Origin of the sequence: Nibrella viscosa (genome assembly GCF_039541875.1) — a bacterium.
GTDB lineage: Bacteria > Bacteroidota > Bacteroidia > Cytophagales > Spirosomataceae > Nibrella > Nibrella viscosa.
Genome location: NZ_BAABHB010000003.1, coordinates 582,766 through 698,108, shown reverse-complemented (window position 1 = coordinate 698,108; position 115,343 = coordinate 582,766). Strand labels below are relative to the sequence as shown.

General features: G+C 52.3%; 104 protein-coding genes and 1 pseudogene (1 of these 105 running past the window's edge). 57 read left to right on the top strand and 48 right to left on the bottom strand.

The window, feature by feature from the left end; genetic code table 11:
- From ABD931_RS11545 to ABD931_RS11535, 3 genes are all read left to right on the top strand, one after another.
- Window positions 1-623, top strand: partial view of a 3-ketoacyl-ACP reductase gene (locus tag ABD931_RS11545; protein WP_345267145.1) — the 3' portion only. 148 nt of this gene lie to the left of the window's left edge; only the last 623 of its 771 coding nucleotides appear in the window; its start codon lies off the left edge, out of view; it ends in the stop codon at window positions 621-623.
- Window positions 624-823: 200 nt separating this feature from the next.
- Window positions 824-2,209, top strand: coding sequence for a Gfo/Idh/MocA family protein (locus ABD931_RS11540; protein WP_345267143.1), 1,386 nt, complete (start codon window positions 824-826; stop codon window positions 2,207-2,209).
- A 12-nt stretch (window positions 2,210-2,221) separates the two neighbouring features.
- Window positions 2,222-3,481: an MFS transporter gene (locus ABD931_RS11535; RefSeq protein WP_345267141.1), complete on the top strand. Its 1,260-nt coding sequence runs from the start codon at window positions 2,222-2,224 to the stop codon at window positions 3,479-3,481.
- A 78-nt stretch (window positions 3,482-3,559) separates the two neighbouring features.
- Here ABD931_RS11535 and ABD931_RS11530 read toward each other — a convergent pair whose 3' ends face one another.
- On the bottom strand, window positions 3,560-4,285 hold the full coding sequence (locus ABD931_RS11530) for an NUDIX hydrolase (protein ID WP_345267139.1): 726 nt from the start codon (window positions 4,283-4,285) through the stop codon (window positions 3,560-3,562).
- Between the two features lie 155 nt (window positions 4,286-4,440).
- Here ABD931_RS11530 and ABD931_RS11525 point away from each other — a divergent pair, with 155 nt between their 5' ends.
- A complete protein-coding gene (locus tag ABD931_RS11525; RefSeq protein ID WP_345267137.1) occupies window positions 4,441-4,821 on the top strand; it encodes a hypothetical protein in 381 nt (126 codons plus the stop codon).
- Window positions 4,822-4,984: 163 nt separating this feature from the next.
- Here ABD931_RS11525 and ABD931_RS11520 read toward each other — a convergent pair whose 3' ends face one another.
- Together ABD931_RS11520 and ABD931_RS11515 are read right to left on the bottom strand one after the other, a co-directional pair.
- Entirely contained in the window at window positions 4,985-6,526 is a 1,542-nt protein-coding gene (locus ABD931_RS11520) for a DUF1501 domain-containing protein (protein ID WP_345267135.1), read from the bottom strand.
- A 4-nt stretch (window positions 6,527-6,530) separates the two neighbouring features.
- Entirely contained in the window at window positions 6,531-7,892 is a 1,362-nt protein-coding gene (locus ABD931_RS11515; protein WP_345267133.1) for a DUF1800 domain-containing protein, read from the bottom strand.
- Between the two features lie 475 nt (window positions 7,893-8,367).
- On the opposite strand from ABD931_RS11515, the gene ABD931_RS11510 reads away from it, so the two are divergent.
- Window positions 8,368-9,120, top strand: a complete 753-nt coding sequence (locus tag ABD931_RS11510; RefSeq protein WP_345267131.1) for an SDR family NAD(P)-dependent oxidoreductase — start codon at window positions 8,368-8,370, stop codon at window positions 9,118-9,120.
- A gap of 73 nt (window positions 9,121-9,193) precedes the next feature.
- Here ABD931_RS11510 and ABD931_RS11505 read toward each other — a convergent pair whose 3' ends face one another.
- Window positions 9,194-12,022, bottom strand: a complete 2,829-nt coding sequence (locus ABD931_RS11505; protein ID WP_345267129.1) for a glycoside hydrolase family 2 protein — start codon at window positions 12,020-12,022, stop codon at window positions 9,194-9,196.
- 175 nt (window positions 12,023-12,197) lie between these two features.
- Here ABD931_RS11505 and ABD931_RS11500 point away from each other — a divergent pair, with 175 nt between their 5' ends.
- The 3 genes from ABD931_RS11500 to ABD931_RS11490 all read left to right on the top strand — a co-directional run bounded on the left by ABD931_RS11500 (window position 12,198) and on the right by ABD931_RS11490 (window position 15,610).
- Entirely contained in the window at window positions 12,198-13,301 is a 1,104-nt protein-coding gene (locus tag ABD931_RS11500) for a Nif3-like dinuclear metal center hexameric protein (protein ID WP_345267127.1), read from the top strand.
- A 17-nt stretch (window positions 13,302-13,318) separates the two neighbouring features.
- Window positions 13,319-14,071, top strand: a complete 753-nt coding sequence (locus ABD931_RS11495; RefSeq protein WP_345267125.1) for a zinc ribbon domain-containing protein — start codon at window positions 13,319-13,321, stop codon at window positions 14,069-14,071.
- A 69-nt stretch (window positions 14,072-14,140) separates the two neighbouring features.
- The gene (locus ABD931_RS11490) at window positions 14,141-15,610 is read left to right on the top strand and encodes a tetratricopeptide repeat protein (RefSeq protein ID WP_345267123.1); all 1,470 of its coding nucleotides are present in this window, start codon (window positions 14,141-14,143) and stop codon (window positions 15,608-15,610) included.
- 60 nt (window positions 15,611-15,670) lie between these two features.
- Here ABD931_RS11490 and ABD931_RS11485 read toward each other — a convergent pair whose 3' ends face one another.
- The 4 genes from ABD931_RS11485 to ABD931_RS11470 all read right to left on the bottom strand — a co-directional run bounded on the left by ABD931_RS11485 (window position 15,671) and on the right by ABD931_RS11470 (window position 19,349).
- Window positions 15,671-16,480, bottom strand: coding sequence for a DUF3298 and DUF4163 domain-containing protein (locus ABD931_RS11485; protein ID WP_345267120.1), 810 nt, complete (start codon window positions 16,478-16,480; stop codon window positions 15,671-15,673).
- 151 nt (window positions 16,481-16,631) lie between these two features.
- Window positions 16,632-17,360, bottom strand: a complete 729-nt coding sequence (locus ABD931_RS11480) for a LytR/AlgR family response regulator transcription factor (protein WP_345267118.1) — start codon at window positions 17,358-17,360, stop codon at window positions 16,632-16,634.
- A 72-nt stretch (window positions 17,361-17,432) separates the two neighbouring features.
- Window positions 17,433-18,503, bottom strand: a complete 1,071-nt coding sequence (locus ABD931_RS11475; protein ID WP_345267116.1) for a sensor histidine kinase — start codon at window positions 18,501-18,503, stop codon at window positions 17,433-17,435.
- 210 nt (window positions 18,504-18,713) lie between these two features.
- Window positions 18,714-19,349 (bottom strand): histidine phosphatase family protein, encoded by a 636-nt coding sequence (locus tag ABD931_RS11470; RefSeq protein WP_345267114.1) that lies wholly within the window; start codon window positions 19,347-19,349, stop codon window positions 18,714-18,716.
- A gap of 68 nt (window positions 19,350-19,417) precedes the next feature.
- On the opposite strand from ABD931_RS11470, the gene ABD931_RS11465 reads away from it, so the two are divergent.
- Both ABD931_RS11465 and ABD931_RS11460 read left to right on the top strand, forming a co-directional pair.
- Window positions 19,418-19,834 (top strand): hotdog fold thioesterase, encoded by a 417-nt coding sequence (locus tag ABD931_RS11465; protein ID WP_345267112.1) that lies wholly within the window; start codon window positions 19,418-19,420, stop codon window positions 19,832-19,834.
- Window positions 19,835-19,970: 136 nt separating this feature from the next.
- The gene (locus tag ABD931_RS11460) at window positions 19,971-21,197 is read left to right on the top strand and encodes a chorismate-binding protein (protein WP_345267110.1); all 1,227 of its coding nucleotides are present in this window, start codon (window positions 19,971-19,973) and stop codon (window positions 21,195-21,197) included.
- Window positions 21,198-21,252: 55 nt separating this feature from the next.
- On the opposite strand, the gene ABD931_RS11455 is transcribed toward ABD931_RS11460, so the two are convergent.
- Together ABD931_RS11455 and ABD931_RS11450 are read right to left on the bottom strand one after the other, a co-directional pair.
- Window positions 21,253-21,456 (bottom strand): hypothetical protein, encoded by a 204-nt coding sequence (locus ABD931_RS11455; RefSeq protein ID WP_345267108.1) that lies wholly within the window; start codon window positions 21,454-21,456, stop codon window positions 21,253-21,255.
- A 22-nt stretch (window positions 21,457-21,478) separates the two neighbouring features.
- Complete coding sequence (locus ABD931_RS11450; RefSeq protein ID WP_345267106.1) at window positions 21,479-21,823, bottom strand: hypothetical protein; 345 nt, start codon at window positions 21,821-21,823, stop codon at window positions 21,479-21,481.
- A 170-nt stretch (window positions 21,824-21,993) separates the two neighbouring features.
- Between ABD931_RS11450 and ABD931_RS11445 the strand changes: the two genes are divergently transcribed.
- From ABD931_RS11445 to ABD931_RS11435, 3 genes are all read left to right on the top strand, one after another.
- Window positions 21,994-23,022 (top strand): glycoside hydrolase family 130 protein, encoded by a 1,029-nt coding sequence (locus ABD931_RS11445; protein ID WP_345267104.1) that lies wholly within the window; start codon window positions 21,994-21,996, stop codon window positions 23,020-23,022.
- A gap of 39 nt (window positions 23,023-23,061) precedes the next feature.
- A complete protein-coding gene (locus ABD931_RS11440) occupies window positions 23,062-25,998 on the top strand; it encodes a S9 family peptidase (protein ID WP_345267102.1) in 2,937 nt (978 codons plus the stop codon).
- A gap of 144 nt (window positions 25,999-26,142) precedes the next feature.
- A complete protein-coding gene (locus tag ABD931_RS11435; RefSeq protein WP_345267100.1) occupies window positions 26,143-27,426 on the top strand; it encodes a beta-propeller fold lactonase family protein in 1,284 nt (427 codons plus the stop codon).
- A gap of 77 nt (window positions 27,427-27,503) precedes the next feature.
- Here ABD931_RS11435 and ABD931_RS11430 read toward each other — a convergent pair whose 3' ends face one another.
- The gene (locus tag ABD931_RS11430; RefSeq protein ID WP_345267098.1) at window positions 27,504-28,724 is read right to left on the bottom strand and encodes an alpha/beta hydrolase family protein; all 1,221 of its coding nucleotides are present in this window, start codon (window positions 28,722-28,724) and stop codon (window positions 27,504-27,506) included.
- 340 nt (window positions 28,725-29,064) lie between these two features.
- Here ABD931_RS11430 and ABD931_RS11425 point away from each other — a divergent pair, with 340 nt between their 5' ends.
- From ABD931_RS11425 to glgX, 3 genes are all read left to right on the top strand, one after another.
- Window positions 29,065-29,784, top strand: a complete 720-nt coding sequence (locus tag ABD931_RS11425) for a YiaD family glycine zipper/OmpA-like lipoprotein (RefSeq protein ID WP_345267096.1) — start codon at window positions 29,065-29,067, stop codon at window positions 29,782-29,784.
- A 184-nt stretch (window positions 29,785-29,968) separates the two neighbouring features.
- Window positions 29,969-30,424, top strand: a complete 456-nt coding sequence (locus tag ABD931_RS11420) for a ferritin-like domain-containing protein (protein WP_345267094.1) — start codon at window positions 29,969-29,971, stop codon at window positions 30,422-30,424.
- A 180-nt stretch (window positions 30,425-30,604) separates the two neighbouring features.
- Entirely contained in the window at window positions 30,605-32,719 is a 2,115-nt protein-coding gene (gene glgX, locus ABD931_RS11415) for a glycogen debranching protein GlgX (RefSeq protein WP_345267092.1), read from the top strand.
- Window positions 32,720-32,815: 96 nt separating this feature from the next.
- On the opposite strand, the gene ABD931_RS11410 is transcribed toward glgX, so the two are convergent.
- The 8 genes from ABD931_RS11410 to ABD931_RS11375 all read right to left on the bottom strand — a co-directional run bounded on the left by ABD931_RS11410 (window position 32,816) and on the right by ABD931_RS11375 (window position 38,694).
- Window positions 32,816-33,214, bottom strand: coding sequence for a DUF2147 domain-containing protein (locus tag ABD931_RS11410; RefSeq protein WP_345267090.1), 399 nt, complete (start codon window positions 33,212-33,214; stop codon window positions 32,816-32,818).
- Between the two features lie 104 nt (window positions 33,215-33,318).
- Window positions 33,319-34,044: a DUF3891 family protein gene (locus ABD931_RS11405; RefSeq protein ID WP_345267088.1), complete on the bottom strand. Its 726-nt coding sequence runs from the start codon at window positions 34,042-34,044 to the stop codon at window positions 33,319-33,321.
- Between the two features lie 215 nt (window positions 34,045-34,259).
- Window positions 34,260-34,763 (bottom strand): pyridoxamine 5'-phosphate oxidase family protein, encoded by a 504-nt coding sequence (locus ABD931_RS11400; RefSeq protein WP_345267086.1) that lies wholly within the window; start codon window positions 34,761-34,763, stop codon window positions 34,260-34,262.
- A gap of 281 nt (window positions 34,764-35,044) precedes the next feature.
- Entirely contained in the window at window positions 35,045-35,461 is a 417-nt protein-coding gene (locus ABD931_RS11395) for a four-helix bundle copper-binding protein (protein ID WP_345267084.1), read from the bottom strand.
- 33 nt (window positions 35,462-35,494) lie between these two features.
- Window positions 35,495-35,710 (bottom strand): DUF2188 domain-containing protein, encoded by a 216-nt coding sequence (locus ABD931_RS11390; protein WP_345267082.1) that lies wholly within the window; start codon window positions 35,708-35,710, stop codon window positions 35,495-35,497.
- A 277-nt stretch (window positions 35,711-35,987) separates the two neighbouring features.
- On the bottom strand, window positions 35,988-36,506 hold the full coding sequence (locus tag ABD931_RS11385; RefSeq protein WP_345267080.1) for a sll1863 family stress response protein: 519 nt from the start codon (window positions 36,504-36,506) through the stop codon (window positions 35,988-35,990).
- Window positions 36,507-36,783: 277 nt separating this feature from the next.
- On the bottom strand, window positions 36,784-38,262 hold the full coding sequence (locus tag ABD931_RS11380; RefSeq protein ID WP_345267078.1) for a hybrid sensor histidine kinase/response regulator: 1,479 nt from the start codon (window positions 38,260-38,262) through the stop codon (window positions 36,784-36,786).
- A 9-nt stretch (window positions 38,263-38,271) separates the two neighbouring features.
- A complete protein-coding gene (locus ABD931_RS11375) occupies window positions 38,272-38,694 on the bottom strand; it encodes a response regulator (RefSeq protein WP_345267076.1) in 423 nt (140 codons plus the stop codon).
- A gap of 539 nt (window positions 38,695-39,233) precedes the next feature.
- Here ABD931_RS11375 and ABD931_RS11370 point away from each other — a divergent pair.
- Window positions 39,234-39,884, top strand: coding sequence for a porin family protein (locus ABD931_RS11370; protein WP_345267074.1), 651 nt, complete (start codon window positions 39,234-39,236; stop codon window positions 39,882-39,884).
- Window positions 39,885-39,972: 88 nt separating this feature from the next.
- Here ABD931_RS11370 and ABD931_RS11365 read toward each other — a convergent pair whose 3' ends face one another.
- Together ABD931_RS11365 and ABD931_RS11360 are read right to left on the bottom strand one after the other, a co-directional pair.
- The gene (locus ABD931_RS11365; RefSeq protein ID WP_345267072.1) at window positions 39,973-41,430 is read right to left on the bottom strand and encodes a sigma-54-dependent transcriptional regulator; all 1,458 of its coding nucleotides are present in this window, start codon (window positions 41,428-41,430) and stop codon (window positions 39,973-39,975) included.
- Between the two features lie 146 nt (window positions 41,431-41,576).
- Entirely contained in the window at window positions 41,577-41,951 is a 375-nt protein-coding gene (locus tag ABD931_RS11360; protein ID WP_345267070.1) for a response regulator, read from the bottom strand.
- Window positions 41,952-42,413: 462 nt separating this feature from the next.
- On the opposite strand from ABD931_RS11360, the gene ABD931_RS11355 reads away from it, so the two are divergent.
- Window positions 42,414-42,575, top strand: a complete 162-nt coding sequence (locus tag ABD931_RS11355; protein ID WP_345267068.1) for a lmo0937 family membrane protein — start codon at window positions 42,414-42,416, stop codon at window positions 42,573-42,575.
- Window positions 42,576-42,762: 187 nt separating this feature from the next.
- On the opposite strand, the gene ABD931_RS11350 is transcribed toward ABD931_RS11355, so the two are convergent.
- A complete protein-coding gene (locus tag ABD931_RS11350) occupies window positions 42,763-43,845 on the bottom strand; it encodes an endonuclease/exonuclease/phosphatase family protein (protein ID WP_345267066.1) in 1,083 nt (360 codons plus the stop codon).
- A gap of 349 nt (window positions 43,846-44,194) precedes the next feature.
- On the opposite strand from ABD931_RS11350, the gene ABD931_RS11345 reads away from it, so the two are divergent.
- From ABD931_RS11345 to ABD931_RS11330, 4 genes are all read left to right on the top strand, one after another.
- Window positions 44,195-44,440: a YtxH domain-containing protein gene (locus ABD931_RS11345; RefSeq protein ID WP_345267061.1), complete on the top strand. Its 246-nt coding sequence runs from the start codon at window positions 44,195-44,197 to the stop codon at window positions 44,438-44,440.
- Window positions 44,441-44,480: 40 nt separating this feature from the next.
- Window positions 44,481-44,822, top strand: coding sequence for a YtxH domain-containing protein (locus ABD931_RS11340; protein ID WP_345267059.1), 342 nt, complete (start codon window positions 44,481-44,483; stop codon window positions 44,820-44,822).
- Window positions 44,823-45,785: 963 nt separating this feature from the next.
- Complete coding sequence (locus tag ABD931_RS11335) at window positions 45,786-46,463, top strand: response regulator (protein ID WP_345267057.1); 678 nt, start codon at window positions 45,786-45,788, stop codon at window positions 46,461-46,463.
- On the top strand, window positions 46,460-47,857 hold the full coding sequence (locus ABD931_RS11330) for a sensor histidine kinase (RefSeq protein ID WP_345267055.1): 1,398 nt from the start codon (window positions 46,460-46,462) through the stop codon (window positions 47,855-47,857). Before ABD931_RS11335 ends, ABD931_RS11330 begins: the two co-directional genes overlap by 4 nt.
- A 284-nt stretch (window positions 47,858-48,141) precedes the next feature.
- On the opposite strand, the gene ABD931_RS11325 is transcribed toward ABD931_RS11330, so the two are convergent.
- The 3 genes from ABD931_RS11325 to ABD931_RS11315 all read right to left on the bottom strand — a co-directional run bounded on the left by ABD931_RS11325 (window position 48,142) and on the right by ABD931_RS11315 (window position 52,622).
- Window positions 48,142-49,737, bottom strand: a complete 1,596-nt coding sequence (locus ABD931_RS11325; RefSeq protein WP_345267053.1) for a peptide chain release factor 3 — start codon at window positions 49,735-49,737, stop codon at window positions 48,142-48,144.
- Window positions 49,738-49,815: 78 nt separating this feature from the next.
- A complete protein-coding gene (locus tag ABD931_RS11320) occupies window positions 49,816-51,225 on the bottom strand; it encodes a BamA/TamA family outer membrane protein (protein ID WP_345267051.1) in 1,410 nt (469 codons plus the stop codon).
- A gap of 56 nt (window positions 51,226-51,281) precedes the next feature.
- Window positions 51,282-52,622, bottom strand: coding sequence for a DEAD/DEAH box helicase (locus ABD931_RS11315; RefSeq protein WP_345267241.1), 1,341 nt, complete (start codon window positions 52,620-52,622; stop codon window positions 51,282-51,284).
- A gap of 347 nt (window positions 52,623-52,969) precedes the next feature.
- Here ABD931_RS11315 and ABD931_RS11310 point away from each other — a divergent pair, with 347 nt between their 5' ends.
- Entirely contained in the window at window positions 52,970-54,355 is a 1,386-nt protein-coding gene (locus tag ABD931_RS11310; RefSeq protein ID WP_345267049.1) for an MFS transporter, read from the top strand.
- A gap of 33 nt (window positions 54,356-54,388) precedes the next feature.
- A complete protein-coding gene (locus ABD931_RS11305; RefSeq protein ID WP_345267047.1) occupies window positions 54,389-55,357 on the top strand; it encodes a carbohydrate kinase family protein in 969 nt (322 codons plus the stop codon).
- A 35-nt stretch (window positions 55,358-55,392) separates the two neighbouring features.
- On the opposite strand, the gene lgt is transcribed toward ABD931_RS11305, so the two are convergent.
- A complete protein-coding gene (lgt, locus tag ABD931_RS11300; protein WP_345267045.1) occupies window positions 55,393-56,334 on the bottom strand; it encodes a prolipoprotein diacylglyceryl transferase in 942 nt (313 codons plus the stop codon).
- Between the two features lie 108 nt (window positions 56,335-56,442).
- Here lgt and yidD point away from each other — a divergent pair, with 108 nt between their 5' ends.
- The 8 genes from yidD (at window position 56,443) to ABD931_RS11260 (ending at window position 64,607) form a co-directional block, all read left to right on the top strand.
- Complete coding sequence (gene yidD, locus ABD931_RS11295) at window positions 56,443-56,652, top strand: membrane protein insertion efficiency factor YidD (protein WP_345267042.1); 210 nt, start codon at window positions 56,443-56,445, stop codon at window positions 56,650-56,652.
- A gap of 150 nt (window positions 56,653-56,802) precedes the next feature.
- Window positions 56,803-57,183, top strand: a complete 381-nt coding sequence (locus ABD931_RS11290; RefSeq protein WP_345267040.1) for a co-chaperone GroES — start codon at window positions 56,803-56,805, stop codon at window positions 57,181-57,183.
- A 71-nt stretch (window positions 57,184-57,254) separates the two neighbouring features.
- Window positions 57,255-57,644 (top strand): DUF4174 domain-containing protein, encoded by a 390-nt coding sequence (locus tag ABD931_RS11285; protein WP_345267038.1) that lies wholly within the window; start codon window positions 57,255-57,257, stop codon window positions 57,642-57,644.
- Window positions 57,645-57,757: 113 nt separating this feature from the next.
- Window positions 57,758-58,630, top strand: a complete 873-nt coding sequence (locus tag ABD931_RS11280; RefSeq protein WP_345267036.1) for an SDR family oxidoreductase — start codon at window positions 57,758-57,760, stop codon at window positions 58,628-58,630.
- A 189-nt stretch (window positions 58,631-58,819) separates the two neighbouring features.
- A complete protein-coding gene (locus ABD931_RS11275) occupies window positions 58,820-59,752 on the top strand; it encodes an alpha/beta fold hydrolase (protein WP_345267034.1) in 933 nt (310 codons plus the stop codon).
- Between the two features lie 1,466 nt (window positions 59,753-61,218).
- The gene (locus tag ABD931_RS11270) at window positions 61,219-62,559 is read left to right on the top strand and encodes a DEAD/DEAH box helicase (RefSeq protein WP_345267032.1); all 1,341 of its coding nucleotides are present in this window, start codon (window positions 61,219-61,221) and stop codon (window positions 62,557-62,559) included.
- A 398-nt stretch (window positions 62,560-62,957) separates the two neighbouring features.
- On the top strand, window positions 62,958-63,098 hold the full coding sequence (locus ABD931_RS11265; protein WP_345267030.1) for a hypothetical protein: 141 nt from the start codon (window positions 62,958-62,960) through the stop codon (window positions 63,096-63,098).
- Window positions 63,099-63,272: 174 nt separating this feature from the next.
- A complete protein-coding gene (locus tag ABD931_RS11260; protein ID WP_345267028.1) occupies window positions 63,273-64,607 on the top strand; it encodes a hypothetical protein in 1,335 nt (444 codons plus the stop codon).
- A gap of 334 nt (window positions 64,608-64,941) precedes the next feature.
- Here ABD931_RS11260 and ABD931_RS11255 read toward each other — a convergent pair whose 3' ends face one another.
- Window positions 64,942-66,099 (bottom strand): hypothetical protein, encoded by a 1,158-nt coding sequence (locus ABD931_RS11255; protein ID WP_345267026.1) that lies wholly within the window; start codon window positions 66,097-66,099, stop codon window positions 64,942-64,944.
- A gap of 112 nt (window positions 66,100-66,211) precedes the next feature.
- On the opposite strand from ABD931_RS11255, the gene ABD931_RS11250 reads away from it, so the two are divergent.
- The 6 genes from ABD931_RS11250 (at window position 66,212) to ABD931_RS11225 (ending at window position 72,033) form a co-directional block, all read left to right on the top strand.
- Window positions 66,212-66,823 carry a Cj0371 family chemotaxis-regulating polar lipoprotein gene (locus tag ABD931_RS11250; protein WP_345267024.1) on the top strand — a complete coding sequence of 204 codons (612 nt, stop codon included), beginning with the start codon at window positions 66,212-66,214 and terminating at the stop codon, window positions 66,821-66,823.
- A gap of 14 nt (window positions 66,824-66,837) precedes the next feature.
- A complete protein-coding gene (locus tag ABD931_RS11245; protein WP_345267022.1) occupies window positions 66,838-67,332 on the top strand; it encodes a hypothetical protein in 495 nt (164 codons plus the stop codon).
- 52 nt (window positions 67,333-67,384) lie between these two features.
- Complete coding sequence (locus ABD931_RS11240) at window positions 67,385-68,557, top strand: glutathionylspermidine synthase family protein (RefSeq protein WP_345267020.1); 1,173 nt, start codon at window positions 67,385-67,387, stop codon at window positions 68,555-68,557.
- Window positions 68,558-68,674: 117 nt separating this feature from the next.
- Window positions 68,675-69,880 (top strand): parallel beta-helix domain-containing protein, encoded by a 1,206-nt coding sequence (locus ABD931_RS11235; protein ID WP_345267018.1) that lies wholly within the window; start codon window positions 68,675-68,677, stop codon window positions 69,878-69,880.
- A gap of 4 nt (window positions 69,881-69,884) precedes the next feature.
- Window positions 69,885-70,919, top strand: coding sequence for an SO2930 family diheme c-type cytochrome (locus ABD931_RS11230; RefSeq protein ID WP_345267015.1), 1,035 nt, complete (start codon window positions 69,885-69,887; stop codon window positions 70,917-70,919).
- A gap of 55 nt (window positions 70,920-70,974) precedes the next feature.
- Window positions 70,975-72,033: a sensor histidine kinase gene (locus ABD931_RS11225; RefSeq protein ID WP_345267013.1), complete on the top strand. Its 1,059-nt coding sequence runs from the start codon at window positions 70,975-70,977 to the stop codon at window positions 72,031-72,033.
- Window positions 72,034-72,037: 4 nt separating this feature from the next.
- Here the strand turns inward: ABD931_RS11225 and ABD931_RS11220 are convergent, their stop codons facing one another.
- The 3 genes from ABD931_RS11220 to ABD931_RS11210 form a co-directional block, all read right to left on the bottom strand.
- Entirely contained in the window at window positions 72,038-72,910 is an 873-nt protein-coding gene (locus ABD931_RS11220) for a hypothetical protein (protein ID WP_345267011.1), read from the bottom strand.
- A gap of 144 nt (window positions 72,911-73,054) precedes the next feature.
- A complete protein-coding gene (locus tag ABD931_RS11215; RefSeq protein WP_345267009.1) occupies window positions 73,055-73,681 on the bottom strand; it encodes a phosphoribosyltransferase in 627 nt (208 codons plus the stop codon).
- Window positions 73,682-73,753: 72 nt separating this feature from the next.
- The gene (locus ABD931_RS11210) at window positions 73,754-74,551 is read right to left on the bottom strand and encodes an SDR family oxidoreductase (protein ID WP_345267007.1); all 798 of its coding nucleotides are present in this window, start codon (window positions 74,549-74,551) and stop codon (window positions 73,754-73,756) included.
- A 161-nt stretch (window positions 74,552-74,712) separates the two neighbouring features.
- Between ABD931_RS11210 and ABD931_RS11205 the strand changes: the two genes are divergently transcribed.
- From ABD931_RS11205 to ABD931_RS11180, 6 genes are all read left to right on the top strand, one after another.
- Entirely contained in the window at window positions 74,713-75,237 is a 525-nt protein-coding gene (locus ABD931_RS11205) for a RidA family protein (RefSeq protein ID WP_345267005.1), read from the top strand.
- Between the two features lie 123 nt (window positions 75,238-75,360).
- Window positions 75,361-75,639, top strand: a complete 279-nt coding sequence (locus ABD931_RS11200) for a hypothetical protein (protein ID WP_345267003.1) — start codon at window positions 75,361-75,363, stop codon at window positions 75,637-75,639.
- Window positions 75,640-75,684: 45 nt separating this feature from the next.
- A complete protein-coding gene (locus ABD931_RS11195; protein WP_345267001.1) occupies window positions 75,685-76,629 on the top strand; it encodes an alpha/beta hydrolase in 945 nt (314 codons plus the stop codon).
- A 594-nt stretch (window positions 76,630-77,223) separates the two neighbouring features.
- Complete coding sequence (locus tag ABD931_RS11190; RefSeq protein WP_345266999.1) at window positions 77,224-77,571, top strand: DoxX family protein; 348 nt, start codon at window positions 77,224-77,226, stop codon at window positions 77,569-77,571.
- A 188-nt stretch (window positions 77,572-77,759) separates the two neighbouring features.
- Window positions 77,760-78,464 carry a hypothetical protein gene (locus ABD931_RS11185; protein WP_345266997.1) on the top strand — a complete coding sequence of 235 codons (705 nt, stop codon included), beginning with the start codon at window positions 77,760-77,762 and terminating at the stop codon, window positions 78,462-78,464.
- A 113-nt stretch (window positions 78,465-78,577) separates the two neighbouring features.
- Window positions 78,578-79,288, top strand: a complete 711-nt coding sequence (locus tag ABD931_RS11180) for a hypothetical protein (protein ID WP_345266995.1) — start codon at window positions 78,578-78,580, stop codon at window positions 79,286-79,288.
- Window positions 79,289-79,386: 98 nt separating this feature from the next.
- Here ABD931_RS11180 and ABD931_RS11175 read toward each other — a convergent pair whose 3' ends face one another.
- The 9 genes from ABD931_RS11175 to ABD931_RS11135 form a co-directional block, all read right to left on the bottom strand.
- Window positions 79,387-81,129, bottom strand: coding sequence for a GMC oxidoreductase (locus tag ABD931_RS11175; protein WP_345266993.1), 1,743 nt, complete (start codon window positions 81,127-81,129; stop codon window positions 79,387-79,389).
- A gap of 384 nt (window positions 81,130-81,513) precedes the next feature.
- Complete coding sequence (locus ABD931_RS11170; RefSeq protein ID WP_345266991.1) at window positions 81,514-83,679, bottom strand: S9 family peptidase; 2,166 nt, start codon at window positions 83,677-83,679, stop codon at window positions 81,514-81,516.
- Window positions 83,680-83,751: 72 nt separating this feature from the next.
- Window positions 83,752-84,027 (bottom strand): hypothetical protein, encoded by a 276-nt coding sequence (locus ABD931_RS11165; RefSeq protein WP_345266989.1) that lies wholly within the window; start codon window positions 84,025-84,027, stop codon window positions 83,752-83,754.
- Window positions 84,028-84,073: 46 nt separating this feature from the next.
- Window positions 84,074-85,285, bottom strand: coding sequence for an endonuclease/exonuclease/phosphatase family protein (locus ABD931_RS11160; RefSeq protein ID WP_345266987.1), 1,212 nt, complete (start codon window positions 85,283-85,285; stop codon window positions 84,074-84,076).
- Between the two features lie 38 nt (window positions 85,286-85,323).
- A complete protein-coding gene (locus ABD931_RS11155) occupies window positions 85,324-86,268 on the bottom strand; it encodes a DUF8428 domain-containing protein (protein ID WP_345266985.1) in 945 nt (314 codons plus the stop codon).
- A gap of 74 nt (window positions 86,269-86,342) precedes the next feature.
- Window positions 86,343-87,728 (bottom strand): sensor histidine kinase, encoded by a 1,386-nt coding sequence (locus ABD931_RS11150; RefSeq protein WP_345266983.1) that lies wholly within the window; start codon window positions 87,726-87,728, stop codon window positions 86,343-86,345.
- Complete coding sequence (locus tag ABD931_RS11145) at window positions 87,728-88,408, bottom strand: response regulator transcription factor (RefSeq protein ID WP_345266981.1); 681 nt, start codon at window positions 88,406-88,408, stop codon at window positions 87,728-87,730. Before ABD931_RS11145 ends, ABD931_RS11150 begins: the two co-directional genes overlap by 1 nt.
- A 211-nt stretch (window positions 88,409-88,619) precedes the next feature.
- Entirely contained in the window at window positions 88,620-89,279 is a 660-nt protein-coding gene (locus ABD931_RS11140; protein ID WP_345266979.1) for a hypothetical protein, read from the bottom strand.
- Between the two features lie 13 nt (window positions 89,280-89,292).
- On the bottom strand, window positions 89,293-89,961 hold the full coding sequence (locus tag ABD931_RS11135; RefSeq protein WP_345266977.1) for a DUF4136 domain-containing protein: 669 nt from the start codon (window positions 89,959-89,961) through the stop codon (window positions 89,293-89,295).
- Between the two features lie 206 nt (window positions 89,962-90,167).
- On the opposite strand from ABD931_RS11135, the gene ABD931_RS11130 reads away from it, so the two are divergent.
- On the top strand, window positions 90,168-91,100 hold the full coding sequence (locus ABD931_RS11130) for a TatD family hydrolase (RefSeq protein WP_345266974.1): 933 nt from the start codon (window positions 90,168-90,170) through the stop codon (window positions 91,098-91,100).
- A gap of 90 nt (window positions 91,101-91,190) precedes the next feature.
- Here the strand turns inward: ABD931_RS11130 and ABD931_RS11125 are convergent, their stop codons facing one another.
- A complete protein-coding gene (locus ABD931_RS11125; RefSeq protein WP_345266972.1) occupies window positions 91,191-91,901 on the bottom strand; it encodes a hypothetical protein in 711 nt (236 codons plus the stop codon).
- A 250-nt stretch (window positions 91,902-92,151) separates the two neighbouring features.
- Between ABD931_RS11125 and ABD931_RS11120 the strand changes: the two genes are divergently transcribed.
- Together ABD931_RS11120 and groL are read left to right on the top strand one after the other, a co-directional pair.
- Window positions 92,152-92,448, top strand: a complete 297-nt coding sequence (locus ABD931_RS11120) for a co-chaperone GroES (RefSeq protein ID WP_345266970.1) — start codon at window positions 92,152-92,154, stop codon at window positions 92,446-92,448.
- A 101-nt stretch (window positions 92,449-92,549) separates the two neighbouring features.
- Complete coding sequence (gene groL, locus ABD931_RS11115; protein WP_345266967.1) at window positions 92,550-94,187, top strand: chaperonin GroEL; 1,638 nt, start codon at window positions 92,550-92,552, stop codon at window positions 94,185-94,187.
- Window positions 94,188-94,261: 74 nt separating this feature from the next.
- Here groL and ABD931_RS11110 read toward each other — a convergent pair whose 3' ends face one another.
- The 3 genes from ABD931_RS11110 to ABD931_RS11100 form a co-directional block, all read right to left on the bottom strand.
- The gene (locus ABD931_RS11110) at window positions 94,262-95,746 is read right to left on the bottom strand and encodes a RagB/SusD family nutrient uptake outer membrane protein (protein ID WP_345266965.1); all 1,485 of its coding nucleotides are present in this window, start codon (window positions 95,744-95,746) and stop codon (window positions 94,262-94,264) included.
- A gap of 15 nt (window positions 95,747-95,761) precedes the next feature.
- A complete protein-coding gene (locus ABD931_RS11105; RefSeq protein ID WP_345266963.1) occupies window positions 95,762-98,944 on the bottom strand; it encodes a SusC/RagA family TonB-linked outer membrane protein in 3,183 nt (1,060 codons plus the stop codon).
- Between the two features lie 749 nt (window positions 98,945-99,693).
- Window positions 99,694-100,377 carry an ABC transporter ATP-binding protein gene (locus tag ABD931_RS11100; protein ID WP_345266961.1) on the bottom strand — a complete coding sequence of 228 codons (684 nt, stop codon included), beginning with the start codon at window positions 100,375-100,377 and terminating at the stop codon, window positions 99,694-99,696.
- Window positions 100,378-100,561: 184 nt separating this feature from the next.
- Here ABD931_RS11100 and sucC point away from each other — a divergent pair, with 184 nt between their 5' ends.
- Window positions 100,562-101,785, top strand: coding sequence for an ADP-forming succinate--CoA ligase subunit beta (gene sucC, locus ABD931_RS11095; protein WP_345266959.1), 1,224 nt, complete (start codon window positions 100,562-100,564; stop codon window positions 101,783-101,785).
- 91 nt (window positions 101,786-101,876) lie between these two features.
- On the opposite strand, the gene ABD931_RS11090 is transcribed toward sucC, so the two are convergent.
- The gene (locus ABD931_RS11090; RefSeq protein WP_345266957.1) at window positions 101,877-102,725 is read right to left on the bottom strand and encodes a M48 family metallopeptidase; all 849 of its coding nucleotides are present in this window, start codon (window positions 102,723-102,725) and stop codon (window positions 101,877-101,879) included.
- 185 nt (window positions 102,726-102,910) lie between these two features.
- Between ABD931_RS11090 and ABD931_RS11085 the strand changes: the two genes are divergently transcribed.
- The 8 genes from ABD931_RS11085 to ABD931_RS11050 all read left to right on the top strand — a co-directional run bounded on the left by ABD931_RS11085 (window position 102,911) and on the right by ABD931_RS11050 (window position 109,694).
- On the top strand, window positions 102,911-103,522 hold the full coding sequence (locus tag ABD931_RS11085) for a fumarylacetoacetate hydrolase family protein (protein ID WP_345266955.1): 612 nt from the start codon (window positions 102,911-102,913) through the stop codon (window positions 103,520-103,522).
- A gap of 43 nt (window positions 103,523-103,565) precedes the next feature.
- On the top strand, window positions 103,566-105,524 hold the full coding sequence (locus ABD931_RS11080; protein ID WP_345266953.1) for a M23 family metallopeptidase: 1,959 nt from the start codon (window positions 103,566-103,568) through the stop codon (window positions 105,522-105,524).
- A 101-nt stretch (window positions 105,525-105,625) separates the two neighbouring features.
- The gene (gene bcp / locus ABD931_RS11075) at window positions 105,626-106,072 is read left to right on the top strand and encodes a thioredoxin-dependent thiol peroxidase (protein ID WP_345266951.1); all 447 of its coding nucleotides are present in this window, start codon (window positions 105,626-105,628) and stop codon (window positions 106,070-106,072) included.
- 74 nt (window positions 106,073-106,146) lie between these two features.
- Window positions 106,147-107,007 carry a transketolase gene (locus tag ABD931_RS11070; protein ID WP_345266949.1) on the top strand — a complete coding sequence of 287 codons (861 nt, stop codon included), beginning with the start codon at window positions 106,147-106,149 and terminating at the stop codon, window positions 107,005-107,007.
- 104 nt (window positions 107,008-107,111) lie between these two features.
- On the top strand, window positions 107,112-108,068 hold the full coding sequence (locus tag ABD931_RS11065; RefSeq protein ID WP_345266947.1) for a transketolase family protein: 957 nt from the start codon (window positions 107,112-107,114) through the stop codon (window positions 108,066-108,068).
- Between the two features lie 120 nt (window positions 108,069-108,188).
- Window positions 108,189-108,731 carry an RNA polymerase sigma factor gene (locus ABD931_RS11060; protein ID WP_345266945.1) on the top strand — a complete coding sequence of 181 codons (543 nt, stop codon included), beginning with the start codon at window positions 108,189-108,191 and terminating at the stop codon, window positions 108,729-108,731.
- 43 nt (window positions 108,732-108,774) lie between these two features.
- Window positions 108,775-109,236, top strand: a complete 462-nt coding sequence (locus ABD931_RS11055) for a hypothetical protein (protein WP_345266943.1) — start codon at window positions 108,775-108,777, stop codon at window positions 109,234-109,236.
- Window positions 109,237-109,259: 23 nt separating this feature from the next.
- The gene (locus ABD931_RS11050) at window positions 109,260-109,694 is read left to right on the top strand and encodes a Spy/CpxP family protein refolding chaperone (RefSeq protein ID WP_345266941.1); all 435 of its coding nucleotides are present in this window, start codon (window positions 109,260-109,262) and stop codon (window positions 109,692-109,694) included.
- 67 nt (window positions 109,695-109,761) lie between these two features.
- Here the strand turns inward: ABD931_RS11050 and ABD931_RS11045 are convergent, their stop codons facing one another.
- From ABD931_RS11045 to trpF, 3 genes are all read right to left on the bottom strand, one after another.
- Window positions 109,762-110,718, bottom strand: a complete 957-nt coding sequence (locus tag ABD931_RS11045; RefSeq protein ID WP_345266939.1) for a toast rack family protein — start codon at window positions 110,716-110,718, stop codon at window positions 109,762-109,764.
- A 3-nt stretch (window positions 110,719-110,721) separates the two neighbouring features.
- A complete protein-coding gene (locus ABD931_RS11040) occupies window positions 110,722-111,246 on the bottom strand; it encodes a PspC domain-containing protein (RefSeq protein WP_345266937.1) in 525 nt (174 codons plus the stop codon).
- A 173-nt stretch (window positions 111,247-111,419) separates the two neighbouring features.
- Entirely contained in the window at window positions 111,420-112,043 is a 624-nt protein-coding gene (trpF, locus tag ABD931_RS11035) for a phosphoribosylanthranilate isomerase (RefSeq protein WP_345266935.1), read from the bottom strand.
- A 168-nt stretch (window positions 112,044-112,211) separates the two neighbouring features.
- Here trpF and mnmA point away from each other — a divergent pair, with 168 nt between their 5' ends.
- The gene (mnmA, locus tag ABD931_RS11030; protein ID WP_345266933.1) at window positions 112,212-113,351 is read left to right on the top strand and encodes a tRNA 2-thiouridine(34) synthase MnmA; all 1,140 of its coding nucleotides are present in this window, start codon (window positions 112,212-112,214) and stop codon (window positions 113,349-113,351) included.
- Window positions 113,352-113,518: 167 nt separating this feature from the next.
- Here the strand turns inward: mnmA and ABD931_RS11025 are convergent.
- A pseudogene (locus ABD931_RS11025) lies at window positions 113,519-115,343 on the bottom strand (hypothetical protein); the annotation flags it as partial.

Here is a 115,343-nt window from a genome sequence, read left to right as displayed (position 1 = left end):
CAGGTGCCGAGGTTATCTACTGCCAGGGCGATATTGCCTCACGCGAAGCGCGGGAAACGATGCTGGCACAGATTAAAAATCATTTCGGGCAACTGAACGTGCTGGTCAACAATGCCGGCGTTGCCCCAAAGGAACGTCGGGATATTCTGGAAGCAACGGAAGAAAGCTTCGATTACGTCATATCGACCAACCTGCGGGGAGCCTACTTTCTGACGCAGGCAGCCGCCAACTGGATGATTAAGCAACAACAGACAAAAGATGACTTCTTCGGGTGCATCATCAACGTATCGTCCATCTCCTCGACTGTCGTATCCGTCAACCGGGGCGAATACTGCATAGCAAAAGCAGGACTGAGCATGGCCACGCAGCTCTTTGCCGCCCGGCTGGGTGAATTTAATATCCCGGTTTATGAAGTTCGGCCGGGCGTTATCAAAACCGATATGACGGCGGGCGTCACCGAAAAGTACGACCGGCTCATTGAAGGCGGTCTTTGTGTGCAGAAACGCTGGGGCTACCCCGACGATGTGGGTAAAGCCGTAGCAGCTCTGGCACGCGGTGACTTCCCCTACTCTACCGGACAGGTGATCATGGTCGACGGCGGCTTAACCATGCCCCGCTTATAAGCTTTTCCGACCAGGCAAGTAGGGTTAACACTTTTTTTGATTTAGAGATTGGAAGACGTTGGATGTTAGACGTTAGACATTGGACACTGGACACTGGACGTTAGACTAATAGCTGGTTACCAAAGTTTTTGTTCGTTAGAGTAGTCCAACATCTATTGTCTAGCGTCCAACGTCTTAAATAAAAACCCTTATACCCTCCCATGAAAGACAAACACGATTCAAGAAGAGAGTTCCTGAAGAAAGCGACGGGTGGCTACCTGGCCGCCATTACCGTGCCCGCTATGGCCACGGCAGGCAATGCGCCCCTGATCGGCAGCAGTAACGTGATGCCGACCATCATTCCGTCGCGGGTGTTCGGTGCTAATGACCGCATCCGGGTAGCAGTCCTTGGTGTTAACGGACGGGGGAAAGACCATATCGCTGGTTACATGCGTCACCAGGCGAATAACGTAGAGGTAGTTACCCTGTGCGATGCCGATAATGTAGTGCTACAGGAGCGGGCGAAGGAGTTCGAAACCAAATACAGCAAGAAGGTAAAGACCGAACAGGATCTGCGCCGGGTGTTCGACGACAAAGAAGTCGACGCCGTCAGCATCGCCATGCCTAACCACTGGCACGCGCTGGCGACCATCTGGGCTTGCCAGGCCGGTAAGGATGTGTACGTCGAGAAACCCGGTTCGCATACCTTCACCGAAGGCCGCCGGATGATCGAAGCCGCCGAGCGCTACGATCGCATTGTGCAGCATGGCGTTCAGCTCCGCAGTTCAGAGGCTATTAAGGAGGCCATTCAGCACCTGCGCAACGGCACTATCGGCAACGTGTATATGGCGCGGGGGCTGGTGTTTAAGTGGCGTCCTGACATCGGCAACCAGGGCAACTCGCCCGTTCCCGAAGGCCTAAACTGGGACCTGTGGCAGGGTCCGGCGCAAGCGCGGGCGTTCAGCAAAAACTATGTGCACTACAACTGGCACTGGTTCTGGGACTACGGCAACGGCGACATCGGCAACCAGGGTATCCACGAAACCGACCTCTGCATGTGGGGTCTTGACGTAGGGCTGCCCGAAGAAATCTCCTCCTCCGGCGGCAAGTTCCTCTGGAACGACTGCAAGGAGACCCCGGAAGTACTCACGACCACCTACAAGTATCCCAAAGAAGGCAAGGTGATCCAGTTCGAGGTGCGCCCGTGGATGACCAACAAGGAAGACGGCGTCGAGGTAGGCAACATCTTCTACGGCGATAAAGGCTATATGGTCATCAACGGCTATGCCGATTACAAGATCTACCTGGGCCGCGACCGGCAGCCGGGACCCGCCCGCAACGCCGGCGGTGATCACTACAAGAACTTCCTAGACGCCGTGCGGGCGCATGACAAGAAGCTGCTGAACGGGCCCGTCGAAACGGCACACCTGGCATCGGGCATTGCGCACCTGGGCAACATCTCATACCGCCTGGGCCGCACGCTGAAGTTTGATCCGCAGAAGGAACAATTCATCGGCGATAAGGAAGCCAACGCCATGCTCACCCGTAAGTACCGGGCACCGTATGTCGTACCGGATACTATAGCAGGCCCTTTAACCAAGCGATGATTTCACTTCTTTATGCTTAACCAACCTGTCACCCGCCCGGATACCACGGTTCAACCCAGCGTAATCCGACAGTTGTTAACGATACCGGTCATGGTTGCGGCCCTCGGCTACCTGGTCGATATGTACGACCTGTTTCTGTTCAGCGTCGTGCGCGTCCCCAGCCTCAAAGCCATTGGCGTAACCGGCGACGCGCTTTTGTCCGACGGTATCTTTCTGCTCAACATGCAGATGACCGGCATGCTGATCGGGGGTGTGCTTTGGGGGGTCATGGGTGACAAACGGGGCCGTTTATCTGTGCTGTTCGGCTCTATCCTGCTCTACTCACTGGCCAACATCGGCAACGGCCTGGTAAATACGGTGGGGCAGTACGCGCTGCTGCGGTTCATTGCCGGGGTGGGCCTGGCCGGGGAATTAGGCGCGGGCGTTACGCTGGTGACGGAGGTGCTGCCGAAAGAAATTCGCGGGTATGGTACCACTATTGTGGCGACGATGGGCGTACTGGGCGCCATTCTGGCTTACTTCATGGCCGACCTTTTCGACTGGCGCATTTCATACTTCATTGGGGGTGGCCTGGGGCTGATGCTGCTCGTACTGCGGATCAATGTGTTTGAATCTGCTGCTTTCGTAAGGGCTAAAGAGAAAAACGTGCAGCGGGGCAATCTGCTGATGCTCTTTAATAACAAGGCTCGCTTTCTGAAATACCTGCAATGCATTCTGATCGGCCTACCGATCTGGTTCGTGGTGGGAATCCTGATCACCTTCTCCCCTGAGTTCGGGCAGGCGCTGGGTCTGTCGGAGCCGGTGGTGGCCGGTAAAGCGGTCATGCTGGCCTTTACAGGGCAGGTGTTCGGTGATATTGCCAGTGGTTTCTTAAGTCAGTACCTAAAGAGTCGGAAGAAAGTGATCCTGCTGTTTGTGCTGCTGTCGGCGGTATTTATCGTGGTATACCTGCTGGTACCGGTCAAAGACATTACGGCGTTCTACATAATCTGTACGCTGCTCGGCTTTGCCAACGGGTATTGGGCCTTGTTCGTCACCATTGCCGCCGAACTGTTCGGCACCAATCTCCGCGCTACGGTAGCCACCACAGTGCCCAACTTCGTGCGGGGAGCCGTTATCCCCCTGGCTGGGCTCTTTACCCTGTTCAAGCCGTCGCTGGGAACCATTGCCAGCGCCCTGGTTGTAGGAGCCATAACCCTGGCCGTCGCCCTGTTTGCCCTTGCTTACCTGGAAGAGACCTTTAAGAAAGATTTGGATTATGTTGAAAAGTAGACCCGATTAGCTACCAGGCAATATACGGGCGGCCAGTATCCTCAACGGAATACCGGCCGCTCGTATATTGTCCCACTCCTACCGCGCAAACCGGTACAGATAGGGTGCCTTGTTTGCCGCGCCCGTATATTTCTTCTCCAGCCGTTCCAGCACATTCATGTCCAGAATCTTCTTCTGAAAATTATTACGGGCAAACGGCTTGTCATAGATGGCTTCGTACAGTTCCTGCACCTCCCGCATGGTAAACGTTTCGGGCAGCAGGTTAAAAGCAATCAGCTTGTTGTCGAGGTTCAACCGCAGGGTATCGAGCGCTTTGGCCACTATCTCCTTATGGTCCATGATCATCGGTGGCAATTGTTTAATGGGATACCAGCCGATAGACGCATCAATCTCTTGCTTCTGCGGTACTACCTTATTGATGTCGACCAGCGCGTAATACCCGATCGAAATAAATCGCCGGGTTACCCACTCAAACTCTTTCTGATTGAACCGTTTAGCCCCCAGGATTTCTTCGTTTAATTCAATCAACCGTTCCAGGAACGGTTTGTTGGTTCGCCCCGTGTCGCCAAATACCCAAAACTGCTCCAGGTAAATGTCTTTGATGCCGGTTCGGGATGCGAGTATGCGGTGGGCGGCCTCATCAATGCTCTCGTTCTGGTCGATAAAGCCGGCGGGCAGCGCCCAGAAATCCCCCCGGAAATTGAGTTTGGGGACTAAAACCTTAAGCTGCCGGTCCTGATAGCCAAAAATGACACAGTCAATCGATAATTGCTGAATATAATTTTGCTCACTGGGAGTTTGCATAAAGCGAAGATACTACCCAAAAATTTATTGTCTATTTTTTAGACAATAAAAAGCTATATTTTTACCTTTGCTTATCACTTGGGGCTCCGAAGTGGTTGGCTCCCCCACTATCTTAAAAGTCACCTGTTTCATTTCAAGTCAAATCCTTTTCAATCATGAAAAAAGTAAGTTTCTTTTTCTTCGTTCTGCTGCTGGGTGTTGCGGTTACCGGCATTTCACAAACAACTTCGCTGGCCGACTTCTTTGCCGGCAAATGGGAGATTACCGTAGTAGGAACGCCCAATGGCGACGCCAAATTTGTAACCAATCTGACCCGCAAAGACGGTAAACTCACCGGTGAACTGAAAGACCCGACCGGTAAGAATCCGGAGGCCATCCCCATCGAAAAAATCGAGGAAGAAGCCAACAAGATTACCATCTATTTCACCGCACAGAGTTACGACGTAAATATTGCATTGGAGAAGATAACCGATGACGACCTGAAAGGCTCCCTGCTGGGCATGTTCGACGCTACCGCCAAGCGCGTGAAAGAGTAAAACGCACATTACCTGAACAGCCGGGAGAATGGTGGGTAGTCACCATTCTCCCGGCTGTTCGGCTCTCTCTTATCTCCTTTCCTCCCCCAGGCAACTACCGGTGGTATTCCGTGTCTGGTCTGCCGGGCACCTGAACCCAATCAACAGGTAACCATTGCCGTATTTACGCTTTAATCAGGCGCAACACCTTCCGGGCGGCATCCGTTTGCAGGCTATAGAGGTAATAACCCGGAGCCAACCCGTAACCCGTTAACTGAACGGTATATACCCCTTTGTCGTGGTGTCCTTCCCGCAGCACCATTAGCTCCCGCCCCTGCATATCGTACAGGCACAAGCGGGCATACTGTGCCGTACTGAGGGAATACAGAATCTCGGTGACATCCTGGAAGGGATTAGGCGTATTCTGCTCCAGCACCACCCCATCGGCTGAAGCCAGCGGTGCTGAGGTGCGCCGGAAAATAGGCAGGGTCTCAAATTCCTGACCCAGAATACGCTGAGTCGTAGCCGCATCTACACCCAGATGGTCCCGCAACACACTGGCATACACCTGCCGGAAATCATTGGTAAACTTCAGATCTCCGTTGCTATCCAGATCATTCAGGTTAGGGGCCGAACCCACCAGCCCACCCCGTACGGTATTGCCCACCACAAACAGGGGGGCCGCCGTACCATGGTCAGTACCCGTGGTGCCGTTCTGGTTTACCCGCCGGCCAAATTCCGAGAAGGTCATAACCGTCACCCTGTTAGCCAGTCCCTGCCGGTCGAGGTCTTTCTGAAACGCTGCCAGGGCATCGGCCATCGTTTGCAGCAGGTTTGCATGCGCCCCGCTGGTCACGTTGCCCGTATTTACCTGCCCCGCGTGGGTATCAAAGCCGCCTAGGGTGGTCAGGTATACCGGGGTCTGCATACCACCGGCAATCAGCCCGGCCACAATGGCCAATTGCCGACCCAGACCGGTATTGGGGTAGGTAATAACGTTCTTGCCGGCATCGGCCTTTTTTTTGATGATCTCTGAGTACTGAACAGACTGTGCCGCTACCTGCTGTAAGAACCTAAGCTCATCGCCGGCCGGCGTATCCAGCGCCGTATTTGTTTCGACTGGTGTTCCTTTCACCAGTTGGTAGAAGGCTTCCGGATTATCAAATACCACCCCCGTTGATCCGAGTTGACTCAGCGTCAGCATAGACTCCGCCGACCCAATCTGAATAGCCATCGGCTGCTCAGGCAACACCATCGGGAATTGCGGGAACGCTTTGGCCAGATACCGGCCTATCCACCCTTCGGTCCAGTACTCATCGGCGGCTGAACCCGACAGCCAGATGTCCGTAGACCGGAAATGGGAGCGGTTGGGGTTCTGATAGCCTACGTTCTGCACCAGCGATACCTTTCCCTGATCGTAGAGCTCCCGCAGGGCTTTCAGGGCCGGGTGGAGTCCCAACTTATCCGTTATGGGTAGCACCTGAGTCTTGGGAATGGCTAATGTCGGCCGCCTGGCATAGTATGTGTCATGCTGGTAGGGTACTACCGTGTTGAGCCCATCATTGCCCCCCGAAAGCTGCACCAGCACCAGAATGCTTCCGTTGGTAGCTTCCCACGCCAGTTGCAGCGGGTTGTAGGCAAACGCCCGCAGGGGCATATTCTGCAGGCTGAACGCTACCCCACCCGAGAGCAGACCCAACCGGCGGATAAATTCGTTACGTTTCATGGGCTTAACAGAGTTGGTATTCGGGCTGGCGCATCAGCGTGCGCAGAAATTTTTGAATCCGCATATCCGCCATCGGCGTGTTGGTCGACCAGTTCTCCACGGTGGTACCGTCCAGCAGCGTCTCCAGCATAAAATCCAGCTTTTGGGCGCTGAGAGAAGTCTGCAGGAGGTATTGGGTCGTATCGCTGACGAACAGACGAGCTTTCTCGGCACTGGCAAAGCTGCGGGCGTAGGCCAGTGCATCGACCATAAAGGGCAGACGCTGGCCATTAGCCCGCCGGCCGTTGATGAGCGAATCGGAAAAACTCCCCCGCTGGGGTAAGGTGGTAGAGGTAATCCAGTCGCGCTGCCCTACCCAGCCCTGCACATTGGGCGGGTTGAATAACTGCTGCTGAAGAATGCGGCCGGTTTCGGCAATGTACCCCCAGTCGGGGTTAGTAATGTTCAGGGCTTTCAGCGTTCCAATCAGCAGTTCGGTGGGTGACTTGATTTTGGCACCCCGGTAATCGGGCCGGTAGAACTCCTCGGAGGTAAATAGAAACACCAGCAGGGGTTTCAGCGCATAGCCGCCCTGGCGCAAAACGGCGGCCATTTCTTTAACAAAAGCCTCGTTGGGTTTGTAATAGACAAACTCCTTGTAGAGCTTTCGGCAGAGGAATTCAGCGCAGGCCTCTTTGGTAAAAACAATATCAATAATATCGCTATAGGTAAAGTTGCCGGTCTTTCCCAGGAAGGTCTTTGGCGAATCGGCAAAAGAAGCTTTGTTAAAACTGGCGTTGAGGCCTTCGACCCGCCAGCCGGTAAGCGCCAGCGCGGCCTGTTTAACGTCAGTTTCGGTATATTGCCCGATACCGAGCGTAAACAACTCCAGCAACTCACGGGCGTAGTTCTCGTTGGGGGCATTGCGGTTGTTGAGCCGACCATCCAGATAGATGAGCATGGCCGGATCAATGGTCACTTCTTTGGCTAACTGCTGGAAGTTACCAAAAGCAAAGCGCCGGAACAGCGCCTGCTGCTGGTACATGTGCTGGGGAAAATTCACCTTATCCCGCTCGGACGTAAAGTGGTTATGCCAGAACAAAACCATCTTTTCACGCATGCTGGTCCGCTCCGAGAGCATACGCTGGAGCCACCAGAAGGTGAAGTCCCGGTAACGGTTCCCATCTACAGTCGGGTTATTGGGTACGGGTGCTTCGCTGACCCAACTGCCGGGTGGCTCCGGCAGGGGTTCTTCCGCCAGCAGACGCTGTTGGATAAAGTCGGCCGCAGACGTAAATGAGAGCGCCTGATCGAGATCAGTCCGGGTATAACCGAAGAGCGTGCGCGTGAGCAGGTGACGGGCCCGCTCCAGGTTCCAGAGTTGCATTATTCAAACACAGTAAATCTCTTGTTTCTATATTATCAAACGAGTTAACTCTTTTAAACCAGAACCCCAATGTGGGGCACATACAAGGCTACCTTTGAAATATTTTCAGCTAAATATACTGATTTTCAGTAACCTCCAAACATTTTTCGCACTGTCTTTATCAAACAGTTTTTCCGTGAAGTTCGAGCGAAAGCCCGATCAGCCATTGCCTTTTTAAAAGCAACGACCGGAACAAAATATAACAAAGGCAAGGTCTACCGGCCTGAAGTCTGAACGGTACTAGGTGAATGCCTATCAATGCAGATAGGGTATATTACCCCAGTTCGCAGAAACGATCATTGTAGACTGTTACTTCCAGCTTCATGCCCGTGGGTAACCTATCCAAAGCTACTCGAACCTGACCAGTTGTGGAAGTCGGTCGACCTTTTCGGCACAATGGATAATCTCTGTATGTTTACGGTGAAGAAGAACGCTGATGAGAAAAAAAGTAATTGTGCTGGGCGGAAGTTCGGGAATTGGCAAGGCCACCGCCGAACGGTTTGCCCGCGAAGGCTGGCAGGTACTGCTGACGGGTATCGACCCGGCGCAGTACGAAGAAACACGGCAAAACCTGCCGGGTGAAGGGCATCAGGCTCTCCGGCTGGATGCCCGCAGCAGCACAGACATTCAGCGGTTGACCGAAACCGTGGAACGGGACTTCGGCCGGATCGACGCTTTTATAAATAGCATCGGTATCGCGCAGAATCTGCCTGTCGTCGGCTCGGATTTTCAGGCCTGGGATACTGCCCTGCAAGTCATGCTTTATGGATCGGTTCACCTGTGCCGGGCGCTGGTGCCCCTGCTGAACAACGGTGGCCGTATCATTCATATCACCTCCATTCACCACCACCGGGTGGCCTTTGGCAGTTCAGCCTATGGCATGGCCAAAGCGGCCCTGACGCAACTTACCCGCTCCCTGGCCATCGAGCTGGCTCCCCGAAACATCCTGGCCAATGCCATTGCGCCCGGTTTTGTCGATACGCCCCTGTCGATCAAAGCCGATGGCCAAAATGAGCTGGCAAGTGAGTGGTTCACCGATAACTATATCCGGTACGATCACCTGCCGCTGAAACGGGCAGCCCAGCCCGAAGAGATCGCCGGGGTGGCTTGGTTCCTGGCCGGGCCGGATGCCGGCTACATCACCGGTTCGGTGCTGACGGTGGATGGCGGACTAACCATTACGTTTTAACGCACCTTCTAACGATACAGGTACTCAGACTACTGCAAAATCCGCAATCCGAGATCCCAAATCCACAATCCCATTACTTCAACACCAGCACTACGGTTGGGTCGATGGGGTAACGGCCGAAGTCGGAGCCGTAAAGGGCGAGGCCACCGGGCAGTCCGTCATCTACGGCCAGGCGGATGAGCAGTTCGCCAGTCTGGGCGGCTTTGCGCAGGGCTTCGGCAGCAATGGGCACGCTCAGGCGGTAGCCGTACGAGCCGGCTTCGTTGAGCTTGCGGTTCTGCGGCTGCGCATGCCAGGACAGAATACCCCGGTGGTCGCCGGGATCGTCGGGCAGGTCATAGCGACCGCTGTTTTCGCCGTTAACCCACACGGTTACGGCGCTGGGAAATCGAGTCTCATCAGTTTGCGGGTAGGCATTCGGGTTGCGGCTGGGGTCGGCGGTGCCTCTGCCGAGCATGTAGTCGCCCTCGATCTTACCGTCCCCCATATCCTTACCGAACAACTGCTTCGCTCCCGCTTCCATCACTAGTGAGGCCATGGCTACATTGGCCAGGTTGATATCGCGAGGTACAGCCACCCGGTATTCGAAATAGCCGCTGCCGGCCCCGTTTACCTTCTTGCCGTCCAGCACATTCCACTGCTTCCGGCTCCAGTTGGCGTCTTTGAACGATGCGACCGGAAACTGGATCAGCCGGGCTTTGCGGCCATCGGCCAGCGCCAGTTCACGGGGCGCGGGTGCATCAACCACGAAGGTCATGAAATTGCGGTGGTGAACCGTACCACTGCGGTCTTTAAGTTGCAGAGCCAGGATGGCCACGGATTTCTCGTTGGGAATCGGCACCCGCAGCGAATCCAGCGCCCGCTGCATCCACGGCTGGTAGGGTATGTCCTTATCCGACATCCACCAGGTTTTTTCCTGCCCCAGCGCATCCCAGCCGTACAGTTTGGCACTCACCACCAAAGAATTGCCCAGATCGTTTCGGCCGGTCATGAAGGAGGCAAACAGCGGAACGGCGGCCGTGGTGCCGGGTTTTACGGTACGGGTGATGTCCTGCCCCGTCGAGATGTACAGTGGCGCGTGAAAATCGCGCAGGCTCATGCCGGGCACCAGTTCGTCGAGACCGGTCATCTTTTCGGTGCGGTCGTAGCGGTAGTAGCCGTTCCATTCGTTAATCACGTCGTGGTGTTCGGTATACAGCCAGCCGGCTACCTGCGGGTACTTGCGGAAGGTGTTGATGGCGCGGTGGTAGTCGTAGGTATAGTCTACATCGCCGGTGCTGCCATCGTAGCCCCAGACATTGCCAAACTCGGAGTTGATGTTTGGCTGACGGGCCTGCTGATAGCCTTTCTCGAAATTTGCGGCAGAGCCGGGGTACAGGTTTTTGGTCAGTTTGGCCAGGTGCTCTTCCCAGCCGTAGCCGGGCAGGTATTCGTGCCAGGAGTTCAGGTCGGTTTCGGTATGGCCGCGACCGCAGCAGACGGAATTATCCTCCACAATCCGGGTGCTGTCCAGCGACTTCGCCAGGCGGTATACCGAGGCTACCCATTTCTGCGTTTCGGGCGTGTATTCGGCTACCTCCTTACCGTTTACCTTCTTTTTGGTGGTCAGGCCCCAGGTTTCGTTAAAGGTGATCCAGGAGAAAATAGCCGGGTGGTTATAGTCGCGCTTAATCATCTCCCGCAGCGTGTATTCCGATTCTTTCTGCATGGGTTCGTCGGGTTGCCCCCAGCTATTCGGCAGGTCCGACATCACCAGCACGCCCAGTTTGTCGGCCCAGTACAGCTTGCGGGGAATATCAGCTTTAATATGCGTCCGGATACCGTTCAGCCCGATCTGCCGGGCCAACAGGATTTCGTTGCGCATAAAGGCATCACTCGGGAACGTATAGTACCCTTCGGGATGATACGACTGGTCGAGGGCCAGTTGCAGATAAACGGGTTCGTTATTGAGCGCCACGTATGGAATATTCGTGCCCGGCATATCCATCACCGAAATCTTGCGCATCCCAAAATAGCTGTTCAGCACATCATCCGTTGTACCGCCCCCGCTCAGCCGGGCCTCCACCGTGTGCAGGTACGGATCATCCAGGGTCCAGCGCCGGGCGTTGGGGATGGCTACCTCAAACGCTACCTGCTGCCGGCCTTTGGGTATGTTCTGCGTGGCCGTAATCGGGCCATTATTGGTGTTAATACGCAGGTTCAGTCTGAGGTCTTTCTGCGCTGCTTCGGGCAGGTAGGCAGTTACCCGCACTTTGTTTTTGTCTATGTCAGGGGTAAAATGCAGCGCATCGAGGTAGGCATCGCCCCGGCTTTCGAGGTAAATGGTTTGCCAGATACCACGGGCATTGCCGTAGCCCTGCTTGCCGTAGAGGGTGAAATCGCGCCGTTTGTCATCCACCCGCACCACCAGCTTCTGCGGCTGTCCCGGCTTCAGAAAACGCGTCAGTTCAAACGAAAACGGGGTGTAGCCGCCCTGGTGCTTGCCCAGCTCCTGCCCGTCGAGCCAAACCGTTGTGAGCCAGTCGCTGGCCCCGATGGTCAGAAACACCCGCTGGCCTTTCCAGTTGGCCGGCACGGTAATGGTACGCTGGTACCAGGCAATATCGGCTTCGTCTTTCACGCCCGACAGCGGAGCGCCCCAGGGAAAGGGCACATTAATGGACAAAGGAAACTGCTGCGTACCGCTAAACCAGCGTTGCTGCAACCCCTGATCGTTCGGGTCAAAGCGAAACGACCAGAGGCCGTTCAGGTTGAGCCAGTTGGCCCGTTCAACATCCGGCCGCGGATGTTCGGGCAACGGCATAGAAGGGCTGGCTTGTAAGACCGGCGACTGGCTTTGGACCAGCCAGGGCATCAGGATCAGGAAAAGGGCAAGAAAAGACCGTGAAATTCTGGAACGCATGGGTCGTTTAGGTGTATCTGTTTAGTAAAGCGTTTGCACCGGATTTTTACTATTGTAAAGTAAACATTGGACGCTGGACATTAGACGGCAGACCACGCCCACCGTACGGTCACGTCTACTGTCCAACATCTAACATCCAACGTCCATTTCTGAACAACTCCGTATCTTTGGCCGTATGACAACAACCCTTCGTACCCTCGCCCGCTCCCTCGAACAATGGGCTCCGCCGGCCTACCAGGAAAGCTACGACAACGCCGGTCTGATCGTCGGTGATCCCGATGCCGGCGTTACCGGCGTACTGGTTGCCCTCGATGCCACCGAAGATGTTGTAGAGGAAGCCATCCGCAAAGGCTGCAACGTGGTAGTGGCCCACCACCCCATTGTGTTCAGGGGGCTCAAAAAGCTCAACGGCCGCAACTACGTGGAGCGGGCGGTGATCAAAGCCATCAAAAACGATGTGGCCCTGTATGCTGCCCATACCAACCTCGACAACGTGGTTGGCGGGGTAAATTACAAAATTGCCGAAAAACTAGGCCTGGAAAACGTCCGGATTCTCGCCCCAAAGAACCAGGTGCTGACGAAACTGGTCACGTTTGTGCCCATTGCCGATACGCAGAAGGTCCTGGATGCCCTGTACGCAGCCGGTGCCGGAGAAATCGGACAATACAGTCATTGCAGCTTTCGCGTTGAAGGTACAGGTACGTTCAAGCCGGAAGAAGGTGCCGACCCGGCCATTGGGGAAGTAGGTCATGACGAAACCGTGAACGAGCACCGCATCGAGGTCATTTTTTCGTCGCACCAGCAGAGCCAGATCATGCATGCCCTCCGTCAGGCGCATCCGTACGAAGAAGTAGCCCATTACCTGACGTTGCTGAACAACGAGAATCAGGAAGTTGGCTCCGGCGCGGTAGGCGAACTCCCCAAACCGCTGAACGAATACGAATTTCTGAACCACCTCAAGAGCAGCATGAACCTGCCGGTTATCCGCCATACCCCGTTGCGGGATCGGCCTGTCCGGCGCGTAGCCGTCTGCGGAGGAGCCGGTGGTTTCCTGCTGACCGATGCCGTTCGGGCCAGCGCCGATGTGTTTGTCACCGCCGACTACAAGTACCACGAGTTTTTTGATGCCGACGGCCGGATCATCATTGCCGACATTGGGCATTACGAGAGCGAAGTCTTTACAAAAGAGCTGATTCAGGAGTATTTATCGAAAAAATTCACTACCTTTGCGGTAAATTTATCCGAAACGGTGACAAACCCCGTCCGGTACTTTTTGTAGCACAAAACCTACTCCGAATGGAACTTACGATTGCTCAGAAGCTGGAAGCCCTTCTAAAACTGCAATCCATTGACTCTCAATTAGACGAAATCATAAAACTGCGCGGTGACCTGCCGGAAGAAGTACGCGATCTGGAAGATGAGATCGCCGGATTTGAAACCCGCATCGGCAAATTCAACGCCGAAATTCAGGCACTGGAAGAAGAGATTGAGCGGAACCGCAACGTTAAAAAAGACGCCGAGAAGCTCATCAACAAGTACAAAGACCAGCAGATGAACGTCCGCAACAACCGCGAATACGACGCCATCTCTAAGGAAATCGAACTGCAATCGCTCGAAATTGAACTGGCCGACAAGCGTATCAACGAAGCCACTTTCCGCATCCGCACGAAGGAGGAAGAGATCAAAGGCACGCAGAACACGCTGAAAGAACGCCAGGAAGACCTAAAAGCCAAAAAGGGCGAACTGGATCAGCTCACGTCGGAAAGTCAGGAAGATGAGAAGAAGCTGATGCAGAATCGGGAAGAGCAGGCGGAACAGATCGAAGAACGGTTGCTGAAATCGTATAATAAGATCCGCAACAACGCCATCAACGGTCTGGCCGTGGTAACGGTGAAGCGCGGTGCCTGTGGCGGCTGCTTCAACGTGGTGCCGCCCCAGCGTCAGGCCGATATCCGGGATAAGAAGAAAATTATCGTTTGTGAGCACTGCGGCCGTATCTTTGCCGATGCCGAAGGTGCTCCTGAACCAGCCACTACCGGTCGCCGGTAAACGTTGCTCAGCCATAATTCCTAAAGGGCTGCCCCCGGGCGGCCTTTTTTATTGCCTTACTTTGCGGCTATGAACCGTTGCCTGCTGTTGTTTTGTCTGCTGCTGTGCCGACCGCTTGCGGCCCAGGATTTTGCCTGGACACCGGGCCTGCAGCGGGCCTATGTCGATCTGCTGAAACTCAAAGTTGCCTCTGCCCGGCAAACCCTGACCGGTGAACCAGTAACCAATGGTATGCATATCTATACCGACGATTTTGCCGACATGGTCACGCTGCTGGTAGCTGACGAGGAGCAGGCCTTTAATCAACTGGCGAAACGCGAGGATCAGCGGCTCAGTCAGCTCCAGAAACTCGATAGCAAGTCGCCCTGGCAGCGGCTGATGCAGGCGGAGGTGAGGCTGCACTGGGCGTTTGTTAAGCTCAAGTTCGGAAAAGAAATCAGCGCCAGTTGGGATATTATCCGGGCCTACAAACTCCTGGCCGAAAATCAGAAACTCTACCCCAGCTTTATTCCTACCTATAAATCGCTGGGCGTATTGCACATCATGATCGGCTCGGTGCCGGAGAATTATACCTGGGTGACCAACCTGCTGGGGCTGAAAGGCAGCATTCGGCAGGGCCTGCTGGAAATTCAGCGGGCGCAGCAGGACCCCATTTTCCGTACCGAATCGCAGATGATTGAACTGCTGGTCCGCGCCTATATCACCCAATTTACCGACGCCGACCAACAGAAACTGAAAGGCCTGGTGCAGGAGCATCCCGACAACCTGCTGATCCATTTTTTTGCCGGCACCACCGCCATGAAAAACGGCCGCAGCGAACAGGCCCTCGCCTACCTGCTCGATCGCCCCAGCGGCCCGGCCTACCTGGCTATGCCGATAATTTATAATCTGTTGGGGGATATTTACCTGCAAAAAGGCCGTTACCAGCAGGCGCTTCAACAATACCAGCAGTTTCTGACTACCTACCGGGGGCAAAACTTCCTGAAAGATTCGTATTACAAGCAGTTCCTATGCTACTGGCTGACCAACAACGATACCCGTGCGATTCCACTGCTTCAGCAGGTACAACAGGTGGGCCACACCGTGGTGGAGTCCGACAAAGCCGCCCAGAAATTTGCCGAAAGCTTTTTCAGCAAGACCATCTCCAGCCAGCAGAAAATTCTGATGCAGGCCCGGCTGGCTACCGACGGCGGCTACCTTGATACCGCGCTGACGCTCATGCGCTCTTACCCGGAAGCCCACTTTATCCAACTCCCCGACCGCGCTGAATACAACTACCGACTGGGCCGCATTTATCAGCGCAGCCACGAACCCGATCAGGCTATCCCCTGCTTCGAACGCGCCATCGCCCTCAGCGAATCCGCACAGCTTTCGTTTGGCGCTACTTCAGCGCTACAACTGGGCTACATCTATCAACAGAAGCGCAACATTGCCAAAGCCCGCCAGTACTTCGAGAAAGCTCTCAGCTACAAAAAGCACGAATACAAGAACAGCGTCGACAACAAGGCCCGAGCAGGGTTGACGAGTTTGGAGGAGTAACCTGGAATTGTATTCCGGGTGTTTTGTCTGCGACGCCCGGAATACAATTCCAGGCTACAGCTACAGCACCCCCTCCTGCAGCACCTCCTTAATCTCCCGATACGGCACAACAATTTCGATAGGACCCTGTGCGTAGGCGGCAATCTCGTACGGGTTGTAGTAGAAGATCAGCCCCTTGCGGCCAACGCCCACGTGTTCGGGCAGCACAAACCGACCGGTCTCGGCAAAGTAGCCCTCTTCTTCCAACCGCTGCTCCTCGGAGATACCTTGTTTCAGCCGGAAAATCCGCTCCACAATGGGCGCTAGTGCCGTGGTATCGGTTACGAGATCAGACAGGCGAAGCTGCCTGCCCGTTGCCCGGTCGAAGGAATAATACGTAGAGAACGTGTTCGGATGCGCCCCACCGGTATTGGCATACGTTTCCATCCGGATCGTCAGGACCTGGGGGCCTACATAGACCGTATCGCCTTTGATCTCCAACTCCCAGCAGCCACCCACCATCCCGACATCTTTCAGGAGCCGGCGGTAATCGGCCGCAAACAAATGGGCCGCAGCTGCCAGATCGGTTGGCTGTCTGGTATCAGGAGCGGAATCCAGCCAGCCCATTACACTGGACCGAACCAGGGCCTGTACCGAATCATTGATGATTTGACTTGCTTTTGTCGGGTCCTTCAGCAGGACATAATCAGCCCTGAACGAAATACCCCGACGCGTGGTGGTGTCGCATCGGCCGGCTCCCGTATATTCATACTGCTGACGCTGAATGGTCGGTTTTTCGGGCGACGAAGGGGCATCAAGTTCAATGGAAGAAGTACTAACACGGCAGGCCGTGAACAAACAGAGTAGTGATAATGGAAATAGCCGTTTCATTGTAGGCGTAGCGCCGGAGATCCCGCTACGATGGCCGAAAATTAGAGATAACTTAGCAGCACACCAAATGAAAAGTAGATTAAAACCATAGATTTTACCTATTCTATGTTAATATGTTTGGTGAACAGGATGGTCTCCGAATAAAATCTGGCTATAAGCTCATCAGATCTTTGAACCGGATGGCCTGCCGCCGACTGATTTCAATCTTATCTCCCCCTTGCAGTGTCACCAGTAGCCCGCCACTAAACCAGGGTTCAATTTTATCTATCCAATTCAGGTTAATGATGTGCTTGCGATTGGCCCGGAAAAACGTATTCGGGTCGAGCCGGTCTTCCAGGCTGTTAAGTGACTTCAGTACAAGCGGCTTCTGATCGTCGAAATACAACCGGACATAATTCCCCATCGACTCGAATAGCCGGACCTTACCCAGCTTCACGAACCAGCATTTCTCACCGTCTTTGACAAACACCTGGTCGTTTTCGCCCAGCATTTTATTATTTTCCCCAAGGGGCGTATCCGGCAGCGGCTGGTGATTTTCCTCCACTCGGTTGATAGCCTCCGTCAGCCGGTTCAGGTCGACGGGCTTGAGCAGGTAATCCAGCGCGTTAAACTCAAACGCTTTGAGGGCATATTCGTCGTAGGCTGTGGTAAAAATAACCTCCGGTGCCTTACCATCGATAGACTGCAGCAGTTCAAACCCATTTTTGCCGGGCATCTGAATGTCCAGAAACAGCAGGTCGGGTTGCAGTTCTTCAATAAGCTTTACGCCTTCGTCGGCATTGGCGGCTTCGCCAATCACTTCTACTTTTGGAAAATTCTCCAGCAACCGGCGCAGTTCATTCCGGGCCAGCCGTTCATCATCAATCAATAGGGCGCGCATAAGGTGGTTTGAAGTTTGAAGTTTGAAGTTTGAGGTTAACAAGGCGGAGCAACTTCAAACCTCAAACGCTCTTTATTCCGTTGTTGCTTTTTCAGGGACTCGCTTAAAGATACTATCCGATTGCATCGGAATGGTCATTTCGGCGCAGACGACATTCTCCGATTCCTGGAAGATCCGGAACGTGGCCTCCGATCCATAGAGCAGGTCTAGCCGCTGCACCGTATTTTTCAGGCCAAAGCCCCCAGTCTCCTCTTTACTGCCCAGTATACCCGTGTTCCGTATCCGGATCTGGAGCATATCATGCTCCAGCCAGGTTACCAATTCGATGAAGCCACCCCCAACGGGTTTTGACACACCATGTTTTATGGCGTTCTCTACCAGGGTTTGCAACATCATAGGCGGTACCTGCCAGTAGATCGTCTTGGGATCAACGTTTACCTGGCACACCAGCCGGTCTTCGTAACGCACCTTTTCAAGGGCCAGGTAATCTTCTACGGTCTTAATCTCCTCGCGCAGCTCTACCGTTTTCCGGCGGTCGGCCAGCAGGGAGTTTCGCAAAATGTTGGATAGCTGGGTAATGCCCTGCTGCGCTTTGTTCGGGTTTTCGATCACTAGCGCCCGGATACTATTAAGCGCGTTAAAGACGAAGTGAGGATTCAACTGCGAGCGAAGTACTTTAGCCTCGGTTTCCCGAATAGAAGTTTTCAGCAGAATTTTTTCAATCTCGGCATCACGGGTCCGTTCAACATAATGGTAGGCGGTATAGCTCAGAATCCAGGCCAGCATAGTTTTGCCCCAACTCAGCATATACCCCATAAAAGCAACCGGTTCTTTGACAAACAGGTCGGGCAGGAGTTCACTATCGAAGGGTATATTCACCAGAGTCATGATAAACGCCAATACCAGCACGGAAGTTAACACCCTGGGCACCAGTTGATGAAACGGTAGCCGCACCCAGTTCCAGTGCTTAATCGCCAGCCGGTAGGTATGCGTCAGCACAATACCGAGAATAATGTTAGCAATGGCTAAATAAAACAGATCAATATCAAACCCGTATTCCAGCCAGTAGGCAACAAACTCTACCATAATCAGGAGCGTCCAGCCGGCAATCTGACAAAACCAATATATCTTTTTTTTCGCCATGTCTGCTTACAACGGGTCCAGCAACGGACCTTACACGAAAGTACGGTTTTTTCGGCAAGGGGCGTTGCCGAATACACCAGCGGGAAATAGTAATGAACAATGAATAATTTGAAATGAACAGCGGCAGCAGCTACCTTTTGCCCAGCCCGACTGCTCTTTACTGAAAAGGCAGTAGGGGCAGCAACTTACCGATGCAGCTTTAGGATTTTTTTAAGCCAGGGCGAGGGTGAGCAGGTGGGTACTATCGTTGGATAGCTCGATGGTGAACTCGTTGGTGTCGTAGGAGTAGCTTAACTTGTAGAGACAGAGGTTGCTGTGTTCATATTGATCCATATGCGACAGCGGCTGTTTCATCAGCCACGACAGCAGAATCCGAATGGCACGGCCGTGCATAGCTACTAAAATAGTTTTTTCTTCGGGACGAGACAAAATAAGGTCAATTACCGGCTTTTGGCGTTCCATGACCTGTTCCGGACTTTCACCGTTTTCGGTGGATACCGATGTCTGGCCGTCGGCCCAGCTATCGATCAGGTTGCGGTAATACTCATTGTCGTAGCTATTTGGCACTTTGCCTTCCATGATGCCCCAACTGATCTCATTCAGACCTTCGTGACTTTCGTAAGGCAGGCCGAGGTCCAGAAACGGCTGAACGGTCTGGATGGTTCGCTTCAGTTTGGACGTGTAGATTCTATCGAAACTAACGTGCTGATAGGCCTGAAAAAACGCCAGAGCCTGCGCCAGGCCCATATCGTTCAGATCGGAATCTACGCCACTTCCCTGCACTATTCCCTGACGATTATAATTCGTCTCCCCGTGCCGAATCAGATATATCGTTTTTCGTTTCAAGCGGTTAGCTTTGCCGTTTATCTTCAAACACCAAATCAGGCGCAAAACTAGGAAATTTTATCCTCAATATGAACAAACCATTTTCTTTAGATCAATTGAACGGCTTCGGCCGCCAGTCGATGTCCGATCATTTAGGCATTGAATTTACTGAAGCCGGCGACGACTACATCATTGCCCGGATGCCCGTCGATCACCGCACACACCAGCCCTTCGGCATTCTGCACGGCGGAGCCTCCGTTGCCCTGGCCGAAACACTGGGTAGTGTAGCCTCCTTTCTGTCACTGGAAGACCCTGAACATCAACGGGCAGTAGGTTTGGAAATTAACGCCAACCACATCCGCTCCGTGCGCGACGGCTGGGTTTACGGCAAAGTAACGCCCATTCACCGCGGCCGCACTACCCATGTCTGGGACATCCGCATCACCGACGAGCAGCAGAAACTCGTCTGCGTCAGCCGCATCACCATTGCCGTGCTGACGGTGTAATGTACGGGTCAGCCGAATCGTCGGACCGCTCCGCCTGGCCCGCACATTGGCCCCTATATTTTCCCTCCTTTTTTGCACAAAAAGCATAGACAAACTGTTACGTTGATGAACCTGACCGTAGTCTGAATTACGTAATATGGAGCTTTATCCGACATTGTCCGTACCTGTAGATACCCAACCCTCCGCCCCGCAACTCTGGCGGGCCGCCTACGAAACCGGCTGCCCCGCTGCCTTGTGGAGGCTACCCAATCGCCCCGAGAAACATCTGATTATCCATTTTGGCGACGAATTGCCGCAGGTACCCGCCGACCTGGAGGAACTGCCCGCCGGTTTTGCCGTTAGCCCATTTGACAATCCGGATAATGAGCGAACCCTCTTTCTGCGGGCCGATGCTCACTACATCTTTCAGCGCGATGAGTTCAATGAGAACTTATCAAAAACAGACAATAAACAAGCCGAAGCTTTCTACCAGGCAGTGGAGCGGTTACTAATCGCTCCTGCTCAGCAGCGAGTACCTGTTACCCAAGTTACAGCTTTATCGAAGCCGGAAGAGCAGCGTCGGTTTGAGGCTGCGGTGGCCGAAGCTACATCTCAAATCCAGCAGGGGGAGTTTCGGAAGGTGGTCATTAGCCGCACCAAAACGGTGGCGTTTTCTGCCGAGCCGGATGTAGTGCAATTGTTTGAAAAACTCTGCGAGGCTTACCCGACGGCGTTTGTATCGGTGGTATGGCTACCCGAACGGCGGCAGGTCTGGATCAGCGCCACGCCCGAACGACTGGTGAGCGTTGATGCCGATGGCATTTTCCGGACGGTAGCGCTGGCCGGTACCCAATCGGCTTACGACGTCGACGGCCGGCTGAAACGTACCTCCGAAGCGGCCTGGACACAGAAAGAAATTGAGGAGCAAGCCCTGGTTGGCCGCTACATTATTGGCTGCTTTAAGAAGATACGGCTGCGGGAATACATTGAAGAAGGGCCAAAGACAGCCATTGCGGGTAACCTGATGCATCTGAAGTCTGATTTTACAGTCGACACCAAAGCGGTCAACTTCCCGCAGTTGGGTACGGTCATGCTCCGGCTGCTGCACCCGACCTCAGCTGTGTGCGGCATGCCCCGCGAAGCTGCCGGCGAGTTTATCCGGCAGCACGAAACCCACGACCGCGAGCTATACAGTGGCTTCCTCGGTCCGGTCAATATACAGGCCGAAAGCCATCTGTTCGTGCATATCCGCTGCCTGAAACTGGAAGGTCAGACCGCCACCCTTTATGCTGGTGCCGGCCTGACCGAAGACTCCCTCCCCGACCGCGAATGGCACGAAACCGAAATGAAATGCCAAACGCTGTTGAGAGTGATAAATGCATAATGATGAATGATGAATGTAGATATGCGTCAGCCCATTCATCGTTAATCATTCATCATTAAATATCGTCTCTCCCTTCCGCCTTGTCCTCGTCCGGTCCGGTGGTGCCGCCGGTGTTTTCGAGCCGCTGCTCCAGGTTGTTGCGGTTGCCCTGGGCACTGGCGGCCGACGATTGGGTTTCGCTGTCGGGAGCCGTTTCTTCAGGTGTATTGGACCGCTCGTACGCTTCCTGATTTTCTTCGTTTGTTTCTTCTGGGTTCATAGCATTGTGGCATGGAGTAATATTACCAGCGGCCCCGTAAGGTGCTGTCGTCGTCTATATCGTCTTCGACATCATCGTCCAGGTCTTCGTCGTCAATATCCTCATCGTCCTCATCAAAATCATCGTCGTCCTCATCAGCGAACGCATCATCTTCGTCATCAACGGTGAGATCTTCCAGTTCTTCATCTTCGTCATCGTCTACCCCGCCATAGCCCCGACCGGCCCCGGAGCCGACATCGTCGTAGTCGGCCGCTAATTGGGGGGCCATAAGCGTAGAATCTTTTTCGATGCCGGTATAGCCGGTTAGTGTGCCTGCGGTAGCTGAATTCATGAGGTCGTCGCGACGCGTTGTGTGCTGGCTTGTCATAGTACCGAGTAAGTTGGGGTGTTCACAAAGTGATTAAATTTTCTTCCACATAACCCGCCACTTCTCCGAAGGTTTTCCGGGAGATAAAAAGATTTGAGCAAACGGCCTGTAACCGAATCTGCCTGTTTTGGTTTATTCCCTGTAACACGCAATTATGAGCAACTTGCCCGATGAGAAACTATTCGCTACGCCGGCTCTCCGACCAGCCTATTCTGAAAACTACCGACCTGAAACCCGCTATGGAAGGCTTTGAGGTGTTAGGTGCTTTTAACCCGGCCGCCTGCCGGGTCGGCGATCAGGTTTTGTTGCTGCTCCGCGTAGCCGAAGCCCCTCGGCCCGAAAAAGGCTGGCTGCACGTGCCTGTGGTGGTGCATACCGACGGCGTACCACGCTTGACCGTCAAAACGTTTCGCGAACCCAGAGAGCCCTACGATCCCCGTGTCGTTACCATTGATGGCAAAGTGTATCTCACCTCCCTGAGCCACCTTCGTCTGGCCCGCAGTCACGACGGCATTCACTTCATTCCCGACGATAAACCGTTTCTGTTTCCGACCCGCGCCGACGAGGCATTTGGCGTAGAAGACGCCCGCATTACCTTTCTGGAAGGCAAGTACTGGATTACCTACACGGCTGTTTCGGAACGCGGGCCAGGTGTTGGCCTGGCGCAGACCCATGACTTTACTGATGTAAACCGGATTGGCATGGTGCTGCCTCCGCCCAACAAAGATGCCTGCCTGTTTCCAGATCGCATCAATGACAAATACCTGATGCTGCACCGGCCAATGGTTCACGAAATTGGCAAACCCTCGATCTGGCTGAGCGAGTCACCGGATGGGATTCACTGGGGGCAGCACCGCTATGTGTTTGGGCCATCAGACAAGAATTGGGAGTACCAGAAAATTGGAGCTGGTCCCGAACCCATCCTCACCGACGAGGGTTGGCTGGTTTGCTACCACGGCACCAGCCAGACTACGGAGTATGCGCTGGCGCTGGCGCTGCTGGACGGCGACAGCCCCAGCCGGATCATCGGCCGCTCTGCCGTACCGCTTCTGACACCGGAATTAGCCTGGGAACGGGAAGGCTTCTTTCCAAACGTGGTATTCTCCAACGGCTGGATCCAGTGGCCCGATAATCGGATCTGGGTCTATTACGGAGCCGCCGATTACGGAGTAGGACTGGCCGAGTTAACATCCGGATAATTTGCGTAAATTCGTCGGTAAATCGCTTTGTCTTATCCTATGAGCCAACGTCCCGTTCTCCTTTGTGCGCTGTTTCTAACCAGTCTCTCCGTTTTAGCCCAAACCAAACGCCCGCTCACTCATGCCGATTACGACCGGTGGCAGAGTGTACGCTCCGAAAGAATCACCAACGACGGCCGCTGGATCGGCTACCAGATTGACCCACAGGAAGGCGATGGGCTGCTGGAGCTTCGCGAAGCCAGAAATCCTGGTAACCGATTTTTTTTTCCGCGTGGCTACCAGGCACAGTTCAGCCACGACAGCCGGTTTTTGGTGATGCGACTGAAGGTGCCCTACGCTGAGATCCGTACGGCCAAACGCAAGAAACTGAAAGCCGAGCTGATGCCCAAAGACAGCCTGCTGGTCTTTGACCTGAATACGCGTGCCCACACTAAACTGCCCAATGTCAAATCGTTTATGCTGGGCAAAGAAGGCGGCTCCTGGCTGGCCGTTTTGCAGGAAGGCAATCAGGGGAATACGGTAGCAAGCGCGGCTGCACCGCTCCCGGCAGGAGCCAAATCAGATTCTATTGTGCCCGCTCCTAACTCCCGGTCGGCGGCTGCCGCTAAGCCCAGAACGACCACCAGAAAACCGAAAGGTGACCTGCTGACGCTGCTCAACATGGCCGATGGTACCCGCCAAACCTTCCGGTATGTTTCTAATGTAGTGGTTTCTGAAAACGGCAGAACGTTTTTCTACAGCAAGGAAGCCGTGAATGACTCGCTGAAAACCGCCGGCATTTACCTCTTCGATACGCAGAAACAGGCCGAGACGCTGATCGATACCAGTTCGCTGCGGAAGGTCTATAAAGGGCTGGCCATCGATAAAGCCGGTACCCAGTTGGCCTGGATGGCTACAGCCGACAGCGCCGGGGCCGAAGCCAAAGTCTTTGCGCTGTATTACAAAAATCTGCTGCCACCGGCTCCGGCAAAGGGCAAACCCGCCAAAATGAAACCGGTAGCCACCGCAGCACCATTCCGCCTGCTGGTAGACACAACGACCACCAGCCTGCCCAAAGGCTGGACGGTGAATGAATTCACCACACCCCGCTTCGCCGAAGATGGGGGGTGGCTATACTTTGCTACAGCGCCCAAACCCGTACCCGCACGTAAAGACACACTGACGCCCGACGATGAGAAGGTAAAAATGGATATCTGGAGCTGGACCGACAACCGCCTGCAACCCATGCAACAGAAACGGCTGAAGCAGGAAAAAGAACAGGGCTTTACAACCGTATTCGACGTAGCCTCCGGCCGTGTTACGCAACTGGCCACCCGTGAGATACCGACGGTGCAGGTCGATTATAAGACAAAGCATAAACACTTGCTCGGCCTCAGCGACCTCCCCTATCAGGTTATCAGTTCCTGGGATCCCGGCCATACCGATCTGTACCTGATCGATACCGAAACCGGCAAACCCACAAAAATCGCCAATGATGCGATGGTGTCGGAGCCGCGCCTGTCGCCCGGTGGCCTGTACGTAACCTGGTACGACGAGCGCGATTCGCTCTGGCGGGCGTGGTCGGTGCGGGAAGGCAAGCGCGTTGACCTGACGCGTGGCCTGCCGGCCAAGTTCTTCGACGAAGAGCATGATACTCCGAATCTGCCCGGCAGCTACGGCTCGGCCGGCTGGACCACCGGCGACCGTTACTTCTGGCTGTATGACCGGTACGACATCTGGCAGATCGACCCCACCGGCCGCGAAAAGCCCGTCAACCTGACAGCCGGCTACGGCCGCAAACACAAGATCCAGCTCCGCCGGGCCAACCTCGACCGGACCGACGGCCCGGCCGACGACCGCGCCATCAACCCCAGCGCGGAACTCTGGCTGACCGGCTATTGGGAAAGCGACAAATCCACCGGTATTCTCAAGAAAAAAGGCAATGACCTATCAGCCGAGCCGGTGGTGCTGACCCACAGTAACCACCGCTATACCGGGCTGGCGAAGGCGAAGGATGCCCCGACACTGACGTTCTACCGGGGTAACTTCCAGGAGCCGGTCAACATCTACGCGACCGATACCACCCTGGCCACGCCCGTCCAGCTTACCCGCATTAATCCGCAGCAGGACAGCATCCGCTGGGGTAGCGTGGAGCTGGTCAACTGGATGGGGAATAACGGAGTTAAGCTGGAAGGGCTGCTGTACAAGCCGGAGGATTTCGACCCGAAGAAGAAATACCCCATGCTGGTGTACTATTACGAACGCAACAACCAGACCCTGAACGACTACCGTGCTCCGGCCCCCAGCCGCTCTACCATTAATATTCCGTACTGCATCTCCAACGGCTACCTGGTCTTTGTGCCGGATATTGTGTACACCACCGGCGCCCCCGGCCCCAACGCCTACGACTGCATTGTGCCGGGTGTGCTGAGCCTGATGGACCGGGGGTTTGTGGACCGGGAGCGTATCGGGCTACAGGGCCAGAGTTGGGGTGGCTACCAGACCGCCTACATCATTACCCGCACCAACATGTTCAAAGTCGCTATGGCTGGTGCGCCCGTCGCCAACATGACCAGCGCCTACGGGGGCATCCGCTGGGGAACCGGCATGAGCCGGATGTTCCAGTACGAACGAACGCAGAGCCGCATTGGCGGTACCCTCTGGGACAAGCCCCTGAACTACATCGAAAACTCTCCGCTGTTCTACGCCAACCGCATCACTACGCCCCTGCTGATGATGCACAACGATGCCGACGGAGCCGTGCCCTGGTACCAGGGCATTGAGATGTTCTCGGCGCTGCGCCGGCTCAACAAGCCCGTCTGGATGCTGGTCTACAACGGCGAAGACCACAACCTGACGCAGCGGCACAACGCCAAAGACCTGAGCATCCGAATGTACCAGTTCTTCGACCATTACCTGAAAGACGCACCGGCTCCGGTCTGGATGACCGAGGGCCGATCTGCCGTGGAAAAAGACCGGGGCGAAATGAAGTACTGATTAAAAATGGCAACCCCAAACAGGATTTTTCGGACAATTCACAATACCGTACATTCTGGCTCGTATTAGCAGTATTCCCGTAGGATATTTGCCCGCTTCGGTTATATTTGCGGGAATCCTAACAATTAACGACAACCGTAAAACATGAAAAAACAAAGTTTTGCCATTGCTTTATCTATGATGGCGGGGGCTGCTCTGGCTCAGCAGGGACCCGTTCAGTTCAGTGCCCGAGGCATTGTAGCCTTGTCGGATGCCGACATGTCAGCCTCGGCGTTTGTAGACGGTAATTTGTACAAAGAAAAGGGCGTTCGGGACGCGCTCACGACCATTCAGTTCCCGCTCGACCGCAATACCGACAAGATGGGCTCGGTTGTTGTTTCCAACTCAATGACGCTGCTCGACAAGCCGCTGGCCGTTTCCAACAATGGCCGCGTGGCCTTTGTGCTGGAAGGACGTGGTCAGGTTTCCGACAGCGTGGCTACCCTGAAAAACGGTATCAACGACCTGCCGGCGAGCAATGCCATGTACATCGTCGACATCAGCAATGCGGCCAAACCAACGGTAAAATTCCGCTTTCCGACCGGCGGCTCGCTGACCGCCCTGGCCATCACTCCGCAGAGCAACGCCCTAATCGTGGCCTCTGCCGATGCCGGAAAAGAGTTGAAGATTATTGAAATTGATAATACCGGCAAACCCACCCGCGTGTTAACGGCGGAAGCGCCCACCAAAAGCGGGCAGATTACCGACCTGACCTTTCACCCAAGTGGTCAGTTTGTCGCTTACAGCATTGCCGGCTCTCAGGAAGTTGGATTAATGAAATATGCCATCGACAATGCCAGCAAAAAGCCGTACCTGATCGCCCACGGTGCACCAATTAAAGTGGGTGCCATGCCGGGAACGGGTAAGTTCACCGCCGATGGTAAATTCTTCGTACTAACCGACTCTAAGAAAGCTGCCAGCGCGCAGGGATCCGGTGCCGGTGAAGCCTTCGTAATCCAGTTTAGCACGGAAGATAAGCCAGGTGAGCACAAAATTGTGTCGCAGGCTGCTACCGGCGAAAGCCCCGAAGCGCTGGCCATCAGCCCCGACGGCGCTACCATTATCATCGCCAACTCAAACCAGTCATACCTGCCGTTCAACAGTGGCAAAGCCGGCAAAAGCTCGCTGTCGGTGTACTCCCTGGGGCAGGACGGTAAGCTGACGCTGGCTAACGAATACCCCTTTGACGGTATCATGCCACAGGCCGTTGAGTTTGACAAGACCGGCGATGCCATTGCCGTAGCCGTATCGGAGTACCTCGATTACGGTACCCGCACCGGCGGTATCGAATTCTGGCGCGTCACCAAAGACGACAAACCCGCGCTGACCAAACAACCTGGCCGCATCAGCGTCACCCGCGGGGTTCACGCTCTGAAAGTGATTCAGTAACATAGCTGTGCCCGTACCTGAAAAGCCGCCCCATGGCGGGGCGGCTTTTTTTGGTTATTATCAACAAACAAAGCCGTTTAAGCCTCCTTTCCCACCGAGTTAAAGAAGCTGAACGTCCCCAGAATGTAATCAACGATAGCTGTACCGTGGTTGCGGCCGCGCAGCGTAATCAGCTCTATATTGGTGGCCCCCCGCTTCCGCATGGCGTCGTAAGCGTCTTTTGAGTTGAAGTAAAACACCATATTGTCGGCGTCACCGTGGTACAATTGAGTCGGCGTTTTCGGCTTCCAGTCGTACACATCGTTGTCGCCCACCGCCTGCAGAAAAGTCTTATCGGTGCCGTTGTTGATCGCCTTCCGGAATTCCTCCGTAAAGATTTGGTTCAGGCTGACGGAGATCCCGGCATTCTGCAGCTGGGCCTCGATCCGGGCGGCATACGGCGGCTTTACATAATAAAAGACAGGCCGCTCCGGGCTATACAGCCGGTTGTAGGTCAGCATCACCCACAGGTAATTGCGGTTGAAGCCCGAAATACCATGCGTGGGGTTGTTGACCAAGTGCTGCATAAACGCCGTTTTGTGGTAGGCACCGGCCCCGGCACTGGACGCTATCAGGTTGAACTCATCCGGATACTCCTCTTCCAGCTTTTTCTGCAGCGACATAGTCGCGTAGCCACCTTCGGAATAACCGGCAATGAACAGTCGCTTATCCCAGCCCGTTCTGTTGGCCTCCATAAACTCACGAGCGGCTCGCAGCATATCGAACGAAGCCGTAGCCAGACTCTCCCGGTGCTCGTACGGATGCGGCAGGTTCTTCGAGGCACCGTAGCCAATGTAGTCCGGGACGGCAATGATGTAGCCGATCGACGAAAATACCGACCCAAAGGTATACGCTTCGCTGCCCGGCTTGTAGTTAGATGGAGCTTCATAATTGCTGTGGATGGTGCCGTGCTGCATACTAATCATTGAATACAGACCGGCACTATCCGGAACCAGCAGCGCCCCCGATGCCTGTATGGTCTTGCCATCTGTATTGGTCGTATTGTATACAATCCGGTACGCCTTGATCCCATGCCGGATCAGAAACCGGAAAGCCAACTGCGAACCCGAAAAGCGGTTCCGCAGTTGATCGGCCGAATACTGCCCGATCAGGGTTGCATCGACCAGCGCCGGCTTCAACCGAGCCGGGGTTTCAACCGGCTCGTCTTGCACTTGCTCCGACTTGCATCCGGCAGATCCTACTACCACCATACCAGATAAACCGCAGGCCAGCGCCAGGGAGAACAATGATTTAAGCATGTATGTGCATAAAAACGAAAGAATAACCAAGTTGATGTAGCTACATTAGTCTTTACAGAAAACAACCTGCGCCAGTAAAACGTTTCGGATTCTCTACTAAACAACTCGACTTGTAGAATCATTTCCACAGGATTGAGGAATATACGTTCAACAGGCCCAATGCGGCCGTAACACGCCAGAGGGCCATAAAAAAACTGCTCCTTCTCTTTGCCTAAACTACACTGTTGATAATCAAACGCTTAATAAAACGTATTTTACCTGATTAATCCTTTTGCTCTAACCAGTATCTAATCTGGTATAGATTTGGAAACCTGGTTTATCACGAAACAAACACCGAAACATGAAGAGTAAGCAAAGACATCCTAGAACGAAGGCAATAGCGATTGTGTTGGCAGCCAGCCTTCTTTCGGGACAAGTGCTGACGAGTTGTAAGTCTGTTAAGAACAATACGAATAAAACGCAGCGGGGTGCTGTAATAGGGGCCGGTGCTGGAGCCGTAGCGGGTGGACTGATCGGCAAGCGAAAAGGAACAACGGCCGTTGGTGCTATTCTGGGCGCCACAATTGGTGGTGCCGCTGGTGCCTTGATTGGCCGGTACATGGACAAGCAGGCCGAGGAGTTACGGCGTGATTTACCAAACGCCCGGGTAGAGCGGGTTGGCGAAGGCATTAAGATTACGTTCGGTTCCGATATTCTGTTCGATGTAGACAAATATGACCTGAAGTCTGCCACTAAACGGGATTTAGACGAATTTGCTAAAACGCTCCAAAAATACGAAGACACTCAGATTGTGATTGAGGGTCATGCGGATGCCACGGGTCCTGATGATTATAACCTTCGCCTGTCTAAACAGCGGGCCGATGCCGTGGCCAAGTACTTACAGAGCCGCGGAGTACCAGGGGCACGCATTGATGAGAAAGGATACGGCGAATCGCAGCCGGTAGCCGACAACGGCACCGAAGCCGGTCGCCAGCAGAACCGTCGCGTTGAAGTGGCCATCTTTGCTAACGAGCAATTGAAGCGGGCCGCCAAACGGGGCGACTTGGGAAAAATCGAATAATGTAATTGGGAATATTTTCCCGACAGAAAGCAGTCGGTCGGCTGGGAAAAGAGCGAGGAAGTGAGGTTTGACAATAGCCAATGACCGGCTGCTTTCTGATTTACCTAAAACGTTGTGTATTACTTTTCTTTTCCACGCAACCTTAGTGATCCAACGTTTTACAACCATTTAACGCACCAACGGTATGAATACGTACGAAACACGGGGCGAGGTCCTCGACAAGCTGAATCAGCTTATGACCCGCAACCACGAAGCGGAAAAAGGCTACCAGCAGGCTGCCGAGAACGCCAAAGATGCCGAACTGAAAAGCCTGTTTCTGGCACAATCACGGCAGCGCGGTGAGTTCGCGCTGGAACTGGATCGGGAAATAAGAACCCTGGGAGGCCTGCCCGACCATGATACCAGCCTAGCCAGTGATCTGCACCGGGCCTGGATCAACATCAAAACTACGTTTACGCCCAACGACGATAAAGCGACCGTAGAAGAATGCAAACGCGGAGATCAGATAGCGCTTACTGATTACAGCGAAATTCTGAACGATACCACATTAATGGCTAGCACGCGGGAATTGCTGCTGCGGCATAAAGAACAAATTATGGCTGCCCACTCGGGTATGTCCAGAATAGCTTTGGTAGTGTAGTGAATGGTGGGATCGGAAAGCCCTCTCCCGTTTGGGTGGAGGGCTTTTTTGTGTTCCTACGACCCGATCGCGTTCACTTATAAATCGAGACCGGATCCTCATTTAACAGCAGACCCGCAAACCAGGTGGGTCTGCTGTTAGTTTACACGTAGATACACAGATTTTTTTGTTTTAAGCGTTATGATAAACCATGTCACTTCTCCCCGAGAAGCTTATAACTATTCGTCTAAGCCCGGTCGGCCTTATCCGCTGGGTGCCACCTACGATGGCGAGGGTGTAAACTTTGCCCTGTTCAGCGAAAACGCCACGGCGGTCTTTCTTTGCCTCTACGATCCCAAGCATCCGGAAAAGGAAGTAGCTCGCATTCAGCTTGATGAGCAGACCGAGCATATCTGGCATATTTACCTCGAAAACATTAAGCCTGGCCAACTGTACGGTTACCGGGTCGATGGACCTTATGAGCCCACGCAGGGGCATTACTTTAATCCCAACAAACTCCTGCTCGACCCCTATGCCCGCGCTATTCATGCCCTGGTAGTTCACGATGATAAGCAATTAGGCTACGACTACCAGCTTGACTCTGATGACCGGTTTCTCTTCCCCAGCCAGGAAGACAGTGGCCCGACAGCCCCCAAAAGCATTGTAATCGATCCGGAGTTTGACTGGGAAGACGACGAGCGACCAAACATTCCGATGCATGATTCGGTAATTTACGAGTTGCACGTGAAAGGCTTTACCTACCAGCACCCAACCATTCCCAAAAAACGGCGGGGCACCTACGCGGGACTGGGTAGTCCGGAGAGCATCGACTACCTGAAGAAGCTGGGCGTAACGGCGGTGGAACTGATGCCTATTCATCAGTTTACCGACGAAAGTTACTGGGGCTACAACAGTATCGGCTTCTTCGCTCCCCATAACGGCTACTCAGCTTCGGGCACTATGGGCCGGCAAGTAACCGAGTTCAAGGAAATGGTGAAAGCGCTGCACAAGGCCGGCATTGAGGTTATTCTGGATGTGGTGTACAACCACACCGCCGAGGGTAACCATATGGGCCCTACCCTGTCACTGAAGGGCATCGACAACCGATCGTACTACCGGCAGGTGGCCGATCAGATGCAGTTTTACATGGATTATACCGGCACCGGTAATACACTGGATCTGACCAACCCACGGGCGCTCCAACTGGTGATGGACAGCCTGCGCTATTGGGTGAGCGAAATGCACGTTGATGGCTTTCGCTTCGACCTGGCAGCGGCCCTGATCCGGGGTGAGGATATTTCGCAGAGCCTATCGTCGTTTCTGGATGTGGTGGCGCAGGACCCGGTTCTGTGCGAGGTCAAACTGATTGCCGAACCCTGGGATATTCAGTCGTACCACGTGGGTAATTTCCCTGTGCGCTGGGCCGAATGGAACGGCAAATACCGCGATACGGTGCGGGCTTACTGGAAAGGCGACGAAGGACAAGCGCAAAATCTGGCCTTACGGCTGCTGGGGAGCCCTGATATGTACGGCAATGATGGCCGCTCGCCGGCGCATAGCGTGAACCTGATTACGGCCCACGACGGCTTTACGCTGAATGACCTGGTCAGCTACAACGACAAACATAACGAAGCAAACGGCGAAGACAACCGCGACGGCCACAACGATAACCTGAGCTGGAACTGTGGTGCCGAAGGCCCGACCGACGATAAGGCCATTATTGAACTCCGCGAACGCCAGAAGCGTAATTTCCTGGCTACTCTGTTCCTGAGCCAGGGGGTGCCGATGCTGGTGATGGGCGACGAATGCGGCCGCACCCAGAACGGCAACAATAATGCTTACAATCAGGACAATGAAATCAGTTGGATGGATTGGAATTGGGACGAGAACCGGCAAGCCCTGTACGATTTTAGCTGTCAGTTAGCAGCGCTCCGGCATGAGATGCCCCTGTTTCACCGCCGTAAGTTCTACGAACACGGGCAGATCGAGTGGCTGCGTCCGGATGGGCAGCCGGTAACCGAAAAGACCCTGAACGATCCCGGCACCCGCTGCATGGGCCTGCTCATCGACGGCTCGAAAGTAACCGAACTGGACCCGGATGGCGTAGATATCAACAACGACTGTCTGCTGTGGATTCTGAACAGCTACTGGGACGATGTACCTTTCTTTCTTCCCGAACTGGGCAAAAAACAAAAAGCCTGGGAGGTGCTGGTGGATACCACCGCCGGAGCAATCCGTCCGAAAACCAAGCCGATACCGGGTGGCAGGGAGCTACCGGTACCGGGCCGGTCTATCCTGCTGCTGCGGGCACTTTAATAGACAACAACCTGCGTTCAGAAAAAGCGGCTCAGCAACGGGCCGCTTTTTCATTTTATATCCAATATGTATTGTCTGCTCTACACGGTGGCGGAGTTACTTCTCCCGCACCAGTTCATACTCTTTATGCAACAGCCGAACGCCTTTGTAAACGGTTACAAGTACGTTCTGCGGGTTCTGCATACTCAGGGCTACATCGTACCGGGAGCCAGTTTGCGGATGAATCAGCTCTCCTCCCGACCATTCGCGGCCGTTGAATGTCAGATTGGTCAGTACCAACTGATCTTTAGTACCGTTGAATTTTCCTTTCCAGTTGCCGCCTACCTCGGTAATCCGGCCAAAATAGCGATCGCCGGACCGGTAAAGTTCAATGGAAGATTGACGGGCCGGAAAAAACCAGCGACCTACAATAGCATCGGCCGGCTGACTAACGGAATACCCATTCACGGAGAGCAGCGCCAAAAGTGTAACCAGCAAAACATGTTTTTTCTTCATACCCAACTGTACCTTAGCGAGAAAACCTGCACAAATATCCTCTAAAAGCACAAAGCCTACTTTAAAGGTAGGTTAAAAAACCTATAGAAAATCCTTAAAACAGCTTATTTCCGGAACACCCATTCGCCTTGTGTTACCGGCGCTTCCTGCAGGGCATCAAACAATTCCTGATCGTTGCGGAAGCGAAGCTGCTGCACTTGGTGAATCTCCACATGCACGGCAAACTGAGAATCCTGAAACGGCCAGGGATTAATCAGCAGCGTATTATCTTTTCGCTGCTGAATAAAATACGGCACCTTATCCGGCCCGGCACTCACTTCCAGCCGTCGCTCTTCGGGGGGAACCTGCCCCTGACAAAGAATCAACGATAAGGCATCGCACCACTGCAAAAAGTTATAGGCATATTCGGCCTCCAGTTTACTAGCCTGGCACTGTTTTCGCCACATCTGCTGGTTTTTGCGCTGCTGATCCAGGTAGGCATCCAGCTCCGGGTCCTGCCCCCGTTTCGATTCGTATAAAAAACTGGTATGCATAGACAGCATCAGCGCGTTCCAGCGACTCTTTTCCAGCCCGATCCGGATCATATTGCGGCACTGCTCTACAGAATACTCCAGGATCTGAAAATCCATAGGGGCACCGGCCGTGGTGAGATGATTTTGGCCTTCCCAGGGGTCCTGACCATCATCGTGTTCGGTGAGCGCCACCAGCGTTTCGTGCCAATGTATGGGGCGTTTGTCAGTATGCCACTGCATAGCCAGCTGAAACGCCAGTAAGCCATGCGCCTGCTGGTGAATAACCTCCCAGCCCGTATCTGTTGATGTAACAATCATAGTTCAAAAAATAAATCTGCACACCCCGCTTTCTCACTCTCAAACCACCATTAGCCCTTATAGGTACCCGGCGATAGCGGACTTTTTCTTCGGCATACCAGGCGGGGTACCTGGTCAAAAAATAAATAAAAACACACGCTTAAGCGAACGCGACGCAATGACCACAGAAAAAGGAGCCTTGCGGGGCTCCTTCCAGATACTATCAATGAGAGTACTTAATTATAGACCTTTTTGTTTTCACCTTCCTTGTACGTATCGCCGGTTACCGCAGCCCGTGCCATTTCCATCAGGCGAACCATCCGGCTGGCAGTCGAATCCCAATACTCGGCCATTTTCGTGTCGACGCGCAGCAGAATCAGACTCTGATCATCTTTGCCGTCGGGGAACCAGGGCTTGGCCGCCGGCGACCACAGGTCATTGATTTTGGCCCGGTCGTAGATTTCTGTTGCCGTACCCGAGATAGACACAAAATCGGCATCACCTACATCGGTAAAACTCACGTTTACCTTATGCTCATGGTGTTCGATCTGATCCGTCTTAGGCGAGTCTTTTTTGGTGAAAAACCACAGGGAGCCGTTCTCGTCAATCTGCATACAGGCCATTGGCCGGCTGACCAGACTACCGTCTTCGTCGATAGTCGTCAGCATCCCGATCCGAATGTCCTCGATCATTTCTTTGACTTTCTCCATCTGCGGATTCTTCTGTTCTTTAGCGTCCATAACGTTCCATAGGTTTTGCCCGAGCGCCGGGATCCGGGCCGGGGTGAAAAAAATACCGGAAAATCCGGGAGATTCGGGTTGTTGGTGGTTACTATTCCGCTCAGATTTCACTCTACAGCTTCCGCAGGTATTTAAGACAGCATACTATACTTTCCGCAACCGCTCACTACCAACAACCCTGTTCCCGGATTTTCCGGCAATATTATTTGGTTTGAGGTTTGACGTTTACCCTTTGAAGTAAATCTGGCGAAGCAACCTCAAACTTTAAACGTACAACGAGCTTAATTATGTAATGTTTCCCGCAGGTCAATGCCGTAAAACAGCGAGGTTGGGGTGACGCTAGGGTTTGCCGATTCCAGTTCCTGATCCTGCGCCATGCCCAGAATACCAATGCAACTCTGGATAGTCTGGAGGCACATAGCATGCACCTGCCGGCAACGTTCTGAATCGAACTTACACGTTTCTTCAGCGCATTTTTCGCAAACTTCAATGCAGGTCTTAGCCAGCAAACGCGTATTTTCCGAGCCACGCACGTACAACATTGCCACCTGACGGCAGATGTCGGCGCAATCGAGGTTCAGGAATATACAACGATACCAATTTTCAATATCGGTTGAACGGGAACATTCTGTCGCAAATTCGTCGCATAATGTAGCGCAACTGGTCAGGGTTTCGTAAATCTCTTTCTTCCAAATCATGGCTTGTCTTCTTTACAATAGTTGATGATGGAATCAAAACCTGCGTGGCATATACGTTCCGTTCCGATCGGTATCTGCATACCCCCGGCGAGCCCACTTTCGGGCTTCGGCAATGCTGGTGGCAATTACTTCATGCTTATCCATATCACCCTGATTTAGCAGGTCATTGGCTATCTCAATAGCTTTGGCTCGGGTGCTGGGATTTAGCGATCGCATCGCAGCCGGAAAATGTGTTGCACTCCACGTCATATAGTTGTTGCTTACAGGTCTTGCTTTTTCCAGTGAGATAATTATGCCAGCCCCGGCTTTTTGTGGAAAAAAAAATCAACTATACAGCAAGTGTTTATTTATCAACATTTTAGATAACCATACCTGGCCTAAATGCCTGGCCGGCACCTAAACAGAAGAGCCGTTGGGTGTGGAAAATATGGAGTGGATGTGTAATAATTTACACAGTCTGCAACCAAAAAAGCCGGTTGCGAGACCGGCCGGCTTTAACGTATTTATTTTCTACTACTATAAGGCATTAACGGGCAATCTGTTCAGAAACATGGGTGACCCGTTCATCGGTAGCCTGAATAGCGTTATTGATACGGTTTCTGACCTTCTCCCAGTTATCTTTCCGGGCAACGCCAAGCACTTTAAGCTGAGTACTCAGTTTCGCCCGTTCGTACCGAAGCTCACTAATGGCCCGCTGGCAGCGCGTACGCACATCGGGACCGGCACCGTCGATTTCACCCTTTATATCGTCTATTTTGGTTTCAATTGCTTCAATCTCAGCTTTTATGTTCTTCCGCAATTCTTCCCGCTCGTTATCCCAGCCAATCGCTGATTCCTGAGGTTCATCGGCCGGTTGTTCCTGAACGTTAACCAACGATTCCTCTGCCGGCTGAAGCTCCTGCCGAACGGTATCCTGCCGAGCCGCAATCGGTTTCCGTTTCCCGGCGGGTGTTATTTCCTTCGTAGCCGGTTTTAGCGCTGCCTTAGCCTCCTGTTTGGGCCTGGCAACAGAAGCCTCCCGCTGAGCCGCTGAATCGCAACCCACTTGCGCAACGCTGCAAAAGCAGCTTATGCTTAGAACATATAGTAAATTTGTCAAAGGCGTTTTCATAACGATTGAGTCTTATTTTGCCAGAAAAATCCAAGCAATTTACGTACTAAATCTCTCCTGACGTATATTATTCAGTTATTTTTCGTCGGCCCTCTGCCACCTGTTTTATATTCCGGCGGCAGAGGGCTTTCTTATACGCTAAACCAGAACGGGTTACACCTGTTTAGGCGTAACCCGTTCTTTTTTTCTGCAGGCTATACTTTTGGGCAGGCTAGCGGGGGAAATTCAGGCGAAACGTAGTGCCCTGCCCAACCTGACTTTCTACCTCAATACTCCCGCGGTGGCTGTTTACAATATTCTGGGTAGTTGTTAAGCCCAGTCCCATACCGCCCTGTTTGCCGGTAAAGAATGGATCAAACAATCGCTGCCGGTTTTCCTCACTGATACCGCTACCATTATCCAGAATAGTGATACACACTTTATCATCGTCTGTGCAGCGGGTGCGCACCGTCAAAATTCCCTTACCCGGCTCCATCGCTTCTACGGCGTTAATAAAAATATTCAGCAATGCCGTCTTTACCTGCTCCCGGTCAATAAGCGCGGTACAGTCTTCGGTGCCAAAATCAGTGGATAACAGCATAGACTTTAGTTTCAGGCGGTCAGATACGAGCTGAAGCGTTTCCTGCACAACCTTATTCACATCCTGCGGCTTGCGGTCCAGATCTCTGGGCTTTGAAGAATTGAGCATTTCGGTAATCAACTGCCCAATGCGGTCCACGTTCCGGCGTATAATGTCGGTATACATTGTGTAGTAATCATCCTCGGGCGGCAGCTCCTCGCGTAACTGATCCAGGGCCAGGCTCAGATTTGTGAGCGGATTCCGCACCTCATGGGCAATACTGCGGGCAATTTTGCCGGTCATGCTCAGCTTCTCGGCAATAATCAGCTCCTGCTGTGCCTTTTTCTGATCGGTAATATCCCGCACAATACCCTGGTACCATTCGGGTTTACCGCTGCCGTCCTCTACCGCCCAGACCGAAACCAGACAGTCGCGCTTACGACCTGTTTTACTAATCAAAACGGTTTCAAAATCTTTCACCTGCTCGTATTCGCGCACGTAAAACCGCAGTTTCCGGAAATCATCGCCGGCAGCAAACAGTCGCAACGGATTCAGTGATTTCAGTTCATCGCGACTGTAGCCAAGCAGATGTTGCACTGACGGATTGGCATCCTGAAAACGCAACTGGCTGTCGGTCACAAAAATGGCATCAATAGACCGTTCAAACAGCGAACGATACTTATTTTCTTTCTCAGACAGTTCGCTTAACACTTCGGCCTGTTTCAGGGCATACCGGATACTGCGGCCCAGCAGTTGAGCGTCTATCCGGCCTTTCACCAGATAATCGGCAGCTCCTTTTTCAAGCGCCGACAGGTCGACAGAAAGGTCGTCCTGCCCAGTCAGCAAAATCATAGGAGCATGGCAGCCGGCCCGGGTAGCCTCCTGAATCAGGTCAATCCCGGTATTCTCACCCAATCGGTAGTCGACCAGGTACACATCGTAATTATTCTGGCAGACGGCGTCTACTGCAGCCGGGTAGTTATCCACCCAGTCGAGCCGGATATTGGCGTTTTCTTTGGTAGAGACTAAGGTTCTGGTCAGCACATAATCATCCTCGTCATCTTCCACCAGCAACACTTTTATGGTGTTTTGTTTATCGTTAACGTCGAGTGGTTTTACTTTAACATTCATCGCGCTGATCTATTCAGGTAATTTGACAGTATCAATCCAGTACGTCTTCAGTGCCCCCATCATTTCAATCAGGCGGTTAAAATTGAAGGGTTTGGTGATGTAGGAGTTAACTCCCAGATTATACGTACGCAGTACATCTTCGTCGGCCGAGGAGGTGGTCATCACCACAACGGGCAACCGGCGCAACCGGGCATCCGCTTTAATTTCCTCAAGGGCCTGAAAGCCATTCTTGCGGGGCATGTTCAAATCAAGTATGATTAGGTTAGGCCACGGAGCATTGGCCTCGGTATACATCCCCTGCTGTTTAAGATAGTCCATCAACTGTTCTCCATCTTCCACAAATTGTATATCGTGCGAATACCCGATAGAGCGTAACGCCTGCTCCAGAAACATACGATCATCTGCGTCGTCGTCGGCGATTAATATTGTCATTTTAGCTAGCTTACGGAATATGAAGGACATTTAGTTTTCCAGAACGGCCACCCGAATCTTAGGTCATTATATTACTCCTTCTGACGGGTTATTCTCCTGTTTCCTGTCCAAAATTACGATTAATATAGTAAAAGTGGTAGCCTGTAGGTTAGCCTTCCTCAGATTACAGCTGGATTGTCGGAGAGAGGTGTCAAGGCTTCCAGTCAAATATATCTATCTAACCATTACGAAGGACATCTCTTTCAAAAATTCTATCCTGTACGCCGAATAAAGTATGCCCCTGTTCATGCTGTTGGCCTGTTTACAGTAAGCCTCGCGGGTGAACAATTCTTTACTCAAACTGTAGAAAGGTTTACGCATAATAAACAGAATTATTTTTAGTAGCTAATATAAAAATACAGCAGGCAGCTCTTTATAATGCTTTTATTCTCAATCCATTAGACACATTTTGACCTAGAGCGCTGGTGTTCTGGCATGAGATTTTTACTAACTCGCCATGAGGAAGACTAACCTTTCTCCATCTATCCAACTTATTACCTATGAAAAAAATAGTTATTAAATTGATTCTGGCTGGCCTGACCACTGCCGGCTGTATGGTTTTCACTTCAGGCTCATCACAGGCCCAAACGGCAACGTTCACTGCTGTCCGGGCTGGGATCAAAGGCGGTTTCAACGCCAGTACGCTCGATCTGCAGAATGTTAATAATCGCAAAGAAGCCTATGGTTTCCACGCTGGTGTATTCGCTCAGATTCCGGCCGGCGATTTCTTTGCCATTCAGCCGGAGCTCCTGTATACGGCCAAAGGCGCATCTGCCAATTACAATGTAGCCTTTTTCCAGGGACGCAACACCTTCCGGCTCAACTACCTCGAATTACCTATTCTGGCTACATTTAAGGTAGGTCCGAGCGTTGAATTACAGGCTGGTCCGTATGGAGCGTACCTGCTCAGCGCCAATATGAACTCGGAGGGCACGTTTGGGACTGGTAGCCAACGCCTGAATACCAATGATTTCAACAAATTTGATCTGGGCCTCGCCGGTGGTGTAAATATCTACTTCGGCAAAGCGTTCCTGGGTCTGCGCTACGGACAGGGCCTGAACCGGATTACCAATACTGAAGGTGCCCGCCTGTTTCTCGGCGACGCTCGGAACGCCGTGGGTATGGTATCGATCGGTTACAGTATACGATAACAGCAAAGCACAGGTTAGATAACAGGAAAAGCCACTGATTAAATTCAGTGGCTTTTCCGTACGTACGGGCTGAATCCCGATTAAGAGGTTATAAATGAATATCGTATGCCTTTAATTTGTTATACAGCGTTTTGCGGTCAATGTTCAGTACTTCGGCGGCTTTGGTTTTGTTATATCCTGTTTTTTCCAACACTTTCAGAATAGCGGCCCGCTCGGCGTTTTCCGAAACCGATTTCAGGTTACTCGCCTGCTGAACAATAGGCGGAGCGCCGGGCCGCAAGGCTTCGCCGGCAACAGCCGCCACCTGACCTGTATCTTCGGCAGTCAGATAGGTTGGATTAACAATCTCCGGCGGCAGACAATCTACCGTAACCAGGTCCTCTTGGGCCAGCAGCACCGCCCGCTTTATTACGTTTTGCAATTCGCGGAGGTTACCGTGCCAGTAATATTCTTTTAGTTTCTCCTTAACCTCATCGTCAAAACCCCGCACCTCCTTCTCCAGTTGCTGGTTGGCCAGGTCCAGAAAATGCTCCGCAAAAATCATAATATCGCTCCGGCGTTCGCGCAGCGGAGCCAGTTCGATCCGAAACTCATCAATCCGGTGAAAAATATCTTCACGGAAGCGCCCCTGACGCACCGCATCGCGCAGATCTTCATTGGTGGCGCAGATTATGCGCACATCAACTGAAATATCCTGGTTACTACCGATACGCCTGATTTTTCGCTCCTGCAGCACCCGCAACAGCTTGATCTGGTTCTCATAGGACAGATTCCCAATTTCGTCCAGAAATAGCGTACCCCCATTTGCCACTTCAAAACTACCCACTTTATCGGCCATTGCACCGGTAAAGGAGCCTTTAACGTGCCCGAATAATTCGCTGCCGGCCAATTCTTTCGACAACGCTCCGCAATCGATGGCTACAAATGGTTTCTCGGCACGTTTACTTTTCAGGTGGATAGCATTGGCGACAAATTCCTTTCCGGTTCCGGTCTCGCCGGTAATAATCACCGACATATTCGTCGGCGCAATCAGGTCTATGTGTTTCTGAAGCTGCTCCGCCACCCGGCTTTTACCATAAATAAACCGCTTGCCGTTGGGTGCCGGTGCTGATTTAGCCGCCCTGGTTGCTTTAGCCGGGGCTGGTGTCTCATCCTCATCCGATACGGGCTGGGTCAACTGCTGGCTGCGCCGGTCAAGCGCGCTCTTAATTGTGTACAGAATTTCGTCCGGATAAAGCGGCTTGGTTACATAATCGAACGCACCATGTTTCACCGCCTGAACCGCCACCCTAACATCAGAATAGCCAGTGATGATAATCACGGCTGTGGTAGGGTCCAGTACCTTTATCCGGCGGAGCATCTCCAGTCCATCGATGTCGGGCAGCTTAAAATCGCAGATAACTAATTCATAGGCGTCTTTGCGCAACAACGACAGCCCGTCTTCGCCCCTTTGCGCAGAAGCCGTCTTGTATCCCTGCTTGCTAAGAAAACGTTCGAGGAGCAGGCAAATATCGTTATTGTCGTCTACAATCAATATTTTTTCCATATACGAATGCCTGTTCGGAAAATCCCGGTCTTACACAGGCCCTGAGCTTAGCAGTGGGTGAATGATCCTACTTACACTCAAACTGGTCTGTTATCAAACAACATAAAGAGCCTATCAGAACAGGCTCTTCTAAACAAATATACACATTAAAGTTTTATAAACTGTAGGGCCTGTTCAACCGTTCGACGGGAGAAAGGCTTCCCCATGAAGTAATCAGCTCCCTGTTCCGATGCTCGTTTGCGTTCAGCCATCCCATCAAACGCACTGATCATAACAACTTTAGTAGGCGCGCCTTCCTGTTTGATCACCGGAAGCAGGTCGAACCCTAAACCATCGGGAAGGTTCAGGTCCAGAAAGACCGCATCAAATTGTTGTTTATTGATACATTTTTTTCCTTCTTCGAGGAAATGCGCACAAGTTGGCTGATAGCCTAGCCGACGAAGCAACCCGGACAGCAGCAAACAGATGTCTGCTTCGTCATCAACGATCAGCACTCGCTTATTTGTATTTATATTCGTCATTACGGCCGGTCTTTGCTGTGAATTTGCGCCGACGCCCAACGTCCTTGCCCCAGTCATTAGTACGTATCATTTTTCTTATCTGAATTGCTATAAAATATGATGCCTAACTCCGGAGTGAGGCATCATCAGCAGGCGCAAATAAGTCTAAAACGCGAAAAATAAGGTACTTACAGAATTTAATATTTTTTTTATACAACGGTTCAGGACACTGACGGTAAGCGAACTGAGTTGATTTTCTACACATTATTCTACATCTGTAGATGAAATTCCACAATAAGACGGCCGTTGGCTCCATCAGATAGCCCTGATCAGCCATACTCTTAGGACTATATTTACCTCATTTACAAATATAAAGCGCTCAAAAGCCAGCATATTGGCAGGTGGCCGTTGTTTTGGCACAACTTTTTCAATAGACTAAAGCGAGCAAGAGACACAAAACGTCTGGTTTACTCAAAGCACGTTATGGGAAATTTACTTTACACAATTGCAGTTATCCTGATTATCATCTGGCTGGTAGGCCTTCTGGGTTTCAACAGCTTCGGATTGGGTAATATCATTCATGTGCTGCTGGTAATTGCCATCATCGCTGTTGTGCTGCGTTTAATTCAAGGCCGGGGCGTGTGAGCAGCCGTTTACTAAAATTAAGATATGAATCAGCAACTAATTTCCTTTATTTGCTGTATCCATAAACAGAACTCCTAATAGAGTGGTACGTTTAGGTTTAGGTGGTTTCATTTTAGGTTAAGTACAAGTTACGGTGGGTACGGAATCCCTGCACCATTATTGAGTGCAGGGATTTTTTTGTTGGCTATTAGTCTTCTTTTGCTTTATCCACCTTCTCAGCCGCTTCTTCAAGATCGTCTTCATCCGGCTTGGGCAGGTCGGTTGGGGTATTAGCTGCAGCATTAAGCTGTAAGGTAACAAACATTGGAAAATGATCGGACCCACAGGCCGGCATCCGTTCAATATGAACCAGCCGAAAGTGCTTCGAGACAAAGATGTGATCGAGCGGCCAACGTACGAAAAAGTACTGCGCATGATAGGTATTGAACAAACCCCGGCCTACGCGTGGATCAAGCAGCCCGCTGATTCGTTGAAACAATCGGGTAGTGTGCGACCAGGCCACATCATTCAGGTCTCCGGCCACAATAACCGGATCTTTCAGGCGACGCGCTTCGCGGCCGACCATGACCAGCTCCGCATCCCGCTCCGTCGACCGATAATGTTCTGTTGGACTTGGTGGCTCTGGATGAACGCCGAAGAAATGAATAGACTGCCCGTTTTTTAGGATTAGTTGAGCATGAATTGACGGCACATGGTTTTCGATCAGGAATCGAAGCTTTGGATTTTGGACTGGCAACTTCGAGTACAGAAGCATACCGTACGTATTATCCATAGGATGCAGAAGTCGGTGTGGATAATGAGGTTCCAGCGGCTTAAGCGCTTGGCACCAGCCTTCATTTGCCTCAAGAATCAGAATAATATCCGGATTCTGCTGTTGTGCCAATTGTAAAATATCCCCATACCGGTTGTTTTCCATCAATATATTGGCAATAAGCAGACTTATTTCCGCCAAGTCATGGCCTGCCTGCCCGCTATCTGACACTTGTACCGGCGGCACCTGCACCTGATGCACACGGGTATAGGGCACAATCATCCAGGCCTGATACACCATAGCTGCCCCCAGGAAGATAGGCACCAGATAGTTTGGCCAATTGTAATGATGGACCCAGATAAGCCAGCCACACAAACCCAGGAAGGCCAGCGCTGTTAGTTGGAGATGCGGAAAATCCCACATCCGAATCCACCAATAGTCGATCCGTAACAAATTAATAAAAGAAGCCAGGACTATAAGAATACTATAGCCAAGAAAGGTTAGCTCAATCCATTTCATAGGATGCCGTGAACTTTGGGGGTATACGTTAACTGCCGGATTACCGACAATAACCGTGGTACATATATTTTGGTTAACAATTTAGGAGAGCCGGCAGTTATATTATATAGGATGAACCCAGCTAAACTAAGTGAGTGCAACTACTCGTTGCCCAATGTGAGGAATGGATTTTCCCGAATGTAGAAAATTTTCCTCATCAATTGTCTTAGTAAATGAAAATATAACCAGCGGTTCTTGAATAAGAAGCTGAATATTAATTAATTAAGCGCAAATTGGGACAAAAAAATTGGCTTGGTACGAAATTTTCTAACTAGTTAATGTAACAAATTCACACTAAACAATCAACAGGATGAGATCGTTACCCGGACTCTTGGTAGGGTTAGTTACCGGTGCTGTGGTGGGCTTACTCTTAGCCCCTCGTAGCGGCCGCGAAACCCGTGAACGGCTATCAACGGATGCTGATAATTTTTTCAAAGACCTGCAGGATCAGTTACAGACAGGTCTGGATAATATAAAAGATCAGTATAAAGAGATGATGGACGCCAACTCGTCGCGCTTTAAAGGTGATACGGGAGGATCTGAGCCCCGGGCTTAAAAAGAACTAATCTATGTTGAACTCTAAATAACTCAATAGTATGCGAAGCACAAGAGATTTTCTGACTGGTTTATTAACAGGCGTTGCCGTAGGTATTCTGACCGCTCCCCGCAGTGGTAAAGAAACTCGGAAGAAACTGACTGAAGAAGCTGACAAGCGTTCAAAGGATCTCCAGGACCAATGGAGCAAAAGCGTAGAGCAGGTGAAACAAGGCTATGAGCAGGCCAAATCAAAGGTAAATGATTTTGCCAACAAGAACCTGCAAAATGGTAATAGCAATGTGGATTCTGCCAAGAATCAGTATAATCAATCGGTAGAACACATGGCCGACAGTGCACATTCCGGCATTGATTCTACCAGAGATTCGATCCGAGTTGACTAAAGATCTGGCAACAATCGAGTGATTTACTCAACGTTATTAAAAAACCCTGACCAGAAAAGTCAGGGTTTTTTAATAAGCATTTAACAGCTGTTTAAAGGCACTTTAATCATTCTGTATCAGCTTTGTGGTGTTCATTTTTCACTACATGCAGACAATGAGATACCACCGTACTACCCAGCCCGTTTATGGCACCTTTTACCGGCTTCTGGCCCTGGTTACCATGATGGGGCTGGCTTATTTTGCGCAAGCCTGATTATAGGGGATTTGGATATCAGAATGGGCAGCCAATTAACAGGCAAATCTATATTGATAATCCCAACAGCTCACCTAAGTAGTTCCTGCAAGTTTTCCTGGTTGGCAAACCTTCATATATTTCATTTTTTCAATTTTATTTATTACTTTTACTGTCAGATTCAGGTATATCCCTATTTTAGGGGTATAGTATGTGACAATTGGCAGCCCGACACGGCAAAGGGAAATTAAGTCAATTTTAACTCATCGTTAACCTGGTTTTAAGAATGAAGTGCGAAATTTGTATCAGATAATCAGCGGAGACCGCAAGCTCTCCTAAACTGAAAAAGACATTACTTAGTTAAGTATAATGATCCTTTACAAAGGGAAGGTTGAACATCAAGATTGGTTGCCATACGGCAACACATCTTGAAATGGTGTGGATAGAAGCGGAAAGCCGTCGGAGAATCTCCGTCGGCTTTTTTGTTCATGGTTCATTATACCACTGATTTCAACCAGCTTTAACTGGCTTTTAATCTGGGCTTCACTTCGTTTTAACGTGTGACTACCATATTTACCTGATGCATTTTGGATACCGAAAGGTGGGCATAATCCGGCAAAACTGATCATTACGGACGTTTCTGTCTGCCGGGCATTCAGAATACTTGTGCAGTAAATAAATATAGACATAAAGTTTTTTTATAATTTGCAACTACCAAGTAGTTTGCAGATATGAAAATTCTGGTTGTAGAAGACGAACCCAAATTAGCCTCATTTGTGAAAAGAGGCCTTGAAGAACAATCCTGTGAAGTAGATGTTGCTTACGACGGCCAGATTGGCCAGGCCATGGCGCTGAGCAACAACTATGACGTAATCGTGCTGGATGTAAACCTGCCGAAGATGAATGGCTTCGACCTGGCCCAGTCGCTGCGGAAGCATCAGATAAAAACACCTATTCTGATGCTGACTGCCCTGGGATCGGTTGAAGATAAACTGGAAGGTTTTGAGTCCGGCGCTGATGATTACCTGGTTAAGCCGTTTGAATTCCGGGAGTTAATGGCACGGTTACGTGCCTTGTACAAACGAGGCCAGGACACAGGAGTCAAAGCAAACGTATTAAAAGTAGCCGATCTGGAACTGGATCTGAACGAAAAAGTAGCCCGCCGGGGTGGCAAACGTATCGAACTGACCGCCAAAGAGTTTGGGTTACTGGAATACCTGATGCGAAATCGGGGCCGGGTGGTATCCCGGATCGATATTGCCGAAAAAGTCTGGGATATTCATTTCGATACAGGCACCAACGTGATCGATGTCTACGTCAATTTCCTTCGAAAGAAGGTTGATAAAGACTTTCCCGCCCGGCTTATTCATACCGTAATCGGGATGGGGTACATGTTAAAAGAAGAATGACTATTCGGACACGCTTAACGCTGTTGTTTTTGCTGCTGGTGGCCTCCATCATGCTGCTTTTCTCCGTCTCTATTTATTACCTGTTTGATCAGTTCAGAGAGGATGAATTTCAACAACGTTTGGAGAATAAAGCCTCCGCTGTCTTACGGGGAGAAGCCAGCTCCAGAACCAACATGCTGGGCGGTACTCCACCGCTCTTTGAGGAGCAAATAGCCGTTTTTGATTTAAATGGCCGTTTTATTTTTCGTAACGGCGTTTCCAAACCTGTTATTACCAGCGACCTTATTCGGCAGGTTCAAACGCTGGGACAGGCAAAATTCAGCGAAGATGGCCAGGAATTACTGGGGCTTCGGTTCCGGAATAAGAATGATAAACCGCTGCTGGTTTTTGTTTCCGGTTACGACCACTTCGGATTTTCCAAATTACAACGACTTCGGCAAATTCTGCTGTTCGGCTGGCTCTGTAGTTTGGTCATTGTAGGGATTGCGGGTTGGGTATTTGCCACCGATACCATCCGGCCGGTCTCACTGATTATTGATCAGGTTAACGCTATATCAGCCACCAGTATTCATAACCGGCTTCGGATCGGTGCCCAGCGGGATGAATTGTCAAAACTAGCCTATACTTTCAATAATATGCTTAGTCGGCTTGAAGAGGCCTTTGTTGCGCAAAAGAGTTTTGTTTCTCATGCTTCTCACGAGCTCCGGACCCCGCTTACTGTTATGATGGGGCAGATTGAAGTAACGCTTATGCAATCGCGAACCAAAGCTGAATATGAAACCACGTTACTGGCGGTACTCGACGAAGTAAAGCGCATGAATAATCTGGTTAGCGGCCTGCTCGAACTGGCGAGGGTAAATTCCGATACCTCTACCCTGCCCTTTAAACCCGTCCGGATCGACGAGCTCCTCTGGCAGGCCAGGGGCAATCTGCTGCATAAATCACCCAGCTATCAGGTTCAGATTGATTTCCAGAACCTGCCCGATCGGGAAGAAGACCTTACCATTATGGCTGAAGAGTCGCTGTTGCAGACGGCTTTCCAGAATTTAATGGAGAATGGCTGCAAATATTCTTCTAATGAGAGTGTATTGGTGCAGATCTCTTTTCAGACTGGTCAGATTCAACTGATGTTTATTGACAGGGGCTTCGGTATTCCGGAAGCGGACCTTCCCCATGTGTTTAATCCTTTTTACCGGGCTAAAGAAACAATCGGCATTGAAGGGCATGGTATTGGCCTGGCCTTAACCCACCGGATCATAGCTATTCATCAGGGACAGATTTGGATAGACTCCCAAAAAGGCAAAGGAACCACCATTTATGTAACCTTTGCACTCCAGGAGACTGTCGGTAAGTACGAAAACTCCCCTGTTACTCCGCACCGGACGTTTATCTGATCAAGCTGCGAAAGTTTAGTTTCTATTTCAGAGGGAAAAATAAAGTCCAGCCAGGTGGCCGGACTTTATTTTTCCCTCAGTCTCAATTACTTTACAACGCCTTAACTCCTCTCGACCTGAGTACAACTCAACCTCTTACCAAACAACTTTTGCACTCAGCCCTATTGTTTTAAATATACTATTATAACCCGGCTGCCTTCAGTTTTGTTTAACGTTTGTTCAACATTTTTAAGCAAAAAATAAAAAAGCGTTTTTCTCCCGAAACAAAGGCGTATTAAGCCGATTTAAAACTCAACTGCGGTCTTGAATTCCGACGTCAAATGAAACTTTATATCAGGGTTGTTATCCCGGTTCATGCGCAGCATCCAGTCTGAGTCGGCCAGGAAGACCGGATTCTGGTCTTTATCGTAGGCGATCTGCAGGCCCTTTAGCCGGATAAATTCGTTTAGCTTTTTCTTGTCATCGGAGGTAATCCAGCAGGCCCGGCTGATGTTCATCGGCACCCACCGGCATTTGGCACCGTATTCGTGCTCCAACCGGTACTGAATCACATCAAACTGAAGGTCTCCCACAGTTCCGACAATTTTCCGGTTACCCACCGATAGGGTAAACAACTGCGCAACGCCTTCGTCGGTCAATTGCTGAATACCCTTCTCCAGTTGCTTGGACTTCATGGGGTCGGTATTGATGAGTTCCTTAAAGATTTCGGGCGAGAAGCTGGGAATGCCCTGAAATTGAAGCTCCTCGCCTTCGGTGAGTGTATCCCCAATTTTGAAGGTACCGGTATCGTACAGGCCGACTACATCGCCCGGAAATCCTTCCTCTACCAGGCTTTTACTGTCGGCCATGAAGCTAAAAGGGCTGGCAAACCGCACATCCTTATCGAGCCGCGTATGGTGGTAGAACTTATTCCGTTCGAACTTACCGGAGCAAATGCGCAAAAAAGCAATGCGGTCGCGGTGGCGCGGGTCCAGGTTAGCGTGAATTTTAAAGATAAAACCGCTGAAATTCTTTTCATCCGGGTTTACCACGCGTTTGTCTGTTGGGCGGCTGATGGGCTCCGGCGAAATCTCGCAAAACGTATCGAGCAGTTCTTTTACGCCAAAGTTATTGACAGCACTTCCAAAAAACACCGGTGCCAGCTGGCCTGCCCGGTAAGTGTCCGGATCAAACGGATCATATACGCCCTCAATCAGTTCTACATCTTCCCGGAGTTGGGCGGCATCGCGGGCCCCCAGCTTTTCGTCAAGCAGTGTACCATCGAGGTCAATCGGCAGCACATCGTCTTCCACTTTGGTTTTGTTGACTTTAAAGAAGTAAAGCTTCTTTTCATACAGGCTGTATACCCCTTTAAAGTCGCTGCCCATATTGACGGGCCAGGTAAGCGGGCGTACCCGTATGTTCAGTTTTTCCTCCAGTTCATCGAGCAGGTCGAACGGATTCTTGCCTTCGCGGTCGAGTTTGTTCACGAAAATAATTACGGGCGTATCGCGCATCCGGCAAACCTCCATGAGCCGCTCGGTCTGTTCCTCCACCCCTTTTACGCAGTCGATCACCAGAATCACACTATCTACCGCCGTCAGGGTCCGGTAGGTATCCTCGGCAAAATCTTTGTGACCGGGGGTATCCAGAATGTTTATTTTGAGATCGTTGTAATGGAAGGTCATCACCGATGTGGCAACGGAAATACCCCGCTGCTTTTCGATCTCCATGAAGTCGGAGGTTGCCGACTTTTTTATTTTATTGGATTTTACGGCCCCGGCGGTTTGAATGGCTCCGCCAAACAGCAGCAGTTTTTCCGTCAGCGTAGTTTTACCGGCATCCGGGTGACTGATGATGGCGAACGTCCGGCGACGGCCGATTTCCTGATGTATGCTCATTTTGTATTTTCCTCAGAACTTAAGCTCAAATTTACGCATTTTTCAGTATTTTACCGACACCTTCTCCGCCTGTCCGGTTTAGATCTCCTGCAGGATATTGACAAAAAAGCCGGTCTGTCCCTGCCGGTTTAGCGAGAAGCTGAACCGCCCCACCAGGTTGTAGAACGTTACCACATCCAGGCTGACACCGGTACCCAGCAGCCAGGTATTGGCCAGCCGGCTCTCATACTGCCGGGCCACCGTGCTGCCCACATAACCGGCGTCGGCAAAAACGTTGACGTACGCAGCCAGCGGCAGGGTATTGAATTGGCGCACCGGCACCCACTTCAGTTGCTTGCGAACGTTGAAGAGCTGATACTTCAGGTTGTTCCGCCACAGAAAATAGCGCTGCCCGTCTACCACGTATAATTCATACCCCCGCGCAAAATTATCGAGCGTACCCAGGCCCCGCAGATTGAAATAGGGTTGCCGATCGGGCCAGGAGTATTTAACCCGCCATCCGCTGTTGGCGTAAAAATGACCACCCAGCGGCCAGAAGCGGGTCAGACCGCCCAATAGCTCGGTCTGGTGCAGGTCATCGGTGGGGAGCACGCCTATCTGCGTGGCCGTAAGTCGCAGCCAGGTGCCCTGAAGCGGATACGCCACGGCATCGCGCCGGTCGTACGTATACACATACGAAAGCTGGAGGTAACGCTGGCGCGTGCGGCCATCGAGAAAATAATCGGGGTTAAGCCGGGCTACTGTATCGGCAATGGTATTTTGGTAAAACCGGCTGTCGAACTGGTGAAAGTGGTAGAAACCGTTCCGGCGGGTCAGGATAACGGCCGCATACGCTCGTTCCCGCATCAGGTCGTTGCTCCGGAAATACAGCCACTTATCGGCTGCGGTCCGATATGGCACATCCCGGTTGGTGGCGTAGCTGAAATCAATGCGGAGGCCGGTGCGCTGCGCCCGATCGATATAAGGCCGGGCGTAGGACAGCACGGTCCGGCGGGTGAAGCCAAACTCCATAATCAACGCCAGCCGGTCGCCCACGCCGGTGACATTCCGGTAGCTCGCCCGCCCGCCGTAGATGGTTCGTCGCAGGTCCCGGCCCCGTTCGTACCACCACTCGTTGATGTTTCGGTCGGCCAGGTCGAAGGTGGGTATCACAAAAATGTACCACCGCTCCTTCATGTTGACATCCACGTCGATCTGGCGAATCAGGCTGGTACTGTCGCCCACGGGTGTAGCTGCCACATCAACCGTGATGAACAGGTTGGTATTGGAAATTTTGCGCTGATCCCAGGCTAATTTGCCCGGCAGTTCACTACGGCTTAGGGTATCGCCGGTGTGAACAGCCATTTCGCGCAGGATAATACGATCCCGGGTGCGGTAATTGCCGTGCAGATTAACCGAGCGCACCACAACCAGCGAATCGGCCGGTGCCGGTATGGTTACCGGCTGCACCATGTACAGACAAGACCAGAAAAAGGTAATCAGCAGCATTCGGGGCGACCCAGTCCGGCCGTTTGTTTCAACAAATATAGCCGTTTGGTCACAAACTACAGGGTATTTGCCGGACCGGTAGTATTCTCAAAGGCCGGAGCAGGTGCCCCCGGGTTGTCGTTACCAGGGCGGGGCCGACGGTTCTTGTTCCGCCGTTTATTGGAACGAGCCGGCTTATTGCCACCAGCAGCGGCTTCTCCGTTAACCGCTGTGGCTTCCTGTTTTGGTGATGCCGATTGGGAAGTCCGGCGACTTTTCTTGTTTCGTTGTTTATCGCGTGCCCCCCGAAATAACCGTGGGTTAAACGCAGGAGCTGCGCCCAGACCCAGTTCTTCGGTGATGGCCCGCTTCTCCACTTCATGTTCCAGCAGCCGCTCAATGCGCAGAATACGATCCTGATCCTGATCGCTGATAAAGGTAATGGCCGTACCCGTCGCTTCGGCACGGGCGGTGCGGCCGATGCGGTGAATATAATCTTCGGCATCACGGGGAATGTCGAAGTTGACAACATGCGTCAGGTTATCAATGTCGATACCGCGCGACAACACATCGGTTGCCACCAGAATCGGGAACTGTTTGTTTTTAAAATCCCGCAGCACAACCTCCCGTTCATCCTGGCTGCTGTCGGAAGAAATACCGCGGGCACCGTACCCCAGCCGGACCAGATCCCGCACAATGACATTGACGTTCGATTTGCGGGAAGTAAACAGCACCATGCTCTGCACCCCACCGGTCTGCTTCATCAGGTGCGCCAGCAAGGGGAGTTTCTGCCGGTCATAGGCCAGGTAAAACTGCTGGTCGACGCGCTCAGCGGGTTTAGACACTGCCAGGCGGATTTCTTCCGGTTCCTGAAGAATACGTTTGGCAAACTCCCGGATTTTGTTGGGCATAGTCGCCGAGAACAGCAGCGTTTGCCGTTTAACGGGTAACTTCCGCACAATATTCAGAATATCATCGGAAAAGCCCATGTCGAGCATTTTATCGGCTTCGTCCAGCACCAGGTAATCCAGTTTGTCGAAATTGACGTAGCCCATCTGCATATGGGCAATCAGCCGGCCGGGCGTGGCAATAATAATGTCGGCCCCGGTAGTGAGGGCCCGCCGTTGCTGATCCCAGTTCTCGCTTTTGCCACCCCCGTAAATAGCGATGCTGGTTGCCGACACGAAATAAGCGAAGCCTTCGACCTGATCGTCGATCTGCTTAGCCAGCTCGCGGGTCGGAACCAGAATAAGTGTACTGGTATGGTCGTGATTAGCGTGGGAGATCCGGTCCAGCAATGGAATCAGATAAGCCGCCGTTTTGCCGGTACCGGTCTGGGCGCAGGCGATTAAGTCTTTACCGGCCAGAATTGTAGGGATAGCCTGCTCCTGAATGGGGGTAGCCTGCTTGTAGTTCATGGCCTCAACGCCCGACAGCAGGTCGTCGTGGAGGTTAAATTCGTTAAATGTCAAGGTTCAGCGTTGATCTAATTGTAAGAAAGCTGACCTTACTTCCCTGGCCAGCAAACCGCTTGATTTGTAACAAATATACATATTATTAGGAAGAAAGGTTCGCATCGGTGCATCAATCACTGTTGACCGCACCTGCCGAACCGGTGGATGCCCCGGCAGGTGCGGTCTCAGGGGAACCGTTTTTTCCTGTTCTCACTGGCTTTGATAGTCTATATTATCTTTAAATACTCCAAAGTAATTAGTATCATTGCCTTTTTTCAGGCAAAACTGACCGCTGAAAATCTCGAAAACCTATGCAACATGAGAAAATTGAGAAGCCGGTAACCGACAGACCGACCGATAAGCCTTCCCTGAGTTTCTGGCAGATCTGGAACATGAGTTTTGGCTTTCTGGGCATTCAGTACGGCTTTGGGCTTCAGCAGGCCAATATGAGTCCTATTTTCCGCTACCTGGACGCCGATGAAGCAGCCATTCCGGCACTATGGCTGGCGGGGCCGGTAACGGGTCTGCTAATCCAGCCCATTATTGGTGCTATGAGTGATCGCACCTGGTCGGCACGCTGGGGTCGCCGGAAACCATATTTTCTGATTGGGGCACTTATTACCAGCCTGGCCCTCATTCTGATGCCAAACTCATCGGCGCTCTGGATGGCGGCCAGCCTGATGTGGCTGCTGGATGCTGGTCTGAACGTAACGATGGAACCCTTCCGGGCGTTTATCGGCGATAAGCTCAATGTACAGCAGCGGACGCTGGGGTTCGCCGTGCAGAGCTTCTTTGTTGGCTTCGGGCAGACGCTGGCCAATCTGATGCCGTTTATCCTGCCTGTTTTTGGGCTCACCATTGCGGCCGCCGGCACCAACAATATTCCGGATTTTGTAAAGTATTCTTTTTATATCGGAGCCGTGGCCGTGCTGGGGGCGGTTCTCTGGACCGTGTACACAACGGATGAATACCCGCCCGAAAACATGGCGGAGTTTGAGCGCCAGAAGAAAGAAGGCGGTGGGGTACTGGGCGCGTTTACAGAAGTAGCCCACGCCCTGCGCGAAATGCCGCCCACCATGCGGCAACTGTGGTGGGTGAAGTTCTTTACCTGGTATGGCCTGCCCCTGATGTGGCAGTACCTGTCGCTGGCTATTGCCCGCCATGCCTACAATGCGCCGGATGCCGATTCTGCCGGCTTTGCCGAAGGTACCCGCTGGGGCAGTTTATGCTTTGCGCTGTTTAATGTAGGCTGTTTCGGTATTTCGTTTTTTCTGCCGGCCATTGCCAAAGTCATCAGCCGTCGGGGTACGCACGCCCTGTTTCTGTCCATCGGCGGACTGGGCTTTCTGTCGATGCTGCTGTCAAACGATAAAAGCATCTTTGTGATCGGTATGACGCTGGTTGGACTAGCCTGGGGCTCTATTATGTCGATGCCCTATGTGATGCTGTCGACCTCGGTACCGAAAGAACGCATGGGCGTATACATGGGTATTTTCAACGGATTTATTGTGGTGCCGCAGATCATCAATATGGTTACCATTCCGTTCCTGTATGATAGTGTACTGGGCAGCGATCCGCGCAATGCGCTGGTGCTATGTGGTATCTGCCTGTTTCTGGCCGCCGGAGCCTGTTTCTTCGTGAAGGAAACCGTACGCAGCGAGAAGGCCGCCTTCCCCACCGGCCCAGGTGGTAACTAACTCTATTTGGCTGTTTAGACCGAACTACGTTCTGTGAACCAACCGAATCAAACCGGCTCGCCCGCCCTCGACCGCACCTATGCACTGCTGGCAGTGGGTGAACTGCTGGTGGACCTGATCGGCCACGACCTGGCCGGCAGCCTGCTGGATAGCCGTGATTTTCACCGCTACCAGGGCGGCAGCCCGGCCAATATGGCTGCCAATATGGCCCGACTGGGTAACCGAACCGCCCTGGTAGCCGGCGTTGGCCAGGATAATCTGGGCGTTTACCTGAAACAGCGCGTGGCCGAAGCGGGCGTGGATACCCGCTACATTGTCGACAATGCAGCGGTACCAACCAGTATTGTGGTGGTATCGCGCACAAAGGGAACGCCCGACTTTATCGCCTACCGCCAGGCCGACTGCCAAATCCGGCCTGAGCATCTACCGGACGATTTGCTGCACCAATCGGCTATTTTCCATACTACCTGCTTTGCTTTGAGCAGGCAACCCGCACAGGATGCCATTGTAGAGGCAGCCGGCCGGGCGTGCCGCTTCGGGGCTCAGGTGTCCATTGATGCTAATTATGCCGGCCAAATCTGGCCCGACCGCGATGGTGCCCGGCGGGTTATTCAGAATTATTGCGCGGCTAAAGCGTTTGTCAAACTCAGCGAAGATGATGCGGCCCGGTTGTACGGTAGCTCGCAGTCGACCGACCGGATCATTGGCGATTTCCACGAAATGGGTGCCCGTCTGGTGTGCCTGACGCTGGGAGCCGAGGGGAGTCTGGTATCGTACGACGAGGGGCGGCAGCGCGTCCGGATACCTGGCCGGCGCATTGAGGTGAAAGATGCTACCGGTGCGGGCGATGCCTACTGGGCGGGGTTTCTGACGGCCTGGCTCGATGGCAAAACGCCGGAACAATGCGCCTTTGCCGGTGTGGCGCTGGCCGAACTGAAACTCACCCGCAACGGACCGCTACCCAATAAAATTGACCGTACCTTCCTTTACCAATCCATCTAAAACCCGTAATAAGGCATCGCTATGCTAATAATTACTTACTCCTGAGGAACGGAACTGTTTACCTGCGGGTGGCTCCGAAAGCTCCGGATCAGGAAAAACAGCCCCAGCAGCACAGCCGGTATGCTCAGAATCTGCCCCATGTTCAGGACCATCGTGTTCTCGAATGCTTCCTGATTTTCTTTCAGGAATTCGTAAAGGAAACGCAAGGTAAAAATCCAGACCATAAACAGCCCGAACAGCAGACCGCGGGGAGTACGGGCTTTATACCGGTTCCAGAGGCCCAGCAGAATCAGGAACAGGATCAGGCTGGAAATAGATTCGTATAACTGCGCCGGGTGGCGGCTCACCAGCATATAATCAAGATTTACGGTTCCATTTTTTATAGAAGTTATAACCTCCTCAAAGCGGGCCGGGTTCGCTTTGAGGGTACTGCTAAATGCCGAGTCTGTAAAAATCGGAAACTCGTCTCTGGCCCTGACAAACACAAAACCCCACGGCAGGTTGGTAGGTCTGCCGATAATTTCCGAGTTCATCAGGTTACCGAACCGGATAAACGAACCGGCCAGCGCAACCACAATGGCAATCCGGTCGAGTACCCACAAAAAGGTTTGCCCGGTCTTCCGGCTGGTGGCCCGGCGGGAGTAAATCCACAAGCCTGTGATGATACCGATGCCGGCACCGTGACTGGCCAGGCCACTGTAGGGTGGCAAGAGTACCTGCAGGGGATTTTTAAGCAGAAACTCAGGTTCATAAAACAGAAAGTGCCCAATCCGGGCACCCAGCACGGTGGTGATTACCATATACAACAACAGGGTGTCGGTATCTTCAACCGGTTTACCTTCTGTTTTAAAGATCCGCACCATGATCTGCATACCAATCAGAAAACCCAAGGCAAACAGAAGACCATACCAGCGGACGGAGAAAGAACCTACGTGAAAAATTTCGGGATCGACATCCCAAATAATGTATTGGAGCATAACGGATTGTTTTCGAAGTCGTTTTTGTTTAAACGAGGAAGATCTGGCAGCGATTGGTGTTGGTTCAATCGTTTGCCGACAAATATAAACGTTTTCCGGTAACCGGCTATGAAGCTTGTGCTGATTGGTTTTGTTCGATTTTATCAGGCCGCCATCTCGCCCTATTTCCCGAATGCGTGCCGCTACACCCCTACCTGTTCGCAGTATATGATTCAGGCGGTGCAAAAGTACGGGGTTCTAAAAGGTGGCCGGCTGGGCCTGAAACGCATTAGCCGCTGCCATCCCTGGGGAGGGCATGGGTATGATCCGGTACCTTGAGGTTTGACGTTTGAGGTTTGACGTTAAGTCGTCGATAGTATCCGAAGCTGACAAAATGGCGGAGTGTTGGAAATTGCCTGATTTTTGAACCATTGGGTAACACAATTCTTTTTACTAAAGACTATTGAGTAACCACTATCGACTATTGGTATGATGGAAATAACGGCAGATAACCGACTGAAACGCCTGCTGGTTGTGGGTGACCGGGTATTGATTAAGCCCAAAGGGCCAAGCGAACGTACATCAAGTGGCCTTTATCTTCCCCCTACCGTGCAGGAACGCGAGCAGGTGCAATCGGGCTATATCATTAAAGTGGGGCCGGGCTACCCGATACCGGCCGCCGTGGAAGACGAACCCTGGAAAGAAACCGAAGAAAAAGTAAAATATATGCCGTTGCAGGCACAGGAAGGCGACCTGGCCATTTACCTGCAGCGCAACGCCATTGAACTGGAATACGAAGGCGAGAAATACGTGATTGTACCGCAGGCATCTATCCTGCTGCTGGAACGTTCGGAGGATTTGTTTGACTAAACCGTTTAAACACTATGCGCTCCCGTTGGTTGATTATCCTGTTGATACTTACTATTGGATCTACTCTCGTTATGGAAAGCGTAGCAAATCAGCGAAAATCGCTCAAGGCGATTCTCGACGAAAAAAAGGATAATACGCGGGTGGTGCTAGTGTACGTCCGCGACGATGCTCAGCATTACCTGATCGAACAACAGGATAGTTTTAGAGCGGTGGAAGATGAATTCCGGGAGCGAGATATGGAAATCATTGCCCTGGTAGCCTCTACCCTGATGGAACCCGACCGCCAATTTCTGATGCAGAGCGAGTTTAAACTGGTACCGGCCGAAGACTATATGGGCTGGCTGATCGGCAAAGATGGTACTATAAAAAAGACCTTCACCGAACCCGTCGACCCAAAATCACTCTTCCAGCTAATTGACACTATGCCAATGCGGAAGCAGGAGATGAAGAAGAAGCACTAAGGGGCAGGTAGTGCTCAGTAGCACAGGTAGCAGGCAGTTGGCAGAAAAGATGCCGGCTGCCTGTTTTTTTAACTGTCGGCGGAGATTTGTCAACTTCCATTTATCTTTCCGTCATGAGTGAACGGATATTAATCACCGGTGCCAGCGGCAACGTCGGCACCGAAACTATTAACGCCCTGACCACCCGCAAGACCGGCGGTTATGAAGTACTGGCCGGCGTTCGCCATCCGGCAGAAGACCGCGCCGGTGTGCCCGACTCTGTTACTGATCTGGTCCGGCTGGATTTCACAAATCCCCGCACGTTCGACACCGCCCTGGAAGGCATTGACCGGGTATTGCTGGTGCGGCCACCCCAGCTTGCCGACGTAGCCAAATACTTTGCGCCCTTTGTAGCGGCCATGCAGCGAGCCGGCACCAAACAAGTGGTTTTTCTGTCCCTGCAAGGGGTAGAAAACAATCCCCTTACCCCGCACGCCAAGATCGAAACGCTGATTACCGAAGCTGGCCTCCCCTATACGTTTCTGCGGCCGAGCTTTTTTATGCAGAACCTCAGCACCACCCACCGAAAGGAAATCCGGGAGCGTAACGAGATCTTCGTGCCGGCCGGCAAGGGCAAAACCAGCTTCATTGATGTGCGCGACATTGGTGCCGTAGCTGCCCTGACCCTGACAAGTACCGGGCACATCAACAAAGCCTACGAGCTTACAGGCAGCGAAGCCCTCTCCTACTACGAGATTGCAGATATACTATCGGACGTACTGGACCGAAAAATCACCTACACTGACCCGTCCATTTTCCGTTTTGTCTGGCGCAAGCGCATCCGGGAGAATGTATCCCTGGGTTTTGTGCTGATTATGGTGGCCCTCTACTCGGTGGCTAAAGCCGGGCGAGCCGCCGGTCTGACCGATGAGATTCAGCGGCTGCTGGATCGCGCACCGATCGCGTTCCGGCAGTTTGCGGAGGATTATAGGCAGGTCTGGAAGTGAAATGTAAGATGGTGGCCCGGCACTTCGGCATCAGCAGGTGTTAACCCTCCAGCCCTACATCCTGACGCCTTTACGATATGATACGGATACGCAGAACTAATTCATTATTAGCAGAATAAGTAAGATAATCCGTATAAATATCCTAAGTTTAAGATTATTAACGTCGCAATCCAATCATACTCAGAAGCTATGCGACATATTCTATTCATCTATCTGCTGCTTATCACTACGCTATCGTCTTTCGGACAAACCAAAAAGGCGGAAGACCCAATAAAGCAGCCCATAAAAATTCTCGTAGGTGCTACTGAACTCCATTACATCGAGCAGGGACAGGGTGAGCCATTGATTCTTCTCCACGGCGGGCAGGGAGATTTTCGTTCATGGCCGCGACAAATAGAAGCATTGGCTCCAACCTATCGAGTTATTTCCTACAGCCGTCGCTACCACTACCCAAACGAAAACTCACTTACATCCACTAGTCATTCCGCCCTTATTGATGCCGGAGATCTGGCCGGTTTCATCTCGGCGCTTAAGATTGGCCCGGTGCATTTAGTCGGAACGTCTTATGGTGCCTTCACCGCGTTAGCCTTTGCTATTGATCATCCTGAGCTGGTTCGAACGATGGTGCTGGCCGAACCGCCGGTACTCCAATGGGCCAAAAGTACCGCTCGTGGCGCTGACCTATATCGTGAGTTTATGACAACCGTTCACGAGCCCGCCGGTAAAGCATTTGCAGCCGGAGACGATGAAGGAGCCATGCGTATCTTTATAAACAGGTTTGATGGACCGGGAGCGTTTGACTCCCTGCCGCCGGAGCGACGCAGGCCTCTAATGCAAAATGCCCGATTCTTCAAAGCAGTAACCGCTTCATCGGACCCGTTCCCCAACTTGTCCAAAGACAAAGTGAGACGGCTCTCAATACCTGTTCTGATTATACGTGGCGCTAATACAAAGGAGTTGGACATTCTGGTCAGCGAGGAACTTGGCCGCACCATCCCCAACGCAGAGAAAGCAGTCATTCCGCAGGCAGGCCATGGCTCACCCCGTCAGAACCCACCCGCATTCAACGAAGCGGTTCTTGATTTTCTGAAGCGGCACCCTGCTACTAATCGCTTCAGGTAATTACCACAAGGCAGGCCAGCCTCCCAGAATATCCGTTGGTATGATTTGCCGGCATGTAGTCCCCAGCCCTCCTCTACAATCTCTATTGCTCATTTTTAAGTAGTGATCTAATCCCGAATTCACGTTAGACAGAAGTTCTGTGCTATACCTGAATAGGTTTAATGGAAGTTACAAGGCCGATGCGACCCTGAGCACCAAAATACTACCTCACGTTCCGGCAAGTTATACAGCGGCCAGGACACACCGATGTCCCTGAACTGGTTAAGGCGAAGCATTACTTAGTCCATGGGATGCTTTCTGAATCTGACTATTACCGCAATAGAGGAATATACAGGTGAATTATTGGGTACTTTGCCGGAGTCTGCTCGACATTGGGTCTTCACACTGGTTTCTGCATATTTATAATTTGTTGAAATTCTTAATAGTCTATTCTCAGGTGCTCCCACAATGCTACACTCAGTCACTCCCTTAATTGGTCTCCGTAACATCTTTACCCGTAGTGAATCTGGCAGACCCACTAACAGCGAATCAGGCAGGCCAAATGGTACACAATCAGATTGGCCAGGCAACTTAGTAAACGTAACGATTACCTGCTTGGGCTGTGGACTTTCGCCGATCTCAAACGTATTTTTTCGGCTAATTGTCTTATGCGGTAAGCACATAGACACTGTCATGGTATGCTTCGTATAGGTGTTATATACCTGGATTTCAGCTGGTACCATAGAGGAGTCTGATTTAAAGTTGTTCGTGATAGCAAGCTCCAAATCGCCTTCTATTCGCGTGTGAGCGGGTACCCAAAAAGTCGCTTTATAGGGTTCGCTCTGAGTGGCCAACCCAGGCAATTTGGTTGCAGACAGCGCTGGGCTTGGTTGTGGACGATCTGACTCTGACAACTCCAAAGAGGTCGCCAGGGCGAGAGCAGCAATCCGGAGTTCATAACGGTTACAGGTTTAGCGTTAGACGTTGAAAATTCCTCATTTATAAGGACTCTGTCAATCTATCCAAAGAACTGTCTGAAGGTTATCCGCTATACGTTCTAAAAACCAGTCTGCCCTGAGCATTCATGAGCATTAACCAGCCAATACAGTTGGTCCAGGTCGGCCGCACAGTTAGGTTGCAACGTTTGGTTCGCTATCGCAGATTAGAACGTACCAATCTGGTAACTTAGCCCCAGAATAATATTTCCCAATGAGCTTTAGGTGAGAGTAAACTGGAGGTACTCTCCACCAGTATCCGCGGCCGTCTTAATGAAATGAAACGTTTCACCACTTTTCGGATTAGGTATGACTTGACCTGCCTTTGCCATAGCTGTCAGAGGATTGACCTGGTATAGTGAGTTTTCCAATACGTACATGGCCTATGGTAGAATGGATTTCAGGTATAAGGCGCGGGTGAGCAATTAGTGCGGAGGATTGTGAGGCAGTAAGCTCGAATTAATTAGGTCGGCAAACTGTTATGGCCTCACTATGACTTTTCAGGATTTAAACCTCAATAAACAGCTGCTCAATGCCCTCGACGATCTGGGCTTAACTACGCCGACGACCATTCAGGAGAAAGTCTTTTCGGTGGTGATGTCGGGCCGCGACGTGTGCGGCATTGCGCAGACCGGAACCGGCAAAACGCTGGCCTACCTGCTGCCCTGCCTGCGGCACTACCAGTTCTCAAAAGAAAAGCTGCCGCAACTGCTCATTCTGGTGCCCACCCGCGAACTGGTGGTGCAGGTGGTCGACACCATTAAGCAACTCAGCACTTATCTCAACCTGACTGTAGTTGGTATATATGGCGGGGTAAATACCAAAACCCAGATTGCCGAGGTGCAGGCCGGTGTCGACGTACTCGTGGCCACGCCCGGCCGCCTGATCGACCTGACCAGCGTTGGGGTGCTTAAGCTAAAGAATGTCAAACGGATTGTTATCGACGAAGTAGACGAGATGCTCAACCTGGGTTTCCGGCCGCAGCTTACGCGCATTCTGGATGTCTTGCCGCCCAAACGGCAGAACCTGTTGTTCTCGGCTACGCTGTCTGAGGAGGTGGAGGGACTGCTGGACAGTTATTTCGTAAATCCCGTCCGGGTAGAAGCCGCTCCGGTGGGCACCCCGCTCCAGAACATCGACCAGACGGCCTATGCCGTACCGAACTTCCACTCCAAAGTAAACCTGCTTGAAGCCCTGCTGTACCGCAATACCGACCTGAGCCGGGTGCTGGTCTTTACTGCCACCAAGCAACTGGCCGATGACCTGTTTGAGGTACTGCAACCCCGGCTTAAAGACGAAGACACGATTACGGTTATTCACTCCAACAAATCGCAAAATCACCGCTTCGAGAGCGTGCAACAGTTTCAGACGGGGCATTGCCGGGTGCTGATTGCCACCGACATTATTGCGCGGGGACTGGATATTGCCGACGTATCGCACGTCATCAACTTCGATTTGCCCGAGGAGCCCGAAACCTACATTCATCGCATCGGCCGGACGGGCCGCGCCGACAAACGGGGCACGGCCATTTCGTTTATTACCGATGGCGACCAGGACTACCAGGCCGCCATCGAATCGCTGATGAACTACGCCATTCCGCTGCTGCCACTGCCCAAAGGCCTCATCATCTCCGATGAACTAACGGAACACGAACAGCCGAAGGTAGTCATGAAAAACGTCGGGGTAAAACCAACCCGACCCGAAGAGGGCGGTGGGGCATACCACGACAAGATTGACAAGAACAAGAAGGTGAATGTCCGCCGGGACTACGAAGCCGAAAAGCGCCGGAAGTATGGGAAGCCTATCCGGAAAACCCGGCCGAATAACGGGTAGCGTTTGGCACAAAAAAAGAAGCCCGAGCGGTTTTCGCCCAGGCTGAAGCAACGTAACAGTTTAAAAACGATGGTTTACCGTTTTTATTGTGTGGTGTGAGCAATAGTGGATGTATTTTTCAAAATATTTTCAGGTTCGCTACTTCCGCCCATCCACAGTACAAGTTACTGCTCGTCCGCAACACAGTCGCAGACGAACGAAGGACCGGTCGGTTAATGCCGCACCGGTTTTTAGTATGTGTAAAGGTGCGTTTTACCGATCACTCAAAACTACAGCGATTCAAGTAAAATAGGAGTAACTTACCACTGTACTCGGAATCAGAAGGTTGGCTAACGCACTACAGCCTTTTTGTAAACTCCTGCTGAAGGGTTATCTTAGCCATCGGCAGCGATAACCCAATGGACACCTCCGAACAGGAGGCTTTCTTTGTCCGGAAATCAGGTCCGTTTGACAACCTGGCTCTGCTGAAACTGTGGACTGAATCAACACCGAGAGCCATTTACCCTACACGAAAAATAGGTACGCTGAATGAAGGCTAGGAAGCCAGTTTTATCGCCCTAACCAGCAATCCGCTGGAGGACTTTACACAAATACGGAACGTTAAGATTCGCTTCAAACAAGGGCAATTATTACGCCCTTAATCTCTGATAGGAGCTACACTATGAGCTTAAAAAATTCGGATAAAACCCATTCCTAAACTGTATAACCTGTATATGATTACCGCCGTAGAAAAACCTAAGCAAACCCTTACTACATTAAATTGGCATTTCGGGCAGACACTCCTGTTCCGCTTCTTTTTTATCTACCTGAGTGTGCAGATGGCCGACTCCTGGCTCTCTTTTATTCCGTACTCGAACTATCTCACCCAGTATTATTACCAGTTGACAGACTGGGCCGTACAAACGGCAAACGCCAACCTCTTTCATATTCGGGAGGTGCTGGTGTACCCTATGGGAAGTGGTGATACATCATGGAACTGGACGTGGCAGTGGCTGACTATATCCATTGCCTTGATCGGCTGCGTAATCTGGACTGTAGCCGATTGGAAACGCGGCCACTATAAACGCCTGAATTTCTGGCTCTGTCTATTCGTACGCTACTATGTAGCTCTCACCGCTTTTACGTATGGGATCATTAAAATATTCGCCCTACAGATGTCGTTTCCAAGTCTCAGCCAGATGGCGACTCCTCTCGGCGATTTTCTGCCGATGCGCCTGTGCTGGATGTTCATGGGGTATTCTACCACGTATCAGGCGTTTACGGGTGTTATGGAAACCGCAGTCGGGCTCCTACTGCTTTACCGCCCAACGGCCACCCTGGGCGCGTTGCTGGCCACCTTTGTTTTTGCGAACGTGATGATGCTCAACCTTAGCTATGATATTCCGGTAAAGCTGTTTTCGACCAACATGGTGGTTGCCTGCCTGTATTTACTGAGTAATGAATTCGAGCGCCTGATGTGCTTTTTTGTATGGAATAAACCGGCTGATGCGTGCAGCATTTACCACTATAATTACTCGCCAAAATGGATGCGCATTGGCCGGGTGGTCTTAAAAACAGTTTTTGTCCTGGTGGCAGTTATCGTTCCATTTTATATGGCCTGGCAACAATACAGCGCCATTGCCAGTCAGACCGATACGAAGCCATTTAGAAGCGGGGTTTATGAGGTTGCTTCGTTCGCAATCAACAATACGCCCGTTCAGCCGTCGCCTTCCGATAACCGTCGGTGGCAGGATGTGATTTTCGAGAAAAATGGGAACGGCAGCATCAAAACGTTAGATACGCTGTTTACCCAACGGTATAAACGGGGCTATTTTACATTCTCAGTAGACTCGACCAAACAAATGATTGATTTCAGGAAGCGGCAAACTGACAGTGTTGCATTCAAAGGGGTCATTCTATCCATGCGTTATCAGTTGGTAGACAGCAGTAGCATCAAGCTCTGGGGAAAACAAAAGAACGACTCCCTGCACGTGCTGTTGAAACGAACCAACCGCCAATTCCCGTTAGCCAAGAAGCAGTTTCACTGGCTCAGTGAGTATAACCGGTAAGCAACAACCATGTACATTAAAGACAAGCCCATTATTCAACTTTTTCAGCAACGAGACGGACAAAAAACCATCGTCAAACTTATTAACGGGAAGACATGTGACGTGTGAAACATTGCATGGGGCTATGATATTGGCGATGCCTTTGCTCATGTCACAACTAACATAAGTCCGGGCGTAAACAACGCTTCTATCGACTTTTTCTTCACACATGAAATTTCTGAGATTAGCGACAGTGAGTCCGGACGTATACTTTTCAGAATTTGAGTCTGTTTGCAAACAAACTAACCCGCTCATCTGCGTTTATAACGCGAGACGAGCGGAGGGACGAGCAAGGCTAAAGCCCATTGGTCCGTTTCTCCCCTACTCCTTTATCCCTTTCCTCCGTCAACACCACATACTCCAGCACCAGCGCCCAGTTGTGAGCCTCGCACCGCCAGCGGATGTGCCAGAAGGGCAGGCCCGCCCAGACATACACAAACGGGTTTTCATAGGCCGACAGCATACCAGCGACAAAGAAATGAAAGCCGGCAAAGTCTCTTTCAAGGTTCTCCAGCGACACCTCGGGCGGGAGACGGCCCAGCCGCAGCAGCGAGGTGGCCAGCAGGATCTTGTCCAGCCGGTTTTTCACTTTGTGAAACGCCAGTTCAGCATCATGTATGAGCTTTTCGCGGATGGGTTGTAGCGCCGGTGGGTCAAAGGCGGCAATGAGCCGGCTCAGGTGATAGATAATCAGGGAGGTACGGGCGTAGTTGTGGGCGCAGCGGAACGGATGTGTGCGGTAGCGGTTGGTGGCTACAATGGAACGCAGGAAGGTGAGGCTGTCGGTATCGTGCTGGTTCAGGGGCAAATTGTAGTGGTAAATGCAGTACAGCATATTGCTCAGCGCACAGGCATCGAACTCAATGGGCATATGTTTGCCGAACCAGGTAGAGTACGCCCTCAGTGACCGGTATTGCCGGAACGTATTCCTGATAGTCAGTTTGGAGCCGTTGGCGTGTTCTGTCAGCTTGGCTTTCAGCCACAGCAGTTCTTCCGGCGCGGGCGGACTTGTGAGGTAAACCATTGCCGTATCGTCAATATCGTCCGGAATACGGAAATGATCGAAGTGGCGCATCACCAGGCCGTGGGGGAAATGGCGCGACGGGTGCGTCTGGTAAAAATTATAGGTCTTCAGGCCATCCTTGTTGCGAAACAGTTCATAGGTAGATACGCCACGGGCGGCTATATCGTCAATCAGCCGTTGCGCATCAGTTGATACCCGGCTACGCAATTGACGGAGGGTAAAAATCGTTATAGCCGTAAAGAACACGTTGGTATCGGGCCGGCGATAGAGCCAGAACGGGTTGACGCGGTACGCGGGGAACAGGCCCCACGGAAAATAGCGTTCGGCACCCCGGCTGCCGCCCTTCGACTGAAGCTGCGCGATACGGTGGAGGATGTTTTCGGGAGCGAAATTCATAGCAGTTCCGGCAAAAATAAGTGATAAGCGCATACAATTGTGGGCTGCCTGAACCGCCGGTTGAATCCCACGACGCTTTGTCCCTAAAATGTTGTAACCGTACCCTTATCGTGTTAGTTTAGCTTAGTAATCAGGCAAACAGGCTATGACACCTTTACGAAAACATACGATTCTCCGGCGGGTCAAAGACATAACCATCGGGACCACCCTCAGCATTGCCCTGCTCAACGGTAGTGTGCTGCTGCAGAGCTGTGGCAACAACCGGAACGAGCAAACCGAACAGACCGAAACGGCATTTCGGGAGGGTGTGCTGACCTACATTACCGAAACGGCTCCCGGCAATTTCCGGATTACCGATGAAGTGCAGGCCGACCCCAGCCGCGCCGGCGCTATCGTAAACTATTACGACGGTCACCGCGATACCCTGAGCGTTGATGCGGCCAAACGACTGGTGCAGAACGACCCCTCCACCAGTCAGTACTTCAATAACCCGAACAACTACGGGATGCACCACGGCAGCGGTCTGGCCAATGTATTGCTGTGGGGAAGCCTGGGCTATATGCTGGGCCGATCCACCACACCCCGGTACGGCTACGAGCAGCAGTTCCGGTCGGGGGCCTATGCCAATCCGAATGTATATAACAAATCGACGCAACTGAGCGAGCGGGTACGTTCCTCCCGGATCAGTCGTCCGGCCGGCGGACGCAGCGGCTTCTTTGGCGGCAATCGAAGCGGCAGCCGGGGGTATTCATCTTAGTCCCGATTGTCTGTATGCTGCCAACGGTACCTCAGCGGAATATACTGGAATGGTTTCGGCCCACGGTGGCCGAGCGCTACGAAATCTTTCAATACTTCAGCCCCGAACTGGGACCGTTTCCGCGTGGGGTACTGACTATCAATGGTCCGCTGAGTGCCACTCTGGAAACCCGGTTCGGGACTTATACCATTCAGCGGCAGTCGCTGTTCACCAATCTGTTCGTCACAGACGTAACGGGAGCCCTGGTGGCCGAGGTACGGACCAGTTGGTGGGGCAAACGCCGGATGACGTTTTCCGACGGCCGGGAGTTTCATTTTTCGGCCTCCAATATGGTCCGCAGCCGCTGGCTCTGGAGCAATGCCGAAGGCGAGCCGAGGGCGCTGGTAAAGCGCAACCAAATTTTTTTCTCGCCGGAGTGGCCGGTCAAAGAAGGCCTGTCGGCGCTGATGGCGGGTATGACCATCTATTTTATGCTGACCAAACCCTCATTATTCAGTATGTTTTCCTGATAAGCTGCTTACTTTAGCGGCCGCGCCAGACCACCGGCTGCCTTTTTTGTTTATGATCCAACTCCGTCAACTTTCTGTGACGCCCGCCCAGCAGCTCCGCAATATCGGCTGGGACTGGATGCTGGGCAGCGATACCCTGCCTTACCTGACCAACGAAGCCGTGGTGGTCCGAACTGCCGAGGCCGAAGCGTATTACAAAGCCGCCAACCAGTTGTTCGATATGCTGGTGGAAGCCGGTCAGCACGTAATCGATAACCACCTGTTTGCCGAATTGGGTATCCCGGCAACGCTTATCGACCTGATCAAGCTTTCCTGGAATGACGAACGGCATATTCACCTCTACGGCCGCTTCGATTTTGCCGGAGGGCTCGATGATGAACCCATCAAGCTACTGGAATTCAATGCCGACACGGCTACCTGCATCCCCGAAACCGCCGTGGTTCAGTTTGCTCACCTGAAAGCCAACGGACTGGATGAGCAGCAGCAGTTTAACAGCCTCTACGAAACGCTGGTGGAACAGTTCCGCGAACTGGAGCGGCAAAACCCCGATCTGCCGCCTACCCTGCTGCTGTCGGCCATGCGGGGCGTTGCCGAAGATGATGCCAATGTAGCCGTACTGGGCGAAGCCGCCCGCGAAGCCGGTTTCGATGTGGATTACGACTACGTCGATAATGTCGAGTTTTCGGCAGGAGAAGGCGTATTCCGGCAGAATCCGGAGAATGGGCAGTTTGAGAAGTTCAGCTACTGGTTCAAACTGGTGCCGTGGGAGTATATCGGCGAGGAAGAACCCGACCTGGCACGAATCCTGACCGAAGCCACCCGCGCCCGGCAGGTGATGGTGCTGAATCCGGCATATACGCTGCTGTTTCAGTCGAAATACATCCTGAAAGTGCTGTGGGATCTCTACCCTTATCACCCCCTGCTGCTTAAGACCGATGCCCGGCCGCTCACCGACCGCCCCTGCGTGGAGAAAGTCTTATTTGGCCGGGAAGGGGCCAACATCCGGATTCTGGACGAACACGGCCGGGTGAAACAGGCCGCCGACGGCGATTATGGCGATTACCCCAAAATCTACCAGGAATACGTGGACATGCTACAGGACCCGGCGGGCAACCGCTACCAGGCGGGAGTCTTCTTTGCCGGCGAAGCCTGCGGACTGGGCTACCGACGGGGTGGGGTTATTATCGACAATGGTGCTCAATTTGTGGGCCACGTGGTCGATTAAGCCCTTTTCCTGCCGGTGAGGCACAACCGACAATTCTTCTGTATCTTTACTAAGGCTATTGCTCCCGCACGGCTCACAAATTCTGTGCAGGCGTTCTGCCCTAAAGCCTTGATCCGTATGAAACCCTTCCTGTTCACTATACCACTCCTGCTGTTAGGAACAGCCCTGTCGGCGCAGCCCGACGTACAAAAACGCTACCAGACCCGGCTCATCACCGCCGACGACGGCAGTACCATCGAGCTGGACGAAGGCCGCTTTACCTTCACCGGCAGCCTCTCGCTGGAAGACAAAAAGAACATCGTTATCCGGGGCAAAGGACCGGACAAAACCATTCTGAGTTTTAAAGGGCAGACCGACGGGGCCGAAGGCCTGCGGGTATCCAACGCCGAGAACATCATTATCGAAAACCTGACGGTTCAGGACAGCAAGGGCGACGCCATCAAGACCATGAACGTGAAGGGCATTACCTTCCGTAATGTGACTGTGGAGTGGACCGGTAAGCCCGGCCCGAACAACGGCAGCTACGGCCTGTATCCGGTGCAGTGCGACAAGGTAATGATTGATAATTGCACAGCTATCGGTGCGTCGGATGCCGGGATTTACGTGGGTCAGTCGCGCAATATCGTGGTAAAAAATAGCAAGGCCTACCACAATGTGGCGGGTATCGAGATCGAGAACTCGACCGATGCGGAGGTGTTCGGCAACGAAGCCTATGACAACACGGGCGGTATACTGGTGTTTGACCTGCCCGACCTGGTGCAGAAACGCGGGGGTCGGGTACGGGTGTACAACAATAGTATTCACAACAATAACTTCCCGAACTTTGCGCCGAAGGGAAACATCGTGGCGAAAGTACCGGAAGGAACCGGTGTGATGATTCTGGCAACGAGTCAGGTCGAGTTATTCAACAACCAGATCATCCGCAACAAGAGTCTGGGCACGGGCATTTTCAGCTACTACGTTACCGAGATTCCCATTAAAGACAAAGACTACTACGCCTATCCGACGGCTATCCACATCCACGACAACGTATATGAACGCAAACGCGGCCGCCCGACCATGAGTGGCCGGATGGGTAAGCTGTTCCGGTTTAAGCTTAAATTCGGCAAAGACGTGCCCCACATCCTGTACGACGGCATCATTGACCCGAATACCCGCGATGCCGCCGGCAATATTCGAACCGAGAGACGCATTTGTATTCATAGCAACAAAAACCAGAGCGTTGCCAACATCGACGCGGAAAACGATTTCAAAAACATTTCCCGCGATATGTCGGCTTTCGACTGCCGGCTGGAGCCGGTGCAGGTAGTAACGCAGAAGTAAGGACATGCGAACGATTATTGGTATCCTGTTACTTGCCTTAATCACCTACCTCTCCGTCGGCTACCGCCCGGCTACGGCCCCGAAAGAGAAGCTGTCGGAGTATGGCTTTTTTGCCGGCGAGATAGCTGGGCAACAACCCGCACCGGGCGTAGTACCGTACCGGCTCAATACGCCCTTGTTCTCTGATTATGCCGAAAAACTGCGGTTTGTGGTTATGCCCCAGGGGGAAACTGTTCCTTACAATGCTACCGAAGTGCTGGCGTTCCCCGTCGGTACCACACTCATTAAAACCTTCTATTACCCCAACGATTTCCGCGACCCAGCTAAAGGCCGCCGGCTGATGGAAACCCGGCTGCTGGTACATGAACCATTGGGCTGGAAGGCACTGAACTACGTCTGGAACGACGCGCAGACGGAAGCATTTCTGGAAGTGGCGGGCGACACAAAAACGGTAAGCTACGTGTTTGAAGACGGCAAAAAGCGCAGCCATGCCTACACCATTCCCAACCTGAACCAGTGCAAAGGCTGCCATAACCGCGAGGAGAAGATGATGCCCATTGGCCCGTCGGCGCGGCAGTTGAACGGCGACATGGCCTACGCCGGCACCCCTGAAAACCAATTGCTCCACTGGCAGAAAGCCGGCCTGCTTACCGGGATGCCCGACCTGAGCGACTGCCCCAGAGCACCCGTCTGGAACCAGCCCGAAACCGGCTCGCTGGAAGCCCGCGCCCGCATCTGGCTCGACATCAACTGCGCCCACTGCCACAACCCCAAAGGCCCCGCCATGACCTCCGGCCTAAACCTGAGCGTCGACGAAACCAACCCTACGGCGCTGGGCATCCTGAAAGCCCCCGTAGCCGCCGGACGCGGCTCGGGCGGCCGCGACTTCGATATTGTACCGGGCAAGCCCGATGCCTCCATCCTGCTCTTCCGTATGGTCTCCACCGACCCTGGTATCATGATGCCTGAGCTTGGCCGCAAAACCACCTATAAAGAAGGCGTTGACCTGGTACGGGCGTGGATTAAAGGAATGAAGTAATGATTTATTATCTTTAGTTTTACCTGACAAAGCAGTCTCTGCTGCTTGATTTACTGTGAGCCTAGTCAGCAAGAATATAGAGCGGCTGAACGATAAATGGATGCGCATTATCGGGGTGCCGGTGCTGGCCCTTCTTGGGCAATGGGTGATGTACGGTTACACCAATGTTCCGTACCCCAGCGACTGGCAAATCCCGGTGTTTTTTATGCTGGGCACCATGGTGGTCTGGGAATGCAACCGCTGGGGCATAATCATTTCCCGCCGGCATTTTCCGGATCTGACACAGACGCGGCCGCGAATCCTGTTCCAACTGGGTTGGTTTATCGTCTTTTCCAGCCTGGTCCGCATATCACAAACGTACCTGTACCACCTGCTTGGTCTCTGGCACACGGAACATGTCATTGAGTTCAGACCGTACTTTTTCAACACGCTGGTGTCGGTGGCCGGTACGGCGATGGCAGCGGCTTTCTACGAAGGCGTATATCTGTACCGGCGCTGGCGGATATCGTTCATTGAGGCTCAGGAGTTGAAGAAAGTAAACCTGCAAAGCCAGCTTGATTCACTGAAAACGCAGATTAATCCGCATTTTCTGTTCAACAACCTGAACTCGCTGTCGTCGCTGATTACAACAGACGCCCGGCAGGCAGAGGAGTTTCTGGACGAGCTGTCATCGGTATACCGCTATCTGCTTCAGCAAAACAACCGGGACCTGTGCCCGCTCACCGACGAGATTAACTTTATCAAAGCGTATTTCCACCTGCTCAAAACGCGGTACGGCGACGGTATCTTTCTGGAGATTAATGTAGAGTCTCAGTACCTCACCTATCTGATTCCACCCCTGACGCTACAGGTGCTTTTTGAAAATGCCATCAAACACAACATTATTTCGACTACCCAGCCCCTCTTCATCCGGCTATATACCCGCGACGGCAACCTGTATGTGGAGAATAATCTGCAAAAAAAGAAACTGGCCGTTCCGTCAAACCAGATTGGCTTGCAGAACATCATCATGAAATACCAGTTACTGGCCCAATCGTCGGTGCTGGTGCGTGACGACGATGAGACGTTCCTGGTCGGTATGCCTTTGATTACCCCTCTGCGGGAAGTGGTCTGAACGCTTATTTTTTCGTCGGCAGTTTGCCCTGCAGGTCATACAGGTTTTTGGTTTTGATGTTGTAGCGGGCTGTGTAGGTATAGCGGACCGCAAAACCCAGCGTCATGCCGTCGCCGTTAGCGCGGAGCGAAGCCGTTTGGTACGGGTGGGTATTGACCCGGTATGTCAGGTCGGTTGCCAGCGAGTTGCCGATACCCCAGTTTCGCCGGGCCACCACGCCAACATCCCAGCGCCCCGATATGCGGACATTGTATTCAAGGCCGAGTTCCAGCAGGCCGCTGGGTTCGCGGCTGGTTGCCGTGCGACTGATGAGCAACAATGTATCTGGAGCCTGCCGGAAGCCCCGGTAGCCCAACCCCTCCAGCGTAAAGCGGTTGCGCACATTGCCTGCGTTCGGAACCAGCCAGGCACCGGCGGTAAGCCAGAACCCCGACCGCCGTTCTTTCCGGCTGGTCGACAAAATCATGTATCGTGACCGGAAAACAAAGCCGTTTTTCTCATTCTCCAGCCGAATGGCAAAGGAAGGCTGGCTGTTGATGATGAGCGAACTATTGATGGGTGAACGGGCATAGCCCCATTCCAGCCCCCAGCGGTCGCGATCGGTAAAGCCAATCAACGCGCTCCAGCCGGTGCGGGTAACCGATTGGGTACTGATGAGCCCATTGAACGAATTGTCCAGCCGGCTGAGGTCGGTCCGCAGAAAACCCTCTCCGGCCAGGTACCAGCGTTCGGTTACCTGATAGCCGTTCTTGAAGCTCCACTTCTCCAGGTTGCGTCGTTCCTTACCGGGCAGGTAGTAGTCGTACAGGCTTTGGGCCGACGAAACAGCCGGTAGGAAGAGGGCAAAATACAGTAGTAAGGAAATGTATCGATTCATAGGCAGACCGGTTGGATAAATATAATGTCGGGCCGACTGATTGTCAACCATATATACCGAAAAAAGATATAGATCGTTGCAAAATAATCGGCTTTTTTATTTAACAGCAACGATACGTATAAATTTAATCGGGAATGGGTTACGTTAAGCTGAAAAATGATCGGCCCTGGTCAATAAATCAATAACTTCTTCATCTGATGTCTGGTTAAAACGCCGGTAAAACTGCCCTACGGCCTGAAAGTCTTTGGGCACCAGCGGACAGATCAACTCGTCTACCTCTCGGGCTACCCGCCTTATGGCCTCAGGCGGCCCTACGGGTACCGCCACTACCAATCGGGCCGGTTGCCGGCTCCGCAGCAGTTCGATGGAAGCCAGCAGGGTCTGTCCGGTCGCAATGCCGTCATCCACCACAATCACCAGGTTACCGGCCAGATCGGCGGGCCTTTTTTCGCCCCGGTAGCGCCGGTACATTTCCCGCAGAAGCTGCTGAATACGGGCCGTCTCTGCTTCAATATAGTCGGCCGGTACAGCAATCTTTCGGGACAGTATCCGTCCCTGTAAACTAACCGCGCCGATAGCCAGCTCCTTTTGGTTCGGATGCCCGATCTTCTTGGTGAGCAAGATATCCAGCGGAAAATGCAGCACCTGAGCGATGGGGTACGCCACCGGCACCCCACCGCGGGGTATGGCTAGCACAATACCATTTTGACCCTCATAGTGTTTTAATAGAGGAATAAGTGCCAAAGCTGCATCCGTCCGATCCTCATACATGGGCGTAGTTGATTGGTTTGCTGGTTGATTGGTTAACCAGCAAACTAATGAACCTGTTAACCAATTAACCAATCACCCCATTAGCAAGGATTCGGCTCCGTCAATCCAGATGGGTGTACCGGTAATATGGCGGGAGCGGTCCGAGGCCAGGAACAGGGCCAGATCAGCGACCTCCTCGCTGGTACCGGGCTTGCCGTCGGTGAGCGGAATTTTTCCCTCCGGAAACTCTACCGGCTCTTTTTCGGCTTCGATATTGCGCCGTTGGGTATTGTCATCAATAGCGGTTTCAATAGCACCGGGGCAGATCACGTTGACGCGGATGCGATGTTTGGCCAATTCAAGTGCGGCCATCTTGGTAAACGCTACCTGAGCCGCTTTGGTACTAGAGTAGGCCGTAGCGCCGGTATTGCTGAAAATGCGCGTGCCGTTGACCGAGGCCGTAATAATGACCGAGCCACCCTGCTTTTTGAGCAGCGGAATGGCGTACTTCACCGTCAGGAAGGTTCCCCGCAGGTTGATCTTAATGGTTTTATCCCATTCCTCCGGCTCCAGCTCTTCAATGGGAGCCCAAACGCCGTTGATACCGGCATTGGCAAAAACAACATCAAGCCGGCCCCACTGGTCTTCGATCGTCCGGATGGCCTGTTGCATGTCGTCTACCTCTGCAATATCGGCCGTTACCAGCATGGCTTCTCCACCAGCCTGTTTAATTTCGTCGACTGTTTCCTGCAGTTCATCTTCGGTCCGGCCCAGCGCTGCAACCTTCGCGCCCTGCCGGGCAAACAACATAGCGGCCGCCTTACCGATTCCCGACCCGGCACCGGTAATCAGGGCCACCCGGTTTTCTAATTCCCGATTCTGATTTGTCATGATGAGTGAGTGAAAATGCGTTCTGTTTCTCATAAGCCGCCCGGCTGGGTATTTGTTACGGAAATACATAAAATGTTAGCTAACAGAAGCAACCGAGAAAAGGGTGTTTTTTGTTGGGCAGAGTTGCTACTTTAGCGGAAACCATTTATAGCCAACCTGCCATGAAACAAGTAGTAGTTGCCACCGCCCTCCTCTGCCTGCTCACCATCTCCGCTGGATTCGGTCAGAAAGTTGATTACGACAAAAAAGTAACCGAACTCGGCATCACCCTCTACGCCCCCTCAAAACCCGTGGCCAACTACGTCAAAGCCGTTCGTACGGGCAATCTGCTGTTTCTGGCAGGCCATGTTTCTACCCGAGCCGACAACAGCGGTATCACCGGTAAAGTGGGCAAAGACCTGACGGTTGAGCAGGGCTACGAAGCTGCTAAAGTGACTACCGTTTCCCTCCTCTCTACCCTGAAAGCCGAACTGGGTTCACTCAACCGGGTGAAGCGGATTGTGAAGGTAACCGGGATGGTCAACTGCCTGCCCGACTTTGCCGATCAGCCCAAAGTCATCAACGGCTGCTCCGACCTGCTGGTGTCCATCTTTGGTGATACTGGCCGTCACGCCCGCACGGCCGTCGGCATGACCATTCCGCTGAATTATGCGGTTGAAATTGAGATGGTCGTGGAAGTTGAATAAGTCGTTTTTAGAGGTGTAAACGGGGCATTCTTCGTCTGGAAGCGTGTATTCGGTGAGATTAAGTGGCAAGCCTCCGGCTGATTGATCTATCTTTGATTCATTAATCAGCCGGACAACTCGGGCGTGTATGTCAACCAGAGCGGTGACGTCAAAGTAGCCGTCGACAAAGAAGAGGGCCATGTGGTAAGTATACTGCTAACCATGCCCAACGGGCAGGTAAATGCCTCCGAACAGATACCGAAAAACAGCACGGCGCTACAGGCTCGCTTTGATGTGAAGAATCGGGAAGATGGCCGGTACACCGTGAAGATCATCGATGCCAATACCGTAACCGAACAGCACACTACCCTGAAAACCGAAGCATCGGTGCAGGCAGTTAAACGCACGATCTCCGTTCTCTAAGTTGCTACCGCTTTTGTTTTAGTAAAAACCAGCTTATGTCCTTGTATGAAATCCATATTCCGGTTGTTACCTGCCTTTCTGTTCGTATCGCTTCCGCTGCTGGCCCAAACTAGTACCTCCACCCCGCTGACACTCGACACGCCTACGGGTAAAATAGCCGGTACACTTATAGTACCCTCGGCCACCAAACCGCCTGTTGTGCTGATTATTGCCGGCTCCGGCCCTACCGACCGCAATGGCAACAACCCCATGATGACCAACAACTCGCTTAAAATGCTGGCGGAGGAATTGGCCAAACAGGGCATTGCCTCTGTACGCTACGACAAGCGGGGTATTGCCGAAAGCCAGCCCGCCGGTGGCAAAGAAGAAGACCTGCGCTTCGACACGTTTATCAACGATGCAGTAGGCTGGATCAACCTGCTGAAAGCCGATAAACGATTTTCAGGAGTAATTGTCCTGGGCCATAGCGAAGGGTCGCTTATCGGCATGGTAGCCGCCAATCAGGCGAAGGCCGACGGCTTTATCTCGGTAGCGGGTGCCGGACTTCCGGCCGATAAACTCATTCGGGAGCAAATGAAGAACCAACCACCCCAAGTCGCCGAGATGGTGAATCCGGCGCTGGATAGTCTGGTGCAAGGCAAGTGGGTAAAGAACGTGAACCCCATGCTGGGGGCGCTGCTTCGGCCCAGTGTTCAACCCTACCTGATCTCCTGGTTCAAGTACGACCCGCAAGTCGAGATCAGGAAACTGAATATGCCGGTGCTGCTTGTTCAGGGCACCAGCGACATTCAGGTCAGCGAAGAGCAGGCCCGGCTGCTGGCCAGCGCCAAACCCGATGCACAACTGGTTATTATCGACCGGATGAACCACGTGCTGAAGGAGAGCGAGAAAGAGATGCAGGCCAATATAGCTACGTACAGCAATCCAACATTGCCGGTAATGCCGGCGCTGGCGACGGCTGTCGCGGGTTTTATTCAGAAAAAAAAGTAATGATTTAAAACTTGCTGTATACCGGAAGAATATGGACGCTTTACAGCAATTTTTCGCCCAGCAGGGTTTCGATGACAACCGGGCAGGTAGCTATCTGTTCGCTGTTTCTCCCCAGAACCTATTAGTACCCAACCATTGTGTCCCAGAACGAGCAGGGCGCCAATGAGAACACGTCGTTTCTGAAGGCAGGCATCAGCCTGTGATTTCTGCCGGTTGGCCGGAAGGACAATCCATCTTCATTCTATACTTATCTGGCTTACGTCCGTTCTGGCTTATGTCCATGGATTAAACAAGAAGTACGCCGGCGATAATAGAGCCATGCTCGATGCCGGATTTCGCTGGATGGTCTGGCAAGGCCTGAACTTGCGGATGGTGCTGCGTTACCGGCCGCCCCTGGTCACCGGGTAAAACTCAACTCTACCCCCGGCAACAGTTTTTCTTTTTTCTTCCGCTAATTGCTTTCTCATGCCTGAATGAAGCGCTCAACCCGTAATCAACACAAACAGACCGGTCTGCTGCTGCTGGTCACCAGCTCCGTGCTGATGCCCAGCGCTGCTCAACAAATGAGATCAACAAGCTGTTGTGTATTTGTTTATGCAAAACATCAGCCTATACCTTATGGCCGGCATCTACATAGTCGCCGGCATTCTTCATTTTATTTCGCCCCGGACGTATATGGCCATTATGCCACCGTATATCCCCTACCCCCGGCTAATTGTAGATATAAGCGGTTTATTTGAAATACTTTTGGGAGTCGGCTTGCTGTTTTCCCAAACCCGTTCGCTGGCGGCCTGGGGATTGATTTTGCTGCTGGTCGCCGTATTTCCGGCCAATATTTACATGGCTACGTCGGGTAAGTTCCCAAACATTCCGCAGTGGCTGCTATGGGCACGGCTTCCGTTGCAGGGCATACTTATCTGGTGGGCAGGCCGCTACATATGACCACATCCTCACCAGCGCCGGCATCTGGTGACTTCCGTATTCTAGTCCAACCTACACACAGCCACCTTACCGGTTCATACTCTCCGGTAATTCTTTAGCAATTTACCCACTCCTGCTCATCCGGTTTGACGCCAAACAAACCTACTACTACCAGGTTTATTTAGTATACAGCCAAACCAGATAAGACAATGAAACAAGCAACTCTGTATTTGTTTGTCTTACTGGCACCGGCCTTTACGGCGTGCCGGCAAGACACTGATGTTGATCCGGATACCGAAGTAGTACTGGTCAACTCCGATTTCAGCAGCGGCACCGACGGCTGGACCGGAGGTTTTACCGACTACAGCATTCATCAGGAAGGCCTTATGAATTTTCGGTTTGAGCATACCACCCTGCCGGCTCCGCTAAATACCAACGAGAAAGCCCTGCTCCTCTCCGGGAAGAATGCTAGTGCCAACATGTTTATGTTTGTGAAGCGGAAGATCAGCGGGCTACAGCCAAACACCTCATACACCTTACTGTTTGAACTGGAAATGGCTTCGCAATATGCCAACAACAGCGTGGGTATTGGCGGCTCACCGGCTACTTCCGTCTATGTAAAGGTAGGCGCAACACCCACCGAACCCGTGAAGGTCAGAAACGGTGACTTTTACAACCTGAGTATTGATAAAGGCAATCAATCGAACAGAGGCAGGGATATGATTGTGATTGGGCATGTGGGGGCCGGTGATGATGTGAACGAATACCGGCTGATTCAACGCAGTAATCAGGGGCTGCCCTTTACAGCCATAACCAACGACAAAGGCGAACTCTGGGTAATTGTCGGTACCGACTCCGGCTTCGAAGGCATCACTTCCCTGTATTACAACACTATTAGCATTACGGCTCTTTAACGGCTTTTTTTGGATATTTCTTACGGTTCTTCCAACCCTCTCCCGCCTATGCGGGTCTTTTCGGTACATACCCGGGTAAGTTAGTTTATGTTTTATTCACACTCCAGTAAATTATGAAACGAGTAAGCATTCATTTTTTTGCGTTAATAACGCTGGCTTTCAGTGCCTGTCAGAATGACCAACCTATTAATCCAGGGACCGGAGCGAACAACGTGCTGGTCAATTCTGACTTCAGCACCGGTACCGACGGCTGGACAGGCGACTACACCGACTACAGTGTTCAACAGGAAGGAATCATGGATTTCAGTTTCAAGCACGAACCCCTGCCGGCTCCGCTCAATACAGCCGAAAAGGCGCTGAAGATCTCCGGCAGCAACCGCAGCGACGACATGTTTATGTTCGTGAAGCGGAAAGTAACCGGCCTGAAAGCCAACACCGACTATCGCCTGAAGTTTGACCTGGAAATGGCCTCGCAGTACGCCGATAATAGCGTCGGCATTGGTGGTTCACCGGCAAAGGCCGTATTTCTGAAGGTCGGTGCATCGGCTACAGAACCGGTGAAGGTGAAGAAAAACGATTATTATGAGTTGAGCATCGACAAAGGTAACCAGTCGAGTGGCGGCAAAGATATGATTGTGATTGGGCATGTAGGGGCCGGGGATGACGTAACCCAGTACAAGCTGATCCAGCGTACCAATCAGGAAACGCCATTCACGGCCAAAACCAACGACAAAGGCGAACTCTGGGTGATTGTCGGTACCGACTCCGGTTTTGAAGGCATTACTACCCTGTATTACAACAAGATTAAGGTAACGGCGCTTTAATGTAGTTTGAAGTTTGTAGTCTGAAGTTTGTAGTTGCTCCGCCAGCTTAACCGCTATGGTTCACTTTTAACTACAAACTTCAGACTACAAACTTCAAACTACAGGTTCTTCTTCTTCACCTGATCAATCAGATACTCCGAGGTGCGCATGGCGGAGGCCAGAATGGTCCACGTTAAGTTTTTGTCTCCCTGAGAAACGAAGGGCGCGGCATCGACCACAAACAGGTTTTTAACGTCGTGCGCCTGCTGGTATTTGTTCAGCGCCGATTTGTTCGGATCGTTGCCCATGCGGACCGTGCCCGCTTCGTGGATGATACGACCCGGTGCCGCCAGACCGTAGTTCTGATTGGCACCCGGCTTGTTGCCCAGCGGAATACCACCCATAGCGTGGATGATCTCCTCGAAGGTATCCTGCATGTGCTTGGCCTGCTTCACCTCATTGTCCGTCCATTTGTAGTGGAACCGTAACGTCGGGATCCCGTATTTATCGACATTGTTCGGATCTATTTCGCAATAGTTGCTTTCCAGAGGCACCGGCTCACCCCGGCCCGACATGCTCACGTAAGCTCCGTAGAACCGGCGCACATCGTCTTTCAGGGCGGCTCCGTAACTCACCCGTTGATTTTTGTCGCGGCCTGGTGCCAGGTGGTTATGCGAGGTAATACCGTTCATGAAACCGTAGCCCGGCATCCCCATACCGCCACCGTATTCGATATGGTAACCACGGGGGAAATCCAGTTTCTTGTTATCCAGCCACCAGGGTGTATAGACGTGCATACCGCCCACCCCATCTTCGTTGTAGCGTTTGCGGTCCATCAGCGCCGGTACGAAGCCCGAGCGCGAAGCCCCTGTTGAGTCATTCAGGTACTTGCCCACTACCCCACTCGAATTGGCCAGACCATTTGGGAAACGCGCCGATTTGGAATTCAGCAGCAGCCGCGCCGATTCGCAGGCGCTGGCCCCCAGCAGCACCGTCTTGGCCTGAACAGTAATTTCCTGTAGCGTAACCGTGTCCACGTACGAAACGCCGGTAGCCAGCCCCGTCCGGGCATCGGTGGTTACCTCGCGCACCATCGCGTTGTTGCGCAGCTCGACGTTTCCGGTTTTGACGGCCGGGATAACCAGTACCGATGAGGACGAGAAATCGGCATAGGCCTGACAGCCCCGGTTGCACTGATGGCAGTAAAAGCACTGTCCCCGGTCTTTGTTGATGGGCTTGGTCAGGATGGAGAGCCGCGACGGAATTACCGGAACACCGATGCTGGTAGCCGCTTTTTTGAGCATCAGCTCGTGCAGACGCGGCTTGGGTGGGGGCAGAAAGAAACCATCCGGACTATTGGGAAAGTTCTCTACTGACCCAAAGACGCCAATGAGTTTATCGACCTGATCGTAATACGGCTTAATGTCTTCGTAGGTGATGGGCCAATCGTCGCCGATGCCGGTCAGCGAACCGCGCCGAAAGTCATCGGGACCGAAGCGGAGCGAAATACGGCCCCAGTGGTTGGTGCGGCCGCCCAGCATCCGGGACCGAAACCAATGGAACTCGGTACCATTTTTGGACGTATAGGGTTCGCCTTCCAGTTCCCAGCCGCCCCAGGCCGCATCAAAATCGCCACCCGAGCGGGCAAACGTACTGGCTCCGCGCCGGGGCGACTCGTAAGGCCATTTTAACTGGGTGATATACTTGGGATCGGCCGGGTCGTAATAGCCACCGGCTTCGAGCAGCAGGACTTTGGCACCGGCTTTAGCCAGCATGTAAGCGGCCATACCACCACCGGCTCCCGAGCCAACAATTACGGCATCGTACACGGCGGGGGCTTTCTTAATCTCAAAAAGGTCCATATAGACAAGGTTAGGGAACAGAAGGATTGACAGATCGTTCCGTTCAGAACGCTCAATAACGTAAAAAGCAGAGAAAGCCGGATACCTACTATAATCTACGAATCAAGCATATTACCTGACTTCATAGCATTGATCACTATTCGGGCGTAATCGATTCCCGCAATCCAGTGAATCGGATGTTTGATCGGTTTGAATGCATTGAGTTTGTCGCCCTGACAAAACACCAACTCCAGACTTTCCATAAACCAGGAAGGGTGAAAAAAGCATACGGAATGCCTGACTCCCTGATCAGCTGATGCCCTTGCATCCGTATTTCGTTGACGAAGATGGCGCCTTGTGCAAAATAGTTGCGATAAGCCCTCTGCGTTGGTGCAGGATTTACGTCTACCTCGCACCGGGCGGGCAATGCTCCACCAGGAATTTGGTCATCAGCGTATTCAGATGCCGGCGGGTGCCGGGGCCTTCGGAGATACCGTGGCTGCGGTTCGGATACGCCATCAGTTGAAAGGGTTTGTTGAAGCGCACCAGCTCGTTGATGAGTTGCTCGGCATTGGCATAATGCACGTTGTCGTCGCCGGTGCCGTGGACGTACAACAGGTTACCGCGCAGATTTTTGGCGTGGGTAATGGGCGACCCGGCCACGAAATCTTCGCGGTTTTCCTGGGGTATGCCCATGTAGCGTTCCTGGTAAATGTTGTCATACAGCAGTTGGTTGGTCACGGCCGCCACGGCAATGCCGGTCTGGTAAATATCCGGGTACTGAAACAGCAGATGCAGCGTAGTAGCGCCCCCGCCACTCCAGCCCCAGACCGCTACCCGGCTGGGGTCTAAATACGGGCGCTGCTGGAGCAATTTCTTCGTACCCATCGCCTGATCGCGGATGTTGATCCGGCCGATCTGCCGGTAAATGGCTTTGCGCCAGGCAGCTCCTTTCAGGGTAGGTGTTCCCCGATTGTCGAGGGCTACATAGCAATAGTTGGAATCCAGGGTATTTCGATCAAAATCCCCGGCCAACCCGGTCTGGTACGTATCGTTGGTGGTTACCGAAGCCGGTTCACCGTAGACGTGGAACAGGACGGGGTACTTTTTGGTACTGTCGAAGCCGATGGGTTTTACCATCCAGCCGTCCAGGGTAATGCCGTCGTCCGTTGTCACGGTAAAGAATTCTATGTTCCGCTTTCTGGCCGGAGCCCGGTTGGCCGGCGTATTGCTGCTAATGACTTTATGGTCGGGCAGGTGTACCCACTCCTGGACCGGGGCCACCCGGTGGCTGCTGAATGTATGCGACGCCCACTGACCGTTCGGCGAAATAGTATAGGTATGGGTACCAGGCTGATCAGCGGGCGACAGCCGCTGAAGCACTCCCTTGCCGTCGGCTTTTATGCGATACAGATACCGTTGGGTGGCATTATCCGGCGAGGCTATCAGGTACGCATAATTGGTTTTCTCGTCCAGCGTCAGGTAGCGGGCAACATCGTACGCGCCGGGGGTCAGCAGGGTTTCCTTCTTCCCATCCCGGCTGATGCGGTACAGGTGCCGCCAGCCGTCTTTTTCAGACAGCCACAGAAACGACCGGCCGCCTTCGGTCCACCACCAGCCCAGCTCCGGTGAGGGCTTGTTGGCGTGTTGCTGCGGGTCAATCCAGGCCTGACTGGATTCGCTGTAAATAGGCCGTACCGAACCATCGGCGGCTTTGGCGATAAACAGCGTGGTCTGGTTCTGCTTCCGGTTCATCTGCTGCACAATGAGCTCCGGTGCGTCGGGCGTCCATTCCATTCGGATCAGGTAATGCTGCCGGGGGTCGCCGGGGAGCTTCAGCCAGGTGGTGGGGCCACCGGTTGCATCGATCACCCCGATCCGGGCTGAAGAGGGTGTCTCGCCTACTTTTGGGTATTCTACCGGAATGGTAAAGGAGTAGGTCGAGTCGATGGTATTCAGCATCAGGTAATCCCGGATGTTGGAGGCATCAATCTGCCAATAGGCAATCTGTTTGCTGTCGGGGCTCCAGCGAAAGCCATCGCGCAGGTAGAACTCTTCTTCGTAAGCCCAATCGAAAGTGCCGTTGATGAGCTTGCGGGTACCGTCTTTGGTAAGCTGTACTACGTTTCCGCCGTTCAGATCCTCCACAAACAGATTATGCTCGCTCACATAGGCGACCTTCTGTCCGTCGGGCGAGAGTTTGGCAAACATCAGCGACTGGGCCGGCCGGCCTTTACCGATCTGGCGCAGTTGGTTGCGGGTACGGTCAAGCACCCAATAGTCACCCCGTGTATTGGCCCGCCAGACGCGGGCGGTATTGGTAAACAGCAGCAATTTTGAGCTATCACTGGTAAACGCGTAACCGGCAATTGGTATAGGCTGGTTTGTAACCGGGTTGGTCAATTGCTGCCGGGACACGACCACGGCAGTCTGATTGCCGGGCAGGGTGGTGCGGATAATGGTACCACCAGAACTACTAAAGTAAGCGTTGCCGTCGGCCAACCACTGAACCTGGGCCGCAGCCACCAACGGAAATCCGAAAAGCAGGACAAGCGAAACGAGTCTGAACATTATTTGGTGATGATTATTCGGTCAAAGATAACCCTCCATACCTAAAATTGCCCGGTATACATGCAAGAAGGCTCAGATAGACGATTTTACCTGGGCCTTCTCGCATTCCTTATTCGCAACAGGAAGTTCCTCTTCTCCAATATCATCCGGCAGCCGTTTGAACCAAAGATTACGCACCCGACCGTTCGACATCCGACAACAGGAGACCTGACTACCCGGCTCAAAATTCAGTTCCTTTTGCCGCCTGACCAGGTTAAAGATGTGCTCTTTCGTGATCACATTATCCATCTGGCAGCCGGCCATGACCAGCAGGTTCCATTGATCACGCAGCCCGCTGATGTGATGCATCAGGTGACGGATGGTTATGACCAACTAGCCGTAAGACAAAAGCTGTTTAATTCTGGGCTATTTCGCGAATGGTCGTCTTTCGCTGTGCAACGCCCTCCGCCGGAGCGTTCAGCGACGTCTTCAGCACATAGTGGGCCATCACCGGAAAATGATCGGAGAAGGAGACTTTGGATAAAGTTTGGCAGGATCTGACCGCCCAGTCGGCGCTGAAAAACTGCTGGTCGATGCGGACGCAGTACGGGTGCCGGTTGAGGGTAAAGCCCAGTCCCTCACCGGCCTCCTCAAAGGCGTTACGGAAGTTCAGGCTCAGCTTACCGTAGGAGTACCCGAAGGGCGTTTCGTTGAAGTCGCCACAGATAATGACCGGGTACCGGCTGCCCGCTACGTAGGATTCTACTTCTTTAAGCTGCCCGTTCCGGTGTTCAAATCCTTTTTTCAGCCGGCGAAACGTGTCGTACAGTTCAAACCCGACCTTCTGCAGATCGCCGGCCTTAAGCGCATCCATAGCCTGATTGATGCGTACGCCCATAGACCAGAGATGGACATTCACTACCCGAATGGTATCGGCCCCGTAGGCGATGTCGGCGCAGAGGAAACCGTTTATATCCGGCTCATTGTCCCGGTCCCAGATCCGGCTGTAGTGATTTATAATCGGATATTGCGAGAACAAAGCCAGGCCAACCTGCCGGTCGGGGCCAAACGAGGTCAGCTTTTCCAGTTTATAGGCATACTCACCTTCAACCCGGCGGTTAGGCGAATACTCCTGAAAACAGGCAATATCCGCCGTCAGCAAGCCCTCATCAAACAGGGTAGCCGATGCTTCGGGAAAGGTTTCGCTGTTAAAGCTGAGTACCTTCAGCGAAGCCGCCTGGCTGGTGGTCACGTCTGTTAGGCCGGCACCAATCAGCCGTTTGACGACCGGCAGCGAAAACAGCACCCAGATCAGGCCGGCGGTGGCCATCATTTTCTCCTGCCGGCAGAGCAGGTAAATACTGGCAAACAGGCCGGACAGAATTGCCAGCGGCAGGGTCATCATGATAAACCCCGTCAGCCAGTGCCCACCGATGGGGTAGTGGCAGAACGCCATCGTGAAAAACAAATAGCTCAGGGCGGCATACGCCACCGGAAACGTTCGATATTGGTTAAAAAGCCAGATCGCAAGACCCAATAAGTCCTGCCGAAACGGTTGTATGGCCGACCATAGAGAAACAATAGAGGTAGCAGGCCCTAACAGGAGCCGGTTTCCAGGGAATTTCATACGTGTAGCGAATGGGAGTTGGAGAAAGCACTTACTACTTACTTCACATCAAACCGGCCGTTGCCGATTTGGAATCCTTCGGCGTATAATTCAACGGTATAGCTGCCGGACTTATAGGGCGAATCTTTCCAGAACAGAATGTCAATACGCTGATCGTTGTTTTCGAAGGGCACAGCCTGGCGGGTGCTATACCCGATCTCCCGGCCCTCATACCAGGTTATGCCACCAATGCCGTTATCACTGACAACCGCCCCGTTTGGGTCGAGAATACGCACGTAGATGTCTTTCGTATTCTTCACCGCCAGCGGGTTGGCGGGTATCACAAAGGCTATTTTCAGCCGGTCGATGCGTGAGGCTTTGTACGAGCCGCCACTACGCTCTTTACCGTTGCCGGCTACGGCCAGCACCTCTACATTGACAGCTTTCATGGCCGAAGCCAGCGTTACCTTGCTGGTCAGATCAGCATTCTGGCGCGAGTAGGCCACCACCGTCTTCGACAGCGCTTCTTTTTCCTGCCGCAGCCCCTCGTTTTCGTTCAGAATGAGTTGCTTCTCCTGTTCCAGCGTACGCGCCCGGCTGAGCAGCGAGCCGTTTTCACGCCGGAGTTGCCGGATGTCCACCTCGTTCTGCGTCAGAAAGTCTCTGTACTCGCTGATTTTATGGCGGTAACGCAGGACAGAAAAGTCCAGATCGTATTTCAGTTTCTGCTTATCGGTTTCCAGTTGCCGGCGAATCTGCTCCAGTCGGGTAACATTGCCCCCCAACTGCCGCACTTCCGCCATCTTTTGGTCCAATACGATAGAGAGGGAATCCAGACTGACCTGCGTCGCAGCCAATTGCTCTACTTTGGTGGTCAGCAGTTTCTGAACTTCGAGTGTTTCGTTGCGGGAACCGATAAAGAGATACCCCAACAAAGCCACCACCCCGATGAGGGCCCCGATGGTCATGTTCAGGTTTCCCTGTTTGTTGCCTGTAACGTCCATGTTTTATGTTTGACAGGTAGTGTGCCACAAAGCAACAACACCGAACTTAAGGGCGACTTAAGCCCACTTTAAATTCACCTTAAAACGGATGAAATTGGGAGGGTCAGGGTAAACGTGGTACCATCATGGGCAGACTGCACGTTTATGTCACCCTGGTGAATCTCAGCCACCTGAGCTACCACCGCCAGTCCTACGCCATGTCCTTTGCTCGACTGAGCCGTGGCATTAGCCCGGAAAAACGGCTGAAAGATATGGGGCAGATCAGCCGCAGGTATCGGCAAACCTTGGTTGTAAACGGCTATTCTGATGGTCCCTTCGCTGGCGGCAAACGTCACAACTGCCGTTTGGGCAGGTGAAAACTTACAGGCATTATCCAGCAGGTTCATCAGCAGCACTTTCAGCGCAGCTTTGTTTCCCTGCACGAGCAGGGCCTCTTCATCATCGGGGAAAGCCGTAAAGTCAAGCCGGATCTGGTAATTAGCATGCCATTGCTGTAGCTGGTGTTTAGCCTCCCAGAGCAGTTCATCCATCCGAACAGGTTCCATAGGCAGGTCTTTGGCCTGGGCCACCGTGTTTGCCAGTTCCAGCAGCGTATTGGTTAGTTGTGCAAGTGAGCGGGTATCCTCCTGCAGCGACCGGAGCGTTTTTTCGTAAACCTCCGGCTCACGCTTCTGAATCAGCGCGACATCGATCTGTGAACTGATGCGGGTCAGGGGATTTTTGAGTTCGTGCGACACATTCGCAATAAACATCTTCTGCGTATTCAGGGCCTGCTCAATACGGTCGAGCAACTGATTGAACGTAGCCACAAGTACCCCAATCTCGTCGGAGCGGTTCGGGTGCCGTACCCGTTGCTGCACATTGGCCGGAAAGATGGTATTCACCTGCCGGACAATACCCGACATGGGGGCCAGCGCCCGCCCGGCAAAAAACCAGCCCGACACGCCCAGCAGCAGCACGGCCGCCAGCACCATCACGATCAGAATCCGCCTTAGATCGTCCAGGGCATCGTTGCCGGCCTGGTCGATACCGCTGACGATTACCCAGTTGCCGCCCCCCCCCCTGGTCAGGTGAATGGCCACAAGCTGATAGTTGTCCTGTTTCAGATATAACGTTTGCGACGCCGGATCGAGCTGCGGGATAAATTGTTGGTGAAAGCGGGCGTTTGCCGGGTTTGTAGAGAAGATGACCTGCTTTGTCTGCTCGTTATAGACCGAAATATTCTCGTTCAGCAGCGGTTCCCGGTTGGGCGTCTCAATCAGCCGTAAGATCGTACTATCGGTCTGTTGCAGATCAAAAAGCAGGGTGGTGGTTGTGATAGCCCGGTCCTGCAGCCGTTTATAAAAGCGTTTCTGGAGATAAAGCCGGCTAAAAAAATAAACTCCCAGGGAAAAGAACAGCAGGATAACCGCTACGATAAGGATAAACTGATAGGTAAGCCGGGTGCGGATGTTGATCATTACGACGGCAACTTTACAACGTACCCCATTCCGATCTGGGTATGCAGCAATTTAGGCTCAAAATCCTTGTCGATCTTCTTGCGCAGAAAATTAATGTACACTTCAATCACGTTGGTTCCGGTATCGAACGTCACATCCCAGAACTTCTCGGCCAGCTCTACCTTCGAGATTACCCGGCCCTGATGGCGCAGAAAGTATTCGAGCAGTTGGAATTCTTTGGCCGTCAGTGCAATTTCCTTACCGGCCCGAATGACCTTTTTAGTGTCGGGGTTCAACTCCAGATCCGAAATTTTCAGCAGGTTAGCTGTTTGCCCCAGCCCACCCTGCCGACGCGTAAGCGCCCTGACCCGCGCCATAAACTCCCGAAACTCAAACGGTTTGGGCAGGTAGTCATCCGCGCCGGCATCAAGGCCAATTATCTTGTCATCGGTAGTACCCAGCGCGGTGAGCAGCAAAATGGGAGCCTGAACCTGAGCCTCCCGCAGTTTGCGGCATAAGTCCAGCCCATTGATACCCGGCAGAATAATGTCGGAGATAATGAGGGCATAGGCCTGGCGGGTAGCGAGCTGAAAGCCTATAGCGCCATCATAGGCAACATCTACTTCGTATTGATGCTCCTCCAGCCCCTGCTTAATGCTCTGAAGGGTCTTAACCTCATCTTCGATGACCAGAATCTTCATAACACCCAATCGTTCAAGGTGTAAAGGTACGGATTTAGAGGCTGTTCTCATGCCTGGGTATCAGCCGTACTCAGTATCAGACAATAGACCTTATACATTGGACAATAGACGTCTCTACCCTGGTTTAGTTAATTTAACCGCTACAGAGACCGTGTCTAAAATCCAATATCTAACGTCTACTATTCAATAACGCGCTTGAAACAACCGGTGCTCAATACCAGCGATACGTCAGACCGGCCGAAAGCAGCAGGTTCTGATTGTTGTTGATCTCAGCGTAGTTGTAAAAGATCTGCTGATACTGGGCTCGCACATCTAGGCCCAGGCCACCTTCGCGCCGACCGAACAGCTTAAATCCTACCGCCGGAGCAATAGCGCCACTAAACCGAGCCTCCTGGTCGGCCAGTGTACCCCAGAATTTGGTGTAATTCACCCTGGCAACGCCCCCCCCAAGCTGTACATACGGGCGGAAGGCTGCTGCGTTATCAGTAAAATAATAAGCCGCTGTTGCCATAGCCGGTATGATGGTGAGCGTGCGGGTCTGCACCGCCGAAATTGCTTCGGAATCGAACTGGTAGACCTGACGCGGCAGGCGCTCCTGGGTGTACTGGTAACCGGACAGTAACCCAAGCGAAAACCGCTGCGGAAACATCCACTCCATCTGCACAACGGCATTCGCCGGCGAAACCCGGTTTATGTAATTCGTTTGGGTACCCATTGGCACCGCTACCCCATAATGGGCCGACATATTGAAGGTAACGTAGCGATTGAAGGGTGTTTCAAAACTGATCCTGGGTCTGTTTACGTAATCATCCTGCGCCAGGGTCACAGTCACCGGTATAACCAGCAACAGCATCGACACTATCTTTCTCATGTTGGTTTCTTAGTTATCGGGCCGCCTGCAGATACGGCGCCTGGTTAAACACAGCATTAACAATGTTGTTAACGGACTGCTCATCAAAAATGCCGTCACCCCGAACCTGCGCCTGGAAGATTACCCGAAGCTGGTTTGCATTGGTGCCCGTACCGGAGTTGACCGGGCCGTTTCGCAGGTCCACCATCTCGATCAGCCAGTAATTCTCCTGCACCTGAAAGGTGTAGTAGCTCTGATAATACGGAGAGAAACCACCAAAGCCGGGGCCGAACCCAGGACCAAAACCCGGTCCGAAGCCCCACCAATCCATAAAGAAGGGCGAATACGGTAATGCCGAAACGCCGGTAAAGCGGTTATTGACCCGAATAACGGCGACACCCAGATCTGGGTTCTGCCCCTTACCCACGCGCTGAAAACCACGAGCCGTCAGATTTTCGGTTACCCGGTTTATAACCTGACGCTCAGCTAATGTTAGCGATATTCGCGATTGATTGTTAGATGCCACCACAACGGAATCCGGCAGGCTGAACGTGCGGTATTGACTGAAATTGACTGACCGGTCGTAATTCGTTATAAACACCTGACTATCGTCCACACTCAGGTCATCCAGTGCATTATCCCGACAGGACACCAGGCTGCCGCCAACTCCTACAAGTCCTATCCAGACGGCAACAGCTCCCATACGAAGTTTTCCTGATACATTGATCATGTTCACAACTAGTTTGTCAAACGTTACCTTATAAACTAATCAGGTAGTCTACTGGTTTGATATTCTATCTGCAACAGTCCGGTAAATTTTAGCCGTAGCGTTGACAAAAAGCGCTTTCTGTTGAACTTTGCGGGTAGTTGTTGCTCGTAGCAATACCCCTGCATTAAACCACTAAACTCATGGACTTTTTAGATGACATTCGCGGCATGAAGTTCTTCGACATGCACGCGCATATGAGTTCCCGTACCACAGACGATTACCAGGCGATGGCTGATGCCGGAATTGTGGCCGTGATCGAGCCGGCTTTCTGGCTGGGACAGCCGCGTACGGGCGTGGATTCGTTCCGGGATTATTTTGCCAGCCTGGTTGGCTGGGAGCGCTTCCGGTCGTCGCAGTTTGGTATCCGGCACTACTGCACCATCGGCCTTAACTCGAAGGAATCAAATCAGATTGAACTAGCCGAGCAGGTGATGGAGATTCTGCCCCTGTTTATTTACAAGGAAGGTGTTGTGGGCGTGGGCGAAATTGGCTTCGACGACCAGACACCCGCTGAGGAGAAATACTACCGGGCGCAACTGGAACTGGCGAAAGAAGCGAACCTGCCGGTGCAGATTCATACCCCCCACCGTGACAAAAAGCGGGGTACTACCCGCAGCATGGACATTGCCGTTGAGCACGGTCTTGACCCCGGCATGGTCATTGTCGACCATAACAACGAGGAAACGGTGAAAGAGGTACTCGACCGGGGTTTCTGGGCCGGTTTTACTATTTATCCATTCACCAAAATGGGCAATGAGCGGATGGTCGAAATTGTGAAGCAGTACGGCAGCCACCGCATCATGGTCAACTCCGCCTGCGACTGGGGCATCAGCGACCCGTTGGCCGTACCCAAAACTGCCGCGCTCATGAAACAGAAAGGCATCTCCGACCACGACATTCGGATGGTCACCTTCGAGAACGCCGTAACTGCCTTCGCCCAAAGCGGCCAGCTCAGCCTCGACGAACTGGAACAGCCGCTCACCATCGACCAAAGCCAAAAATTCAACGGCAGCACCATCCTCCGCGGAGGCCAGGCCCCCCGCATTGCGAAAGAGTCGATCACGATACGGTGATAATGATGAATAATTAACGATGAATATGTCGCTTCAGCATAGCGTTAGGGTGCGTCAGCCCATTCATCGTTAATCATTCATCGTTCCTTCTCATCCCGTTGCCCGCAGCGCAATCAGTTGCCGGGCAATAGGCAGCAGCGTTTCCTCGACCGGGTAGCTGCGCCGGGCTTCCAGCATGAAGGTGGCCGGGTTGGGCAGATGGCGATAGCGCCGGACCAAATCCAGCTTCATGTTTTCGAAGGTATGCCCGAGGCTTTTGCGAGTCTTCTCCACAAACCGGAACTGCACAATGCGTCCGCCCGGTTCATTGTCGTCATATAAAGTCAGGCAGAAATAATACACCAGCGTTTCCGAATGCGGGTTGTGGTGAATCAGCAGGTAGCCTTCATTAGGCCGGAGCGGCAGCAGGCCGATGGGCTCCAGCGTCAGCGAAGCGGCAATGCGCTCCCATAAATGCTGACCTTCTGTCAGTGCTTCACGGAAACGCGGCAGGGCAAAATCCATGATAGCATCTACTTCCGACAGGTAGGCATCGTCCGTTACCTCAGATTTGTAGGTGACGGTGCGGGTTTTGAAGTCAATTTGGTCGACTTGTTTGGGAAAGGAGGCATTTAGCGTACCTTTGCACCGCCGAAAATGAAGACCTGCTTCGTAATGGCGTCGAAGCTCCGGTAGATCCGGACATAACTTCCGGTCAGAGAAGTTCTGCTTTACCGCCTGCAAGTATGCCATAACGACATATTTTTTGTATTCGGCATCAATCCATCCCTGTGTTAACCAGTCAGGCTGTAATTTTTTCATAGCTGTCAATTAACGGTTGGGCTTTTTGGTTGTACCCGGATAATATACTTAAAAAATCACTATCTGCCAAATAGTGTTTGCCGTTTCAGCGCTACAGACTAAGAATCGGCAAACCGGACAAGCAAAAGACCTCCTCCTGAAAATTTGGCAGAGTCTGTCAGATTACGTGAATTGGCACAAAAGTTGGCAAGCGGGGAAGTGGAAACGTTAGCACGTAACATATTCATTTTAACCTTAATCAAGCACAATTATGACTACAGCAACGGAAAGCGTAACAGTAAACGTGAGACCGCTGGCTGACCGGGTCCTGGTTGAACCGGCCCCGGCTGAAGAAAAAACCGCGTTTGGTATCATCATTCCTGACACAGCGAAAGAAAAGCCGCAACGTGGAACGGTAGTAGCCGTAGGTACTGGTAAGAAAGACGAGCCCCTGACCGTTCAGGTTGGCGATACCGTACTGTATGGCAAATATGCCGGTACTGAAATCACCGTTGACGGCAAGGAGTACCTGATCATGCGTGAGTCGGATATCTTCGCTATCCTCTAATTGCCGGCAGGTATCTGAAAACGTGAATAGCGCGTTTTCACTGGCTTCGGCCAACCGATTCTGACGTTTTTTTCAGTAACACTTTAATTACCCCTACAACTATGCCTAAAAGAATATTTTTCGATACGGAAGCCCGTGAGAAAGTAAAGAAGGGTGTTGATACCCTGGCTGATGCCGTAAAAGTTACGCTGGGTCCGAAAGGCCGTAACGTTATCCTCGACAAGAAATTTGGCTCGCCGGCCATCACCAAAGATGGTGTCACCGTAGCTAAAGAAATCGAACTGAAAGACGCCATGGAAAACATGGGTGCTCAGTTGGTCAAAGAAGTGGCCTCCAAGACGGCCGATCAGGCTGGTGACGGTACCACTACCGCTACTGTACTGGCTCAGGCTATCTACTCAATCGGTGTAAAGAACGTAGCCGCCGGTGCCAACCCGATGGACCTGAAGCGCGGTATCGACAAGGCCGTACACGCTGTAGTGGCTAATTTGTCTGAGCAGGCTCAGACCGTTGGCGACGACTTCGGTAAAATCACGCAGGTAGCTACGATCTCGGCGAACTACGATGAGGAAATCGGTACGATGATCGCCGAGGCCATGAAGAAAGTTGGCAAAGAAGGCGTAATCACCGTAGAAGAAGCCCGCGGTACCGAAACCGAAGTGAAGACCGTAGAAGGTATGCAGTTCGACCGCGGTTACCTGTCGCCGTACTTCGTTACGAACACGGAGAAAATGGAAGCCGAGTTGGATCGTCCGTTCATCCTGATCTCTGAGAAGAAAGTTTCTTCCATGAAAGAGCTGCTGCCCGTACTGGAGCAGGTGGCTCAGACCGGCCGTCCGCTGCTGATCATCGCTGAAGATGTAGATGGTGAGGCTCTGGCTACGCTGGTGGTTAACAAAATCCGGGGTGCCCTGAAAGTAGCGGCCGTGAAGGCCCCGGGCTTCGGTGACCGTCGGAAGGCTATGCTGGAAGACATCGCCATCCTGACCGGTGGTCAGGTGATCAGCGAAGAGCGTGGTTTCCGGCTGGAAAATGCGTCGATTGAATACCTGGGTCAGGCCGAGAAAATCATCATCGACAAGGACAACACGACCATTGTTAATGGTGTAGGTCAGAAGGAAGACATTCAGGGCCGGGTTAACCAGATCAAGGCGCAGATCGAAAACACAACGTCTGACTACGACCGCGAGAAACTGCAGGAGCGCCTGGCGAAACTGTCGGGTGGTGTTGCTATCCTGTACATCGGTGCCGCTACGGAGGTTGAGATGAAGGAGAAGAAAGACCGCGTTGACGATGCGCTGCACGCAACCCGCGCTGCCGTTGAAGAAGGTATCGTAACGGGTGGCGGTGTAGCCCTGATCCGTGCTACGTCTGCGCTGGAAGGCCTGAAAGGTATCAACGAAGATGAAACAACGGGCATCAACATCATCCGGGTTGCTCTGGAGTCCCCGCTGCGTACGATTGTCGCCAATGCCGGTGGTGAAGGCTCAGTCGTTATCAACAAGGTAAAAGAAGGTCAGGGTGGCTACGGTTACAACGCCAAGACTGATACCTACGAGGACCTGTTTGCGGCTGGTGTAATCGATCCGAAGAAAGTAACTCGTCTGGCGCTGGAAAATGCGGCTTCAATCGCTGGTCTGCTGCTCACAACTGAGTGTCTGATCGCCGATGAGCCGGAAGAGGATAAAGCAGGTGCCGGTGCTGGTATGCACGGTGGCGGCATGGGCGGCATGATGTAATCGGCTGCTTAGCTACATTCACAAAAAGCCCCCGGTTGAACAACCGGGGGCTTTTGCATGCTGAGGTACTCTGTTTACAACGGGTTCTGCACAATTGCCTTATTGGCGTTCATTTCCCGACGAGGAAGTAGAAACTCCCACTGCTTGTCGCCGGCGGGTACGTCGAACAAGACGGCGACAGCTGCGTTATGGTTCGCGCCGTTGCGGTTCAGCGGCAGGTTCATCCGCTTCAGATCAAGGAACCGGAAGCCTTCGCCCCATAGTTCAATACGCCGGTTGAACAAAATTTCGTCAATCAGCCTGGTGCCGGTGTTTGTCGACTGCTTGTACGACGGATCACGCTTGCTCACCAGGTCAAACAGTACTTTAGCCGCATCGGCATCTTTACCCTGACGGGCCAGGGCCTCGGCTTCGATCAGGAACATTTCAGCAGCCCGCATGTACGGAATATCGCCCATGGTACTGGTCGAGGGCGTACCCGGTAGCCGGAACTTCTGGTTCATATACGGTGCCCGGACGCCACCCGGCGGAATGATCGAGTTAGCTGCGGTAGGCGTTTTCACCCACATTTTTGACCGTACGTCTGTTGCCGGAATCTGGTCATACAACAGATTATTGATAAGTTTAGGGGTAGCCCGGATATTGGTCGAGTTGAAGTTGCAGGAGATGTATGAATGATACGCGCCAAAAAACTCCGACTGGTCTTCCAGGTGATCGAAGCCCCACATCCATTCCGGGTTGGCAATGTCAGCAAAACCTTCCTGGTATTGAGCCACAGACATCAGCGAATAACTCTTACGAGCCTCAGCCGCATACCTAGCCGCATCAGCCCAGTTCTGCTGGGTTAGCGCCACACGGGCCTGAAAGCCCTTCACCACCTCGATATTGATGTGCGACTTAAAGCCCCCAGGCCGCGATGCCGTCAGCAGACCAGCCGCTTCCGTCAAATCTTTATTAATCTGCGTATACACCTCTTCAACCGTGGCGCGGGGCAGCCCTTCGGTAGTGGGCGCTAAAACGAGAGGGACGGCAAGCTGGCTATTTGGCCTGGCCGAGGCATCGTACCGTTTGCCGTAGAGCTGTACCAGGTTGAAATAAGAAAAAGCCCGTAACGCCAGTGCTTCGCCTTTCAACTGTTTCCGTTCTGCATCTGTGCCGGCAGCGTTATCAATATTGGCCACCGCGATGTTAGCGTTGCCGATAAGCCGGTAATAGAGTAGATACGCAAATTCAGACAAGGTACCAACTTCCGAGCGGTGGCTTGTCCACCGTTGTTCGGGGAAATGCCAGGTATTTGACGGGTTACTGAATGCCAGGTCTTCGCCCATGACATCCATGATAATCATCATAGCCGGATGGCCAAAATGCCCCTGCGAGCTAAGATAGCGTACCACCATTGCCCGGTAAATACCATTGATGGCGGCAGAGGCATTTTTCGTGGTGGCGTAGGCCGCAGCGGCATCAACGCTACCAGTGGGCGAAGTCTCCAGATATTCGTCGCTGCATGAGGTTGAGAGTAACCCCAGCGCCAATAATATGGTTATCAGTCTTGCTTTCATTGATTAGTCTGACGTTTAGAGCGTTAATGACAGGCCCAGAACCAGGCTCTTGGCCGAACTGAATACGTTACCGGTAGTCCCGCCGAAGTTTTGCTGGACGTTCATACCCTTGCGACGAGACAGGATGAAGAAATTCTCTCCGCTGATATAAACCTGGGCGTTGTTCAGGAACAGTTTACGAGCCACAGTGCCTGGCAGTGCATACGACAGCGTTACCGTCCGGATGTTCAGGTAGCTGCCATCGATCAGCCAGCGGCTCGAAGCGGGATCAAAATCGGCCGTTCTACCGGCGTCCATCCGGGGTACGTCAGTCACATCGCCCGGTTTCTGCCAGCGTCTCAGAATATCTACACTTTTAGCGCTACCGTATCCACCTGCGCTCATCAGGGCTGCGTAGGCACCGTCGTACACTTTACCACCAATCTGATACACCAGCAGGCCGGATAACGTGATTCCTTTAAAGGTAATCGTATTCGTGATACCACCCGTCAGCTTCGGAATTGAACTTCCGTGGTAGGCGAAACGGGCGTTATTGACATTGTTCGTTACCGTATCACCAGCTTCGGTGATGAATGAGTTGGATGCAATATAGGCGTTGGCCCGGTAGAGTACCTCACCCGTTGCCGGGTTAATGCCCTGGTAGTCACGCAGCCAGAAATCATAAATAGAGGTACCCACCTTGAGCTTCTTGGTCCCATCAATGATTTCGGGGTTTTCTTCCGGCATTTTCGTGATGCGGTTCTGAATTTTGGTAGCGTTCACGTCGACGCGCCAGGTAAAGTCTTTCGTGCGAACGGGTTCAACACCCAATTCAACCTCAATACCACGGTTGTACATCGTTCCTATGTTCCGGGTAACTGTCTGAATACCGGTCGACAGCGGCAGCGGTACGGCAAAAATCAGGTTTGACGACTGACGATTGAAGTATTCAACTGTACCCGTTACGCGGCTCTTGAACAAGCCAAACTCCAGGGCCACGTCAAACTGACTGTTTTTCTCCCATACCAGCGCCCTGTTGCCCAGGCTGCTTTGCAGGATACCAGCCTCCGACGCATTGTTCCAGCCTAACCCATACAACGGCTGCCAGGCATAGTAGCTGATGGCCGCTCCATCGGCCGTATTTCCACCACCATCGTTACCCGTTTGTCCGTATGAACTCCGCAGCTTCAATATGCTAATGGTCGGAATAGCCTGAATGAATGTTTCCTGATCCAAACGCCACGCACCACTGACGGAGTAGAACGCACCCCAGCGCACATCCTGAAAGAACTTACTGGAACCGTCGCGACGAACCGAACCAGAAACGAAGTATTTCTGATTATAGTCGTAGTTGAAGCGTGAGAAGAAACCTTCGACCCGGCGGATATTGTACACCGAATTCAGGTTCGTTGTAGTAGTAAAGTTGATTAATTCGACATTACCGTCCAGAATCTGCTGCGACCGTGATCCAGTGAGGTAATTATCATTCACCTGGAAGTTTTCATGACCCACTAAAACGTCGATCGTGTGCGGGCCAAATGATTTATTGTAGTTCAGCAACTGGTTCAGGTTGACACTCGAAATGTTTTCAAATTCGTGCGTTGACCGACCGGCCGGCGCACCGTCACCAATCTCAGGATTACCAAACGTAACAGTATTTGTATTCGTCAGATCAGCGCCGACGTTTGCTGTAAATTTAAAATCCTTCAGGAATGTAATTTCGGCAAAACCACGGGCTCCGAACGTATTCCGACGGAAGTAGTTCTGGTTCAGAATCGTTTCGGCAATGGCGTGCCGACCGCCGTACTGAGGCCGAGAAGGCAGACCCAGACTGGTCAGGTTACCATAATCCCACCGACGCTGGCCGTTTGGCAGGCTCAGGAACTGACCGGGATTGGCGGGGTCATAGGCATACACCGGGAAAATTGGTCCCATGGTACGGGAGAAGAAAAACGGGTTCACGAACGTAGTACCGCCATCGGCCGGAACATCAGCCTGATTGGACCGGATAATCGTACTAGACAGGTTAGCCCCCGTTCTGAGCCAGGGTTTCACCTGAGAGTTAACGTTTAGTCGGGCCGTATACCGTTTATAATCAGACCGAATCAAAAAGCCTTTATCGCTCAGGTATCCTACCGACAGGAAATAGTCTGATTTGTCCTGACCACCTGAAAAGTTCAGATTCACTTCATCCCGATTGCCCTGCTGCATCAGGGGTTTGGCCCAGTCCAGATCGTCGGGTGAGTAGATCAGCCTGGCGTTGGGATTCATCTGCCCATCGGTATTCACCAACTGATTGAACGGTACGTCGTATACATTGTAGCCAACAAGGCCGCTCAGACTATTGGTAGCGCTCAGGCTGGCAGCCGAAAGCGACAACGGATTAGTAGCCCGGTAGGCGAGACTGTTGCGAAACTGCTCCCACATCAACGGGTAGTACTGGTCCGGACCAACCCGGTCGTATTCCGGCAACGCACGGGTATTGACCCCTTTGGTCATATTGACCGAAATAGTGCTCCGATCCCTCTGCCCTTTTTTGGTTGTAACCACAACAACACCGTTAGCGGCACGAGACCCGTAGAGAGCTGTAGAAGCCGCATCTTTCAGTACGGTGATGCTCTCAATGTCCTGGGGATTCAGGTTGGCAATATTGGCCGTGTAGGGTACTCCATCAACCACATAAAGCGGATCATTACCCGACGAAATAGATCCAAAACCCCGAATCCGAATGGCTGGAGCTGTACCTGGCTGACCGCTACCCGCCGTTGTTTGGATACCGGGCGCTGAACCAGCCAGTGCCTGAGCAAAGTTTGTAATAGGACGCTCCTTGAGCCGCTCCGCCGAGATAACCCCGGCAGAGCCGGTGAAAGAGGCTCGCTTGGCCGTACCAAACGTCGTAACAATGACTTCTTCCAGATTAGTCGCGTCAGCAACCAGTTTAATAGAAAGATTAGATCGGTTACCGACCACCACCTCCTGAGTAGCGTAGCCCACGAAGCTGATTACCAGACGGCCATTGGCCGGTACATCAATCCGAAATGTTCCGTCGGCGTTGGTAGTTGTTCCACGGGTTGTGCCTTTGAGCACGATAGTGGCACCAGGAATAGCCGATCCGTCATCGGCCGTTACAGTTCCCGTTACTGGTAGGTCCTGAGCCAGGGCGATCTGGCCGAACAGACATAACAGCAAAAGATAAAGCAGTTGTAAACTTCTTCTCATACAATTTTTTTAGACTAAAAATTGGCAGCAAATTATATTTTTTATTCTATTTATGATTCACCCCACCAAAGAAAGTTTGTTTATTTCCAAATTTTCAATATAAAATACAAGTTTATGTAACGTTTACCCAATATACGCTCTCGCCAAAATTTACGTTGCAGTCCTGCTAATCTCTTTTTTATTATAATTATGACCTCACTGCAAACAGAATGAAATTTTCTCGGCACTGAAAATAAGGAATGGATAGCAGGTCCTGGACTTGGCCTAACCTGGCCAGGCGTGGTAGCAACGCCGGGATAGATCCTACGGCCTGAAATTTAATATCCGGCACACAATAAGGATTTGCCCGCAAAAGGCGTACAGTGCAACAGACCGGGGAGTGGCAACATTTGCGAAAGCATCCATGAACGGATGTTAGCGCCGTAATATGAACCAAAAATCCCGGTCAGTACTGGCCGGGATTTTTGGTAAGAAGAAGATAACAGATGTTGGAAAATACGCACTATCCCTTTGGGACTACTTGTTATAAAAACGAAAAAGCCAAGCGAGACACTCTCTTGGCTTTCTGATTTACTCAACGTTATGAAAAACTTTTCTTTTCGACGCAATAATAAAACAAAAGGCACATTAAAATGTTTCCCGCTCGCTATTTTTTTTAAAACACACCAACAAATGCCTGATTTTCAGGCATTTAATTATGATTAAAAAATCATTAAAACCTTCTTGCATGTATGTGATATATGGCAAAATTACTCAGTAAACATCCTTTCATCTGTCTCGATCTGACCGTCCCGAATGGTTAGCATCCGGTCGGCCAATTCGGCCAGGTGCTCGTTGTGAGTCACGATGACGAACGTCTGCCCAAAATCTTGTCTGAGGTCAAAAAACAACTTGTGCAGTTCTTCGGCATTCCGGGAGTCCAGGTTACCACTGGGCTCGTCCGCAAAAACGATAGCCGGCTGGTTGATGAGCGCCCGTGCCACGGCGGTTCGCTGCTGCTCCCCGCCCGACATCTGCGATGGCAGATGATCCAACCGCTCCTGCAGCCCCAGTGTGTTCAATAGTTCACTGGCCCGCTCTCGTACCTCGCGTTCATTACGGCCGGCAATAAAGCCCGGCAGACAGACATTCTCCAGCGCCGTAAATTCCGGCAGCAGGTTATGAAACTGGAACACAAAACCGATGCGCTCATTCCGAAAACGGGCCAGTTGCCGGTCGTTCAGTCGGAAAACATCTTGCCCGGCCAGTTGCACCTGCCCTCCATCGGGTCTATCCAGTGTGCCCATAATGTGCAGCAGCGTACTTTTACCCGCCCCGGACGCACCTACAATAGAAACAATTTCGCCTGAATAAATTTCCAGGTTGATTCCCCTCAGCACCGGAAGATTACCGTATGCACGGCGCAGATTCGCCGCCTTTAGCAGTACATTCATTTATAGTTTGAGGTTTGAGGTTCGACGTTTGAGGTTTTTGTTAGTAGCCGGGTAGCCACCGTGAAACAGCGTCGGTTAGTGTTAACTTCAGACTACAAACCTCAAACTTCAAACGACTTTTAAGAATAATTCGCTAATTTGCCGCCCAAATTTACTGTTTTCACCATTCGTTGTTGCATTCGTCATGAATATACACGAGTACCAGGGTAAAGAAATACTGAAGCGTTACGGCGTCCGCATCCAGGAAGGTATTGTGGCCGAGTCACCCGAAAAAGCGGTTGAAGCCGCCAAGCAGATAATGGCCCAGACGGGGTCAAAGTTTGTGGTTGTCAAGTCACAGATCCATGCCGGTGGCCGGGGCAAAGGTAAAATTAAAGGCACCGAGCAGCGGGGCGTCAAAGTAGCCAAATCGGTTGATGAGGTCCGTGACATTGCCAAAAACATTATCGGCAACGTGCTGATAACGCACCAGACCGGCCCCGAAGGCAAGAAGGTCAATAAGGTGCTGGTTGCCCAGGATGTATATTACCCGGGCGCAGCCGACCCGAAAGAATACTACATCAGTATTTTGCTCGACCGGACGAAAGCCTGCAACGTCATCATGGCCAGCACCGAAGGCGGTATGGACATTGAAGAAGTAGCCGAGCACACGCCCGAAAAAATCATTAAAGAATGGATTGACCCGGCCGTCGGTCTGCAACCGTTTCAGGCGCGTAAAATAGCCTTTGCGCTAGGCCTGGAGGGCGATGCTTTCAAAGAAATGGTGAAGTTTGTTACCTCGCTGTACAAGGCTTACGTGGATATTGATGCCTCAATGTTTGAGATCAACCCGGTTCTGAAAACATCCGACAATAAAATACTGGCCGTTGACGCAAAGGTAAACCTGGACGACAATGCGCTGTACCGTCACCCGGACATTGCCAACCTCCGCGACCTGAATGAAGAGGACCCGCTGGAAGTGGAAGCAACCTCGTTCGACCTGAACTATGTGAAGCTCGACGGCAACGTGGGATGTATGGTAAACGGTGCCGGTCTGGCAATGGCAACAATGGACATCATTAAACTGTCGGGCGGTGAGCCGGCCAACTTCCTCGATGTAGGGGGTGGTGCCAACGCCAAAACGGTAGAGGCCGGTTTCCGCATCATTCTGAAAGACCCGAACGTAAAAGCCATCCTGATCAACATATTCGGCGGTATCGTGCGCTGCGACCGCGTAGCCACGGGTGTGGTGGAAGCCTATAAAGCCATCGGTGATATTCCGGTGCCCATCATTGTTCGTTTGCAGGGAACCAACGCTGAAGAAGGTGCCCGCATCATCGACGAGTCGGGCCTGAAAGTATACTCCGCCGTTCAGTTGAAAGAAGCAGCCGCTAAGGTGAGTCAGGTGCTGGAAGAAGTAGGAGCATAGTGGTTTGAGGTTTGAGGTTTGAAGTTTAAGCCGGGCGGCCGTTAAAAATCGAGCGTCAGCCAACTTTAAATCTCAAACCTCAAACTGATTTTTACCGGCTCGTGTAGGTCTGCCCACGGCGCTGGTTGTAGTATTTCAGCGCTTCGGGCATCATGCTTTGCAGGTTGTTAATTCGGCGCTGGTCAGAGGGGTGAGTCGACAAAAACTCTGGTGGCTTTCTACGGGAGCTGCCCGCTTTAGCCATCCGGGACCAGAAACTTACGGCTTCACGGGGATCATACCCGGCCATAGCCATAAAGATCAGCCCTAGCTTATCTGCTTCTGTCTCCTGCGCCCGGCTATGCGGCAATCCCCGCCCTAACTGATAGCCAATTGGCAACGCAGCCCCTACAGCCTGGAGCAAAATAGCCCGTGTCTGGCTTGGTTTGCTTTGAGCCACTGCCCCTAAAGCAGCCTGTCCACCCTGAATCAGGCCACTAGCCAGCAAACCTTCGCTCATCCGCTCGTTACCATGCTCAGCAATAGCGTGGGAAATCTCGTGGCCCATAACGGCCGCGGCTCCTGCTTCGTTCTGCGTATAAGGGAGAATACCCGTGTAAAAAGCGACTTTACCACCTGGCATACACCAGGCGTTCACCTGCGGGCTTTGAATCAGATTAAATTCCCACTGGAAGCCTTTCAGCCTGTCGCCATAATTGTTAGCGGTTAAATAACTTTCCATAGCCTGACGCAGGCGACTGCCAACCCGACGAACCATTTCGGCCTGCGATCCACTCCGTACAACACTACTGGTATCCAGAACCTGCCGGTAGCTGGTAAACGCGAGCGGCAATAGCTGCTCGTTCGGAATCAACTTCAACTGCTTCCTGTTCGAAAGCGGCACACGTTGGCAGGCAACCGCCATGGCAACTACCAACATCACTATTATTGCTCTCTTCATTGCCTGTTAAGGTTTAAAACAATCCTGTATGCTGAGCTTTTCAGCAAATAGAATACCAATTCAGTACTATTTAGCCGGTTAACAACCATCACTTCTTTGATTTTTTTAACAGCGTGTTCGGTTGAGCCGTCATTACTCCTTAGATTTGCGCCACAACCGCAGGTTTAACAAAGCCCACAAAACGCATGAAAATCATTGCCGTCGGACGCAATTATGCAGAGCATATTAAAGAACTCAACAATGAACAGCCGGATGATCCGGTCATCTTCACCAAGCCCGAAACGGCCATTCTTCGCAACAACGAGCCCTTCTTCTACCCCGACTTTTCGTCCGATGTTCATCATGAAGTTGAAATCCTGGTGCGTATCAACCGCACCGGTAAGAACATTGAGGAAAAGTTTGCCCACAAATATTACGATGAAATTGGCATAGGCATTGATTTTACGGCCCGCGATCTGCAAACCAAGCTAAAGACAAAAGGCCTTCCCTGGGATCTGGCAAAAGGGTTTAACGGGTCGGCCCCTATTTCATCGTTTATACCCAAAAGCGAGTTTGCCGATTTGCAAAACCTCAACTTCCGGCTCGATGTTAATGGCGAAACCCGGCAACAGGGAAATACATCTATGATGCTGTTCCGGATCCATTACCTGATTGCCTTTGTCTCGCGTTTTTTTCTGCTGCAACAGGGCGATATTCTGTTTACCGGTACCCCAAAGGGCGTCGGTCCGGTGCAGGTAGGTGACCGGCTGACGGCCTACCTGGAAGACCGCAACATGCTGGAATTTGACGTAAAATAAGCAGTCAGCCCGCCGGTAAGGGTCAGAATCGTGTTTATCAGGTATGAGTAGGTACAAACAGTTTGTTAATGGCGTAGCCGCCGGTTTGTTGGCTTTGGGTGTACACAGCAGTTGGGGGCAGGTAAAGAAGTCGACCAATCCGGTAATCCAGCCAGGTTATTTTATGTTTCCGATTATGCCGGGTGAGGCCAATTCGCTGTCGGGCGGCATGGGCGACCTGCGGGCGAATCACTTTCATGCCGGACTGGATATCCGGACCAAACAGCGGGAAGGATTGGATGTTTACGCAGCCGCCGATGGGTATATATCCCGTATTGCCGTACTCACAGCTGGATACGGCAATGTGGTGTTCATTAAACATCCAAACGGACTGACTACTGTGTACGGTCACCTGAAAGTGCTTACTGATACACTAGCCCGGTTTCTGCGGCAGGAGCAGTATAAGCGGCAGACGTTTGAAATCGATCTTCGTCCGGAGCCAGGGCAGTTCCCGGTACGCAAAGGGGAAGTTATTGCCTTATCAGGTAATACTGGTGGTTCGGGTGGTCCGCACCTGCACTTTGAAATCCGGGATGATCGGGATAATCTGCTGAACCCACTACTGTTTAACTTCAGCGAAATCACCGACGAGGTAAATCCGTATTTCGAAAAAGTAGCGCTCCGCACCTTAACACCGCAGTCCCGCATCAATAGCGAGTTTCACCGGCTGGTGTTGACGCCGGTACGCCGTCCCGACGGCACCTACGGTTTCAACCAGCCCATAACGGCGTCCGGCCTGATTGGTCTTGAATTGCTGGCGTTTGACAAAACCAGCGGCTCTCCGTTCAGGAGTGGCCTGAGCTGTATTGAAATTAAACTGGACGGTCGGGAGGTTTTTGCCTATAACATGGACAGCTTCCCGAACGAGCAGACGCGCTACATCAACGTCCACATGAACTACGAGGTGGAGCAAACCACCGGCCAGCGGTACCACCGCAGTTACGTAGCCGACGGCAATGCGCTGACCTTATATCAAATGGACAACTGGCGTGGTAAACTGCCGTTGCTGGACGGTAAACCGCACGAAATTACGGTAACGCTGTTCGACGCCCATCAAAACTCGGCGGTGTTGCGGTTTACCGTTCAGCCGGAGCCGGAACCCGCAACAGAAACAGCGGCACCGCAAACAATAACGGCAGTTTCGGGCGCTGCGGAGATCATGCCGGCGGTGAGTATTGCCACCGACGAGAATGTGCTGAAGCTGACCGTTCGCAACTTACCGGCCGGTGAGCCACCGGTTGCGCAGCTCTACATAGGCCGCTGGCCAGAAGAATTACCCGCCAGTTATGTCAAAAACAATCAGGCCGTTTACCTGATCGACTTACGCAGATACATGCCTGATTCGGTGCAGATTGGAGCCGGTACTATGCGAACATTCCTCCAGAAAACAATTATACCCGGTAAGGAAGAAACGTACGAGAAGGACAATGTTAGCCTGAGCTTTGGCCCAAAAACGCTGTTCGATACCTTGTTTTTAGCCGTCAGGCAAATGCCGGGGCATGTTATGGAGATCAACCAGTTTACCATCCCTCTGAACGATCCCCTGACAGTTTCGTATAAGCCAACGGATACTACAGGCATTGATCCGGCGCGGACGCAGATGTACAATACCAGCGGAAACCGAAAACAACTGGTAGGCGGTAGCTGGAAAGGCGGCCGAATTGAATTTAAAACCCGTCAGTTAGGTCGCTTTCAACTATTGACCGATACCATTCCACCGAAAGTGCAGTTTGTTACAAAAACACCGAACTCGATTTCGGCCAAGATAACTGATGATTTATCCGGTATCAATACCTTCCGCGCCCTGATCAACGGCGAATGGGTGCTGATGCTATACGATTATAAGAAAGCGTTGATCTGGTCCGATAAACTCGACCCGGCCAAGCCCTTTAAAGGCGACGTAACCATTGAAGTGACCGACCGAGCCGGCAATGTATCGACCGTTTCGGCGGTAATACCTTAAATATGTTTAAAGTTTCAGGTTTCAGGTTTGAAGTTGAGCTGACGCACTCCCAACATTAAACCTGAAACCTGAAACTTCAAACCTCAAACCTTAAACTAAGGATGCTCACCATTGGCGATAACGCTCCTGATTTTGAAACCCGCGACCAGAACGGTCAGCCCATCCGGCTATCGGATTACCGGGGAAAAAAGGTAGTATTGTATTTTTACCCGAAGGATGACACCACCGGCTGTACAGCACAGGCCTGTAGCCTGCGCGATAATTACGATGAGCTACGGCAAGCCGGCTACGAAGTCCTGGGCGTCAGTGTAGACGATGAAAAGTCACACCAGAAGTTTATCGGCAAATATGACCTGCCGTTCAGTCTGCTTGCCGATACTAATAAAGAAGTAGTAGAGGCTTACGGCGTCTGGCAGGAGAAGTCGATGTACGGCCGTAAATACATGGGCATTGTACGGACGACCTTTATCATTGATGAAAACGGCATTATCACCGACATTATCGGAAAAGTAGACACAAAGAATCACGCAGCGCAAATTTTAAAATAAGACTCTGGACAATAGACATAGGACTTTAGACATATAAGTCCAGCGTCTAACGTCCAGTGTCTAACGTCTGAAACATGGAAACCCAACAACTCGAACAAATTGCAACGCAGGTCCGGCGCGACATTCTGCGGATGGTACACGCGGTCAACTCCGGCCACCCCGGCGGCTCTTTAGGTTGTACCGATCTTTTCGTAGCCCTCTATTTTGACGTTCTGCGCCTGAAGCGCGACGAGCAGGGCAACGTTATTTTCGACATGGATGGTCGTGACGAAGACCTGTTTTTCCTCTCAAACGGCCACATCTCGCCGGTATGGTATTCGGTACTGGCGCGAGCCGGCTACTTCCCGCTTTCGGAACTGAGCACGTTCCGCAAAATTGACAGTCGCCTGCAGGGCCACCCCGCTACGGCCGAGCACCTGCCGGGCATTCGGATAGCGTCTGGTTCATTGGGGCAGGGCTTATCGGTTGCCTGCGGAGCCGCCTTTGCCAAACGCCTGAACGGCGACGACAAGCACGTGTATGTGCTGATGGGCGACGGTGAGCAGCAGGAAGGTCAGGTTTGGGAAGCCGCCACATTTGCCCCGCACCACAAACTAGGCAACCTGACGGCCATTATCGACCTCAACCACCAGCAGATCGACGGCCCGACGGATCTGGTGATGAACAACCGCGACCTGGGCGAAAAATACCGGGCGTTCGGCTGGAACGTGACCGAGATGAAGGGCAATGATATAGCCGAAGTATTACGCACGTTACACGAGTCAAAGCATGACCCGGAAGTGCCCACGCTGATTCTGATGCATACCGAAATGGGCTACGGCGTCGACTTCATGATGGGCAGTCACAAATGGCATGGCGTGGCTCCGAACGATGAGCAACTGGTCACTGCCCTGAATCAACTGCCGATAACGATCAGTGATCTGAAGGATTATTAATGTACCAGACCGCATTCTGCTGTCTGCGCCAACAGGCGACATAAAAACAGGTTTAACCAAGTCTAACGGCTGGCTCAGCGGAACGCGGGGCCGTACATAATTTTATGAAAAAATACGAATACACCGAAAAGAAAGACACCCGCTCCGGCTTTGGCGCGGGCATTCTCGAACTGGGCCGCAAGAACCCCAATGTAGTTGCCCTGACCGCCGACCTTGCCGGCTCACTCAAACTGGAAGGCTTTATTAAGGAATTCCCGGACCGGTTTATCCAGTGCGGAATTTCCGAAGCCAATATGATCGGCGTCTCTGCCGGTCTGACCATAGGCGGCAAAATACCGTTTGCCACTACGTTCGCCAACTTTGCTACGGGTCGCGTATACGATCAGATCCGGCAGTCGGTAGCCTACTCCGGCAAAAATGTCAAGATCTGCGCATCGCACGCGGGTCTGACGCTGGGCGAAGACGGCGCTACTCACCAGATTCTGGAAGACCTGGGCATGATGAAAATGCTGCCGCACATGACCGTTATCAACCCCTGCGACTATAACCAGACCAAAGCCGCTACCATTGCCATCGCCGACCATCAGGGACCGGTTTACCTGCGCTTTGGCCGTCCGGTTATTCCCATTTTCACGCCCGCTGATCAGAAGTTTGAAATTGGTAAGGCGCTGATGCTGAACGAAGGACCGGACGTTTCCATCTTTGCCACGGGCCACCTGGTCTGGGAGGCCATTCAGGCGGGCGAGAAACTGGCCGAAGCGGGCATCGAAGCCGAAATTATTAACATTCATACGATAAAACCGTTAGATGAAGAAGCTATCCTGACATCGGTGCGGAAAACGCGCTGCGCCGTATCGGCCGAAGAGCATCAACTCAATGGTGGCCTGGGCGACAGCATTGCGCAGACCCTGGCCCGGAATTACCCGGCTCCGCTCGAAATGATTGGGGTACACGATTCGTTTGGTGAAAGCGGAACCCCAGCCCAACTGATGCAGAAATACGGCCTCACCGCCGACAAAATTGTAGAAGCCGCAAAAAGAGTTATGGAAAGAAGGGGTTAGCGTTTGCGGTTTGCGGTTTGACGTTTGACGTTTCAGCATGACTACCCGGCGGTTAATACGGCTCACTGAACTTTAAACGCCAAACCTCAAACCTCAAACCTCAAACCTTAAACCCAAGCTATGACCGACCAGGAACTCCTTGAAAAATACCGTAATCCGGAAACCCGGAATTTTGCCTTTAATCTGCTGGTACGTCAATACCAGCAGAAAATTTATTGGCATGTCCGGAAGATGGTGATCGACCACGATGATGCCGACGACCTTACCCAGGAGACGTTCATCAAGGTCTGGACCAGTCTGGAGAACTTCAGGGGAGACAGTCAGTTATATACATGGATATACCGCATTGCTACCAATGAATGCCTGAACTTTCTGAACAAGAAACGCCGGAAATTTTTCCTGCCCATTGGTGATGTGGAAGGCGAGCTGACAGAAAAACTGGAAAGCGATACCGGTGGCCCCAGTGGCGACGAAGTTCAGCTTAAACTACAGAAAGCACTGCTTAAGCTACCCGACAAGCAGCGACTGGTGTTCAACATGAAGTATTTCGATGATATGAAATACGAAGAAATTGCCGAAATTACGGGTACCTCGGTCGGAGCCCTCAAAGCCTCTTACCATTTGGCAGTTAAAAAAATAGAGGAATATTTAAACGGGGATTAAACCTCACTACAGCCGACTTGTCAAAGAACTAACAACAAAGGTTATGAACGACAAGAAATACATACGGATTGAGGAACTGGACAAAGAGCACCCGCTGCGCCAACAGCCCTTTACGGTGCCGGAGGGGTATTTCGATACGCTGCCGTCGCGGGTACAGGCCCGGATAGTTAAACCAAAGCCCAGCTTTACCATTAGCTGGTCGTGGCAGCGGACCGTGGCGTCTCTGGCCGGTGCCAGCCTGCTGGCGGTGCTGGTGTGGAATACCCTGCCGCAACGCCAGGAATCGTTGGGAGAAGAAGCGCTGAGCGGGGTAAGCGACGAGACCATTAAATTATACCTGGAAGAGCAGGGACTCTCTACGTATGATCTGGCCGATAACGAGGCTGTTCAGGCATCTTTTTCCAAGGGAGTCTCCCTGATGGATTACCTGGATGTGAAGCCGGAACAAATTCGGAAACAGGTCGAATCGCAGGATGTTTCGGATATGTTGAACACTGAATCTTGACTACTTTACTTGCTATAAGAACGATGAAACATGTTTTAAGCTGGCTGATGATAAGCCTGACGCTGGTGGCCGGTACGGCTGCCGCCCAGAATGACCAGGGCCGGCAAAAAATAGAAACTGCCAAAATTGGTCTGATTACCAACCGGCTCAACCTGACTACCGAACAGGCTCCGCAGTTCTGGGCTGTATACAATGAGTACAATACCCGGAAGCAGGATATGTACCGGCGCCTGCGACAGCTCAATCAGCAGACGCCCCGGCAGAACTCGGGCGATGCTACGGTGATTGCGAATTTGCGCGAGATGAACACCATCAAGCAGCAAATTGCTGATCTGGATGGAGAATATATGAATAAGTTTCTGAAAGTGATTTCGCCGAAGCAGTTGGCGGAGCTTTACGAAGCAGAGCGGATGTTCAATAAGATGCTGATCGATAAGTTGAACAACCCGAACGACTGATAATACAATGAACCGAACCTATGGGATGTAACAAAGCCCGGCGACGCTGTTGCCGGGCTTTTTGCCGTTAATACCGTTCTACCGAGAACTTGGAAACACCTCCCTGAAAACGGATATTTACCTTTTTAGTAGCCTGATCGTAGTTGGGGCTGAGGAGTACGCCCCCGCCTATTTTGTTGAACCCATCGAGGTTATTTACGTTCAACGCCCCCTCCTTCTCCACCTTACAGCCTACCTCCTCAGGAATGCGAATTGTCACTGAAGCTACCCCGGCCTGAATATCCACATCGGTTAGATCGGCGCGGGAACCCAGCTTTACATCAATATCAGCAGCTCCGGCTTCCAGCTTTAGCTTGTTAATGGTGTATGCGCTCAGATCAAAATCACCGTTACCGGCTCCCATGCCAATGTTGATGGTCCAGGCGGGTTTATCGTTTAACTGCACCTCTACCCGGTTTTTAAGCTTTCCGTTTTTGAACTTTAGGTTGCCTTCGGTGGGTTTTAGTTCAATCGTTGGCGTACGGGTGGTTGGGTCACGCTCAACGGCCATAGAATAGCTGCCCAGCGTCATATGCGTTTCGGCTTTAATGAGGTCGGTGGTCGGCTGCCCAATGACAAACCGGCTGGCTCCGCCTTCCAGCTTCAGCACGGCATCCTGTACATCCGGCCCCATCGGCTCCGTAAATGTATTGGAGCGTGTATCCCCCCGGCGATCATCTCTCTCCTCCTCATCATCGTCTTCGTCATCATCGTCATCCATCCGGTACTCAAACCGGTCGCGGAAACGATCCCTGCTGAAGAACCCGAACAAGGCCAGCGGCACGGCAATAGCCAGTAATACCGTGGTGACGGCAGCCGCCGAGTTGCCCCGGCGGGTCAGGATAAGGTTTACGCCGGCCAGGATGAGCAGCAGCGGCCAGAACTGGGCCAGGTATCCCCAGTCGATGTCGAACCAGCCTATGTTCTGGCCCAGAAACAGAATGCCGAGCGTGATGATGAATATACCCCAGAATAATCCTCTCATGGCTTACAGCGGATTGTTTGGATTGGTCGGGTCGTTGTTGGTATCGTACAGATTCGAGCCGGAGTTATAGGGTGGCTCATCCTGGTTGTACGACTGATCATTACGCCGAATCCGGTCTTTGAAAATAATCCAGACACCCACAACAATCAGAATGAGCGGCCACAGCTTACCAAAGTCTATGTCAAACCACTGTTTAAGCATGAAGAAGACACCAAGAAGTATCAGAACGATACCGCCTATGATGTTACCAGACGTATTGGCGTTGTTAGACGGGGGATAAGGGTTCATGGTTAACGAGCGTTTAGTTAATGGTTCTGATTCATACCTGCCAACGGTACCCAGCGTACGTTCCGGCAATGCTATCCACAAGATAATGTAAATCAGGATAGACGGAAAGTGCGGCAAAAAAATACCTACCACAAAAAGGACGCGGATTAATGTCGGATCTACATTAAAATATCGGGCCAGCCCAGCCGACACCCCGGCAATCATGGCCTCTTCGGGAATACGTTCTAATCGTTTGTTCATGGTTTGCTTGCCGGATCGCCGGCGCGATTGAAAACCTGTACAAACGTAACGCCCGCTGGATTAACGGCCAATCAGACTTTTAAGAGTGGACGCCGGGCCTGATAATCGCACCTTTTTAATGACTGTAGGCTAAACACAGTAGTTGGTATTGCCAAGTACGTATCTGCTCCTTCTTACTCGTCAACGTCTATAGCTTCCAGAATATCCATCAGTTCCCCAAACTCCTTATTTCCCGGCCGGATCTCATCTCCTCCCTGTAGGGCAATGCCCTTAATTGGTAAAGCATTCAGTAGCTCATGAACGTTTGCCGCCGTTATACCAGCACCTAACAAGAGCGGGTAGCGAGTGGCCAGATGGTACAACGCTGTATGCAGATCATCGTCCAGGCTGATACCTGCCTTTCCCTCGAGCAGAAAAAAATCAATACCTGCGTGGCTGGTGGCCATAATAGCTTCTAACTGTTCCAGGGTCAGCAGGCCCAGTTCTGCTTTCAGGATTACCGGGCGGTTAAATAAGGTCACGTAGGGCAGCAGGGCCGGATCTTCCAGTTGCAGCATATCGGGCTGGTAAACGTCCAGCAGGCGATTGATCGCAGCCGGGTCATCGGCGGTTGTCTCGCCCACGATCTGCACCCCGGCGACCCACGACCGGATTTCCTGAAATTTAGCCGGCTCTACGTACTGTTCCGCGCCGGCGTCCATTGAAAAACCAAGCATATCTACGCCCATACCGGCGCAGTATCGGGCATCGCTCAAATTGGTAACGTTGCTTATTTTGACAAGTGTCTTGAGGGCCATGTTCGTTTAACCTACTCTGTTTGCAGTGTTATTAAAAACAAAACTAAGCAACTACCTTCAGAAACCATCTTACCTGCAATTTTTGTTAGCCCAACTACCGGCTCCCCAATTTTTCAGTGAGCTACACGAATCAACTTGATCGCAGGGCTTTGAACCCTGGCGGATACCATGAGCAAACACGGACGCATTCTGATCGCCATGAGTGGCGGCATTGACTCCTCGCTGGCGGCAGTGCTGCTGCACGAAGAAGGGTATGAAGTAATTGGCATGACCATGAAAACCTGGGATTATGCCTCTTCGGGCGGCACCAAAAAGGAAACAGGCTGTTGTAGCCTGGATTCCATCAACGACGCCCGCAATATTTCGGTCAGTCTAGGCTTTCCCCATTACATTCTCGACATCCGGAATGAGTTCGGCGATTATGTCATCGACCATTTCACGGGCGAATACCTGGAAGGCCGCACACCGAACCCCTGCGTTCTGTGCAATACGCATATTAAATGGGATGCGCTGCTGCGCCGGGCCGACCGGCTCGACTGCGAATTTATTGCTACCGGTCACTACGCCAACATTCGGGAAGAAAATAACCGCTTTGTTATCTCCAAAGGGGTCGACGAACTAAAAGATCAATCCTACGTACTTTGGGGAGTGTCTCAGGAAAGCCTCCGTCGAACCAAACTGCCGCTGGGACACCTGCGCAAATCTGAGATCCGGGATATGGCCCGCCATCGCGGCTTTATTGAACTGGTCACCAAATCCGAATCTTACGAAATCTGCTTTGTACCAGACAATGATTACCGTGGCTTTTTAAAGCGCCGTATTCCCGGACTGGAGCAGCAGGTAGCCGGTGGTAATTTTGTGCTGGAAGACGGTACCGTGGTCGGTAAGCACGAAGGCTATCCCTTTTATACCATAGGCCAACGCAAGGGACTTGGTCTTGCGCTGGGTTATCCGGTATTTGTTACGGAGATTCGCAAAGACACCAATGAAGTGGTGCTGGGCCGGGATTTGGCGTTGTACCGCGACGGAATGATTGTCGGAAAGCTTAACCTGCAAAAATACGCAACCATTGAGCAGCCAGTTGAAACCGTTACCAAAGTACGCTACAAAGATCCGGGCACACCGGCTCTCATTTCACAGGAAGGCGGGCAGATAAAAGTTTTGTTCCACGAAGGTGTGAGCGCCATTGCACCCGGCCAGGCCGCCGTATTTTACGAGGGAAACGATGTAGTGGGTGGCGGCTGGATTATGAAAAGCTTCCGGCAGACAGGAGAATTAGCTGACCAGCCTACAACTGCAGCAAATTAACCGCTGTCTTTAACAAAAAAGTCATTTTTACCTGATTTGTGGCTGCCGGGACTCTTGCCGGGAATGACGTTCGGCATTGCTCTGCAACCCGGCAACCATTATAAAAAGGCCGGCGAGGAGCGTTCCTCGCCGGCCTATACCCGTATAAACCGGGTATGAATACGGAGCTACTTACCGCTCAGGAGTATCCCCGACACTGATTTACCACCAACACTTACACGGTAGAGCAACTGTTGGAAATTGCCCTTCACATCGTAACCCACCGGCTCGTTGACACCCTGCTGTACGTTTACTTTCAGGGCGTCTACTTTGGTGCCACCGATGGTGTACATGTCGATGTCAGCCGTGCCCGCTACCGGCGAATCGATCTGCAGGAACACCCGGCCGTTGTACGGGTTCGGGTAGGCGTTCACCTTCAGGGCAGTGGTTTCGAAAAATTCGACATTACCAATACGAGCCGGTTTGCAGTTTTCAACTCTCAGTTCACCGACGCTATTCTGATCTGGTTGATTATTGATCAAGGTTTCAAACCGGTAAATACCTACGGCTCCTTTATTACCAATATCAGAACCTATAATGGTTTTGGTATCATACTTGGCAGAAAGCACAATTGACTGGCCTGCCGTAGCATTTGTAATGGTTATAATACCATCAAATATACCCGTTCCACTGGCTATCTTAGCACAACCGTTGGCGCTCCAGGCGAAAATCTGATCCTGATTTATACCAAAAGGCAAAAAGCCTCCAGCAGGTACTGTCTGCTTGACGACAACAATAAATGATTCGCCGGGTGCAGTTATTGTAGTGTAGTAGAAGAATACACCTGGCGTTGCATTGGATATCTTCTGTCCTTTTACGGTATAACATACGTTCGGCAACTCGGCAGCACCTGCCTGATAGGTTGCACAGGACGTTTCTGTAGGGAATATATGCCGTGGTGTCACGCAATCGGTTGCCGGATTTACTGTCACCTGACAGCTCTGTGAGGAGCAGTTATCCGACACAGTCAGCGTATAGGTGCCCGCCGGCAGATTGCTCACTGTGCTGGTGGTGCCCACCACGGTGTTGGCCGCATTCTTCCAGCTATAACTTACCGCTCCTACTGCGTTGGTTACCGCACCTGCCGTGACCGAACCGGTATTTTCACCAGAGCAGGTCACATCAGTCTTGGAGCAGGTGCCCAGCGCCAGAGCAGCGGATGGACCGCCAATGCTCACCTGACAGGTCCGCGAGAAGCAGTTATCCGACACGGTCAGCGTATAGGTGCCCGCCGGCAGATTGCTCACCGTGCTGGTGGTGCCCACCACGGTGTTGGCCGCGTTCTTCCAGCTATAACTTACCGCCCCCACTGCGTTGGTTACCGCCCCTGCCGTGACCGAACCGTTGCTGCCCCCAAAGCAGCTCACATCCGTCTTGGAGCAGGTGCCCAGCGCCAGAGCAGCGGATGGACCCCCGATGCTCACCTGACAGGTCTGCGAGAAGCAGTTATCCGACACGGTCAGCGTATAGGTGCCCGCCGGCAGATTGCTCACTGTGCTGGTGGTGCCCACCACGGTGTTGGCCGCGTTCTTCCAGCTATAACTTACCGCCCCTACTGCGTTGGTTACCGCCCCTGCCGTGACCGAACCGTTGCTGCCCCCAAAGCAGCTCACATCCGTCTTGGAGCAGGTGCCCAGCGCCAGAGCAGCGGATGGACCCCCGATGCTCACCTGACAGGTCTGTGAGAAGCAGTTATCCGACACGGTCAGCGTATAGGTGCCCGCCGGCAGGTTGCTCACCGTGCTGGTGGTGCCCACCACGGTGTTGGCCGCGTTCTTCCAGCTATAACTTACCGCCCCTACTGCGTTGGTTACCGCCCCTGCGGTGACCGAACCGTTGCTGCCCCCAAAGCAGCTCACATCCGTCTTGGAGCAGGTGCCCAGCGCCAGAGCAGCGGATGGACCCCCGATGCTCACCTGACAGGTCTGCGAGAAGCAGTTATCCGACACGGTC

What these genes read in the sequence shown, in the direction of transcription:
- ABD931_RS11350 (WP_345267066.1), bottom strand. Translation starts at nt 43,845, where the DNA reads ATGAAATGGATTGAGCTAACCTTTCTTGGCTATAGTATTCTTATAGTC.
- ABD931_RS11100 (WP_345266961.1), bottom strand. Translation starts at nt 100,377, where the DNA reads ATGAATGTACTGCTAAAGGCGGCGAATCTGCGCCGTGCATACGGTAAT.
- ABD931_RS11055 (WP_345266943.1), top strand. Translation starts at nt 108,775, where the DNA reads ATGAACGACAAGAAATACATACGGATTGAGGAACTGGACAAAGAGCAC.
- ABD931_RS11290 (WP_345267040.1), top strand. Translation starts at nt 56,803, where the DNA reads ATGATGGAAATAACGGCAGATAACCGACTGAAACGCCTGCTGGTTGTG.
- ABD931_RS11530 (WP_345267139.1), bottom strand. Translation starts at nt 4,285, where the DNA reads ATGCAAACTCCCAGTGAGCAAAATTATATTCAGCAATTATCGATTGAC.
- ABD931_RS11310 (WP_345267049.1), top strand. Translation starts at nt 52,970, where the DNA reads ATGCAACATGAGAAAATTGAGAAGCCGGTAACCGACAGACCGACCGAT.
- ABD931_RS11475 (WP_345267116.1), bottom strand. Translation starts at nt 18,503, where the DNA reads ATGGCGAAAAAAAAGATATATTGGTTTTGTCAGATTGCCGGCTGGACG.
- ABD931_RS11230 (WP_345267015.1), top strand. Translation starts at nt 69,885, where the DNA reads ATGCGAACGATTATTGGTATCCTGTTACTTGCCTTAATCACCTACCTC.
- ABD931_RS11480 (WP_345267118.1), bottom strand. Translation starts at nt 17,360, where the DNA reads ATGCGCGCCCTATTGATTGATGATGAACGGCTGGCCCGGAATGAACTG.
- ABD931_RS11160 (WP_345266987.1), bottom strand. Translation starts at nt 85,285, where the DNA reads ATGAAATTCCCTGGAAACCGGCTCCTGTTAGGGCCTGCTACCTCTATT.
- ABD931_RS11150 (WP_345266983.1), bottom strand. Translation starts at nt 87,728, where the DNA reads ATGATCAACATCCGCACCCGGCTTACCTATCAGTTTATCCTTATCGTA.
- ABD931_RS11165 (WP_345266989.1), bottom strand. Translation starts at nt 84,027, where the DNA reads ATGCATCACATCAGCGGGCTGCGTGATCAATGGAACCTGCTGGTCATG.
- ABD931_RS11130 (WP_345266974.1), top strand. Translation starts at nt 90,168, where the DNA reads ATGGACTTTTTAGATGACATTCGCGGCATGAAGTTCTTCGACATGCAC.
- ABD931_RS11205 (WP_345267005.1), top strand. Translation starts at nt 74,713, where the DNA reads ATGAAACAAGTAGTAGTTGCCACCGCCCTCCTCTGCCTGCTCACCATC.
- mnmA (WP_345266933.1), top strand. Translation starts at nt 112,212, where the DNA reads ATGAGCAAACACGGACGCATTCTGATCGCCATGAGTGGCGGCATTGAC.
- ABD931_RS11370 (WP_345267074.1), top strand. Translation starts at nt 39,234, where the DNA reads ATGAAAAAAATAGTTATTAAATTGATTCTGGCTGGCCTGACCACTGCC.
- ABD931_RS11210 (WP_345267007.1), bottom strand. Translation starts at nt 74,551, where the DNA reads ATGACAAATCAGAATCGGGAATTAGAAAACCGGGTGGCCCTGATTACC.
- ABD931_RS11050 (WP_345266941.1), top strand. Translation starts at nt 109,260, where the DNA reads ATGAAACATGTTTTAAGCTGGCTGATGATAAGCCTGACGCTGGTGGCC.
- ABD931_RS11355 (WP_345267068.1), top strand. Translation starts at nt 42,414, where the DNA reads ATGGGAAATTTACTTTACACAATTGCAGTTATCCTGATTATCATCTGG.
- ABD931_RS11430 (WP_345267098.1), bottom strand. Translation starts at nt 28,724, where the DNA reads ATGCTTAAATCATTGTTCTCCCTGGCGCTGGCCTGCGGTTTATCTGGT.
- ABD931_RS11375 (WP_345267076.1), bottom strand. Translation starts at nt 38,694, where the DNA reads ATGACAATATTAATCGCCGACGACGACGCAGATGATCGTATGTTTCTG.
- ABD931_RS11080 (WP_345266953.1), top strand. Translation starts at nt 103,566, where the DNA reads ATGAGTAGGTACAAACAGTTTGTTAATGGCGTAGCCGCCGGTTTGTTG.
- ABD931_RS11045 (WP_345266939.1), bottom strand. Translation starts at nt 110,718, where the DNA reads ATGAGAGGATTATTCTGGGGTATATTCATCATCACGCTCGGCATTCTG.
- yidD (WP_345267042.1), top strand. Translation starts at nt 56,443, where the DNA reads ATGAAGCTTGTGCTGATTGGTTTTGTTCGATTTTATCAGGCCGCCATC.
- ABD931_RS11180 (WP_345266995.1), top strand. Translation starts at nt 78,578, where the DNA reads ATGAAACGAGTAAGCATTCATTTTTTTGCGTTAATAACGCTGGCTTTC.
- ABD931_RS11220 (WP_345267011.1), bottom strand. Translation starts at nt 72,910, where the DNA reads ATGAATCGATACATTTCCTTACTACTGTATTTTGCCCTCTTCCTACCG.
- ABD931_RS11330 (WP_345267055.1), top strand. Translation starts at nt 46,460, where the DNA reads ATGACTATTCGGACACGCTTAACGCTGTTGTTTTTGCTGCTGGTGGCC.
- ABD931_RS11500 (WP_345267127.1), top strand. Translation starts at nt 12,198, where the DNA reads ATGACAACAACCCTTCGTACCCTCGCCCGCTCCCTCGAACAATGGGCT.
- ABD931_RS11465 (WP_345267112.1), top strand. Translation starts at nt 19,418, where the DNA reads ATGAACAAACCATTTTCTTTAGATCAATTGAACGGCTTCGGCCGCCAG.
- ABD931_RS11540 (WP_345267143.1), top strand. Translation starts at nt 824, where the DNA reads ATGAAAGACAAACACGATTCAAGAAGAGAGTTCCTGAAGAAAGCGACG.
- ABD931_RS11505 (WP_345267129.1), bottom strand. Translation starts at nt 12,022, where the DNA reads ATGCGTTCCAGAATTTCACGGTCTTTTCTTGCCCTTTTCCTGATCCTG.
- ABD931_RS11240 (WP_345267020.1), top strand. Translation starts at nt 67,385, where the DNA reads ATGATCCAACTCCGTCAACTTTCTGTGACGCCCGCCCAGCAGCTCCGC.
- lgt (WP_345267045.1), bottom strand. Translation starts at nt 56,334, where the DNA reads ATGCTCCAATACATTATTTGGGATGTCGATCCCGAAATTTTTCACGTA.
- groL (WP_345266967.1), top strand. Translation starts at nt 92,550, where the DNA reads ATGCCTAAAAGAATATTTTTCGATACGGAAGCCCGTGAGAAAGTAAAG.
- ABD931_RS11510 (WP_345267131.1), top strand. Translation starts at nt 8,368, where the DNA reads ATGAGAAAAAAAGTAATTGTGCTGGGCGGAAGTTCGGGAATTGGCAAG.
- ABD931_RS11135 (WP_345266977.1), bottom strand. Translation starts at nt 89,961, where the DNA reads ATGGGAGCTGTTGCCGTCTGGATAGGACTTGTAGGAGTTGGCGGCAGC.
- ABD931_RS11260 (WP_345267028.1), top strand. Translation starts at nt 63,273, where the DNA reads ATGATTACCGCCGTAGAAAAACCTAAGCAAACCCTTACTACATTAAAT.
- ABD931_RS11435 (WP_345267100.1), top strand. Translation starts at nt 26,143, where the DNA reads ATGAAAAAACAAAGTTTTGCCATTGCTTTATCTATGATGGCGGGGGCT.
- ABD931_RS11340 (WP_345267059.1), top strand. Translation starts at nt 44,481, where the DNA reads ATGCGAAGCACAAGAGATTTTCTGACTGGTTTATTAACAGGCGTTGCC.
- ABD931_RS11065 (WP_345266947.1), top strand. Translation starts at nt 107,112, where the DNA reads ATGAAAAAATACGAATACACCGAAAAGAAAGACACCCGCTCCGGCTTT.
- ABD931_RS11285 (WP_345267038.1), top strand. Translation starts at nt 57,255, where the DNA reads ATGGAAAGCGTAGCAAATCAGCGAAAATCGCTCAAGGCGATTCTCGAC.
- ABD931_RS11105 (WP_345266963.1), bottom strand. Translation starts at nt 98,944, where the DNA reads ATGAGAAGAAGTTTACAACTGCTTTATCTTTTGCTGTTATGTCTGTTC.
- ABD931_RS11515 (WP_345267133.1), bottom strand. Translation starts at nt 7,892, where the DNA reads ATGCAACTCTGGAACCTGGAGCGGGCCCGTCACCTGCTCACGCGCACG.
- ABD931_RS11460 (WP_345267110.1), top strand. Translation starts at nt 19,971, where the DNA reads ATGGAGCTTTATCCGACATTGTCCGTACCTGTAGATACCCAACCCTCC.
- ABD931_RS11535 (WP_345267141.1), top strand. Translation starts at nt 2,222, where the DNA reads ATGCTTAACCAACCTGTCACCCGCCCGGATACCACGGTTCAACCCAGC.
- ABD931_RS11090 (WP_345266957.1), bottom strand. Translation starts at nt 102,725, where the DNA reads ATGAAGAGAGCAATAATAGTGATGTTGGTAGTTGCCATGGCGGTTGCC.
- ABD931_RS11040 (WP_345266937.1), bottom strand. Translation starts at nt 111,246, where the DNA reads ATGAACAAACGATTAGAACGTATTCCCGAAGAGGCCATGATTGCCGGG.
- ABD931_RS11175 (WP_345266993.1), bottom strand. Translation starts at nt 81,129, where the DNA reads ATGGACCTTTTTGAGATTAAGAAAGCCCCCGCCGTGTACGATGCCGTA.
- glgX (WP_345267092.1), top strand. Translation starts at nt 30,605, where the DNA reads ATGATAAACCATGTCACTTCTCCCCGAGAAGCTTATAACTATTCGTCT.
- ABD931_RS11390 (WP_345267082.1), bottom strand. Translation starts at nt 35,710, where the DNA reads ATGACGTGGAGTGCAACACATTTTCCGGCTGCGATGCGATCGCTAAAT.
- ABD931_RS11185 (WP_345266997.1), top strand. Translation starts at nt 77,760, where the DNA reads ATGAAACAAGCAACTCTGTATTTGTTTGTCTTACTGGCACCGGCCTTT.
- ABD931_RS11365 (WP_345267072.1), bottom strand. Translation starts at nt 41,430, where the DNA reads ATGGAAAAAATATTGATTGTAGACGACAATAACGATATTTGCCTGCTC.
- ABD931_RS11155 (WP_345266985.1), bottom strand. Translation starts at nt 86,268, where the DNA reads ATGGACGTTACAGGCAACAAACAGGGAAACCTGAACATGACCATCGGG.
- ABD931_RS11245 (WP_345267022.1), top strand. Translation starts at nt 66,838, where the DNA reads ATGCTGCCAACGGTACCTCAGCGGAATATACTGGAATGGTTTCGGCCC.
- ABD931_RS11280 (WP_345267036.1), top strand. Translation starts at nt 57,758, where the DNA reads ATGAGTGAACGGATATTAATCACCGGTGCCAGCGGCAACGTCGGCACC.
- ABD931_RS11320 (WP_345267051.1), bottom strand. Translation starts at nt 51,225, where the DNA reads ATGCTGCTGATTACCTTTTTCTGGTCTTGTCTGTACATGGTGCAGCCG.
- ABD931_RS11405 (WP_345267088.1), bottom strand. Translation starts at nt 34,044, where the DNA reads ATGATTGTTACATCAACAGATACGGGCTGGGAGGTTATTCACCAGCAG.
- ABD931_RS11520 (WP_345267135.1), bottom strand. Translation starts at nt 6,526, where the DNA reads ATGAAACGTAACGAATTTATCCGCCGGTTGGGTCTGCTCTCGGGTGGG.
- ABD931_RS11265 (WP_345267030.1), top strand. Translation starts at nt 62,958, where the DNA reads ATGGACACCTCCGAACAGGAGGCTTTCTTTGTCCGGAAATCAGGTCCG.
- ABD931_RS11235 (WP_345267018.1), top strand. Translation starts at nt 68,675, where the DNA reads ATGAAACCCTTCCTGTTCACTATACCACTCCTGCTGTTAGGAACAGCC.
- ABD931_RS11315 (WP_345267241.1), bottom strand. Translation starts at nt 52,622, where the DNA reads ATGAACTACAAGCAGGCTACCCCCATTCAGGAGCAGGCTATCCCTACA.
- ABD931_RS11170 (WP_345266991.1), bottom strand. Translation starts at nt 83,679, where the DNA reads ATGTTCAGACTCGTTTCGCTTGTCCTGCTTTTCGGATTTCCGTTGGTG.
- ABD931_RS11255 (WP_345267026.1), bottom strand. Translation starts at nt 66,099, where the DNA reads ATGCGCTTATCACTTATTTTTGCCGGAACTGCTATGAATTTCGCTCCC.
- ABD931_RS11325 (WP_345267053.1), bottom strand. Translation starts at nt 49,737, where the DNA reads ATGAGCATACATCAGGAAATCGGCCGTCGCCGGACGTTCGCCATCATC.
- ABD931_RS11410 (WP_345267090.1), bottom strand. Translation starts at nt 33,214, where the DNA reads ATGAAGAAAAAACATGTTTTGCTGGTTACACTTTTGGCGCTGCTCTCC.
- ABD931_RS11485 (WP_345267120.1), bottom strand. Translation starts at nt 16,480, where the DNA reads ATGAAACGGCTATTTCCATTATCACTACTCTGTTTGTTCACGGCCTGC.
- ABD931_RS11140 (WP_345266979.1), bottom strand. Translation starts at nt 89,279, where the DNA reads ATGAGAAAGATAGTGTCGATGCTGTTGCTGGTTATACCGGTGACTGTG.
- ABD931_RS11495 (WP_345267125.1), top strand. Translation starts at nt 13,319, where the DNA reads ATGGAACTTACGATTGCTCAGAAGCTGGAAGCCCTTCTAAAACTGCAA.
- ABD931_RS11445 (WP_345267104.1), top strand. Translation starts at nt 21,994, where the DNA reads ATGAGAAACTATTCGCTACGCCGGCTCTCCGACCAGCCTATTCTGAAA.
- ABD931_RS11270 (WP_345267032.1), top strand. Translation starts at nt 61,219, where the DNA reads ATGACTTTTCAGGATTTAAACCTCAATAAACAGCTGCTCAATGCCCTC.
- ABD931_RS11145 (WP_345266981.1), bottom strand. Translation starts at nt 88,408, where the DNA reads ATGAAGATTCTGGTCATCGAAGATGAGGTTAAGACCCTTCAGAGCATT.
- ABD931_RS11380 (WP_345267078.1), bottom strand. Translation starts at nt 38,262, where the DNA reads ATGAATGTTAAAGTAAAACCACTCGACGTTAACGATAAACAAAACACC.
- ABD931_RS11085 (WP_345266955.1), top strand. Translation starts at nt 102,911, where the DNA reads ATGAAAATCATTGCCGTCGGACGCAATTATGCAGAGCATATTAAAGAA.
- ABD931_RS11525 (WP_345267137.1), top strand. Translation starts at nt 4,441, where the DNA reads ATGAAAAAAGTAAGTTTCTTTTTCTTCGTTCTGCTGCTGGGTGTTGCG.
- ABD931_RS11250 (WP_345267024.1), top strand. Translation starts at nt 66,212, where the DNA reads ATGACACCTTTACGAAAACATACGATTCTCCGGCGGGTCAAAGACATA.
- ABD931_RS11345 (WP_345267061.1), top strand. Translation starts at nt 44,195, where the DNA reads ATGAGATCGTTACCCGGACTCTTGGTAGGGTTAGTTACCGGTGCTGTG.
- ABD931_RS11110 (WP_345266965.1), bottom strand. Translation starts at nt 95,746, where the DNA reads ATGAAAGCAAGACTGATAACCATATTATTGGCGCTGGGGTTACTCTCA.
- ABD931_RS11275 (WP_345267034.1), top strand. Translation starts at nt 58,820, where the DNA reads ATGCGACATATTCTATTCATCTATCTGCTGCTTATCACTACGCTATCG.
- trpF (WP_345266935.1), bottom strand. Translation starts at nt 112,043, where the DNA reads ATGGCCCTCAAGACACTTGTCAAAATAAGCAACGTTACCAATTTGAGC.
- ABD931_RS11070 (WP_345266949.1), top strand. Translation starts at nt 106,147, where the DNA reads ATGGAAACCCAACAACTCGAACAAATTGCAACGCAGGTCCGGCGCGAC.
- ABD931_RS11440 (WP_345267102.1), top strand. Translation starts at nt 23,062, where the DNA reads ATGAGCCAACGTCCCGTTCTCCTTTGTGCGCTGTTTCTAACCAGTCTC.
- ABD931_RS11400 (WP_345267086.1), bottom strand. Translation starts at nt 34,763, where the DNA reads ATGGACGCTAAAGAACAGAAGAATCCGCAGATGGAGAAAGTCAAAGAA.
- ABD931_RS11420 (WP_345267094.1), top strand. Translation starts at nt 29,969, where the DNA reads ATGAATACGTACGAAACACGGGGCGAGGTCCTCGACAAGCTGAATCAG.
- ABD931_RS11490 (WP_345267123.1), top strand. Translation starts at nt 14,141, where the DNA reads ATGAACCGTTGCCTGCTGTTGTTTTGTCTGCTGCTGTGCCGACCGCTT.
- ABD931_RS11195 (WP_345267001.1), top strand. Translation starts at nt 75,685, where the DNA reads ATGAAATCCATATTCCGGTTGTTACCTGCCTTTCTGTTCGTATCGCTT.
- ABD931_RS11190 (WP_345266999.1), top strand. Translation starts at nt 77,224, where the DNA reads ATGCAAAACATCAGCCTATACCTTATGGCCGGCATCTACATAGTCGCC.
- ABD931_RS11450 (WP_345267106.1), bottom strand. Translation starts at nt 21,823, where the DNA reads ATGACAAGCCAGCACACAACGCGTCGCGACGACCTCATGAATTCAGCT.
- ABD931_RS11120 (WP_345266970.1), top strand. Translation starts at nt 92,152, where the DNA reads ATGACTACAGCAACGGAAAGCGTAACAGTAAACGTGAGACCGCTGGCT.
- ABD931_RS11060 (WP_345266945.1), top strand. Translation starts at nt 108,189, where the DNA reads ATGACCGACCAGGAACTCCTTGAAAAATACCGTAATCCGGAAACCCGG.
- ABD931_RS11335 (WP_345267057.1), top strand. Translation starts at nt 45,786, where the DNA reads ATGAAAATTCTGGTTGTAGAAGACGAACCCAAATTAGCCTCATTTGTG.
- bcp (WP_345266951.1), top strand. Translation starts at nt 105,626, where the DNA reads ATGCTCACCATTGGCGATAACGCTCCTGATTTTGAAACCCGCGACCAG.
- ABD931_RS11425 (WP_345267096.1), top strand. Translation starts at nt 29,065, where the DNA reads ATGAAGAGTAAGCAAAGACATCCTAGAACGAAGGCAATAGCGATTGTG.
- ABD931_RS11455 (WP_345267108.1), bottom strand. Translation starts at nt 21,456, where the DNA reads ATGAACCCAGAAGAAACAAACGAAGAAAATCAGGAAGCGTACGAGCGG.
- ABD931_RS11395 (WP_345267084.1), bottom strand. Translation starts at nt 35,461, where the DNA reads ATGATTTGGAAGAAAGAGATTTACGAAACCCTGACCAGTTGCGCTACA.
- ABD931_RS11360 (WP_345267070.1), bottom strand. Translation starts at nt 41,951, where the DNA reads ATGACGAATATAAATACAAATAAGCGAGTGCTGATCGTTGATGACGAA.
- sucC (WP_345266959.1), top strand. Translation starts at nt 100,562, where the DNA reads ATGAATATACACGAGTACCAGGGTAAAGAAATACTGAAGCGTTACGGC.
- ABD931_RS11125 (WP_345266972.1), bottom strand. Translation starts at nt 91,901, where the DNA reads ATGAAAAAATTACAGCCTGACTGGTTAACACAGGGATGGATTGATGCC.
- ABD931_RS11215 (WP_345267009.1), bottom strand. Translation starts at nt 73,681, where the DNA reads ATGTATGAGGATCGGACGGATGCAGCTTTGGCACTTATTCCTCTATTA.